We start from the raw sequence: 115,343 nt of genomic DNA, 5'->3' as shown, positions 1-115,343 counted from the left end.
AGGCGGCTGGGGTCGAGATTCCGCGCTTCTGCTTCCATGAACGGCTGTCCATCGCCGGCAATTGCCGCATGTGCCTGGTCGAGGTGAAGGGGGGCCCGCCCAAGCCCACCGCCTCCTGCGCCATGGCGGTGAAGGACCTGCGCCCCGGCCCGAACGGTGAGCCGCCCGTGGTGCTCACCAAGAGCCCCATGGTGAAGAAGGCGCGCGAAGGGGTGATGGAGTTCCTGCTCATCAATCACCCCCTCGACTGCCCCATCTGCGACCAGGGCGGCGAGTGCGACCTGCAGGACCAGGCCATGGCTTATGGCGTGGATTCGTCGCGCTTCGCGGAGAACAAGCGCGCGGTTGAGGACAAGTATATCGGCCCGCTGGTACGGACCTCCATGAACCGGTGCATCCATTGCACCCGCTGCGTCCGCTTCACCACGGAAGTGGCTGGCGTCGCGGATCTCGGCGCCATCGGGCGCGGCGAGGACATGGAGATCACCACCTATCTCGAGCACGCCATGCGCTCGGAGATGCAGGGCAATGTGGCAGACCTCTGCCCGGTGGGTGCGCTCACCCATAAGCCACAGGCCTTCCATGCCCGTCCCTGGGAAATGGTGAAGACCGAGTCCATCGACGTGATGGACGCCGCCGGCTCCAACATTCGCATCGACACGCGTGGCCGCGAGGTCATGCGCATTCTCCCGCGCACCCATGAGGGCGTGAACGAGGAGTGGATCTCCGACAAGACCCGGTATGTGTGGGACGGCCTGAAGACCCAGCGCCTGGACCGGCCCTATGTGCGCCAGGGCGGCCGGCTGGTTCCCGCCAGCTGGAGCCAGGCCTTCGATGCCATCGCCACCAAGGTGAAGGGGACGAAGGGAGACCGTATCGGCGCCATCATCGGGGATCTCGCCACGGTGGAAGAGGCCTTCGCGCTCAAGATGCTGGTGGAGAAGCTGGGCTCGGCCAGCATCGACTGCCGGCAGGATGGCGCAGCCCTCGACCCGTCGCTCGGCCGCGCCAGCTATGTGTTCAATCCGACCATTGCCGGCATTGAGGAGGCGGATGCCATCCTCCTGGTGGGTACCGATCCGCGCCACGAGGCCCCGGTGATCAATGCCCGCATTCGCAAGCGCTGGCGGGCAGGGGGCCTAAAGGTGGGGCTGGTGGGGACGCAAGTCGACCTGACCTATCCCTATGACTATCTCGGCGCCGGCCCCGACAGCCTGGCGGATCTGGCCGGGACCTCCGCCTTTGGCGAGGTGCTGCGCGGCGCGGAGCGTCCCATCGTCATCGTCGGCCAAGCCGCCCTTGCGCGACCCGATGGTGCTGCCGTCCTGGCGCTGGCAGCCAAGGTCGCCGCAAGCCTTGGGGCCATCAAGGAAGGCTGGAACGGTTTCGCTGTGCTCCATACCGCTGCGTCCCGCGTCGGGGCTCTCGACGTCGGGTGCGTGCCGGGGGCAGGGGGCAAGGACGCGGCCGCCCTCGCAGCTCCCGGTGGGGCGGACGTTCTTTTCCTGCTTGGTGCCGATGAGATCGAAGTCGCTCCGGGCGCCTTCGTGGTCTATGTGGGCACGCATGGGGATCGCGGAGCCCATCGGGCAGACGTGATCCTGCCGGGCGCGGCCTATTCGGAAAAGCCGGGCCTTTATGTGAATACCGAGGGCCGGGTGCAGTTCGCCAACCGTGCCGCCTTCCCGCCTGGGGATGCGCGCGAGGACTGGGCCATTGTCCGCGCCCTGTCCGAGGCGCTCGACAAGACGCTGCCATTCGACACGCTGTTTGCGCTGCGGGCGGCTGCCATTGCGGCTGTGCCGCACCTGGCTCGGTTGGATGTGGTTGAACCGGCGGATGCTGCGGCTCTGTCGGCGCTGGCCGGGGCCGAGGGTGCATTGGAAAAGGCAGCGTTTGGCGTTGCCGTGCGCGACTTCTACCTGACCAATCCCATCGCCCGCGCCTCTGCCATCATGGCGGAATGCTCGGCCCTGCGGATCGGCGGGACTGCGGTTGCGGCGGAGTGAGCGCCATGGCCGAGGGCTTCGAGGATGTGGCGCGCGAACTGTCGCGTGCCGAGTGCGTGATGACTTCGACCGGCCGGCTGGCCGCGTCGTGCGAGGCGTGAGGGGCAGGAAGAACCAATGACCTGGCAGGACACCCTTCTGAAGGTCGCGATCATCGTCGGGCAGAGCCTTGCCCTGCTGGTGGCGCTGCTGATCTTCATCGCCTTCATTCTGCTGGCCGATCGCAAGATCTGGGCGGCGGTGCAATTGCGCCGCGGCCCGAATGTGGTGGGTCCCTTCGGCCTGCTGCAATCCTTCGCCGACCTGCTGAAGTTCGTGCTGAAGGAGCCGGTTATCCCGTCGGGCGCCAACAAGGCGCTGTTCCTGCTGGCTCCGCTTGTCACCTGCGTGCTCGCTCTGGCCGCCTGGGTGGTGGTGCCGATCGCGGATGGCTGGGTGATCGCCGACCTCAATGTGGGCATCCTCTATATCTTCGCCATCTCATCGCTGGGTGTGTACGGCATCATCATGGGCGGGTGGGCTTCGAACTCGAAGTATCCGTTCCTGGCGTCCCTGCGCTCTGCCGCGCAGATGGTGTCGTATGAAGTCTCCATCGGCTTCGTGATCATCACCGTCCTGATGTGCGCGGGCTCTCAAAACCTGTCGCAGATCGTGATGGCGCAGTCTGGGCCCTACGGCTTCCTGCACTGGTACTTTCTGCCGCTGCTGCCGATGTTCGTGATCTTCTTTGTGTCGGCACTGGCCGAGACGAACCGCCCGCCCTTCGATCTCGTGGAAGCGGAGTCCGAGCTCGTCGCGGGCTTCATGACCGAGTACGGCTCGACCCCCTACCTGCTCTTCATGCTCGGGGAGTACGTGGCCATCATGACCATGTGCGCCATGGGCACGATCTTGTTCCTGGGTGGCTGGCTGCCCCCGCTGCCCTTCGCGCCCTTCACCTGGGTGCCGGGCTTGGTGTGGTTCGTGCTGAAGCTGTGCTTCATGTTCTTCCTGTTCGCCATGGCCAAGGCCATGGTTCCCCGCTATCGCTATGACCAGTTGATGCGTCTGGGCTGGAAGGTGTTCCTGCCCATCTCGCTGGTGGCCGTGGTTGTGGTCGCGGGTGTGCTGCACTTCACGGGAACGGCGCCGCGATGATCGCTTCCGCCCTCCCGACCGCATCTTATCGGAGCTGAGCCATGAAGCTCGACCAGGCGGCCCGCGCCCTCCTTCTGACGGAGTTCCTCTCCGGCTTCGTTCTCGCCATGCGCTACTTCTTCAAGCCCAAGGCGACGATCAATTATCCGTTCGAGAAGAATCCCATCTCGCCCCGCTTCCGGGGCGAGCATGCGCTGCGCCGCTATCCCAATGGCGAAGAGCGGTGCATCGCGTGCAAGCTGTGCGAGGCCATCTGCCCGGCGCAGGCCATCACCATCGAAGCTGGCCCGCGTCGCAATGACGGCACCCGCCGCACCACCCGTTACGACATCGACATGGTGAAGTGCATCTATTGCGGCTTCTGCCAGGAAGCTTGCCCGGTGGACGCCATCGTCGAGGGGCCGAATTTCGAGTTCGCCACGGAAACCCGTGAGGAACTCTATTACGACAAGGAAAAGCTGCTGGCGAACGGCGACCGGTGGGAACGCGAGATCGCGCGCTCCATCGCGCTCGACGCGCCTTACCGCTGAACGGGGCGCCCGTCCTCAGGCGGGCATTGAAGGATCACGGCGCCCGCGTCCTGCGGATGCCTTAGATAGTGGACGTTGGTCATGGCTACGGGCTATCGACGGACCGGCTGCCGCCTGCGGCGCCCGGCCATCGGCGCGAGGGGAACCGGCGCGAGCGCGCCACGCAAGGGGGAGCTCGGCGCATGAGTGTCGCGGCATTGTTTTTCTATCTCTTCGCGTTCGTGCTCGTGGCGTCCGCCTTCATGGTCATCGCCTCGCGCAATCCGGTTCAGTCGGTGCTGTTCCTGATCCTGTGCTTCGTCAACGCGGCTGGACTCTTCATCCTGATCGGAGCGGAGTTCCTCGCGCTGATCCTGGTTGTGGTCTATGTGGGCGCGGTGGCAGTGCTCTTCCTCTTCGTCGTGATGATGCTCGACGTCGACTTCGTGGAGCTGCGGCAGGGCTTCCTTCAATACCTGCCCATCGGAATGGTGGTTGGCGCCATCTTCCTGGCCGAGCTGGTTCTGGTGGCCAGCTCCTGGGTGTTTGGGACATCCCTGCCTTCGACGCCCATGCCCTCCGGTGGGCAAGCCGTCAGCAATGTGCGGGCCATCGGGCAGGTGCTCTATACGGACTATGTCTACTTCTTCGAGGCGGCCGGCATGGTCCTGCTGGTGGCCATGATCGGCGCCATCGTCCTGACGCTGCGCCACAAGGCCAATGTGAAGCGCCAGAACATCGCGGACCAGGTCGCGCGTACGCCGGAGGCCGCCATGGAGGTGGTCAAGGTCAAGCCCGGCCAGGGCATCTGAGGAGGGAAAGATGGCTGTTGGACTTTCCCACTACCTGATCGTTGCCGCGATCCTGTTCACCTTCGGCACGCTGGGCATCTTCCTCAACCGGAAGAACGTGATCGTCATTCTGATGTCCATCGAGCTCATCCTGCTCGCCGTGAACATCAACCTCGTGGCCTTCTCGGTGTTCCAGGGCAATCTGGTCGGTCAGGTGTTTGCGCTCCTGATCTTGACCGTCGCGGCCGCCGAGGCGGCCATCGGCCTCGCCATCCTCGTGGTGTTCTACCGCAACCGCGGTTCGATCGCCGTCGAAGACATCAACGCCATGAAGGGCTGAGGCCATGTATCAGGCGATCGTCTTTCTCCCCCTCATCGGCTTTCTTATTGCCGGCATGTTCGGCCGCGTCATCGGGGCGCGGGCGTCCGAGGTGGTGACCACCTCTTTCCTGTTCGTCTCGTGCGTCCTGGCTTGGGTCGCCTTCTTCAATGTGGGCTTCGGCGGGCATGACGCTCGCGTACAGGTGCTGCAGTGGATCTATGTGGGCGACCTCAAGATCGACTGGGCGCTGCGCGTCGACACGCTGACCGCGATGATGCTGATTGTGGTCACCACGGTGTCCTCGCTCGTGCACCTCTATTCCATCGGCTACATGCACGAGGATCCGAGCCGGCCGCGCTTCTTCGCCTATCTCTCCCTGTTCACCTTCGCCATGCTCATGCTGGTGACGGCGGACAACCTGCTCCAGCTCTTCTTCGGCTGGGAAGGTGTGGGCCTGGCCTCCTACCTGCTCATCGGGTTCTGGTATGAGAAGCCCTCGGCGAATGCGGCGGCCATGAAGGCCTTCGTGGTCAACCGCGTGGGTGACTTCGGCTTCATCCTGGGCATTTTCGCCATCTTCGTGATGACCGGCTCGGTGGCTTTCGAGGGCGTCTTCGCTGCGGCGCCGTCACTGGCGGGCAAGACGATCAACTTCCTCGGCCATCACTGGGATGCGCCGACCGTGATTGCGCTCCTGCTGTTCGTCGGCGCCATGGGCAAGTCGGCGCAGTTCATGCTGCACACCTGGTTGCCGGACGCGATGGAAGGGCCGACCCCGGTCTCCGCGCTCATCCACGCCGCCACCATGGTGACCGCCGGCGTGTTCATGGTGGCGCGCATGTCCCCCATCTTCGAACTGTCGCCCACCGCGCTGGACGTGGTGATGCTGATCGGTGCCACCACCGCCATGTTCGCGGCGACGGTGGCCCTGGTTCAGAACGACATCAAGAAGGTGATCGCCTACTCCACCTGTTCGCAGCTGGGCTACATGTTCGTGGCCATGGGCGCGGGCGCCTATTCCATCGGCGTCTTCCACCTTCTCACCCACGCCTGCTTCAAGGCACTGCTCTTCCTGTGCGCGGGCTCTGTCATCAACGCCATGCACCATGAGCAGGACATGCGGCACATGGGCGGTCTCTACAAGAAGATCCCCTTCACCTATGCCATGATGCTGATCGGCACCCTGGCCATCACCGGCTTCCCCTTCCTCGCCGGCTATTACTCGAAGGACGCCATCATCGAGTCTGCCTGGGCCTCCCACAATCATTTCGCCCTCTATGGATGGCTGATGACGGTGGCCGCGGCGGCTTTGACCTCCTTCTATTCCTGGCGTTTGGTGTTCATGACCTTCCACGGTCATCCGCACGACCATCACCATTATGAGCATGCCCATGAATCCCCTGCGGTGATGACCATCCCGCTCGGCATCCTGGCGGTGGGCTCGGTGATCGCGGGCTTTGCGCTCTACAACCAGTTCGTTGGCGAGGACGTGCACGAATTCTTCCGTCACTCCATCTTCATGGGCACGGAGAACCACATCCTGCACGCCATCCACGACATTCCCGGCTGGGCGAAGTATCTGCCCACCGTGATGATGGTCCTGGGGTTCGTGGTGGCCTACTGGTTCTACATCGTGAACCCGAAGGTCCCTGTGGCGCTGGCGAAGAGCCAGGATGCTCTCTACCGGTTCCTGCTCAACAAGTGGTATTTCGACGAGCTCTACAACGCCATCTTCGTGAAGCCGGCGCTGTTCATCGGCCGTGTCCTCTGGAAGCAGGGTGACGGGCGGATCATCGATGGGTGGGGGCCGAACGGGGTCTCGGCCCGGGTGCTCGACGTCACCGGCCGCGTGGTGCGCCTGCAAAGCGGCTACCTTTATCACTATGCCTTCGTGATGCTGATCGGCCTCGCCGCGCTCATCACCTGGTTCATGTTCGCCGGAGTGTGACGATGACCACTTGGCCCATCCTCTCCGTCGTCACCTTCCTGCCGGTGGTCGGCGCGCTCTTCATCCTGGTGGTGCGGGGCGACAGCGAGGTCACCGCGCGCAATGCCCGTTGGGTCGCGCTGTGGACGACCCTTGTGACCTTCGTGGTCTCACTGTTTCTGCTGCCGGGCTTTGAGAGTTCCGCGCCGGGCTTCCAGTTTGTGGAGAAGCACGCTTGGCTCGGCGAGATCGCCTCCTATCACATGGGCATCGACGGCATCTCCCTGCCGCTGGTGCTGCTGACGACCTTCCTCATGCCCTTCTGCATCCTCGCCTCCTGGGAGAGCGTGCATAAGCGTGTGAAGGAATACATGATCGCGTTCCTCGTCCTCGAGACGTTGATGATCGGCACCTTCTGCTCGCTGGATCTGGTGCTGTTCTACTTCTTCTTCGAGGGCGGCCTGATCCCGATGTTCCTCATCATCGGCATCTGGGGTGGCGCACGCCGCATCTATGCCAGCTTCAAGTTCTTCCTCTACACACTCGCCGGCTCCGTGCTGATGATGCTGGCCATCATGGCCATGTATTGGAAGGCGGGCACGACGGATGTGCCGACCCTGATGCAGTTCGGCTTCCCGTCGGGCATGCAGACATGGCTGTGGCTGGCCTTCTTCGCCTCCTTCGCCGTGAAGATGCCCATGTGGCCGGTTCATACCTGGCTGCCCGACGCTCACGTTGAGGCGCCGACCGCTGGCTCTGTGATCCTGGCGGGCGTGCTCCTGAAGATGGGTGGCTACGGCTTCATCCGCTACTCCCTGCCCATGTTCCCGGAGGCCTCCCACCTCTTCGCGCCGCTGGTCTTCACGCTCTCCGTGGTGGCCATCATCTATACCTCGCTGGTGGCGCTGGTGCAGGAGGACATCAAGAAGCTGATCGCCTATTCGTCCATTGCCCATATGGGCTTCGTGACCATGGGCATCTTCGCCATGAACGAGGCGGGCCTGCAGGGCGCCATGTTCCTGATGATCTCTCACGGCTTCGTGTCTGGCGCGCTGTTCCTGTGCGTCGGCGTCATCTATGACCGCATGCACACCCGTGACATCGCGGCCTATGGGGGCTTGGCCAAGCGCATGCCGCTTTATGCGACGGCGCTGATGATCTTCACGATGGCCAATGTGGGCCTTCCCGGCACGTCGGGCTTCGTGGGTGAGTTCCTGACGATGCTTGCGGCGTTCGAACGGAACACCTGGGTGGCCTTCTTCGCCGCCACCGGCGTTATCCTGTCGGCGGCCTATGCCCTGTGGCTCTACTGGCGGGTCATTTTCGGCCCGCTGGAAAAGGACAGCCTCAAGGACATCCTGGACCTGAGCCCGCGCGAGGTGGCCATCATGGTGCCCCTCGTCATCCTGACCATTCTGTTCGGCTTCTGGCCGTCTCCCATCCTTCACATGACGTCGACGGCGGTGAACGCTGTCGTCGCCCGCACCGATACGGTGGCGGCGGCGGTGAAGACCGCCTCGCTCCTGTTCAGCTTCTGATCCGAGGTCGCCAGATGTCCGTCCTGCCTCCGCTCGGAGCCGTCCTCCCTGAACTCCTCCTGGCCGTTGCGGCGATCGTGCTTCTGCTGATCGGCGCGGTGCGAGGGGAGAAGGCCACCAACATGGTGAACGGCCTCGCCATTGCGGTCTTGGTCGCGGCCGGCGTGCTCACGCTCATCGGCCCCGGGCAGACCGTCACGGCATTCAACGGTTCGCTGGTGATCGACCCCTTCGGTCGCTTCATGAAGGCGCTGGCCATCCTCGGCGCCACGGTCTCGCTGATCCTGTCGGTGGATTGGCTCGGCCGCGAGCAGCAGCGCAAGTATGAGTATGCGGTGCTGGTCGTCATCGCTACGCTTGGCATGACCATGCTGATCTCGGCCGGCGACCTGATCGCGCTTTATCTCGGCCTCGAACTGATGAGCCTGTCGCTCTATGTGGTCGCGGCCTTCAACCGGGACTCGGTGCGCTCCACCGAGGCCGGCCTCAAATACTTCGTTCTCGGCTCGCTTTCGTCCGGCATGCTGTTGTACGGCGCGTCCCTCATCTACGGCTTCACGGGCACCGTGAACTTCGCCGGCATCGCCGCCGTTGTGACCCAGCCTTCGGTTGGCTTGATCTATGGTATCGTGTTCCTGCTGGCGGGGCTTTGCTTCAAGATATCGGCCGTGCCGTTCCACATGTGGACGCCTGACGTCTATGAGGGTGCGCCCACCCCCGTCACCGCTTTCTTTGCCACCGCCCCGAAGGTGGCGGCCATGGCGGTGTTCCTGCGCGTGACGGTGGAGGCTTTCCCGCATGTGACCCACCAGTGGCAGCAGATCGTGGTGTTCGTGGCGATCGCCTCCATGGCCCTGGGTGCCTTCGCTGCCATCGGCCAGCGCAACATCAAGCGCATGCTGGCCTATTCCTCCATCGGCCACATGGGTTTCGCGCTGGTGGGCTTGGCTGCCGCAACCCCCCAGGGCGTGCGGGGCGTGATCGTCTATATGGCCATCTATGTGGCCATGACGCTCGGCTCCTTCTCCTGCGTGCTGGCCATGCGGCGCAATGGCCGGTCGGTGGAGACCATTGATGATTTGGCCGGCCTTGCCCGCACCAATCCGGTGATGGCGCTGCTGCTTGCCGCGCTCATGTTCTCGCTGGCGGGCATTCCCCCGCTCGCCGGCTTCCTGGCGAAATACTATGTCTTCCTGGCAGCCATCGAGGCGGGGCTCTATGGGCTCGCGGTGCTTGGCGTGCTGTCCTCGGTGGTGGGCGCCTTCTATTACCTGCGGGTGGTGAAGGTGATGTATTTCGACGAGCCGGCAGACGCCTTCGATCCGATGCCGTCCGAGCTCAAGGCGGTTCTCGGCCTTTCCGGCCTGTTCACGATCTTCTATTTCGTGTATCCGGCTCCTCTCATCGAGGCGGCGGGCGCGGCAGCGCGCTCACTCTTTTGACAGATGGCGCCACAGCGTTTTCAAAGCCTGACCATACCTATCGTCCGGTTCACGGAGATCGGCTCCACCAATGCGGAAGGCCTCTCGCGCCTTTCGCGCGGGGAGCCGATGCCCGTTTGGCTGGTTGCGGACATCCAGACCGCGGGGCGGGGGCGGCGCGGCCGTCCTTGGACCAGCGAGCTGGGCAATCTGTTCGCCTCCCTGGTCCTGCCCAATCCGGCTCCTCCCGCTTATGTGGCGCAGCTGTGCTTCGTCGCCGGGCTCGCCTTGCGCGATGCGGTGCTCGCGGCCGCACCTTTGGTGGTGCCGGAGCAGCTCAAGCTGAAATGGCCCAATGACCTGATCCTGGATGGTGGCAAGCTCGCCGGCATACTGGTGGAGGGCGGCACGGACCCTGCCGGGCGGCCCGCGGCGGTGGTGGGCTTCGGCGTGAACTGCCTGCACCATCCCGAGGGGCTTCCCTACAAGGCCATCAGCCTTGACTCGGTCGGTTGCCCCACGGCCCCCGACCGGGTGCTGGAGGCGCTCGACCGGGCCATGGCCGTGCGGCTCAACCAGTGGAACGGCGGCAACGGCTTCCCGTCCGTGCGCACCGACTGGCTCCGCCACGCGTTGGCTCTGGGAGACACCATCACCGTTCGCATTGGCGAGCGGGAAGTCACAGGACGGTTTGAGAATATCGACGCCCGCGGAGCGCTGATGCTGCGCCGGCGAGACGGAATTGCTGAGATCATCACCGCCGGTGACGTCTCCTTGCCAAAGGCGGAATGACCGTGGCGGATTTGCAGGAACTGGTCTTCGCGCCGCTCGGCGGCGTCGGAGAGATCGGCATGAATCTCGGCCTTTACGGCTACGGCCCGCGCCGGGCGCGCCGGTGGCTGATGGTCGATCTGGGCATGAGCTTTGCCGGGGAAGAGGCGCCAGGTGTAGACTTGGTGCTGCCCGACATCCGCTTTCTTGAGGCCGAGAAAAAGAACATCGAGGGCCTGCTCCTCACCCATGGCCATGAGGACCATGTGGGTGCCGTGCTTGACCTGTGGCCGCGCCTGAAGGTGCCGGTCTATACGACGCGGTTCACGGCCGGCCTGCTGGAAGCCAAGCGCTGGGCGGAGCCGGGGGCGCCGAACATCCCGATCACGGTCGTTCGCGCGGGCGAGCGCCTGCAGCTCGGCCCGTTCGAGGTGGAGTTCATCCCCGTCGCCCATTCCATTCCCGACAGCCATGCGATCGCCATTCGCACCGCTTCGGGACTGGTGCTGCACACGGGCGATTGGAAGCTCGATCCCAACCCTGTGGTGGGCGCGGTCACCGATTCCGCCCGTCTGAAGGCGTTGGGCGATGAGGGCGTGCGCGCCATCATTTGTGATTCCACCAATGCCATACGGGACGGCGTCTCTCCCTCAGAGGCGGACGTCGGTGTGACGCTCAAGGAGATCGTGGCCAAGGCCAAGCACCGGGTCTGCTTCACCACCTTTTCGTCCAACGTGGCCCGCATCCGGTCAATCGGTGAGGCGGCCATGGCGAACGATCGCGAGGTCGTCGTGGTGGGGCGTGCCATGGACCGCGTCATCGGTGTAGCTCGCGAGCAGGGCATGCTGGACGGAATTCCCCCGTTCCGCACGGTCGAGGCCTATGGCTATCTCCCGCGCGACAAGGTGGTGGCGCTGCTGACCGGCTCGCAAGGAGAGCCGCGGGCCGCGCTCAGCCGCATTGCCGGCGATGACCATCCCGAAATCGCCCTTTCTTCGGGCGACCTGGTGGTTTTCTCCTCGCGCACCATTCCCGGCAATGAGCGGGTGGTGAACAAGGTCATCAACGGCCTTGTGAAGCGGGGCGTGCGCGTCATGACCGACCGCGACGGGCTGGTGCATGTGTCGGGCCATCCCCGCCGGGGCGAGCTTGAGCAGATGTATGGCTGGGTGCGGCCGCAGGTGTCGGTCCCCGTGCATGGCGAACCCATGCACTTGGCTGAACACGCGGCGCTGGCGCGGCGCTTGGGCGTCAAGGAAGTGGTTCTGTGCAGCGACGGCCATGTGGTGCGGCTAGCGCCCGGGCCGGCCGAACGTGTGGACGACATCCCCTTTGGCCGTCTCTACAAGGACGGCAAGGTGCTGGTGTCCGATGCCGCCCGTACCATTCCGGAGCGGCGCAAGCTCGGCTATGTGGGCATTGTGTCTGTGGCGCTGGCGCTGGACGGCAAGGGTGCCGTGGTGGGCGATCCCTCCGTGGAGCTGACCGGCATCCCAGAGCGGGGCGAAGGCGGCGTGGACATGCTGGACCATGTGTTCGACACCGTGGTCGCGACGCTCGACAACCTGCCGCGCGCCCGCCGTCGTGATCCAGATTCCCTTTCCGAGAGCATCGAGCGGGCCGTTCGGTCCGCGGTGAATGTGGCCTGGGGCAAAAAGCCCGTTTGCCACGTTCACATCGTGGAGGTCTGATAGCGCCCGCGCGCGAGTGCGCCGGCAGGGGAGGGAACCATGATCGGACGGCTCAACCATGTGGCGATCGCGGTGCGGGACATCGCTGCGGCGACCGCCTTGTATCGGGACACTCTCGGCGCCGAGGTGTCGGAGCAGGTGGCCCAGCATGCCCATGGCGTGACCACGGTTTTCATCACCCTGCCGAATACCAAGATCGAGCTGCTCGAACCGCTCGGCGAGGCGTCTCCGATCGCCAAGTTCCTGGAGCGCAACCCGGACGGCGGCATCCACCACATCTGCTATGAGGTGGATGACATCGTGGCGGCGCGGGACCAGCTGAAGTCAAGGGGCGCCCGTGTGCTGGGCGACGGCGAGCCCAAGATCGGGGCCCATGGCAAGCCGGTGCTGTTCCTGCATCCCAAGGACTTCAACGGTACCCTGGTGGAACTGGAACAGGCCTGACCCGTCGTGCACATCGGTTCGATTCTCGCCATCTATTTCATCGTCTGGTGGGTGGTGCTGTTCGCAGTGCTCCCCTTTGGCGTGAAATCGCAAGCCGAGGCCAATACGGTTCAGCCCGGGACAGATCCAGGCGCCCCGACGCGTCCTCTTCTGCTGCGCAAGGCCATTGTCACCTCCATCATCGCGGCATTTGTGACGGCGGGATTGATCTATCTGGCACGCAGCGGTGTGGTGCGTCTCGAAGACCTGCCGATGCCTTTCCGGACGGATATGGACTGACAGAGCCACCATCGGAGCGGCCCGGGGCGACCGGCTCAGGCGCCAGTTCCACTGAAAGGCGGCTGTCGGCTGGGCACGTCCATTCACGACACGGCTTCTGCTGGTATCGTGTGGCCGCCGGCGCCTCCTGCTTTTTGCCGCAGTGCCGCAAAAAGCGGCATTGCCGAGGCGGAATGTCGCAGCGTGAGCAGAGGTTTCCAGCCCCTTAACCTCACTCGTTCGTGATCGTCTGACAGGAAAGTTCTCGGAGAGCCCTCCGGAATCGCTCGCGCGTGATGGATTGGGGGGGTGCCGTTTTACGAATCTTGCGGAGGGGGCGTGCCAAAGAAAAAAGGCGAGGCTCCCGCCTCGCCTTTTTCCTGATGCACTTTTTGGCGGATTGCCCGGGTGCAGCCGAGCCCATCCAGTGCAGCCGTTCCCGTTCCCACGCCTCGAAAAGGCGGTCTCCGGTCGGCTTTGGTTGATTTTCCTCCCGAGACCTGGACCCCTCTATCCACGATGCCTGCGAGGGCTCAGTGGCGGTCCCCTTTCTTTTAACCCGTGAAAACTAGAACAAGACGGACGGCTTTGTCATCCTTGCGCCGCAATACACAAATTGTTGCGACGCAACACAATCTCGCAGTGGTCGGGCTTGTGTTTTGAGGGTCGTTCCGCTTTCAGTGTCCTCGCCCGATCACCTCATCCAGCCTGCGAGTCCCACGCAATGCGCCTGTCCCGTTATTTTCTGCCCATTCTTCGCGAGGTTCCGAAGGAGGCGGAGATCGTTTCGCACCGGCTGATGCTGCGGGCGGGAATGGTGCGCCAGGAGAGCGCCGGCATCTATGCCTGGCTGCCGCTGGGCCACCGGGTGCTCAACAAGATCTGCAACATCATCCGCGAAGAGCAGAATCGCTCCGGCGCCATTGAACTGCTCATGCCCACCATCCAGTCGGCGGACCTGTGGCGCGAGAGCGGGCGCTATGATGATTACGGCAAGGAAATGCTGCGCATCCGCGACCGGCACGATCGCGAGATGCTGTTCGGCCCCACCAATGAGGAGATGATCACCGAGATCGTCCGGGCCTATGTGAAGTCCTACAAGGCCCTGCCGCTCAATCTCTACCACATCCAGTGGAAGTTCCGGGACGAGGTGCGCCCGCGCTTCGGCGTCTATCGCTCGCGCGAATTCCTGATGAAGGATGCCTATTCGTTCGACCTCGATCAGTCCGGCGCCCGCCATTCCTACAACAAGATGTTCGTCGCCTATTTGCGCACCTTCTCCCGGATGGGGCTGAAAGCGATTCCCATGGTGGCGGACACGGGGCCCATCGGCGGCAACCTCTCCCACGAATTCATCATCCTCGCCTCCACCGGCGAGAGTGAGGTCTTCTGCCATGGCGACTATCTCGACCTCGTGCCGCCCCCGGCCGGCGTGAATTTCGATGACCCGGCCGCCCTCCAGGCGACCGTAGACCAGTGGACGACGCTCTATGCCGCCACTTCGGAAAAGCACGACGAGGCGGCTTTCGCCGCGATCCCTGAGGGTCGCCGCCTGGCCGCCCGCGGCATCGAGGTGGGGCACATCTTCTATTTCGGGACCAAGTATTCCGAGCCCTTCGGCGCCAAGGTGCAAGGGCCGGACGGGGCCGAGCACCTCATCCACATGGGCTCCTACGGCATCGGACCCTCGCGCCTCGTGGCGGCGATGATCGAGGCCTCCCACGACGAAGCTGGCATCATCTGGCCGGACGCGGTGGCGCCCTTCCAGGTGGGCATCCTCAACCTGAAGGTGGGCGATGCCGCCGTGGATGGGGCCTGCGCCCAACTTTATGCGAAGCTGACCGCTTCCGGCGTCGATGTCCTCTATGATGACACCGAGGAGCGCGCCGGCGCCAAGTTCGCCACCGCCGACCTCATCGGCCTGCCCTGGCAGGTGCTGGTGGGGCCGAAGAGCCTGGCGGAAGGCAAGGTGGAACTGAAGCGCCGGGCGGACGGTAGCCGTGAGCTGCTTTCGCTGGCCGACGTTTATGAGCGCCTGAAGGCACACTGAAGGGAGCGCGGCGTATGGCATCTTCCACGGCGACCGGGACCGACGAGCCGACCGGCACGCGGCCCTTCTCCGCCTTCGAGTGGATGCTGTCGCTGCGCTATTTGCGGGCCCGCCGGAAGGAGGGCTTCATCTCGGTCATCGCCGGCTTCTCCTTCCTCGGCATCGTGCTGGGGGTTGCGACGCTCATCATCGTGATGGCGGTGATGAACGGCTTCCGTCAGGAACTGCTCTCCAAGATCCTGGGGTTGAACGGGCATCTGCTCGTCCAGCCCATGGAAAGCCCGCTGACCGATTATCTGGCGGTGGCCGAGCGCATCTCAAAGCTCAACGGCGTTCGCCTCGCCGTGCCACTGGTGGAAGGACAGGCGCTGGCCTCCTCGCCCTACAATGCCTCCGGCGTGTTGGTGCGGGGCCTGTCCGAGAAGGACCTGAGGGCGTTGCCCTCCATTGCCAACAATATTCGCCAGGGCACGTTGGAAGGCTTTGACCAGGGGCAGGGACTGGCCATCGGCAAGCGCCTGGCGGACCAGTTGTCCCTCCATGCGGGGGACAACATCACCCTGGTGGCGCCGCGTGGGGCGGTGACTCCCATGGGCACTTCGCCGCGCATCAAGGTCTACAAGGTGGCTGCCGTCTTTGAGATCGGCATGTCGGAATATGACGGCGCCTTCGTGTTCATGCCGCTGCCCGAGGCCCAGGCCTATTTCAACCGCAATGGCGATGTGAACGCCATCGAGGTCTATATCGACAAGCCGGACGATGTGGCCGAACTGCGCCCCGCCATCCAGGCGGCGGCGGAGCGGCCGGTCTATATTGTCGACTGGCGACAGAGAAACGCCACCTTCTTCAACGCGTTGCAGGTGGAGCGGAACGTCATGTTCCTGATCCTGACGCTGATCGTGTTGGTGGCGGCGCTCAACATCGTGTCCGGCCTTATCATGCTGGTGAAGGACAAGGGGCACGACATCGCCGTGTTGCGCACCATGGGCGCGACACGGGGCGCGGTGATGCGCATCTTCCTCATCACGGGCGCCAGCATCGGCGTCGTCGGCACCTTGTGCGGCTTTCTGCTGGGCGTTCTGGTCTGCCTCAATATCGAGGAGATCCGGCAGTTCATTTCCTACCTGACCCGCACGGAACTGTTCTCGCCGGAGCTTTACTATCTCAGCCGCCTGCCGGCCGAGATGAACATTGGCGAAACCGGAGCCGTGGTGGGCATGGCGCTGATCCTGTCCCTGCTGGCCACCCTCTATCCCTCCTGGCGCGCCGCGCGGCTCGACCCGGTGGAAGCCCTGAGATACGAGTGATGACCGCTTCCGCCTCCGACGATTTCGCAGGTCCACCGGCGCTCGCGCTCGCCGATGTGTCGCGCCGCTATCCGCAGGGCGAGGCCTATATCGAGGTGCTGCGTGCCGCCAATCTGGTGGTTGAGCCCGGCCAGTCTGTGGCGCTTGTGGCGCCATCCGGCTCGGGCAAGTCCACCTTGCTGCATCTGTGCGGGCTGTTGGAGCACCCGGACGAGGGCGAGGTCTATATTGACGGCCGCCCCACGGCCAAGCTCGCCGATGCGGAGCGCACCCGCATGCGACGGCTCCATGTGGGCTTCGTCTATCAGTTCCACCACCTCCTGCCCGAATTTACCGCGCTGGAGAATGTGATGATGCCGCAGATGATCCGCGGCCTCTCCAAGAAGGATGCCGCCGCGCGGGCCAAGGACCTTCTGTCCTATCTTGGCCTCGGCCATCGGCTGTCCCATCGGCCGGCGGAATTGTCCGGCGGCGAGCAGCAGCGCGTGGCCATCGCCCGCGCGCTGGCCAATGCGCCCCGCCTGCTTCTTGCGGACGAGCCAACCGGCAATCTGGACCCGCGCACGTCCGACCATGTCTTTGGTGCCCTCTCGGAACTGGTCCATGCCACCGGGGTCGCGGCCATCATCGCCACCCACAATCTGGCGCTCGCCTCCCAGATGCACCGGCGCGTGACCGTGCTCGACGGCCAGGTGGTGGAGTTGGACTGAGGCCGTCTGCCAGGCTTGCCTATCGCACGGCCACCAGGATCGCACCGCCGGCAATGAGGGCGACGCCCAGCCAGTTAAGGGCGCTCAGGCGCTCGCCCAGGAAGATGGCGCCAAAAATGGCCACCATCACCACGCTCAGCTTGTCGAGCGGGGCCACCTGTCCCGCATCCCCCAGCTGAAGCGCGCGGAAATAGCAGAGCCAGGACGCTCCCGTGGCGATGCCCGACAGGATCATGAAGACCCACGTCTTGGGGGGAATGGTGCTCGGCGCCTGCCAGGCATCTCCTGCCATCACCACCAGCGCGATGATGGCGAGAATCACGAGGGTGCGGATCAACGTGGCGAGGTCCGAATGGATGGCGCTGACCCCCACCTTGCCGAAAATGGCGGTGAGCGCGGCAAAGACAGCCGCCCCCAGCGCCCAGAATTGCCAGCTTCCCGCAAACGCCTTCATCGCTCTGCCCGCTGATGTCGTGACGGCCCAGAACAGGCCATGCAGCCGCCATTGCGGTGAATGGTGATGCGGCGTCAAGACAGTCATGTGGGCAGACGAAGGCAGGAGACGGGGCGCACGAGCGGACGTGTTTGGGTTTATCCCAGCCATCGCCAGGGCGGGACGATGCCTTGCCGTCACGGCTTTCGGAACGACTCGTTTTCCCGGGCGCATCGTCCATCTAAGATGGATTTCGAACTGTCTTTCTCCGTCCCCGAGACCCCATGCCCGATCCCGGCTTCGTCCACCTGCATCTTCATTCGGCCTATTCCCTGCTGGAGGGCGCGCTGACGTTCGGCAAGCTGGCGGACCTCGCGAAAGCCGATGCGCAGCCGGCCCTGGCCCTCACGGACACGGGGAACCTGTTCGGGGCGCTGGAATTTTCCGAGAAGATGTCAGGCGTCGGCATCCAGCCCATCCTGGGCGTGTCGCTGGCTGTGGATGTGGAGACGCCGCAGCAGCGCGGGTCCGTCCTGCCGGTGAAGAAGCCGCGCGTCGTGCTGCTGGCCGCCCGGGCGGAGGGCTGGCGGAACCTCATGACCTTGGTGTCCCGCTCCTATCTGGAGACGGCCAATGACGATGAACCGCGCATCCGGCTCGACTGGCTGGAGGACGCCAATGCCGGCCTTATCGCGCTCACGGGTGGCCCGTCGGGGCCGATCGACCGGGCCTTGGCCACCGGCCATGCGGACATTGCGGCGGAGCGGCTCGCCACGCTGACGCGCCTCTTCCCCGACCGCCTCTATGTGGAGGTGCAACGTCACGGCATGGCCGTGGAGCAGTTCGTGGAGCCGCAGCTCCTGGACCTCGCCTATGATCGCTCCCTCCCTCTGGTCGCGAGCAACGAACCCTTCTTCGCCGCCCAGTCGGACTACGAGGCCCATGATGCCCTCGTCTGCATCGCCGAGGGCCGCATGGTGTCGGAAGGCGATCGCCCGCGCCTGACGCCGGAGCACCGCTTCAAGACACGCGCCGAAATGCTCAGCCTGTTCGCCGATCTGCCCGAGGCGACGGCCAATTCGGTGGAGATCGCCCGCCGCTGCGCCCACCGGGTGCGCACCGCCAAGCCCATCCTGCCGCGCTTCACCACGGGGGAAGGGCAGGGGGACGATGCGCTCGCCGCCGAGGCGGCGGAGCTGGAGCGGCAGGCGAAGGAAGGCCTTGCCCAGCGCCTCGCCAAGCATGGCCCGGCCGAGGGGCTGGACACGCAGGTCTATGAGGAGCGCCTCGCCTACGAGATCTCCGTCATCACCAAGATGAAGTTCCCCGGCTACTTCCTCATCGTGTCGGACTTCATCAAATGGGCCAAGGCCCACGACATTCCGGTGGGACCGGGCCGTGGATCGGGCGCCGGTTCGCTGGTGGCCTATTCGCTCCAGATCACGGACCTCGACCCGCTGCGCTTTGGCCTGCTGTTCGAGCGCTTCTTGAACCCCGACCGCGTGTCCATGCCCGACTTCGACGTGGACTTCTGCCAGGACCGGCGCGACGAGGTGATCCAGTATGTGCAGCGCCGCTATGGGCGCTCACAGGTGGCGCAGATCATCACCTTCGGCACCCTCCAGGCGCGCGGCGTGCTGCGCGACGTGGGGCGGGTGCTGGAAATGCCCTATGGCCAGGTGGACAAGCTCTGCAAGCTGGTGCCGCAGAACCCCGCCGCCCCTGTCACCCTCAAGCAGGCCATCCATGACGAGCCCCGCCTCCAGGCGGCGCGCGAGGAAGAGGTGGTGGGCCGGGCCTTCGACATCGCCGTGAAGCTGGAGGGCCTCAACCGCCACGCCTCAACCCATGCGGCGGGCATCGTGATCGGCGACCGGCCGCTGCACCAGCTGGTGCCGCTCTATCGCGATCCCAAGTCCGACATGCCGGTCACCCAGTACAATATGAAATGGGTGGAGCAGGCGGGCCTTGTGAAGTTCGACTTCCTCGGCCTCAAGACGCTGACCACCATCACCACGGCAGTGCGCCTCATCCGTCAGCGGGGCATCGACCTGGATATCTCCAAGATCCCCCTGGACGATCCCAAGACCTACGCCATGCTGGCCCGCGGCGAGACGGTGGGTGTGTTCCAGGTGGAAAGCGCGGGCATGCGCCGCGCGCTCGTGGACATGAAGGCCGACCGTATCGAGGACCTGATCGCCCTCGTGGCGCTCTACCGTCCCGGCCCCATGGCCAACATCCCCGTCTATTGCGACTGCAAGCACGGCCGGGCGGAGCCTGACTATATCCACCCCAAGCTCGAGCCGTATCTGAAGGAAACCTTCGGCGTCATCATCTACCAGGAGCAGGTGATGCAGATCGCCCAGGCGCTTGCGGGCTATTCGCTTGGCGAAGCCGACCTGCTGCGCCGCGCCATGGGTAAGAAGATCCGCGCCGAGATGGAAAAGCAGCGCGCCCGCTTCGTGGACGGCGCCCAGGAGCGCGGCGTCCCGAAGGCGCAGGCGGACACCATCTTCGATCTGCTGGCCAAGTTCGCGGACTACGGCTTCAACAAATCCCATGCGGCCGCCTATGCGCTGGTGGCCTACCAGACCGCCTGGCTGAAGGCCAACTACGCCACCGAGTTCCTCGCCGCCTCCATGACCCTCGACATGGGCAATACGGACAAGCTGGCGGAATTCCGCCAGGAGTCACAGCGGCTCGGCATCGAAGTGGTGCCGCCTTCGGTGAACCTGTCCGCCCGTGAATTCCAGGTGGTGGACGGCAAGATCATCTATGCCATGGCCGCCATCAAAGGCGTTGGTGGCGCCGCGGTGGACGCCTTGGTGGCCGCCCGTGGTGGCCAGCCGTTCAAGGACCTGTCCGATTTCGCGGATCGCCTGCCGGTCAAGATGGTCAACAAGCGCACGCTGGAAAGCCTGGTGAATGCCGGCTGCTTCGACGTGCTGGAGAAGAATCGCGCCCGTGTCCTCGCCTCCCTCGAAGTGATCGTCGCCCATGCCGCCCGCGAGGAGCAGGGCAGGGCGTTGGGGCAGAACGACATGTTCGGCTCCGGCCCGGTGAAGGCGGCCTTGCCTCTGCCCCAGGCCGAGCCGTGGGAGCCGTCCGAGCGGCTGAAGCGCGAGCATGACGCCATCGGCTTCTTCCTCACCGGCCATCCGCTGGATGATTACGCCCCGGCGCTGAAGAAGATGCGGGTACAGTCCTTCGCCGATTTCTCCCGCGCCGTCCGCAATGGCGCGGCGGCCGGGCGGCTGGGCGCGACGGTGGTCTCGCGCCAGGAGCGACGCACCAAGTCGGGCACGCGCATGGGCATTGTGGGTCTCTCAGACCCCTCCGGCCATTTCGAGGCGGTGATCTTCTCGGAGGGCCTTGCGCATTATCGCGACCTGCTGGAGCCGGGAACGCCGCTCCTGCTGATGGTGGGCGCGGAGCTTCAGGGCGAGGATGTGCGGGTGCGCATCCAGACCTGCGAGCGGCTCGACGCTGTGACCGCCCGCGCCAATCGCAGCCTGCGCATCTTCGTGAAGTCGCCGGAGCCGCTTGACGGCATCGCTCGGCGCCTGTCGGACGGCAAGGGGGACGGGGAGATCAGCCTCGTTCTGCTCATGGAGGAGAGCAAGGCCGAAGTGGAGATACGCCTGGAAGGCCGCTATCCCGTCTCGCCGCAAATAGCTGGCGCGCTCAAGTCCATTCCCGGCGTGGTGGCGGTGGAAGCGGCCTGACCTATGCGGGCAAGGGGCGTATGGATTGGGGATAACGGAACACGTCGTCCGGGTCCGTCTGTGCCTTGATGCGGCGAAGGCGCTCCAGATTTGAGCCGTAATAATGCTGACCGGAATTGGCGAGCCGGGGATCCGGGAAGTTCTGGAACGCTCCTTCGCTGCAGAAGGGCAGCATGGTCTCGTAGAGTTCGTCCAGCCAGTCTTGAGTCCGCGCCACGATGGGAGCGGATTCCTCCTCCTCCCAATAGGCCGCGGCGGCCAGCAGCCACAGGCTGTCCCGATGAACGAAGGCTGTTCGGTCGGGCGGCACCTGATTCATGGCGCCTCCGCACTGAAAGAGCTTCAGCGTGCCGCTGCCGTGAATGCCGGGGTGCTGGCGCACCAGCCGGAAGGCCGTCTCAAGTGCCGGGCCGGTAAAGGACGCGGAGACGAAGCGGGAGCGCTCGCGGAACGATTCATACTGGGTGAACTCGGTCAGTGCCGTCTGCCCCTCCCAGTATGGCAAGGTCCGGATATCGGACTTGGAGGGGGTGGCCAGCTTCATTGCCGGTGCCAGCAGGTCCATCAAAGTGTCGGGCGCGCCGATCCACTGGCCGAGCACGGCAAGTTGTGGCGGCGCACCTCCATTGCCGCGAGGCGCGGTGATGGCGACCCGCGTCCCCAGGCCGTCGGGCGCGCGCTCGAAGGCCGGGATGAGGCGTTCGGCCACCTCATCCGCGCGCTCGGTCCAGATCAGATTGAAGGCCGTGCAGCGATCGACCGGAAAGGTGGCCAGTTCGAACTCGGTATGGATGCCGAAATTGCCGCCGGCCCCGCCCCGGCAGGCCCAGAACAGGTCGGCATTCTCCCTTTCGCTCAGATGCAGAAGTCGGCCGCCCGCGTCCACCATGCCCGTGGACCGGAGAAGGTCCGCGCCAACCCCATGCTCGCGCATGTCGAAGCCGAATCCGCCGCCGAGCAGAAAGCCCGCCAGTCCAACCGTGGCGCAGCGGCCATGGACGATGGATCGGCCCAGCTTCGACATGGCGTCCTGGATATGGGCATTGCGTGCACCGGCCTGCGCCACCATGCGGCCCGTCGCGGCATCATAGGTGATGCGCTTCATGTCGCCGGTGTCGATCTGAAGCCCTGGCGTGGTGGAATAGCCCGCATAATTGTGGCCTCCGCCCCGGGCGACAAAGGGCATGCCCTCGTCTCGGCACCAGGTTATGGCGGCCGCCACATCCTCGGCGCGGGCGCATCTGGCGATGGCTGCGGGCAGGCGGTCCGCATAGATCAGGTTTGCAGGACGCGCCATTTCGGCAAAGCCGGAGTCCCCCGGCCGCACCAGGCGGCCGGTGAGTCGTGCCTCCAACTCGCGCCAGGCTGTTTCGCTGACCTTTAATCCCTGGAGCGCACGGACCGGCTGGCCGGTTGCGACGAGAAGTCCGAGGGCGGCACCGCCTCGGAGGAAGCGACGGCGCGAGAGACCGGCCGGCCTCGGCACGGGCGCGCTCGAGTCCTCCGTTTGAAGGGCGCGTTGCAGCAACATGATGGCAGATCCAGGATCGGGGAGCGGGATGATGTCTGCCCATCCTGGGCTTTGCAATAAGCCAGCGCCGGCAGTTTGGTACCAACACGGCGCCGCGCGCCCCCACCGACATTCGTCGTCGCACCGTCAATGAGGCGCGGTACCAAACTGCGGCCTATCAAGGGAGGGGACGATGCGTGCTGCCTGGGCAAGTCTTGGAGTGATGGTCCTTGTCAGTCTGGCACATGGCGCAGCTTCAGCGGCGCCGCTGAAGGTCGCCTTCGTGGATACCGGAAACACTGGGCGGAGCATCACAGCGGAGACGATCGCACGTATCTTTGCCTTGTCCCACAATGTGGATGCTCGTTTCATCTCGCGGGGAACCGACGTCAATCCGTACGAAACAAAGGTCGAAATGAACGCGCAGGTTCTATGGTCGCAGAAGGGGGTTGATTTATCCGGGCACGAGGCGCAGCAAATCAACGAAAGAGACGTAAGGCGCTCGGATCTAATACTAACCCTGACTCAGCGTCATAAGGAAATTATTTTAGAAAAATACAAGGATTCGGCCGGAAAAACTTTCACGCTGGGCGAGTATGTGGGCGTCGGCGCTGGAGATGTAGAGGACGCGTGGGGTAAACCCATGGACGTTTATGTCCAGATGTTCGCCCAATTGAACAGGCTGGTTCCCACCGCAATCGAAAAGGCCGCGGCGGCACAGGCGAGTGCTCCGGCCAAGTGAGGAAGAAGGTTGAGGGATGGCGCGGGCCGAGGCCGCAGCGGGCATTCCGTGTGCCCCTCCTGGCAAGGTGAAATTGAAATTGGTCGTTGGCAGGAATGCCTGCGGCCTTGCCTCTTTGAAGGGCTTCGCCTATAAGCCGCGCCATTCCGCACGCGGACATCGGCCGAACTCGGCCATCCGGTGCCCTCGGTCATGTCTGATCGAAGGTACGTCCGCGGAGGCTCAACCGGAGATTACCAAAGTGGCGCTTCCCGATTATTCGATGCGTCAGCTGCTCGAAGCTGGCGTTCATTTCGGCCATCAGTCCCATCGCTGGAACCCCAAGATGTCGCAGTACATCTTCGGCGTCCGCAACAACATCCACATCATCGACCTGTCGCAGACCGTGCCCGCGCTTCATCGTGCGCTGCAGGCCGTGTCCGACACGGTGGCCAATGGCGGCCGCGTGCTGTTCGTCGGCACCAAGCGCCAGGCAGCGGACCAGGTGGCCGATGCCGCCCGTCGTTCCGCGCAGTATTACGTGAATTCCCGCTGGCTGGGCGGCATGCTCACCAACTGGAAGACCATCTCTCACTCCATCCAGCGCCTCAAGAAGCTGGAAGAGATGCTCTCCGGCCCCGAGCAGGGCTCCGGCTACACCAAGAAGGAGCGCCTGACGCTCTCCCGTGAAAAGGAGAAGCTGGAGCGTGCTCTCGGCGGTATCCGTGACATGGGCGGCCTGCCCGACCTGTTGTTCGTGATCGACACGAACAAGGAAGACATCGCGGTGAAGGAAGCGCAGCGCCTGGGCATTCCGGTGGCGGCTATCCTCGACACCAATTGCGATCCCGACGGCATCGCCTATCCCGTCCCCGGCAATGACGACGCCGGCCGCGCCATCCAGCTCTATTGCGACCTGGTTGCCCGCGCTGCCATCGACGGCATCTCCCGTGGCGCTGGCGAGTTCGCTGACCTCGGCGAGGCCGAGGCGCCCATGCTGGACGACGTGCCCGCCGAAACCAGCATCTGGTCTTCGTTCGAGCCCCTGTCCGGCCCGCGCGGCGTCGCCGACGACCTGAAGAAGCTGACGGGCGTGAGCCCCGAGATCGAGCAGAAGCTCAACGATCTCGGCGTGTTCCACTTCAGCCAGCTGGCGGCGCTCGACGCCCACGATGCCCAGGTGATCGGCGAGGAAGTCGGTCTGCCCGGTCGCGTGGATGGCTGGGTCGCCCAGGCCAAGGAGTTCTCCGCCGAGGTCGAGTGATCTTTCGGTGCGGAGTTGAACTGAAGAGGGGCCACCAGGCTCCGGCGGCCGGCTCGGGATGCCCCCTTGCCGGCCGTGGTGTGAGAAGAAGAGGAAGCTGAGCATGGCCGCGATCACTGCAGGACTGGTGAAGGAACTGCGCGACAAGACCGGCGCCGGCATGATGGACTGCAAGGCCGCGCTCACCGAGACCGACGGCGACATCGAAGCCGCTGTGGACTGGCTGCGTAAGAAGGGCCTCGCCAAGGCCGCCAAGAAGGCCGGCCGTGTGGCCGCCGAGGGCCTCGTGGCCGTGGAATCGTCCGGCCACTACGCTGCCGCCGTCGAGGTGAATGCGGAAACCGACTTCGTCGCCCGCAATGCGGACTTCCAGGCGTTCGTGCGCGAGGCCGCCAAGGTTGCCATCAACACCGACGGCACCGTGGAAGCGCTCGCCGCTGCCAAGTTCCCGGGCGAGACGGTGACCGTCGCCGACAAGCTGCAGAGCCTGATCGCCACCATCGGCGAGAACATGACCCTTCGCCGCTCGGTGAAGCTGCAGGTCGAGAAGGGCATCGTTGCCACCTACGTGCACGGCGCCGTGACTGAGGGGCAGGGCCGCATCGGCGTGCTCGTCGCGCTTGAGTCGGCGGGCGACGTGGAGAAGCTCTCCGTGCTCGGCCGCCAGATCGCCATGCACGTGGCCGCGCTGAACCCGCTGGCGCTTGATGCCTCCGGCATCGACCCGGCGACCGTTGCCCGCGAGAAGGCCATCCTCCTCGAGAAGCACCAGGGCAAGCCCGCCAATGTGCAGGACAAGATCGCCGAGAGCGGCATGAAGTCCTTCTTCAAGGAAAATACCCTCCTTGATCAGGCCTTTGTGCATGACGGCTCCAAGTCCGTGGCGCAGGTCCTGAAGGAGAATGAAGGCTCGGTCGGCGCCCCGATCGCCCTCAAGGGCTTCGTGCGCTATGCCCTCGGCGAGGGCATCGAGAAGGAAGAGACCGATTTCGCGGCGGAAGTGGCCGCCGCGGCGGGCCAGTCCTGAACCGGGAGGGAGGGGCGTGACCGACCTTCCCTATCCCCGCGTCCTCATCAAGGTCTCCGGAGAGGCCTTGATGGGACCGGAGCCGTTCGGGCTCCATCCCCCCACCGTCACGCGCATCGCCCGTGACCTCGTGGCCGTGCGTGCGCTCGGCTGCGAAGTGGCGGTGGTCGTCGGCGGCGGCAACATCCTGCGTGGCGCGCGGGTGGCGGGCGAGGATCTCGACCGCTCCACCGCCGATCACATGGGCATGCTTGCCACCGTCATGAACTGCCTCGCCTTGGAGCAGGCGGTCGAGGCGGCGGGCGAGCCGGCGCGCACAATGTCGGCCATTCCCATGCCGACCGTGTGCGAGCCCTATGCGCGCCAGCCGGCCATGCGGCATCTGCGGCGCGGCCGCATCGTGCTACTGGCGGGTGGAACGGGCAATCCCTACTTCACCACCGACACTGGCGCTGCCTTGCGTGCTGCGGAGTTGGATTGCGACGCCGTGCTGAAGGCGACCAACGTGGACGGCGTCTATACCGCCGACCCGAAGCTCGACCCGAACGCGCAGCGCTATGAACGCCTCACCCATGACGAGGCGCTTGCCCATGATCTCAAGGTCATGGATGCCGCGGCCTTCGCGCTTGCCCGCGAGGCGGCCTTGCCGATAATCGTCTTCTCCATCCGCGAGCCAGGCGCCATCGTCTCGGCGGCGCGGGGCGAGGGACGTGTGACCGTGGTCGCGCCCTAGAAACTGTGTTCCGGCCGTGGTGTGTTCACCCGGCCGGCGCAGCCTTTGGCGCAGCGGTCGCGACGGATTGGACATTCCAGCCTTCTTTCCTCCCACCCTGTCGCAACGTGCGGGCTTCCAGTTCGCACTTGGCACGGTGAAAAGAGGCGGAAGGCGGCGGCCCGAGCGCCGCAGCAGATAAAACAGAGGTATGCCATGAGCAGCGGGCCCTTCGACATCGCCGACCTGAAGCGCCGGATGCAGGGTGCGATCTCCGTGCTGAAGCAGGAACTCGGTGGCCTGCGCACCGGCCGCGCCAGCGCCAGCCTGCTGGAGCCCATCCAGATCGATGCCTATGGCGCTCATATGCCTCTCAACCAGGTAGCCACCGTCTCGGTGCCCGAGCCTCGCATGCTCTCCGTGCAGGTGTGGGACCGCTCCATGGTGAGCGCGGTTGAGAAGGCCATCATCAATTCCAACCTGGGCCTCACGCCGGCAACCGAAGGCCAGGTGCTGCGCATTCGCATTCCGGAGCTCAACCAGGAGCGCCGCCAGGAGATGGTCAAGGTCGCGCACAAATATGCCGAGGCGGCCCGCGTCTCTGTACGCCATGTGCGCCGTGACGGCATGGACCACCTGAAGAAGCTTGAGAAGGACAGCGAGATCAGCGCCGATGATCTCGAGCGCCAGTCCGCCCAGGTGCAGAAGGCCACCGACGAGGCCATTGCCGAGGTGGACCAGGTCTTGCAGCAAAAGGAAAAGGAAATCCTCTCCGTTTGAGGATGGCCCGGTTGCGGATGGGCAAGACAGGGGGCGGGCCGATGTCCACGCGCGAGGGCGCCGACAGCTCTGAGACGAAGGCGCAGGCCGGCGTCCCGGTGCATGTGGGCGTCATCATGGACGGCAATGGCCGCTGGGCGACCTCCCGCAACCTGCCGCGGTTCGAGGGGCATCGGCGCGGCGTGGAGGCGTTGCGGCGGTGCGTGCGCGCCGCGCGCGAGATGGGCATCCGCTTCCTCACCATCTACAGTTTTTCCAGCGAGAACTGGGCACGACCGGCGAGCGAGGTCTCCGACCTGCTCGGCCTGCTGAAGCGGTTCGTCCGCCACGATCTCGCCGAGCTGCACGCGGCCCATGTGCGGGTGCGGATCATCGGCGAACGGGCCAGCTTGCCGAAGGACATCGTGCATCTGTTGGATGAGGCGGAAGCACTCACAAAGGACAATGGTGGCCTCACACTGATCGTCGCCTTCAACTATGGCGGCCGGCAGGAGATCGCAGCCGCTGCCCGGCGCATCGCCGAGGACGTGCTCGCCGGAAAGCTGCGTCCGGAACAGGTCACGGCGGATCTGGTGGGCCGTCACCTCGACACTGCGGACATTCCCGACCCCGATCTGATCGTGCGGACCAGCGGCGAGCAACGCCTTTCCAATTTCCTGTTGTGGCAGGCGGCTTATTCCGAACTTGTGTTCCTGCCCATCTACTGGCCGGATTTTGATCGGGCTTCGCTTGAGCAGGCGATCGAGGAGTTCGCCCGTCGGGATCGGCGTTTCGGCGGGGTCACCGCGCGCACCGGCAGCGCGCGCTCGTGAGCGGCAATCCCGATCTTAAGCAGCGCACCTTGTCGGCGCTGATCCTGGCGCCGGTGGTGCTGGGTGTGACCTATTTGGGGGGCTATGTTTTCGTAGCGCTCTGGCTCTGCGCCGGCATCAGCGTGGCCTATGAATGGGGGAAGGTGGCCGGCATCGCCCCTCGCTTTCCCTATTTGGGGGTAGCGGCGGCGACGCTTTGCGCCGCCGTGGCGTGCCTGTTGTTCGCGCAAAGCCTGTTTGCCCTTCCGCTTCTTCTTGCGGGGGCGCTCTTATGCGCGTCTTTCGGCCGGCCGGCGGGGTGGTCGGCGGCGGGCGTTTTGTGCGCGGCGACGGTGTGCCTGCCGCTGATCCTGTTGCGGGGGGATGACCGGCTGGGGCTTTCCGCCGTGCTGTTCCTCTATGCGGTGGTTTGGGGCACGGACATCGGCGCCTATTTTACCGGCCGCGCCTTGGGTGGACCCAAGCTCGCCCCCCGCCTGTCCCCCAACAAGACTTGGTCCGGCGCCATTGGTGGTGCAGTGATCGGCACGGCGGCCGGCTGTGGCCTCCTGGCCCTGAGCGGCCTTTATTTGGTGCCCGCCTTGCTGGTGCTCGGCGCTTTCATCTCCCTTGCCTCCCAGATGGGCGACCTCGCGGAATCGGCCTTCAAGCGCGCCTTCGGCGTGAAGGATACGAGCCGGCTGATTCCAGGTCATGGAGGTGTGCTGGATCGGGTGGACGGCTTCATGGCCGCTGCCCTTCTCGCCTTCCTGATCGGCTTCGCGCACAGTCCTGCCTCTCCCGCCGCCGGTCTGCTGTTGTGGTAGAGAGAGACATGCAGAGCATTTCCATTCTCGGCGCGACCGGGTCGGTGGGCCGCAGCACGCTGAAGGTGCTTGAAGAGGCGGGCAGTCGCTTCAAGGTGGAGGCGGTGGTTGGGGGGCGTGACGCCGATGCCCTCGCAGAGGTGGCCCGCGCTTGCGGCGCGAGGTTCGCTGTGGTGGCCGATGCGGCAGCGGGCCGGCGGCTGGCCGACCTCCTGTCCGGCTCGGGAATCGCCTGCGGATCAGGCCAGGCGGCGGTGCTCGAGGCCGCCCGGCATCCCGCGGACCTGGTGGTGGCGGCCATATCTGGCGTTGCGGGGCTTGCTCCGACCGTGGCGGCCTTCGGGCCGGGCCGGCGGGTGGCGGTGGCCAACAAGGAATGCCTCGTGGCGGCCGGCGCCTTCTTCATGGCCGAAGCCGCTCGGACGGGCACCACGCTTCTGCCCATGGACAGCGAGCACAATGCGGTGTTCCAGGCTCTGGCGGCCGGCCGCGTGGCGGACGTGGAACGTGTGACCCTGACGGCCTCCGGCGGCCCATTCCGACGTGCGAGCCGTGAGGAGATGGCTCGCGCAACCGCTGCGGATGCGCTGAAGCATCCCAACTGGTCCATGGGCGCCAAGATCACGATCGATTCTGCGACCTTGATGAACAAGGGCCTCGAACTGATCGAGGCGCATCATCTGTTTTCATTGGCGCCCGACCAGCTCGAAACCGTGGTTCATCCGGAATCGGTGGTGCACGCCCTCGTCGCGTTCCGCGACGGGTCGGTGGTGGCTGGGCTCGGCATGCCGGACATGCGGGTTCCAATTGCCCATTGCCTCGGGTTCCCGGACCGCCTCGACACGTCATGCCGGCGCCTGGATCTGCCGCGCCTCGGCGCGCTGACGTTCGAGGCTCCCGATCTCGTCCGTTTCCCCGCCTTGCGCCTCGCCATCGAGGCGATGACGGCTGGAGGAGGGGCAACAACCGTTCTCAATGGCGCCAATGAGGTTGCGGTCGCGGCGTTCCTTGAAGGCCGAATCGGGGTCTTCGGCATCGCTGATGTGGTCGAGGAGACGTTGTGCCGTCTGCCCGGCGGCCCGGCGCCGGAATCGGTGCAGGCGGCCCTTGCCCTTGACGGCGAGGCGCGCGCGATTGCCGCTTCACTCTTGCCTAAGTTTGCCGCAAAGGCATCCTAAGAGCTGTGTTCTTCCTGCATTTGCCGGACGATGTCCGGCGGTCAAGAAATGACGCAGCGTTATCGAGGAACGGACGATGGATGTTTTGACCGGCATGGGTTCACTGGGGTCCTCGATCATCGGTTATATCGTACCGTTCCTGTTTGTTCTCACCCTGGTGGTGTTTTTTCACGAGTTGGGTCACTTCTGGGTCGCCCGCCGGGCAGGCGTCCGGGTGCTGACCTTCTCCCTCGGCTTCGGGCCAGAGATTGCGGGCTTCACTGATCGCCATGGCACGCGCTGGCGGCTGGCGGCGGTGCCGCTCGGTGGCTATGTGCGCTTCTTCGGCGACGAGGATGCGGCCAGCACCCCCGATGAGCGCAAGCTCAGCCAGATGAGTGCGGCGGAGCGCCGGGAGAGCTTCTTCTACCAGCCTCTGCGGTGGCGCGCGGCCATTGTGGCGGCGGGCCCGATCGCCAACTTCATCCTGGCGATCGTGATCTTTGCCCTTGTCTTCATGACCTTCGGCCGACAGGTCACCCAGCCGCGTGTCGACCAGATCACGCCGGCCAGCGCGGCCGAGCGCGCGGGGTTCCAGACCGGCGATCTCATCCTGTCCATTGATGGCAAGCCCATCGAGAGCTTCTCCGACATGCAGCGCGTGGTGGGCGCCAGCGCCGGCCAACAGCTCACCTTCGTGGTGGACCGGGGCGGCGCGGACGTGACCCTCACTGCGATTCCCGAGCTGAAGGAGATGAAGGACAGCTTCGGCAACGTCCATCGCCTCGGCCTTCTGGGGATCTCCCGCTCTCTGGCGGCCGCCGACGTGACCACCCGTCGCTACGGCCCGGTGGAAGCGGTGGGCATGGGGGCACAGGAAACCTGGTTCGTCGTTACCCGCACCTTCGACTATCTGGGCGGGGTGATTTCAGGGCGCGAATCCACCGATCAGCTGGGCGGCCCCATCCGCATCGCGCAGGTATCGGGGCAGGTAGCGACTCATGGAATCGGGGCGCTCCTCTCCCTGGCTGCGGTGCTGTCTGTCTCCATCGGTCTTCTTAACCTGTTTCCCATCCCCCTCTTGGATGGCGGGCATCTCCTGTTCTACGCTGTGGAGGCCGTGCGGGGTCGCCCGCTCAGCCCGCGGACGCAGGACATCGGGTTCCGCATCGGCCTTGCCATCGTGCTGATGCTGATGGTCTTCGCGACCTGGAACGATGTGCTGCATCTGGCGGCGATGTAAGATTTAATTCAGCATGGTCGAAGGGCGTCGTGGCGTCTGAGCCACGGTGATGGGAAAACCGGAAGCCACTGGTGTGTCAGGCGTTTGCAGCGCGGTTAAAAGCCTGTACAAGCGCGACGAAGGTCAGAATCCGGACGCTCCGGCGCCCGGGCTCTTGGACAACGAAATCGAGGTTGCGTGCCATATGACTGCTCCGATGCGGGTTCTCGTGAAGCTGGCCGCCACCCTGGGCATCGCGCTCTCCATCGCGACGACCACGACGGCGACTGTTTCACTCCTTTCGGCGAGCCCTGCGGCTGCGCAGTCCTCCAGCTCCATCGTGGTTGAGGGAAATCGGAGGGTGGATGCAGCCACCATCCGATCTTACTTCGGCACCGGTCCGCTGACGCCGGCCAAGATCAATGAAGGGCTCGCGGCGCTTTACGCCACCGGGCTTTTCTCGGATGTGAACGTCTCCCAGCAGGGCGGTCGCCTTGTGGTGCGCGTCTCCGAGAATGAGGTGATCAACCGGATCGCCTTCGAAGGAAACAAGAAGATCAAGGACGACGTGCTCCTGGGCGAGATCCAGTCGAAGCCGCGCGGGACCTTGTCCAAGGCCACTGTCCAAGCCGATACCCAGCGCATTCTCGAGGTCTATCGCCGGTCGGGCCGCAATGACGTGCGCGTCAACCCGGTGACGATCGATCGCGGCAATGGCCGCGTTGACTTGGTGTTCGAGATCACCGAGGGCGAGAAGGTTGGCGTCAAGGACATCAAGTTCGTCGGCAACAAGGCGTTCTCGGACTTCAAGCTGAAGGACGTGATCTCGACCTCGACCACGAACTGGCTGTCGTTCCTGAAGTCCACGGACGTCTATGATCCCGATCGCATCAATGCCGATCAGGAGATGCTGCGTCGCTTCTACCTCAAGAACGGCTATGCCGACTTCCGCATCCTGTCGGCCTCAGCTGAGCTGGAGCCGGATGGCAAGGCGTTCACGATCACCTTCGTTCTGGACGAGGGGAGCCAGTATCGGTTCGGCAAGGTGGATGTGGTGTCCAACATCCGCGACGTGCCTGCCGCCAACCTGCGCAATGCGCTGCGGGTGGCCGATGGCCAGATCTACAACGCCGAGCTCGTCGAGAAGTCGGTTGAGAACATCACCATCGAGGTCTCCAAGAGCGGCTATGCCTTTGCCCAGGTTCGCCCGCGCGGCGACCGCGACTTCGAGGCCAAGAAGATCAACGTGGTCTTCGTCGTCGAGGAAGGACCGCGCGTCTACATCGAGCGCATCGAGATCCGCGGCAACACCCGCACCCGTGACTGGGTTGTCCGGCGCGAGTTCGATATCGGCGAAGGCGATGCCTACAACCGCGTGATGGTGGACCGGGCCGAGCGCCGCCTGCGCAACCTCGGCTACTTCAAGACCGTCAAGATCACCACCGAGCCCGGCTCCGCCCCGGACCGCGTGATCCTGGTGGTGGACGTGGAAGACCAGCCCACGGGTGAGTTCTCGGTCTCCGGCGGCTACTCCACCTCGGACGGCTTCATCGGCGAAGTCTCGCTGGGTGAGAAGAACTTCCTCGGTCGCGGCCAGTATGTGCGCATCGCCGGCTCCCTCGGCCAGTATGCCCAGGGCGCTGAGTTCTCCTTCACCGAACCCTATTTCATGGGCTATCGCCTGGCCGCGGGCTTCGACCTCTACTGGAAGGAGACGAGCCCCACGAGCTACACCTCGTACGGCTCTGAGACGATTGGCGGTGGCATCCGCTTCGGCCTCCCGATCACCGACGAAGTGACGCTGGCCCTGCGTTACAACCTCTATTCGCGCTCGCTGAACCTGGGCTGCGACGACTATGTCGGCGCAATCTACGGGGCCACCATCTACGCGGTGTGCGCCGGCCAGGCCTCTTGGGCGATCATCGAGGCAGTGGCTCAGGGCACCACGATCACCTCCGTTGCGGGCTACACCCTGTCGTTCAATACGCTCGACAGCAACATCAACCCGACCAGCGGCGTCTATGCCGAACTCAAGCAGGACTTCGCCGGCCTCGGCGGTGACGTGAACTTCATCCGCACCACCGGCGACATCCGCTACTATTATCCGCTGATCAATGACTGGATCCTCATCCTGCGCGCTCAGGGTGGTTATGTCTCCGCTTGGGGCAATAACGACCTCCTGATCATGGATAACTTCTTCAAGGGTCCTGAACTGGTCCGCGGCTTCGCGCCGTCCGGCATCGGTCCGCGCGATATCGCTTCTCTTCAGCTCGACTCCCTGGGCGGTACGGCCTACTGGGGCACGTCTGCGGAAGTGCAGTTCCCGCTCGCTTTCCTGCCGAAGGACGTGGGCATGAAGGGCGCCTTGTTCTTCGATGTGGGATCGCTGTTCGACTATACGGGCTCGACGACTTTCGCGGGTGCGCCGGTCTACACCTGCCCGTCGGGGTCGAAGAATGCCACCGGCTCTGTCTGCGTCGCCGACGACAATGGCGTGCGGTCGTCCGTGGGCGCGAGCTTGATCTGGCAGTCGCCGTTCGGTCCGCTGCGCTTCGACTATGCCTATGTCCTCTCGCAGGCCCAGTACGACCAGACGCAGGCATTCCGCTTCTCGGGCGGCACCCGCTTCTGATTTTCAGGTCCCGGAGATCGGGCGCCGGCGTGCATTGCGCCCGGCGCCCGTTTCACGTTTGAGCATCGCCCGTCGATGCAGTCGAAAAGCGAAATCCTCATGAGCGATCCCACCTTCTTCCCCCTGCCAGCGCCACTGGGCCTGGATGAGGTGATCACCCTCAGCGGTGCGCGCCTGATGGGGGAGCGGCCGGAGAAGGCAGTGGCGATCACGGGTGTCTCCACACTGGGGGACGCAGGTGCCAGTGACCTCGTTTTCTTCGACGCGCCGCGCTACCTGCCAGATTTCCAGCGCACCCGTGCTGGCATCTGCATCACAACCGAAAAGTTCGCCGCAAACGCGCCGGAGGGGGTGGTGATCCTGGTTTCGCCACGCCCGGCCCAAGCGTTCGTGACGGTGACGCGCCAGATGTTCCCCAAGGCCCTCCGGCCGCAGCCGGTCTTTGACCATTCCGGCATCGCGCCCGGCGCCTTCATCCATCCCACGGCCCGGCTGGAGGATGGCGTGACGGTGGATCCCGGTTCCGTGATCGGGCCGGGGGTCGAGATCGGCGCGGGAAGCGTCGTCTGTGCCAATGCGGTGCTGGGGGCCGGGGTGCGCATCGGCAGGGATAGTGCCATCGGGGCCGGCGCGTCGCTGATCCATGCGCTGGTGGGCAATCGGGTCATCATCCATCCGGGCGTGCGCATCGGCCAGGACGGGTTCGGATTCCAACCAAGTCCGCGGGGTCACCTGAAGGTGCCCCAGATCGGACGTGTGGTTGTGCAGGACGATGTGGAGATCGGCGCCGGGACGACGATTGATCGGGGCGCGTTGCGAGATACCGTCATCGGCGAGGGAACAAAGATCGATAATCTCGTGCAGATCGCCCACAATGTGGTGATCGGTCGCCACTGCATCGTCGTATCGCAGACCGGCATCTCCGGGAGCGCGACGCTTGGCGACTTCGTGATGTTAGGGGGGCAGGTCGGTGTGATCGGGCATGTCACCATCGGGGACGGCGCCCAGATTGCTGCGTCCAGCAATGTGAAGGACGACGTCCCTGCCGGCGTGCGGTGGGGTGGCTCGCCAGCCAAGCCGGTGCGGGAATGGTTCCGGGAGATCGCGACACTGAAGAAGCTCGCGGAGGCGGGCGCCAGGCGGGCAGGGGAGGATAGCGGGTTATGAGCGAGGCACAGGTGTCACATGCAGCCGATGGCCCCAAGAGCTTGGGGACTGCCGGAATCCAGAAGATCATGGCCTGCCTGCCGCACCGTTATCCCTTCCTCCTGGTGGATCGCATCGACCGGATCGACGGCGACCAGTCGTGCATCGGCTACAAGAACGTCACCGCCAACGAGCCGCAATTCCAGGGCCATTTCCCGGGCAATCCGGTGTTTCCCGGTGTTCTCATCATTGAAGGCATGGCGCAGACGGCGGGAGTCATCTGCATTCTCTCCCACGGCGAACCCGGCCCCGGCTTTGCGCCATTGGTCTACTTCATGACCATCGACGAGACGAAGTTCCGTCGCCCGGTCGGGCCGGGGGATGTTCTGGAGTACCACATGACCAAAGTGGCTCACCGCCGCAACATGTGGTGGTATCGCGGCGAAGCCCGGGTGGCGGGCGAACTGGTGGCCGAGGCAAAGCTCGGTGCCATGATTTCGGGACTTTGACGTGCCCATCATTGATTCAACGGCTCGCGTCTCCGATGGCGCCAACATTGCCGATGACGCGGTCATCGGTCCCTTCTGCATTGTCGGTCCTGATGTGACCCTCCATTCTGGCGTACGGCTGCGCTCGCATGTGAATGTGGAGGGTCTCACGACCATCGGCGCACGCACGGAGGTCTTTCCCTTCGCCTCGCTCGGCACCGCGCCGCAGTCCGTTCACTATAAGGGAGAGCGCACCGAGCTGGTCATCGGCATGGATTGCGTCATCCGCGAGCATGCGACAGCCAATATCGGCACTGCGGGTGGTCATGGCATCACGCGCATCGGCGACCGCTGCATGATGATGACGGGCTCTCATGTGGGCCATGACTGCAAGGTGGGCGACAACGTCATTTTCGCCAACAATGCCGTGTTGGGCGGCCATGTGGAGGTGGGTGACTTCGTCTTCCTCGGTGGCCAGTGCGCGGTGCACCAGTTCACCCGGATCGGGGCGCAAGCCATGATCAGCGGCCTGACCGGCGTGCGAGAGGACGTGATCCCGTTTGGCTACGCGCTCGGCCAAGCGGCCCGGCTGGTGGGCTTGAACACCATCGGCATGAAGCGGCGCGGCTATGTCAAATCCGACCTTCACGCCGCGCGTGCAGCCTACCGCGATCTATTCTTCGGCGAGGGGGTGTTTGCAGAGCGCCTCGCACGGCTGCGGGAGCAGGCCGAGCGCTCTTCCTTCGCGGCAGTGATCGTGGAATTCGTGGATGCCGGCGGCAATCGGGCGCTGTGCCAGCCGTCGCGGAGCGTGGTGTCCGAGGAGTGAGCATGGACGCGGCACCTGCGCCCCGCGCGGGCCCGCAACGTTCGTCACCCGGTGCAGGGCCGCTGGGCATCGTGGCCGGAGGCGGTGCCTTTCCGGCTGCTGTGGCCGAAGCCGTTTGCGCCAGCGGCCGTCCTGTGGTCCTGTTCCTGATGCAAGGCTTTGCCGATCCGGCGCTTGAGCGGTTTCCGCACCATTGGTTCAAGCTCGGCTCGCTCGGCACCGTCACCAGCAAGGCCAAGGCCGCTGGTGTCCGGGACGTGGTGATGGTGGGAAACCTCACGCGCCCGCGCGTGCGCGACCTGGGGCTCGACTGGACCATGGTCCGCCTGCTTCCGCGGATCGCGCGCCTGTTCCGGGGCGGGGACAATCACCTTTTGTCCGGTGTGCTCCAATTGGTGTCGGAGCAGGGCTTCACGCTGATCGGCGCCCACGAGGCCGTGCCATCGCTCCTGCTTCCTCCCGGGGTGCTTGGCGGCATCCTTCCCTCGGACCAGGATCGCGCTGATGTGGCGCTGGGTCTTGAGGTGATCCGGGCTCTTGGGCCTTACGATGTGGGGCAGGGGGTCATCGTGGTGGATCGCTTCGTGGCCGCAGTGGAGGCTGCGGAAGGCACGGATGCCATGCTGTCGCGGTATGGATCTCTGCGTACGAGTGGTCGTCTGCGCTTTCCCGCCGGGCGCGGCGTATTGGTGAAGGCGCCCAAGCCGGGGCAGGATCGCCGCGTGGACCTGCCCTCCCTCGGCGCGGCAACCGTCCGCGGGGCGGCGGCGGCGGGTCTTGCCGGCATTGCGTTCGAAGCGGGGGGCGCCATCGTGCCCGATCCCCAGGAACTCATTGGCGCGGCGAACGCAGCTGGGCTCTTCCTGATGGGCGTGCCCCTTTCGGGGGAGGCGTGATGCCGATCCCGCCCCGTCCCTTGCGGGTCTTCATCGTTGCGGGTGAGGAATCGGGTGACCAACTTGGTGGAGCGCTCATGGAGGGCCTCCTGGAGATCGCCCCCCACGGCGTTGCATTTGATGGGGTCGGTGGGCCGCGCATGACCGCTGCTGGGCTCGTCAGCCGCTATCCCATGGATGACCTGACGGCTATCGGCTTCGGCCAGGTTCTCGGCAAGCTTCCGGTTATCCTGCGGCGGCTGCGGGAGACTGTCGAGGCGGTCTGTGCGGCAAAGCCCGATGTCCTGGTCCTGGTGGATGCGCCGGACTTCACGCACCGTGTCGCCGACCGCGTGCGACGACGGGCCCCTGCTATTCCCATCGTCAAATATGTCTCGCCTACCGTCTGGGCGTGGCGGCCCGGCCGGGCGCGGGCGATGCGGCCGTCCATAGATCGCCTCCTCGCGCTTCTGCCGTTCGAGCCGGACGTGCATCATCGCTTGGGCGGGCCGCCCACGCTTTATGTGGGCCATCCTCTGCTGGAGCGGTTGGCCGAGTTGCGGCCCTCCCCGGAAGAGGAGGCGCGTCGTTTCGCCGATCCGGCTCGGGTGCTGGTGCTGCCGGGAAGTCGCCGGAGCGAGGTGGAGCGACTGGGGGCCATCTTTGGCGCGGCGATCGAGTTGGTGTCGCGCGGCCGTGAGGTGGAGTTCATCCTGCCCACCTTGCCCCGCCGGCGCTCGCAGATCGAGGCGATGACCGCCGACTGGCCGGTTCGCCCGCGCATCCTGACGGACGAGGCGGAGAAATACGCCGCTTTCCGCACTGCCCGTGCGGCCCTTGCGGCATCTGGAACCGTGACTCTGGAGTTGGCGTTGGCGGGGGTTCCGACGGTGGCGGCCTATCGGGTCGCCGGGTGGGAGGCGATTATTGCGCCCTACATCCTCACCATTCCGAGCGTGATCCTGCCCAATCTGGTGCTGGGCGAGAATGCGGTCCCTGAATTCCTCCAGCATGACTGCACGCCGGATAAGTTGGCGGCGGCGCTGTCCTTGCTCCTGGAGCAGGGGGAGCCGCGTCGGCGGCAGGAGCAGGCGTTTCAGCGGCTGGACGGCATATTTGGCACCACGGGTGACCATCCCTCCCTGCGGGCGGCGCGCGCAGTGCTTGATCTGGTGGCGGAATGCCCGCGCGCGTAGCGACGCGCCTCCATTGAGACAGCCGCGAAATGAAAAAGGCCCGGAGCAATCCGGGCCTTTGCACGTTCAGGGCCTTTTCTCAGTTCGACGGATGGAGCGGGAACAGGCGCGAAGCGCACTGTTCCCGCCTGCCGGCCGCCTCACTTGCGCTTGGACATCGAGATGTAGTCGCGCTGGGCGGCGCCCGTGTAGAGCTGGCGGGGACGGCCGATGCGCTGGCTCGGATCCTCGATCATTTCCTTCCACTGGCCGATCCAGCCCACGGTGCGGGCGAGAGCGAACAGCACCGTGAACATGGAGGTGGGGAAGCCCATCGCCTTCAGGGTGATGCCGGAATAGAAGTCGATGTTCGGATAGAGCTTCTTCTCGATGAAATACTCATCGTGAAGGGCCACGCGCTCCAGCTCGACGGCGACGTCAAGGAGCGGGTCGTCCTTGATGCCAAGCTCGTTCAGCACTTCGTGGCAGGTCTGCTGCATGATCTTGGCGCGCGGGTCGTAATTCTTATAGACCCGGTGGCCGAAGCCCATGAGGCGGAACGGATCGTTCTTATCCTTGGCGCGATTCACGAACTCGGGAATGCGCTCGGGATGACCGATCTCGGTGAGCATCTTCAGCGCCGCTTCGTTGGCGCCACCGTGGGCAGGACCCCACAGGCAGGCGATGCCGGCGGCGATGCAGGCGAACGGGTTGGCGCCCGAGGAACCGGCGAGGCGCACGGTGGAGGTAGAGGCGTTCTGCTCGTGGTCGGCGTGCAGGATGAAGATCTTGTCCAACGCCCGCGAGAGGGTGGGGGAGACCTTGTATTCCTCGCAGGGCACCGCGAAGCACATGTTCAGGAAGTTGGCCGTATAGGCCAGGTCGTTCTTCGGATAAACGAAGGGCTGTCCGATGGTATATTTGTAGGCCATCGCCGCCAGCGTCGGCATCTTCGCGATCATGCGGATCGACGCGATGAGGCGCTGCTGCGGGTCCGAAATGTCCGTGGAGTCGTGATAGAAGGCCGACAGCGCGCCGACCGAGGCCACCATGACCGCCATGGGATGGGCGTCGCGGCGGAAGCCCTGGAAGAAGCGGTTCATCTGGTCGTGAACCATCGTGTGACGGGTCACGGAATGGTCGAAGTCGGCCTTCTGGGCGGCGGTGGGCAGTTCACCGTAAAGGAGCAGATAGCAGGTCTCGAGAAAGTCGCCATTCTCGGCCAGCTGCTCGATGGGATAGCCGCGATACAGCAGAACGCCCGCATCGCCATCGATATAGGTGATCTTGCTTTCGCAGGACGCGGTCGAGGTGAAGCCGGGGTCATAGGTGAAGAGCCCGGTCTGGCCGTACAGCTTGGAGATGTCGACCACATCCGGGCCGATGGTGCCCCCGTTGACCGGGAAGTCCCAGCTCTTCTCACCGATCGTCAGCTGAGCTGACGTGACACCGGACTGTGTTGTGGTGGCCATGAGGTCTCCCATCTATTGTCTGGGCGTATGGTACCACTTTCGCGACTGCGAAGGGTCTCGTGGGCAGTCGTAAACCGTCCCCATTTTTGCCGCAAGCGTGACCGTGCTCCGGGAGAGGGCAGAAGGCGCTGAATTTGTACGAAAGCGGAAGGGATCGCGCGAGAACGCTTTAGGACGCAACGTCAAGGCATCCGGCTTTCTCGGCGGCCTGCAAAGTGGCTGAAGCGAAAAAGAAGAAGCCCGGCCGGTGCCGGGCTTCCCAAGCTTTTCCTTCGCGTCAGGTGCAGCGCATCAATCCGCCAGGGCAGACGGTGGCTGGCTGGCGCGCAGGCGGCGGGGAATGGCCGCCAGGCGTGCCCGGAGCGCCCGCCACATGGCGAAGTCGTTGAGGCGAGAATGTTCGGCCAGCCCGATAATGGCGGCGGACAGGAAAGGCAGGCTCTGGATTACCAGCGCCAGGGCGTAGAGGTCCACCTCCCGCACCACATGCCAGTTGGTCATGTGGAGGCCGACGCCGCTCACCAGCAGGGCCACGCCCACCACCGCCTCAGGCAAGGCAGGGAAGGAGCGGGCGGCACCCGCCAGCCAGTTTCCACCCTTCGCCGTACGGGCAAAAGCCAAGTCCTTGTAGCGGAACCCATCCACAACTGCCTTCGCCACCGTGAACTGGACCGCCATGGCTGCAATTGCCGCACCCAGCATGCGAAGTGGCGTCGTCGCCACGCGCAGGCGATAAAGGGCGATAAAGTGCAGCACATAGACCGCAAAAGTCGCGATGATGGGGAAGGTCAGCACGTAAGCGGGCACCGCGATGCCGAGCGCCAGGACGAAGGGCACGAACAGCAGGGATAGGACCGCGGCGAGCGCGCCGATCGATTCCGCGCCGAGCCAAGACACCCAGCCCAAAACGAAGTGACGACGCTGGGCCGTGGTCAGGCGCGACCGGTTGGGCAGGAAGCGCGACCAGTGCTTGCGAATGATCTGGAAGCCGCCATAGGCCCAGCGGTGACGCTGCTTCTTGAACGCCTCGAAGGTGTCCGGGAGCAGGCCCCAGCCGTAGCGGCGGCGGGTGTAATGGGTCTTCCAGCCGTTCTCGGCGATCGACAGGCCGAGGTCGGTGTCCTCGCAGATGGTGTCGGACGACCAGGAGCCAGCCTCCACCATGGCGGCGCGGCGGATCAGGCACATGGTGCCATGCACCACGATCGCGTCGTCCTCGTTCCGCTGCACCATGCCAATGTCGAAGAAGCCGGCATATTCGGCGTTCATCGCCTCGTGCATGGGGCTGACATGACCGTCGCGATGATCCTGCGGCGCCTGGACGAGACCGACGGTGGGATCCTCGAACACGGGCACGAGGTCCTTGAGCCAGTCGGGATGCACCACATAATCCGCATCGATCACGCCGATGATCTCGGCGTCCGGGGCGGTGTGCTCCATGGCGATGCGCAAAGCGCCGGCCTTGAAGCCCGACATCTTCTCGATGTTCAGGAACTTGAAGCGGCTACCGAGGGCCTCGCAATGGGCGCGGATGGGCTCCACCATCGCCGGGTCTGGCGTGTTGTTGAGCACCACGATGCATTCCAGATTCGGCCATTCCAGGCGTGAGACCGCGTCGAGAGTCTGCTTCAGCATCTCCGGCGGCTCACGATAGGCCGGGATATGGATGGAGACCTTCGGGTGACGGCCCGATGCGCTGCGCGGGCGCATGTCCACCAGACGGGTGGGATTGCGGCCGAACGCAATGGCGGACAGTTCTTCCACACGATAGAGCAGCACCACCACCAGCGGGCCCAGCAGGGCGAGGCTGATGACGAGGGTGACGAAATTGCCGCCGGTCACATAGTGGGTCGCCCAGTAATCGACCACGATGGCAATCCACGCGCCTACGCCATTGGCTGCGGCGCCCAGGACCAGGCCCTGGGAAGCCGTCATCGGACCCAGCCGCAGCATGGGCAGGCAGAAGGCGATGCCGAGCAGAAGGGCGAGGAGGGCGGTCCGCTCGTAGGTTTTCTTGGTGAGGGGGCCGGACAGCGAGAACTTCAGATGGCGGTCGGCATCGAAGACGCCCCAATATTGGCCGACAGAGCCCTCGAAGCTTTTCCAGGGGGCGTCGAACGCCTCGATGATATTGTAATCGATGCCCAGCGCATCGGCGCGGGTGGTGAAGGTGCGGATCACATCCGCCTGGGCGATCTCACCGGGCACGGCCGCATCGCGATTATAGCCGGCGCTCGGCCAGCCAAACTCCGCGATCACGATCCGCTTGCCGGGATAGGCGGCCCGCAGGCGATTATAAATATCGATGGAGCGGTCGACGACCTGCTCGGCGGGAACGCCTTCCCAATAGGGCAGGATGTGGGCGGCGATGAAGTCGACCGCTGAGACCAGTTCTGGATGGTCAAGCCAGACGTTCCAGATCTCGCCGGTGGTGACGGGAACGTTGGTTTGACGCTTCACCTTGCGGATCAGCTCAGCCATCTCCTCGGCGCTCTTTTCGCCACGGAAGATGGTCTCGTTGCCGACGACCAGCGCGTCCACATTGGAATTCTGCTTGGCGAGCCCGACCGCGTTCTGGATCTCCAGCGCGTTGCGGGTCTCGTCCTTGTCGATCCAGGCGCCGACCGAGACGCGCAGACCCCGTTCGCCAGCGATGGAGGGGATCAGCTCCAGGCCGCCTGTGGACGAATAGGTCCGGATGGCCTTCGTGTAGTCCGCGACCGCATCCACGTCCGAGCGAATCTGCTTGGCGGTGACGGGCGGCCCCTTGTCCGGGTGCCGCACAGTGCGGTCATAAGGCGCAAAGGACAGGGAAGCGAACCGCTCGGTGATCGCCGGAGCGCTCGCCTGAGGACGCAAGGAGTACCACACCGCGGCGTGGAACCCAGTCACAACCGCAATGATTGCTGCCGCAGCAGCCAGCCCGGGACGCATGGCAAGACCCACTTGAAGGGATTCGAACCGAGAACGCTGACTTCCGGCGACGGTTCCAGCCGAAAGTCACGGGACACTCTTTCGACCTGCCCCCTACGGTCGGCAGCGCCAGTGTTTCTCTGGCGCTGCATCGAGACTCTAAACCTCTCATAACAAGAGGTAAATGCGGACTGTGGCAGAGGTTCGGCGCACGCGGGGCGGCGCCATGATCTAATTATTGCGCAGGTGCAGCAACATAGTCGGGATTAACCCAACATTGCTGAACCCGGCCGGGCAGCCGCTCTTGCGTTTTTGGATCGATGTTGCCCTGGCGCACCAGGCAGCGGAACGCCAGCTTGAGGTGCTCGGTCGGGCAGCCGAAGCGCTCGTAGAGCTCCAAATGCCGCCGGGCGGTGTCGATGTCGTCGCGCCACAGCAGAGTGGCGATCCGACGGCCAGTCCACACGCATTCCGGCTGGCCCGCCGCGCCCGGAAGCAGCTTGGCGGCCTCGGCAAACTCCTCCACCGAACGGCGCTGCGCCTCGCGGGCGGCCTGCTGCTCCGGGGTGAGCTGCTCCTGCTGGGGCGGCTTCTGGTCAGGATTGGACTGGGCGGCCAGCGGGCTCGCGCAGCCGAGGAGGAGGGCGCCCGCAAGAAGCGCGAAACGAAGACGGTCCATGACGGCCATGAGTTTGATCGGCGGGGAGCGGAAATCTTTCCGCGACGCCAACTTAGAAGAATGTATGGAATTTGTCAGCATGACGGCAGCGCCGTCGGGGCTGTTCGCCAGCGCCGCCTGCCCGGGTGCTTCACAGGTCTGGCCGAAGCCGCTATGTCGCATTCCAGTCCGGAGTTAGGAGGCAGATCGGCCATGGCGTATTTCCTTCGGTTGCCGGCGGTTCTGTTCTTGGCCGTGGCCATTTTTATCGTGGGGCTCTGGGCCTGGATGGGACGTCCGGTCTCCATGCCGCCCTCTCCCCTTGCGGCGGGTGAGAAACTTCCCTGCGTTTCCTACGCCCCTTTCCGCGACGGTCAGTCGCCCCTCGATCGCTCGACGATCATTCCCGAGCAGCAGATTGACGAGGATCTGGCGCAGCTCGCCAAGATTACCGCGTGCGTGCGCACCTATTCGGTCGAGCTGGGACTGGACAAGGTCGCGCCGCTGGCGCGCAAGCATGGGCTTAAGGTGCTTCAGGGCCTTTGGCTTGGGTCCGACCAAGCCAAGAACAAGCAGGAGATTGACGCCGGCATCGCCCTGGCGCGGGAATACCCGGACACCATCTCGGCCCTGGTGGTCGGCAATGAGGTGATGTTGCGCGGCGAGCTTTCCGCCGCGGATATCTCGGCCATCCTCAAGGACGTGAAGGCCCGCTCCGGCGGGGTTCCCGTGACCTATGCCGACGTCTGGGAGTTCTGGGAGCGGGCCAAGGCACTCGCTGGTGATGTGGATTTCGTCACCGTCCACATCCTGCCCTATTGGGAAGACCTTCCCGTTTCCGCCGCCGAGGCCGGCCGCCATATCGATCATATCCGCCAGCATGTGGCGGACCAGTTTCCCGGCAAGGAAATCCTGATCGGCGAGACCGGTTGGCCCAGCGCCGGGCGCATGCGGGAGGGCGCCCTGCCGTCCCTTTCCGACCAGGCACTCGTGATGCACGAGGTGCTCCGCCTCGCCAAGGAAAAGGGTTATCGAGTCAATGTGATCGAGGCCTTCGACCAGCCCTGGAAGCGGCGCAACGAGGGCACGGTGGGCGGCCACTGGGGTCTCATCGATGCCGGCACGCGGCAGGAGAAGTTTCATTGGGGCCAGCCAGTCTCGGATCACCCGCGCTGGATCATCCAGGCGCTGGCGGGCGTGGTTCTGGCCGCAGCGGCCTTCGGGAGCGCGCTGTGGGCCGCGCGCCGGGCCGGGCGCGAACCATCCACAGGGGAATGGGTGAGTGTCGCCGCGATCGCCCTTGCGGGCGGGGCGACGATCGGCGGCACCTTGTCTCATCTGCCGCTGGAAAGCCTGGGTTGGGTGGGCTGGACGCGGAACTCCGCCTTCCTCGTCCTGTCCATCGCCGCGTCGCTGGTCGTGCCGATGCTCGTGGCAGCGGGAGCCTCTCTGCATTCCCTGGCGTTCGCCCTCAACGGTGCCTTTCGGCGCGGAGCGCCCTGGGGCGCCGTGGCCGGGTCTGCGTTTCTGGCCCTGACCCTGGTGGCCGTCGGCGAAACGGCGCTCGAGCTGGTATTCGACCCCCGCTACAAGGATTTTCCTTACTTTCCGCTGACTGCGCCCGTGGTGGCGATGTTGGCCCTGTGCGTCGTGCGCCGTCCCGCGAGCGAGGGGGCAGGCATGGCCGAGCAGATCGCCGTTCTCGGCCTGCTGGCGGCGGGCATTTATGTGCCGCTGAACGAGACCTTGCAGAACTGGCAATCCGCCTGGTTCGGCCTTCTCGCCCTGGCGCTGGCCTTCACGGTGTGGCGCGTCCGGGGCGGGCGAGGGAGAGGATAAGCAGCATGGTGGCCACCGCCGCCGCCAGGTTGTTGTAAAGCACGAGGCCGATCCCGCTGAAGACGAGGCCCGCCGCCAGCATGGGGACGGACGGTCGAATAAGCTGGATCACCGCAGCCGCCAAGGCGAGGCCGCCGAACACCGACCAGCCGAACAGGGCGATCACCACGGAGCGCATGCGGCAGGTCATGGTCTGTAGGCCCGCCTCGCAGGCAAGGCCCACCACGGACGGCTCGATGACGAGATAGCGCACATAGAGCGCCCAGCCGGTGGCGCCCATGGTGAGGGCGATCAGCCAGTTCAGGGCCCTGGGGCCGGGATGGAAGCTGCTCTTGTCCACGCGCTCTCTCCGGTCGGAACGGCTCCTTCAATGCCATCCGGGCGGGCCGGGTGCAATCGGGCCGCAGGCGCCGGCTTTTCGGGTGGACCGGGTCGGGGTAATAGCCAGCAGACTGCGGCCGCCCTTTTTTCACGGCCGCGACGGTGCGTCCCCTCGGGGCGGCCTGGATCAGGGGGTGGTGATGACCGAACGCAGCCTGCTCGTGGTGATTCTGGCCGCCGGTGAAGGCACGCGCATGGCCTCGCGCCTGCCGAAGGTGCTTCACAAGATCGCCGGCCGCTCCATGCTCCATCATGTGCTGGCGGCGACGCAGTCCCTCGGCGCCAACAAGGTGGCGGTGGTGGTCGGGCCGGATCGCGCCGATGTGGCCGCCGAGGCGCAGCGCATCGTTCCTAACGCGCGGGTGTTCGTCCAGGGCGAACGTCTCGGCACTGCCCATGCCGTGCTGGCGGCCCGAGAGGCCCTCGCCGAGCCTGTGGATGACATTCTCATCCTCTATGCCGATACGCCACTGGTGCGTCCTGAGACCCTCAAGATGCTGCGGGCGCCCCTTGCAGAAGGGGCATCGGTGGCCGCGCTTGGGTTTCGTCCGGCCGATCCCACGGGCTATGGCCGTCTCATCACCAAAGGCGATGCGCTTCTGGCCATTCGCGAGGACAAGGAGGCCAGCCCTTCCGAGCGGCTCATCGACTTCTGCAATGGTGGGCTCATGGCTCTGGCGGGCGCCGACGCCCTCTCCCTGTTGGAGGCGGTGGGCAATGACAATTTGAAGGGGGAATACTACCTCACCGATGTGGTGGAGATCGCGAACGCGCGGGGTCTGAAGGCCGTTGCACCAGAGACCGGAGCGGACGATGTGGTGGGCGTGAACAGCCGCGTCCAGCTTGCCGAGGCCGAGGCCATTCTCCAGCGCCGCCTGCGGCTTGCCGCCATGGCCAATGGCGCAACCCTGGTCGCGCCCGAGACCGTCTTCTTCAGCGCGGATACCCGCCTGGGCCGGGACGTGGTGGTGGAGCCCCATGTGGTCTTCGGACCGGGTGTTACGGTCGGTGACGACGTCACCATCCACGCCTTCTCCCATCTGGAAGGCGCGCGCCTGGAGCGGGGCGTGAATATCGGCCCCTATGCCCGCCTGCGCCCGGGCTCGCATCTGGAGGAGGGCGTGCGTATCGGCAATTTCGTGGAAACGAAGGCCGCTCACCTCGAGAAAGGGGTGAAGATCAATCACCTGTCCTATGTGGGTGATGCCCATGTGGGGGCGGAGAGCAATCTCGGCGCCGGCACCATCACCTGCAATTATGACGGCTACATCAAGTCCCGCACCGAGATCGGCCCGGGTGCCTTCATCGGCGTCAATACCGCATTGGTCGCTCCGGTGACCGTGGGGGCGGGGGCCTATGTGGGAACGGGGTCCGTGATCACCGAGGACGTGCCCGCTGACGCCCTCGCGCTGGCCCGAGGCCGGCAGGTGGTTAAGCCCGGCTGGGCCGCGGAGTTCCACGCCCGCAAGAGCCGCGCGAAGGCCAAGTAAGACTTGAGAAATTACGACAAAGGAAGTGATTGATGCACTGCGACAACGCCGTGCTAGAGCCAGTCTGACGCTGGAAGGGGATATTCCCGCTGGCGGGGCCCAGTCCATCTTTCCGGACGAGGTCATCTTTCAAGGATCGACGGAGCGCGACCGGCATGTGCGGCATCGTGGGCATTCTCGGCAAAGGACCGGTGGCGGAAAAGCTGGTGGAGTCCCTGCGGCGGCTGGAATATCGCGGCTATGATTCGGCCGGCGTGGCGACGCTGGAGAAAGGTCAGCTGGTCATCTGCCGAGCCGAGGGCAAGCTTCGCAACTTGGAGCACAAGCTTTTCCGGCACCCGCTGGCGGGCCATTCGGGCATCGGCCACACCCGGTGGGCGACCCACGGCAAGCCCTCCGAGCGCAATGCCCATCCCCACGCGGCCAAGCGGGTGGCCGTGGTGCATAACGGCATCATCGAGAATTTCCGGGAGCTGAAGCTCGAGCTGGAGGCCGCCGGTGTCCACTTCCTGTCAGACACCGACACGGAGGTGGTCGCGCATCTGGTGGATCGTGAACTGGTCGCCGGCAAGGACCCTGTGACGGCCGTGGGCGCGGTTCTGCCCCGGCTGAAGGGCGCGTTTGCGCTCGCATTCCTGTTCAACGGGAAGGACGACCTGCTGATCGCCGCGCGTCGCGGCTCGCCGCTGGCCATCGGCTACGGTCAGGGTGAGATGTTCCTGGGCTCGGATGCCATCGCGCTCGGTCCGTTCACGGACCTCATCACCTATCTGGAAGAAGGCGACTGGGCGGTGCTCACTCGCGAGGGGGCCGTGATTCGCAATGCGGAGGGCGAGGTGGTCCACCGCCCCTCCGCCCGCGTGCCGGCCGGTGCCCTGCTGGTCGACAAGGGCAATCATCGCCACTTCATGGCGAAAGAAATCTACGAGCAGCCGGAAGTGGTAGCGCATACCTTCGCCCATTACCTGGATCTGGCGGAGGAAACGGTCCAACTGCCCGACTTGCCGTTCGATCTTGCCGACGTCCAGCACATCTCCATCACCGCCTGCGGGACGGCGCTTTATGCGGGCTCGGTGGCCGAATACTGGTTCGAGCGATTCTCCCGGCTCCCGGTGAGCACCGATATCGCGTCCGAGTTCCGCTATCGGGAGACGCCGCTGCCGCCTGGAGGCGTCACCATCGTCATTTCCCAGTCGGGCGAGACGGCCGACACTCTGGCGTCCCTCCGCTACGCCAAGGAGTGCGGCCAGAAGACGGTGGCCGTGGTCAATGTGCCCACCTCCACCATCGCCCGTGAGGCCGATGTGGTGCTTCCGACGCTAGCCGGGCCGGAAATCGGCGTGGCCTCCACCAAGGCCTTCACCTGCCAGCTTGCGACGCTCGCTGCCCTGTCTGTGGCGCTCGGGCGGGCGAAGGGGCTTCTGTCCCGCGAGGACGAGCAGCGTCTGGTGCGCGCCATGATGGAAGTGCCGCGCCTGATGACGGAGGCGCTGAAGCTCAGTCCCGAAATCGAGATGCTCTCGCGCACCCTCGCAAAGGCGAGGGACGTGCTCTATCTCGGCCGCGGCACCAATTACCCCCTCGCCCTTGAGGGCGCGCTGAAGCTCAAGGAAATCTCCTACATCCACGCAGAAGGCTATGCGGGCGGGGAACTGAAGCATGGCCCCATCGCCCTCATCGATGAGACGATGCCGGTGATCGTCATCGCGCCCCATGACCGGATCTTCGAGAAGACCGTCTCGAACATGGAAGAGGTGGCCGCGCGGGGCGGACGCATCATTCTGCTGACCGACCCGGAGGGCGCGCGGCTCGCCAATGTCACCGCGGTCCAGAAGCTGATCCTGCCGGAGATGCCCGCCACCGTGGCGCCCCTGGTCTATGCAGTGCCGGTGCAGCTCATCGCCTATCACACGGCGGTCATCATGGGCACGGACGTGGACCAGCCGCGCAATCTGGCCAAGTCCGTCACCGTGGAGTGAAGGTCATCCGTTCGGCCGGGTGACCATGAACACCGCCAGGGCCGCAAACAGGATGCCGAGGCCGATCAAGACGATCTCAGGCGCGCCGAAATACCAGGAGCCGGTCCATGTCCCCACAAAGCTCATCAGTGCGAAGAGCTTGACGGGCAGGGGTATGGCGCCGGTCTCCTGCCAGCGCCTTACGCTGGGGCCCAGATAGCGGTGGTTCAAGAGCCACGCCTCGAAGCGCGGCGAGGAGCGGGCGAAGCACCAGGCGGCCAGAATCAGGAAGACCGTTCCCGGCAGCATGGGCACAACCATGCCGATGGCGCCGACGATCAGAAACAGGACGCCGACCCCGAAAAGGGTCCTCTGCCACAGCACGTGCATGTGCTTCGTTTGAACCTTCATCCCGCCGAGAGCAAGCGCATCGTGGCGTTGCTGTCGTGCAGGTGGAGCAGCGTGCGCATGGGGAGCGAGGCGGGGCGCTCCAGTTCCGGATCGGCCTGCACCACCTCGTGCGCGACGGTGCGCGCGGTCGCCACCAGATCCGCATGCATCTCCAGCTGCGCGATGCCGAAGCCTGGAAAGCCGCTCTGCCGCGTGCCCAGCACATCGCCCTCACCGCGCAGGCGCAGATCTTCCTCGGCAATGGCAAATCCATCCTCGCTTTCGCGAAGGATGGCGAGGCGTGCTTTTGCGGTTTCGCTCAGCGGGCCGCGATAGAGCAGGAGGCAGGTCGACGCCTTGCTGCCGCGCCCCACGCGCCCGCGCAGCTGGTGCAACTGGGCAAGGCCGAAGCGTTCTGCATGCTCGATCACCATCAAGGTGGCGTTGGGCACGTTGACCCCCACCTCCACCACCGTCGTTGCCACCAGCACCCGAAGCTCGCCGCTCTGGAAGCGGGCCATGACCTTGTCCTTCTCGCTGCCGCTCATGCGGCCATGGACAAGGCCCACCTTGTCCCCGAACACCTGCTGGAGGGTCTCGGCGCGCTCGCTGGCGGCTGCGAGGTCTGAGACGTCGCTCTCCTCCACAAGCGGGCAGATCCAGTAAACCTGCGCCCCCGCCCGCAGCGCGCGGCCAAGGCCGTGGACCACCTCGTCCAAGCGATCCAGAGACACCGTGCGGGTGTCCACCGGCTGCCGCCCGGGGGGCTTCTGGCGCAGCTCGCTATGGTCCATGTCGCCGAAGAGGGTGAGGACCAGTGTCCGGGGAATGGGGGTGGCGGTCATCAGCAGCATGTCGGTGGCCGGACCCTTGCGGGCGAGCGCCAAGCGCTGCTCCACGCCGAACCGGTGCTGCTCGTCCACGATGGCAAGTGCGAGGTCGGCAAAGGCAACGTCCGGCTGGATCAGGGCGTGGGTCCCCACCACCAGATGGGTCCGCCCTTCCGCCAGATCCCTGAGAATCGCTTCGCGCGCTCGCCCCTTTTCCCGGCCGGTAAGAATGGCGGTGGTCAGCCCGGCCGCCTCCGCCAGCGGCGCGATGGTTTCGAAATGCTGGCGGGCGAGGATCTCAGTTGGCGCCATCAATGCCGTCTGCCGGCCCGCTTCGGCCACCTCGGCTGCCGCCAGGAGGCCGACCACCGTCTTGCCGGACCCCACATCCCCCTGGAGCAGCCGCAGCATCGCCTTGTCCGAGCGGATGTCGGCGCGGATCTGGGCAAGGGCCTGATCTTGCGCCTCGGTGAGCGCAAAGGGCAGGGCCGCAAGCACCTGCCGGGTGAGCCGACCGTCGCCGATGCTGGAGCGCCCGCCCGCCCGGCTCTGGCGGCTGCGGACCAGGGCGAGGGTGATCTGGTGGGCCAGCAACTCCTGGAAAGCGAGCCGTCGCCAGGGGGCACCCGAGGGAAGGGCATCGGCCGGGCTCTGGGGGTGATGGATGCGGTTGAGAGCGGTGGCGAAGTCCGGCCAGCCTTGCGCCTCGACGACGGGAGCCGGAAGAAGCTCCGGCAGAGTGGGGATGCGCGCCAGCGCGCCGTCCAAGGCGCGGCGCACATAGCCCCCTGCCAGGCCTTCCACCAGCGGATAGACCGGCTCGATGGCCGGCAGCTTGGCAAGGCCTGCCTCGTCGAGGATGCGGTCGGGATGGGCCATCTGGCGCATGCCGTCGAAGAGGGAGATCCGCCCACAGAGCCATCGCGTGGCGCCGACCGGCAGCAACCGTTCGATCCGAGCAGCTTCGATATTGAAATGAACCACGGTCAGGTCGCCGGTCTCGTCGGCCACCAGCGTGCGATGGGGCGCGCGCCGGCCAGGTGGAGGGGGGTAATGGGCCTCCACCTTCACCTTGAGCGTGACGTCCGTTTCCGGAATGGCGCCGGCAATGGTCGGGCGGGCGCGACGGTCGACGAAGCTCGACGGCATGTGGAAGAGGAGGTCGAGCACCCGGGGGGCGTCCCTGTCCAGAAGCCGGGCGAAGGGACGCTCCAGCTTTGGCCCGATGCCCTTCAAGGCGGTGATCGGTGCGAACAGGGGGTCGAGAAGGGTGGGACGCATGGTCGGGAAAGTGGCCGAGCCCCCGGTTCCGCGCAAGGGGAGGGCGCCAGCGGCAGGTCGGCTGGAATCCTGCTAGGGTTGGGCGTTCGAGCGGAGGGGCGCGATGACCGAAAGCGAGGCCGAGAAAAGGGAGCGCGCGGCGTTCGTGCTCGGCCTGCGTCACCGCGGCGTGCAAAACGTCATGGTCCTGCGCGCCATGGAACTGGTTCCCCGGGCCTTGTTCGTGGACCCGGCCCTGCGGCCGCTCGCCTATCTGGATGTCGCCCTGCCCATTGCCTGCGGGCAGACCATGTCCCAGCCCACCGTCGTCGCGACCATGACCGAGGCCCTGGCCGTGAACGCCGCGCATCGCGTCCTGGAGGTGGGCACGGGGTCCGGCTACCACGCCGCCGTGCTCTCGCAACTCGCCTCGGAGGTGGTAACCCTCGACCGGTATCGCGGTTTGGTGGCGGAGGCGCAGGTGCGCTTTGGCGTGCTGTCCCTCCACAATGTGGCGGCCTTCCACGCGGATGGGCGTGCGGGACTGGCGGTGCGGGCACCCTATGACCGGATCCTTGTGACGGCCGCCGTGCGATCGGTGCCGGAGGCGTTGGTGGCGCAGCTTCGGCCCGAGGGGGTGCTGGTGGCGCCGGTGGGGGACGCCGACAGTGTGCAGACCCTGACCCGCTTCGTGAAGACCCCCTCCGGCCTTGCGGGCTCGGCCCTCATGGCGGTGCGTTTTGCGCCTCTGACGCCGGGAGTGGCCGGGCAGCTTTGAGCTTTCCCCGGCGCGACATGAACAAAGTCCTGCCGCCCTTATGCATTGAAACTGGAGTTGCCCTTCGCTATCGAACCTTTTGGGGGGCGCACGGCCTGTGCGGGCGGTGGTGTCGGAGCGTGATGTCTTGAAGTGCAGCACCGTCCCTCGGGCATATCGCGCGTTGGCGCTGATCCTGTTGCCCCTTCTGCTCGCCGCCTGCGGCGGGAGGCCGGCGGGTGTGCTGGTGCCGGTGGAAGCCACCGTCCAGGGGGCGAGCCTCGTCGAGATGATCGTCGCCACCACGCGCGCCAGGTCCAAGGGGCTGGACATGTATTCCGGCGAGCGCGGCACGGATCCGTCTTATGCCGAGATCACCGTCTCCATTCCTCCCGACAACGCCCGCAAGGTGGGCGATGTCCAGTGGCCGAGATCGGTCCCCGGCAATCCCGCGACCGATTTCGTGACGTTGCGCGCTGACGTGGTGGACGCCAAGGAGGCGCGGCAATGGTTCGATAGGCGCATCGCCCGAACGCCTCGCCGGCAGGTGCTGGTCTTCATTCATGGCTATAACAACCGGTTCGAGGACGCCGTCTTCCGGTTCGCCCAGATCGTCCACGATTCCCGCGCCGATGTGGTCCCGGTGCTCTTCACCTGGCCGTCCCGAGGCAACTTGCTCGCCTATGGCTATGACCGGGAAAGCGCCAGCTACTCGCGCGATGCGCTGGAGAAGCTGCTGACGCTGCTGGCCACCGATCCGAACGTGGGGGAGATTTCTGTCCTCGCCCATTCCATGGGCAATTGGGTGACGCTGGAAGCCCTGCGGCAGATGGCGATCCGCAACAAGCGTATCTATCCCAAGATCAAGAACGTCATGTTGGCCGCGCCGGACGTGGATGTGGACGTGTTCCGCACGCAGCTTGCCGACCTGGGCAAGCCCCGCCCGAACCTGACGGTGTTCGTCTCGCAGGATGATCGTGCCTTGCAAGTGTCCAAGCAGGTCTGGGGCGGTGTCTCGCGCCTGGGGCAGGTGAATCCGGAGAGCGAGCCCTACCGTTCGGAATTCCTCAATAACAAGATCACGGTCCTGGACCTGACCAAGCTGAACACCGGAGACCAGCTCAATCACGGCAAGTTCGCAGAGAGCCCGGACGTGGTGCAGATGATCGGCGCCCGCCTCGCGCAGGGGCAGGTCATGACCGACGGGCGAGAAGGAATCGGCGACCGAATCATCCAGGTGACGGCCGGCGCTGCGTCCAGCATCGGAACTGCGGCTGGCGTGGTCATCTCTGCGCCGGTGGCCGTGTTCGACCCCGCGACGCGGGACAATCTCGGCGCGCAGGTGGAGCATTTGGGCACCAGCGTGAGCAGCACCGCGCGCTCCACCGGGGAGCTGGTCACCACTCCGCCGGCTTTGCAATAGAGGCGATATTCTGTTGCACTCATGCAACAGGTGTGTGGAAAAGTCCCGATTCCGCTGGGTTTAAGCGCGCGTTTACGGTTGGCATCCTTAACTCGCTCCACGTTCGTAGCGTGCGAGTACGGCCACATGCTTCCTTCCTGCGACACCCTCGGATCCGGCGTTCTGGCAAAGCTCGCCTTTGCCGCCCTGCTGTCTACTGCGCTTGCGGGCTGCAGCTCCGACTCCGCCCGCTTCGCGTCCCTCTCCTCGCCCGTCGCGGGTCAGCAGATGGCCTCGCAGGAGGTTACCGGATCGCTCGGCGCGGCGCCCACGGGACGCGTTGATTCCGCGCCCATCGGCAGCGAGCCACTCGGCGCTGCGGCCGGTGCCCCGCCCACGGCCTATGCGGCTCCCACCGCACCGGCGGCGCAGCCCCTGACCGCCACGGCCGCATACAATGCCGCGCCGGCCTATGGCGTGTCCTCCGTGCCGCGCCAGACCGCAGGCGCCACCCATGTGGTGGTGGGAGGCGAGACACTGACCTCCATCGCGCGGAGCTACAACACCACACCCGCCCAGTTGGCGAGCGTGAACGGCCTGTCACATGATGCGACCTTGCGCATCGGACAGACCCTGATCGTGCCCCCCGGGGCCTCGGGTAATCTGGCGCAGATCCGTCCTGCGCCGACGCCGGCAAAGCCGTCGGTGGTTGCGGCACCCGTCGCCGCGCCTGTGCCCGCAACCCAACCGGTGCCCGCGGCCCAGGCCGCAGCGCCTGCTCTCCAGACTGCGCCGACTTTGGCCTCCACGCTCCAGCCCGCCAAGCCCGCGACCAAGCCCGGGACCGTCGCCGCGACTCCCGCGGCTCCCGCTCCGGCCGCTGCTGCCCCCACCTCCATCGCCGCCGCTACCGCCCCTGCTGCGACGCCTGCCAAGACGACGGCGAGCGCCAACGTGAAGACGGCCGCCGCGGAAGAGGCGGAAGATGCACCCCGCGCGCCCGGCTCCGGGCCGCAATTCCGCGCTCCTGTGCGCGGTCGGGTCATCTCCGGCTTCGGTCCCAAGCCTGGCGGCGCCCGCAATGACGGCGTGAACTTCGCCGTTCCGGAGGGCACCGCGGTCCGTGCCGCCGAAGACGGCACCGTGGCCTATGCCGGCAATGAACTGAAGGGCTACGGCAACCTGGTTCTGATCAAGCATGCGGACGGCTATGTCACCGCCTATGCGCACAACAGCGAGCTGATGGTGAAGAAGGGCGATACCATCCGGCGGGGCCAGATCGTCGCGAAGGCCGGCCAGACGGGCGGCGTGAGCACGCCTCAGCTCCACTTCGAGATCCGCAAGGGGTCGCAGCCCGTGGATCCCAGCCAATACGTGGCTGGTCTGTGAGGGCAAGGTCAGGCGCGATTCGCAGCCTTACCTGGACATCGGTTTCGGATCAGGCGGCGGCCGGGCACAGTCCCGGCCGTTTCCATTTGCGGTGACCGTCTGCAGGGCCGTCCGCTTCCATGCGCAGCCAAGGCGTGCCGCGACAAATAAAAAGGGCGCCACATGGGCGCCCTTGAAACTTGGATTTTGGACGGCCGCCGGGCAGCCGCGCCGGGTCACTTGATCTTGGTTTCCCGGAACTCAACGTGCTTCTTGGCGACCGGGTCGTACTTCTTGAGCACCAGCTTGTCGGTCTTGGTGCGAGAATTCTTCTTGGTCACGTAGAACGCGCCCGTGTCCGCGGTGGACAGAAGCTTGATCTTGATGGTTGCAGCCTTGGCCATAATCTAATCCCTGGTGCCGCTTTGGCGCGCGAGCCTGTTTCGGGTCGCGGCAATAAAAATCGGACGCGCTGCCGTTGCGGCGGCTCGTGGAGGCGGAAAGTCGTTCAAAACGGCCGTCATGTCAAGCCTTGGCACGACCCATGAACACCAGCCGGCCAGCCACCACCGCCACATACATGCCGAGCATCCCGGCGATCACCAGAGCGAAGCCATAGGGATCGTAGAGGTCCATGCCGAAGCCCACCAAGGGCGGGCCGATGATGAGGCCGAGGGAATACAGCATGACGAAGGCTGCGTTGGCGGCGGCCAGGTCCGCACCGTGGAAGCGAGACCCCAGGTGCGCGAGGCCCACGGTGTAAAGGCTACCGACGATGCCCGTCACCAGGAAGATCGCGATCTTGAACGGAACGCCCTCTACCGGCATGTAGGGTAAGGTGAGGGCCCCAATGGTCCCGACGCTGGCGCAGAAGAGCAGAAGCAGGCGCCGGTCGATTCGGTCGCTGACAATGCCCAGCGGGATCTGGAACGCCACATTGCCGAGAACGGCAATGGTCAGCAGGAGCGAGGCCGCCCCATCGGACATGCCCAAGCGCACGCCATAAAGCGGCAGGAAGCTCATCACGGCCGTCTCGATGGCGCCGAAGATCAAAGCGGCGAGGGTGGCAATGGGGGAGCGGCGGATGAAGCCGAGCACACCGTGATGGTCGCCGTCGCCGATCACCGGCGTCATTCCGCGGGCAAGGAGGATGGGCACCACGCCCAACGAGAGCACGCAGGCGCCGGCGAGGTAGGGGGCCCATCCCTTGGTGCCCAGAAAGCCCAGTATGGCCGGGCCGATGGCTGCGCCCACCGACAAGGCGGTCGCATAGATGCCCATCACCAGGCCGCGCCGACCGGGCGGCGCCACGGCATTGATCCAGAACTCGCTGACCGCAAAGAGCACGCAGAGCGACGCGCCCAGCGCGAAGCGCAACGGGAACCACAGGATGAAGGACGACGCAATCTTGAAGGCCGGCAGGCTGAGGGCCGTCACCAGGATGGCGAGCGTCAGGAGCCAGCGGCAGCCGAGCTTGCGCACGAGCTGGGGGATGAAGGGGGCGGTCGCGATTGTGGCGATGCCCGCCACTGCGGTGTTGATGCCGATCCAGGTCCCGGAGACGCCGCGCGATTCCAGCTCAAGCGCGAGGAGGGGAATGGACAGGCTGATGCCAACCCCCACCACCGACACGGCGGAGATGGCGGCGGCAATGGAAGCGGTGCGGTTCGCCTGTGCCGGCGACCGCGCGGGTGCGTGCATGAAAAAGGGCCTCGTCTAGTCCAGCAGAGCGCGCACGAATTTGCCGTGGTGCATGCTGTAGAACGGCACAGGCAGATGTCGGCCGAAACCTGCATCCAGCCGCGCGCGCAATTCATCAAGTATGACGCGCGTGATGGTCGGCAGTTCCGCGGCCTCCGTCTCCTTGAAGGTGAGCCAGCGGGTCTCGATAAGCTCAGATTGCGGCCCAACCATGCCCTCGACCTTGCCGCCGACCGCGCTCACGTCGGCAGCGAAGAAGCGGGTGTCGAAGCGCTTGGGGCGCCGGGGCGGGGTGATGGCCCGCAGGACAAAGGTCAGCGCCTCGAGGTTTGGAAAAACCTCCTGCTCCGCAAATGCGCTCCACGCCTCCGAAGGCGCTTCTGGCGCGCCCGCTTCCTTGGTCCCGACCAGGAGCCCCGTTTCCTCATACATTTCCCGGATGGCGGCCACCGCGAGCGCGCGCGGCCGGCTCACGCTCGCCCGCGGCACCGATTGGCCCAGGCGCCGGTCGCTGTCGGCGTCCAGCATGCCGAAGACGGGCATTGCCCGGTCGGTGGCTTCCAAACGCCCGCCGGGGAAGACGAACACATTGGGCATGAAGCGGTGGTCGGGGTGGCGCAGGCCCATCAGGACGCGCGGCTCGCGGCCGGACTGATCGATGAGGATTAGCGCCGCTGCATCCGACGGGCGCACGTTCGGCCAGTCCTGTTTGCGTTCAGCGGCGGTAAGGCGTTGGGCAAGATCGGTCATTGTGCGTTCGGCCGTGCTGCCGGCGTGACCGGCTCGTGTTCGGGGCTAAGGGGATCAAAGCCATGCATGCGCAGCGCCCATTGGAGGGCGACGAGCGCGCCCTTTATGGGCGGCAGAAGCGCAAGGCTCAAGAGCAGTGTGAGCGGAAGGAAGATGACGAGGTGCAGCCACACGGCCGGGCGGAACACCTCCTCCACCAGAACCAGAAGCGGCACCACGATGTGGCCCACGGCGAAGATCACCATATAGGGCGGGGCGTCATCAGCGCGGTGGTGGTAGTAGGCCTCGCCACACACGGAACAATGGTCTGCCACCTTCAGGTAGCCGCTGAACAGCCGCCCGGATCCGCAGCAGGGGCAGCGTCCCATGGCGCCCCGCGCCATGGCATTGCCCCACGACCGGGGGGAAGCCTCCTGTTCAGTGGTCATGACCTGTCAGTGTCCCTTTCCGCTCGTCCGCCGTTTCGGACCCTTGGTGGAGCGCGGGCGCGACGGACCTTTGCGCCCTGTCGCTTCCGTCCCGCTCCCATCGGTGTGATCCGACGAGGATGCCATCTTCCGCTTCCCAAAGGGAAGGGATCGGCGACGAGCGCCCTTTACATAGGAGCCTTCGGTGAGAAGCTCAAACCTCAAAGCGCCGGCGACCGGCGCTGCTTCCACCAGCTTGACTTCCACCCGGTCTCCAATCCGGTGCATTTCGCCGGTCCGGTCTCCCACCAGCGCCTGACGTGCTTCGTCGAAGCGGTAATAGTCCATGCCCAGGGTCGAGGCGGGGATGAAGCCGTCGGCGCCGGTTTCGTCGAGGGCGACGAAGAGGCCCGCCTTGGTTGCCCCGGTGACGCGGCCGCGGAAGGTGGCGCCAATCTGGTCGGCCAGGTGATGGGCGATCAGCCGGTCCACAGTCTCGCGCTCGGCAGCCATCGCCCGGCGCTCGGTGGCGGAGATGGTGGTGGCGATCTCCGCCAGATGGTCTGGCGTGGTGGACTCCGGAAGTCCATCGCGGCCGGCATCATGAGCCCGCACGAGCGCGCGGTGGACGATGAGATCGGCATAGCGGCGGATGGGAGAGGTGAAATGGGCGTAGCGGCGCAGGTTCAGGCCGAAATGCCCATAATTTTCTGCGGCATACTCGGCCTGGGACTGGCTGCGCAAGATCACCTGGTTCACCAGCGGCGCCACATCGGTGCCGGCGACCTGGGCGAGGATGTGGTTGAAGGTGGAGGGGCGCACCTGGTCGGCCTTCGGCAGCTTGATGTCGATGGTGGCCAGGAAGTCCCGCAGATTGGCGATCTTTTCCAGCGTCGGGCCGTCATGCACCCGGTAGATGAGGGGCGTGCGCTTGGCTTCCAGTGTCTTGGCGGCGGCGACGTTGGCGAGGATCATGAATTCCTCGATCAGCCGGTGGGCGTCGAGCCGCTCCGGGACGATCACTTTGTCCACGGTTCCGTCGGGCTTCAGCAGGATCTTGCGTTCCGGCAGATCCAGGTCCAGCGGCTGGCGGGCATCCCGTGCCTTCTTGACGCAGGCATAGGCCGCATAAAGCGGGGCGAGCACATGCTCCACCAGCGGGCCGGTGGTGTCGTCGGTATTGCCGTCGATCGCGGCCTGCGCCTGCGCATAGGCAAGCTTGGCGGCCGAGCGCATGAGGATGCGGTGGAAGCTGTGGCTCTTCTTGCGTCCGTCTTTGCCGATGACCATCCGTACGGCAAGTGCCGGGCGGTCCTCCAGCGGACGCAGCGAGCACAGGTCGTTGGAGATCCGCTCGGGCAGCATGGGCACGACACGGTCCGGGAAATAGACCGAATTGCCGCGCAAGAGCGCCTCGCGGTCGAGGGCGGTGTCAGGCCGCACATAGGCCGCCACATCAGCGATGGCGACCGTGACGATGAAGCCCCCTTCATTGTCGGGGCTTGAATCGGCCTCCGCATGAACCGCGTCGTCATGGTCCTTGGCGTCGGGTGGATCAATGGTGACGAGGGGCAGGCTGCGCCAATCCTCGCGCCCGTGAAGGGACGCAGGCTTTGCGGCTTCCGCTTCCGCCATGACCGAGGGCGGAAACACATGCGGGATGGCGTGGGCATGGATCGCCACCAGCGACACGGCCTTCTCGGAGGCCAGCGACCCGAGGCACTCTTTCACACGCGCGGTGGGCAGGCCGAAGACACGCTGGCGCATGACCTCCACGGTGACGAGGTCGCCGTCCTTGGCGTCATTCTCCGCACCGGGCGGCACTTGCAGTTCGCGACCAAGATTCTTCTTGTCGACGGGAATAATCCGTCCGCCCCCGTGCGGTCCGGCGCGGAAGATGCCAAGCGTCTGCTTGCGGGCCTTCTCCAGCACCTTGATCACCCGGCCCGCATAGAGACCCTCGTCCGGCCGATGATCCGAGATGCGCAGGAGGACGCGGTCCTGAAGGCCCGGCGCCGGCCCCTTGGCGCGGCGTGGCACCTCCACCAGGATGCGCGGCGGCTCCCCTTGTTCCTCATCCCATTCCACTGGCACGGCGACCAATTCGCCATCGCCGTCGCGGGATGTGATGTCGGCGAGGACGACGCCCGGGAGGGCGCCCGGTACATGCATGCGCCGCCGGCGTCGATCGAGGGCGCCTTCGCTCTCCAGTTCCTGGAGCATGTCCTTCAAGGCGAGCTTCTGGTCGGCATCGAGGCTGAAGGCCCGTGCGATCTCGCGCTTGCCGATCTCTCCGGATTGAGAGGCGATGAAGGAAAGCACCTCTGCCTTGGTCGGCATGGCGCCCTTCTCGCGGCCCGCAAACAGGGCTTCGGCCGCTTCCTGTGCCGCATTCGCCGCTCGGGAGGCGCGCCGCGCCGCGCGGTTCTTGCCGCGCACGGGCGCACCGGACTTCGAGCTCGTCTTGCGCGTCGCAGGCGCGCGGCCGGGGGGAGTCGGGCGTTTGGCCAAGCTTAACCTTCCATTAATTTCCGCACGCTAGCCGACCCGGAGCCCCGCGACCAGCCCGCCGTGACCGCTCATGCGCTGGGCGCTGAGCTATCGTGGCTCATATGTCGCATGCCGGCTTGAAGAGGCCTGACCGAGGGGCCAATGTGCCGTCCCTATGCTGCTGGAGGCCTGGCCTGGCGGCCATCATGTCATATGCGGTCGTTCGTCCGACCCCTGTCCCGCGAGTTGCCCCCATGGATGCCCCCGTCCGCTCTGAAGAAGCCCCGCCTATGCTTGGCCATGCGGAGATTCGCAGCATCCTCCTGGGCATCATGCTGGCGATGCTGCTGGCCGCCCTCGATCAGACCATCGTGGCCACGGCCTTGCCCACAATCGGCGCCGATCTGAATGACTTCGCCAACCTCTCCTGGGTGGTGACCTCCTACCTGCTGGCTTCGACTGCGGTGACGCCGCTTTACGGCAAGCTCAGCGATATTCACGGGCGCGGCGTCATGATGACCGGCGCCGTCGTCCTCTTCACGCTCGGCTCCATCGCCTGCGCGCTCGCACCCAGCATGCTGGTGCTGATCCTGGCGCGCGGCCTGCAGGGTTTGGGAGGAGGGGGCCTCATCTCCCTGGCGCAGACGATCATCGCCGACATTATCCCGCCCCGCGAACGCGGCCGCTACCAGGCCATGATTGCCAGCGTGTTCGCCGCCAGTTCCATTGCCGGCCCGGTGCTGGGGGGCGTCATCGCGCAGCACCTGGACTGGTCGATGATCTTCTGGATCAACCTTCCCCTTGGTGTGGGTGCTTTTCTCATGATCCGGAAGATCATGGGGCGCCTTCCGCGCCACGAGCGTCCGCACAAGCTGGATCTTCCGGGCGCGCTGCTGCTTATCGTCTCTGCCGTCAGCCTCATGCTGGCGCTGTCTTGGGGCGGGGTTTTCTATCCCTGGGCCAGCCCGCAGGTCATCGGCCTGCTCATCGTGGCGGGCGTCGGCAGCGTCGCCTTCGTCTGGCGCATGCGCACCAACGCCGAGCCGTTTCTCCCGCTGGACATGATGGCCAACCAAGTGGTGGCCACCGGCATTGCCGGTGCCTTCTTCATGTATGGCCTGATGATCGCGCTCACCATCGCCACCCCGCTTTATTTCGAGACCGCCTGGCACCTGTCCTCCAGTGCCGCCGGCCTCGCCCTGATTCCGCAAATGGCGGGTACGGTGGCCGGCGCGATCTCCTCCGGGCGTGCCATGGCGCGGCTGAAGAACTATAAGCTGCCGGCGCTCCTGGGCTCGGTGGCGAGTACGCTCTGCCTCGCCATCATCGCGACGCTGCCGGCCGGCGCTTCGCAGGGGCTACAGATCGCCCTTCTCGCCGTCGCGTCCATGGGCATGGGGACGGTCTTTCCCCTGTCGACCGTGGCCATTCAGAATGCCGTGCCGCCCCATCAGCTCGGCACGGTCACGGGGGCTGCCAATTTCTTCCGCGCCCTCGGTGGCGCTTTGTTCGTTGCGATCCTGGGGGCCGTGCTGCTGGGCACGATCGGGGGAGGGGAGGCGGGCGATATGAACGCGCTCGCCGCCAATGCGGAGCCGGCCTTGCTGCTGCACGCGTTCCACCTGGTGTTCGGAACGGCGGCTGCCGTTTCGCTCCTCGGCACCATCTGCGTCTTCGCCATGCGCCAGCTGCCGCTGAAAGCCAGCGTCGCGCACAATGCGGAGCTGAGCCTGGTGGAGTGAAAGGCGCGCTTCTCGCCGTGTGCCGCGGCGGGACATCAGCTGACACCAAAGCGGATTGTGGTAAGCTGATGCCGATCCTTCAAGGGGGGCGAAAATGGTGCGCACACTTTTCGGGGTGTTGGCCCTGGTCTTGGCTATGCCGGGTCTGGCGTCTGCCCAAACCAAGCAGGATGCCAAGCCTGTCACCTGGACCTGCAGCGCGTCGGGTCTGCAAGCAAGCGAATACAAAGGCGGTGATGCCGCCTATATTCATCTCGTTGGCTTCAGTAGCGGTAATTACTACCCGGTGGAGAAGAAGGGTAATGTTGCGTCCGGGGTGACCTCGAACGGAACGAAGTTCACATGCCGGGCGTCCTAGCGGTCCCGTCCGCTGCCGACGTCTTCTGATCTGGCATCAATACGTCCGAGCGGCCGCGATTGCGACCACTCGGACTGTTCAGACCCAGCCGGATATCATCCCGCCTTGGATGCCTTGCCTGACTTGGCTGGCGTACTGGCCTTCGTCGAGGCGGGCTTTGCTGTTGCCGTCTTGCCCGTTGCCGCCTTGTCCGTTGCGGTATTGGCGTTGGACTTGGTGGCGGGCTTTTTGGCGGTCGCCTTGCTGGCAGACGCCTTCTTGGCGGCGGGCTTCTTGACTGGCGCGTCGCCTTCCTCGGCGCCCGCCTTGGCCTTGCGCGCGCCACCTCGGGCGGGCTTTGCGGGAGACGCTGCGGCCTTCGCGGTGATCAATTCCACCGCCTGTTCCAAGGAAAGCGTCTCGGGGTCCACGGACTTAGGCAAGGTGGCATTGACCTTGCCATGGTTCACATAGGGCCCGAAGCGGCCGGCCCGCACCGTGATGGCGCCGCCGAGCGTTGGATGATCGCCGAGCGAGCGCCCTGTGGCCGCCGCGCCGCCGCGCCCGCCTTTGCTTTGCTTGTCCGCGATCAGCGCCACGGCCCGGTTGAGGCCGATGGCGAGAATGTCGTCGTCCGCCTCCAGGTTCGCATAGGTGCGGCCGTGCTGGACGTAGGGGCCGTAGCGGCCAATGCCCGCCAGGATCGGCTCCTGGTCTGCGGGATGGCGTCCGATCTCGCGGGGCAAGGCCAGGAGTTTCAAGGCGGTGTCGAGATCGATGCTGGCTGGGGTGACGCCTTTCGGCAGGCTGGATCGCTTGGGCTTCTCGCCCTCGGCGCCCTCGCCCAGCTGCAGATAGGCACCGAAGCGACCGTCGCGGACAGTCACTTCCAGCCCCGTCTCCGGATCGGCCCCCAGCTTGCGCACGCCATCACCCTCCGGCGCCGCCTCGCCGCCCGACAGGGGGCGCGTATAGCGGCACTCGGGGTAGTTGGAGCAGCCGATGAAGGCGCCGAACTTGCCCATCTTCAGCGACAGGCGCCCCGTTCCGCAGGTGGGGCAGGCGCGGGGATTGCTGCCATCGGTGGCGGGCGGGAAGATGTGCGCCGTGAGCATCTCGTCCAGGGCATCGAGCACCTGGGAGACGCGCAGGTCCTTCGTGGCATCCACAGCGAGGGCGAAGTCTGCCCAGAACTCGCGCAAGACCTGCTTCCAGTCGATCTCATCGGCGGAGATCTTGTCGAGCTTTTCTTCCAGGTCCGCCGTGAAGTCATACTCAACATAGCGGGTGAAGAAGCTCTGCAGGAAGGCTGTCACGAGCCGTCCCTTGTCCTCCGGAACGAGGCGCTTCTTCTCGAGCTTCACATATTCGCGGTCGCGCAACACTGCGAGCACGGCCGCATAGGTCGAGGGGCGACCAATGCCCAGCTCTTCCATCCGCTTGACGAGCGAGGCTTCCGAATAGCGGGGAGGCGGTTCGGTGAAGTGCTGGGTGGTCTGGATGCCCCGCTTGTCCAGCTTCTCGCCGGTGGACATGGCGGGCAGGCGCCGGCTCTCCTCGTCGTCGTCCTCGTCGTCCTTGCCCTCGCGGTAGAGAGTGAGGAAGCCGTCGAACTTCACCACGGTGCCAGTCGCGGTCAACTCCAGCGCGCGGGAGCCAGCCTGGGCAAGGATGTCGGCGGTGGTGCGCTCCAACTCGGCCGATTCCATCTGGCTGGCGACCGTGCGCGTCCAGATGAGGTCGTAGAGGCGCGCCTGGTCGGCGTCCAGGTGACGGGCGACCGACTTCGGCGTGCGGGAGGGATCGGTCGGGCGGATGGCCTCGTGGGCCTCCTGGGCATTCTTCGCCTTGGTGGTGTATTTGCGAGGCACCGCAGGCAGATAGCGCCCGCCGAACTGGTCCGAGATGGCGCTGCGGGTGGCTGCGACCGCCTCGGGCGCCATGTCGACGCCGTCGGTTCGCATATAGGTGATGAGGCCCACCGTCTCGCCGCCCACGTCCACGCCTTCATAGAGGCGCTGGGCGATCTGCATGGTGCGCGCCGGAGCAAGGCCCAGCTTGCGGCTGGCCTCCTGCTGCAAGGTGGAGGTGGTGAAGGGCGGCTGGGGATGCCGCTTGACGGGCTTTGCCTCCACCGAGCGAACGGTGAAGGCCGCGCGCTCCAGATCTGCACGGAATGCGGCGGCTTCCTCCGCTGTTCCGACCGAAAGACGGGTGATCTTCTTGCCGTCGGCACCGGATAGGCGGGCCTCAAAGGCATCGCCGCGCGGGGTCGCCAGCTGGGCCAGGATCGACCAGTATTCGCGGGCAACGAAGGTCTCTATCTCTCGTTCCCGGTCGCAGACGAGACGCAGCGCCACCGATTGCACGCGGCCGGCGGAGCGGGCGCCGGGAAGCTTGCGCCAGAGCACGGGAGAGAGGGTGAAGCCCACCAGATAGTCGAGCGCACGACGGGCCAGATAGGCATCCACCAGCGCCACATCCACGGCGCGGGGCGCCTTCATGGCGTCCAGAACGGCCTGCTTGGTAATGGCGTTGAACACCACCCGCTCGACCTTCTGGCCCTTCAGCGCCTTCTTTTCCCGAAGAATCTCAAGCACATGCCAGGAAATGGCCTCGCCTTCCCGATCCGGGTCGGTGGCGAGGATCAGGCCATCGGCTTCCTTGACCGCCTTGGCGATCTCGTTGAGCCGCTTCTGCGCCTTGGGGTCGACCTCCCAGAGCATGCGGAAATCCGCATCGGGGTCCACCGATCCGTCCTTGGAGGGAAGATCGCGCACATGGCCGTACGAGGCGATCACCTCGTAGTCCGGGCCGAGATATTTGTTGATCGTCTTCGCTTTAGCCGGCGATTCGACGATGACGACCTGCATGACCGACGCTGTCTCTTGAAAGGCTACCGCAGCCCCTGGCGGCGGCGGCAACATGGGGGGCGATGGGGAATGTGTCAAATCCTCCGCGGCACGGGCCGATCGCCAAAGGGAAATGCGATCTACAACCTTAGGTAGCTAGAAAAAAGATCATCTATCTACAGTATGGGCATGCAGGGACGGGAGCAATGGCATGTCGGGCGGATCCCCCGGGAGAGAACCGGGCGACGCGGTAGATTTCGCCACTTATGTGGCATCGCTGGCGGGGGAATTGTCAAAGGTGGCGCGTGGCCATCGTCTGACAACCCTTTGCTATCTCTTGGAAATGGTGCTGCTGGAGGCCCGCGGCGTGCTGCGCAAGGCCGAAAGCGGGCGGGAGTGAGCTGCCCTCATAGGAGGGAGACGAGGCCTCCTGCGTGCCGCTCCAGGCGACCCGCCAGTTCCAGCTCCAGGAGGACCACCTGGGTCTGGGCGGCGCTGGCGCCGGACAGGCGGACCAGATCGTCGATGGGCGTGGGCACAGGCCCGAGCAGTTCCAGAATGCGCGCGCGCAGCGTATCCGGGGGTGGCTCAAGGCCCGTGGCTTCACCCGGAGATTGCACCTCGGGCGGCGGGAGACGCGCCAGCTGAGGGGTAAGACTTTCAAGGATATCAGAGACTTCCGTCACCAGCGTGGCGCCCGTCTTCAACAGCTTGTTGGAGCCGCCGGCGCGCGGATCGAGCGGCGAGCCGGGGACGGCGAAGACCTCGCGGCCCTGCTCGGCGGCCAGGCGCGCGGTGATCAGGGAGCCGGAGCGTTCGGCCGCCTCCACCACCACGACCCCAAGCGCCATGCCGGAGACCAGGCGATTGCGCCGTGGGAAGTCGCGGGCGCGGGGCTCCCAGGCCAGCGGCATTTCCGACACGAGCGCACCAGCCGCCAGGATCTCTTCCATAAGTGCAATGTTTTCAGCCGGATAGGGCTTGGCAAGGCCGCCGGCGAAGACCCCCACCGTGCCGGTGGCGAGGCTCGCCCCGTGGGCGGCCGCGTCGATGCCGCGGGCGAGGCCCGAGACGACGGAAAAGCCGTTCTGGCCCAAGTCCTTGGCGAGGCGCGCGGCCATGGTGCGGCCGGCGGCGGAGGCGTTGCGGGCGCCGACAATGGCAACCATGGGGGCGATCAGGGCGCGATCCTGCCCGCGCACGGCCAGGACGGGCGGCGAATCGTCGAGCATTCTCAAATGGTTGGGGTAAGCGGTATCGGCCAGCGTCAGGAGCCGCCCGCCCATGCGGGTCAGCGCCGCGATCTCGTCCTCGGTCTCGGCGATGGTGGGGATGCGCGGCGGGATCAGCCGGCCCCCTCGCAAAGCCAGGTCTGGCAAGGCTTCGAGGGCCAAGGCGGCGCCGCCGAACTGGTTGATCAGGGCCCGGAAGGTGCGGGGACCCACATGCTCAGTGCGGATCAGCCGCAGCCAGTCGCGGCGCTGGGCGGGGGAAAGCCGGGCGCCGCTCTTGCTCATCCCTTTGAGCCTTCAGCGCTTTTTGACTTGGCGCCGATCCGCCCTTCGGTGCCGGCGAGGAGGCGGGCGATGTTGGCGTGGTGCTTCAGCCAGAGCAGAAAAGCAAGTCCCGCCAGGAAGATAGCGGTGGTCGGGGCGCCCAGCAGATAGGCGCTGACAGGGGTCGCCACGGAGGCGATGAGCGCCGCCAGGGACGAGTAGCGGCTGAGATAGGCCACCAAGAGCCAGACCAGCGCAAAAGCCAAGGCGGACGGCCAATAGAGGGCTAAGGTCACGCCCAAGAATGTCGCTACTCCCTTACCACCTTTGAAGCCCAGCCAGACCGGCCAGAGATGACCCAAAAAGGCAAAAAAGCCAGCAACCAGAGCGGCTTCCGGCCCGAACAGCGCCCGCGCCAGAAGCACGGCCACCGTTCCCTTCAGGGCATCTCCCAGGAGGGTGGCGGCGGCCAAGTCCTTGCGTCCGGTGCGCAGCACATTGGTGGCACCGATATTGCCTGAGCCGATGGTTCGGATGTCGGTGGTGCCGGCGAGGCGCGTCACGAGGATGCCGAAGGGGATGGACCCCAAAAGGTATCCCAATGCAGCGCTGGCCAAGGTGAGGGGGAGCGAAAGGCTCCAGATCAAGGTCGACATGGGGTCCGAGGAAGCCGGAGGAACATCAATTCTAGGCTTAGACTAAGGTGCGCTCACGGCGCACCGCAATCCAGGGTGCGAAGCGTTCTCCAAAGCGGACATTTGTCCGCCCTGACGATCAATTTGCGGCGACCGGGGGGCGACGACGATCCAGCCCGGCTCACACCAGTTCGTAGACCGTCCGCCCTGCCACCACCGTGCGAAGCACCCGGCCGGAGAGGCGGGCCTCGTCGAAGGGGGTGTTGCGCGAGCGCGACTTCAATTGCCGGGGGTCGAGCACATAGGGCAGGTCGGGATCGAACACGATCACGTCCGCCGGGGCGCCCGGCCGCAAGGTGCCGGCATTCAGCCCCAGCAGGTCGGCCGGCTTGGTGGAGAGGGCATAGAGCAGGTTGACCAGATCCACCTGCTCGGAATGCACCAGGCGCAAGGCGGCCGAGAGCAAGGTCTCCAGCCCGATGGCGCCCGGCTCGGCTTCCGCAAACGGCAGGCGCTTGACCTCCACGTCCTGCGGCGTGTGGTCGGAGACCACCACGTCAATGAGGCCGGAGGCGAGCGCCCGGATCAGGGCCTGCCGGTCGTCCTCGGCGCGCAGCGGCGGGCGCAGCTTGAAGAAGGTGCGGTACTGGCCGATGTCCAGCTCGTTGAAGGACAGGTGGTTGATGCTCACCGAGGCGGTTACCGGCAGGCCGGCTTCCTTGGCGCGGGCGAGCACCTCCAGCGATTCCATGCAGGTGAGCGAGGCGGCGTGGTAGCGGCCCTGGGTCATGGCCACCAAGCGCAGGTCGCGTTCCAGCACGATGGTCTCGGCCGCGCGGGGAATGCCCGACAAGCCGAGGCGTGAGGCGAAGGCGCCCTCGTTCATGGCGCCGCCCGACATGGTGGCGTCCTCGGTGTGGTGGACCACCAGGGCGTCGAAGTCGCGGCCATAGGCCAGCGACCGGCGCAGCACCTGGGCGCTCTTCACCGAGCGGTCGCCGTCCGTGAAGGCGACGGCGCCGGCGGCCTGGAGCAGGCCGATCTCGGTCATCTCCTCGCCCTTGAGGCCCTTGGTGAGGGCGGCCATGGGGTGGACTCGCACCACCGCCGTATCGCGGGCGCGGCGCAGGATGAAGTCCACGATGGCCGGGTCGTCCACCACCGGGTCCGTGTCCGGCTGGCAGACGATGGTGGTCACGCCGCCGGCAGCGGCGGCATGGCTGGCGGAGGCCAGCGTCTCGCGATGCTCGGCGCCCGGCTCGCCCACGAAGGCGCGCATGTCCACGAGGCCAGGGGCGACCACCGCCCCGGCGCAATCCACCACCTCGGCGCCTTCGGGCACGCCGGATGCGGCAAGGCCAAAGCCGGCATCGCGGATGATGCCGTCGGAAAGCAGCACGTCACCGCGATAATCGGCGCCGCGGGAGGGGTCGATGATGCGGGCATTGGCGAGCACCAAAGGATGGGGCTCGGACCAGAGGGGGCGACCATTCTCACGCATTGGGAAGCTTCCGCGCCAGCATGTCCAGCACCGCCATGCGCACGGCGACGCCCATCTCCACCTGTTCGCGGATCAGCGACTGGGCGCCGTCCGCGACCGCCGAATCGATCTCCACGCCCCGGTTCATGGGGCCGGGATGCATCACCAGCGCATCGGGCTTGGCCCGCCGCAGCTTCTGCTCGTCGAGGCCGAAATAGTGGAAATATTCCTTCACCGAGGGGATGAAGGACCCTGCCATGCGCTCGCGCTGGAGGCGCAGCATCATGACGATGTCCGCCCCCTCCAACCCGCTCTCCATGGTCTTGTGCACCTCCACGCCGAACTGCTCGATGCCGCTCGGCAGCAAGGTGGAGGGGGCGACCACACGCACCTGGGCACCCAGCGTGTGGAGCAGATGGATGTTGGAGCGGGCCACCCGCGAATGCATCACGTCGCCACAAATGGCCACGGTGAGCCCCTGGATGGTGCCCTTGTTGCGGCGGATGGTGAGCGCGTCGAGCAGCGCCTGGGTCGGGTGCTCGTGCGCCCCGTCGCCGGCATTGATGACGCAGCAATCCACCTTGCGGGCGAGCAGGGCGACCGCGCCGGACGCGTGGTGGCGCACCACCAAAAGGTCGGGATGCATGGCGTTCAGCGTCACCGCCGTATCGATGAGGCTCTCGCCCTTCTTCACCGAGGAATTGCCCACCGACATGTTCATCACGTCCGCGCCGAGCCGCTTTCCGGCGATCTCGAACGAGGACTGGGTGCGGGTGGAGGCCTCGAAGAAGAGGTTGATCTGCGTCCGCCCGCGCAGGGTGGTCCGCTTCTTTTCCACTTGCCGGTTGAGGGTGACAAACTCCTCGGCAAGATCGAGCAGGCCGACGATCTCGGCGGCCGACAGCCCCTCGATACCGATGAGGTGCCGAGAGGAGAGGGTATAGGGCGAGGCTGATGACATGGCAGGCCGGAGCCATACCGGACCCCACGCCCCCCCGCAAGCGCGGAAGGGGCAAGGCGCGTGCGGGCCTCGCGTTTGATGGGGAGAGCGCCAGCGAGGCGGGGGAGGGAGCGGCTTGTATCAGTCTGTGATACAAGTGCCGGAGAAGACCAAGGAGGGTCGCCGTGGCCGTTACCTTTGCGAACCCCATTCACCCTGGTGAGTTCCTGCGCGAGGAATATCTGGTGCCGCTCGCCTTGAGTCCCGGCAAGCTGGCGCGGGCGCTTGGCGTGCCGCGCACCCGCATCGAGCGGATCGTGCGGGAGGAGATCGGCATCTCTCCTGACACCGCCTTTCGTCTCGCCCGCTTCTTCTCCACCACCCCCGTCTTCTGGCTCAATCTTCAGCTGGCGTATGATCTTGAAAGTGAGGCGCCCCGGCTGGCGGGCGAGATCGAGAAGATCGTGCCTTATGCGGCTTGAGCGCGGGTGGGTGGGGATGATGCCCGCCTGAGGCAGAGCGGGCCGGAGCGGGCATGATAAGGTGCACCCGCTTTTCGGCTCGGCGCCCTGCCGGGCCCCTCGGTTTCGCGTACCCGGAGTTCCCCCGCCATGCTGCTCGCCCGCGACCTCGCCCTCGACATCCGCGCCGGCCGGCTTTCCCCGGCCGAGGTGCTCGCCCAAGGCGTTGCCGCCATCGCCGCCCACGAACCCCAGGTGCGCGCCTTTGAAAGCCTCGACCTGGAGGCGGCGGCAAAAGCCGCGCAAAAGCCGGGCCTGGCGCAGCGTCCGCTGGCGGGCCTCGCCGTGGCGGTGAAGGACATTCTCGACACCCGCGATCTGCCCACCACCTACGGGTCTGCGATCTATGCCGGCCACCGCCCGGCGCAGGACGCGCCTGTGGTGCGGCAGGTGAAGCGGGCCGGCGGCCTCGTGCCGGGCAAGGCGGTGACCACGGAATTTGCCTTCCTGAAGCCCTCGGTGACGCGCAATCCGCGCAATCTCTCCCACTCGCCCGGCGGCTCGTCCTCGGGCTCGGCGGCGGCGGTGGCGGCGGGCATGGTGCCGCTGGCGCTGGGCACCCAGACCGGCGGGTCGGTCATCCGACCGGCGGCCTTTTGCGGGGTGACCGGCTACAAGCCCACCTTCCGCACCTTGCCCACCTTGGGCATGAAGACCTTCTCCTGGCATCTGGACACGATCGGCGTGTTCGGCGCCCGCGTGGCGGATGTCGCCTTCGCGGTGGGGGCCATGACGGGGCGGGACCTCGACATCGGCAATGGCGTGGCCAACGCGCCGCGCATCGCCTTGGTGCGCACCGCCCGCGCGGAAAGTGCAGACGCGGACGCCCATGCGGCGCTGGAGGCCGCCGCCAAGGCCGCAGAGGCGGCGGGCGCCCAGGTGACGGTGATCGACCTGGCGCCGGAAATCGAGGATGCCGATCCCCTGTGCGCCGTCATCCAGGATTTCGAGGCCGCCATTTCGCTGGCCGATGACTATGACTTCCACCGCGATGGCATGTCCGAGCAGCTGGCCGGCCATCTGGAGCGGGCCGCCACCATCTCCACCGACACCTATGATTCTGCCCGCCGCACCGCCAAGCGCGCCCGCCATGCTTTGGGCGACCTGTTCGCGGAGCATGACGCGCTGCTCACCTTCTCCGCCCCCGGCGCGGCGCCGGAGGGCTTTGCCACCACCGGCTCCCCCCTCTTCAACCGTCTGTGGACCCTTATGGGCACGCCCTGCATCAATGTGACCGGCCTTGAGAACGCCGCCGGCCTGCCGGTGGGCGTGCAGGTGGTGGGCCGCTTCGGCCGCGACCGGAACGCCTTGCTGGTGGCCGCCTTCCTGGAGCGGGCCATCCGCGAGCGGTGAGGGCGGGTGGCGGCGCGGGAGGCGGCATTTTCGGCGGCGTCTGCATTTTTTTGCGGCAGTTTCCGTGCGGCGCGTCATGACGTGCGTCGCTGAAATGCTTCGACTTTCCTCGCGCCGCCGCCGCGTTGCAGCTCGTTCTTGCGGCGTTGCAGTACGTTTATTGCCTTTTAACCTATCAGTTCTTTGCTAAAGTTGCGTTGAAGATCGACCTGCAAAGGGCGTTGAGAGGTGAACCACGGCAGGAAGTTCGACATGCTCTCCCTATGTGCCGCCTTGGCCTTCATCGGCGCGGTGCTTCTGGGCATGATCTGAGCTCGGCCCCACACTCAAGCCGCCTTCCAAGATCAAAAACAATCCGAAGGAACGGTCGGTCGGGCGGCGCTGGGAACACCCAGCGCCGCTTTTTTTTGTCCCGCCTGTCGGCAGGTCCGCGGCGCGCACGTCCTTGAGCGCGGGAGAAGCAACAGGAGGTTCATCCATGTCTTATGTGGACGGGTTCGTGGTCGCCGTGCCCAAGGATCGGATCGAGGATTATCGCGCGCTGGCAGAGCTGGCGGGGGCCATCTGGAAGGAGCATGGCGCGCTGGCCGTGATGGAGTGCGTGGGCGACGACGTACCCTATGGGGAACTCACCTCCTTCCCCCGCGCGGTGCAGGCCACCGAGGACGAGGTGGTCGTCTTCTCCTGGATCATCCATGCCTCGCGGGAGGCGCGCGATGCCACCAACGCCAAGGTGTTCGCCGACGAACGCCTGCCCAAGGGCCCGGACAGCATGCCCTTTGACGGCAAGCGGATGATCTATGGCGGCTTCAGGACGCTGGTGGAACTGTGACAGGGCGATGAAAAAAGGGGGCCGGACGGGGCATTTGTCCAGTCCGGCCAACAAATTTTGCGATCTCGCCGAGTTCTGTAACCAATTGAAATATCGAGTGGATTGAAAACTGGCGGAGGCTGGCGCCCGGTGTCATCACCGAACCGTCACACGTCTGTTGCGCGCCATCCTTAATGAAAAACTCCGGAACGAACCGGAGCACGCCTCATGCTCGTTATGGAAGGTCTCACCTGCCGCTTCGGCGACAAGGTGGCGGTGGCCGATGTGAATCTTCAGATCGGCGGCGGCGCCTTCGTGGGCGTGATCGGACGGTCGGGCGCGGGCAAGTCCACCTTGCTGCGCATGGTGAACCGGCTGCAGGACCCCACCGGCGGGCGCATCGTCTATGACGGGCGGGACGTGACGGGTCTCAAGGGCCAGGCGCTGCGCCAGTGGCGCGCCCAGGCGGCCATGGTGTTCCAGCAATTCAACCTGGTGGGCCGGCTGGACGTGCTCACCAATGTGCTCATGGGGCGGCTGTCCACCATGCCGGCCTGGCGCGCGCTCTCCAAGAGCTGGAGCGCCGACGACAAGGCCATGGCGCTCTCCGCCCTCGACCAGTTCGACATGGCCTCCTTCGCCGGCCAGCGGGCCGACAGCCTCTCCGGCGGCCAGCAGCAGCGCGTCGCCATCGCCCGCGCTCTGGTGCAGGAGCCGGGCCTGATCCTGGCCGACGAGCCCATCGCTTCGCTGGACCCGCGCAACACCAAGGTGGTGATGGACGCGCTCCTGCGCATCAACAAGCATTTCGGCATCACCGTGCTGTGCAACCTGCACTCGCTCGACCTCGCCCGCACCTATTGCGACCGGCTGGTGGGCATGGCCGGCGGCCGGGTGGTGTTCGACGGCGCGCCCGCCGCCCTCACCGAGGACGTGGCGCGCGATCTCTATGGGCTGGAGGCGGGGGAGGTGATGGACGTCGCCCCCCGGCCCGAGCCCGTTGGCGCTCCGGCCGAGGCCGCCGTCGCGGTCTGACCGCAGGTTCTGCAAACGAGCTTTGTCCTTCCGGGCGGCCCGCCGCCCGGCCGGTCGGCGCATGCGCGCCGCCCATCGCCTTGCCGCGTTTCCGCGTTTTCCGTTTCCCCATGGTCGAGGAAAGACACATGCTGACCCGCCGTACCCTCATCGCCGCCGGCGCCGCGCTGGCCCTGTCCGCGGGCGCTGCGCTCGCGCAGGATTGGAAGGCCCAGTATCCCGAGCTGGTGTTCGCCATCATCCCCGCCGAGAACGCGTCGGGCGTGACCGAGCGCTATGCGCCCCTCATGAGCTACCTGACCAAGGAGATCGGCACCAAGGTCACCCTGCGCATCGCCAATGACTATGCGGCGGTGATCGAGGGCCAGCGCGCCGGCAACATCCAGATCGCCTCCTACGGCCCGTCCTCCTTCGCCCGCGCGCTGATGACCGGCGCCAAGATCGAGGCCTTTGCCATCGAGGTGAACCTGGACGGCACCAAGGGCTACCATTCGGTGCTCTATGTGAAGGCCGACAGCCCCTACAAGTCCATCGAGGACCTGAAGGGCAAGAATCTCTGCCTGGTGGACCCCAACTCCACCTCCGGCAACAACGTGCCGCGCTTCGCCATGAACAAGATGGGCATCCAGCCCGACCAGTTCTTCGGCAAGGTGGTCTATGCCGGCTCGCACGAGAACGCCGTCATCGGCGTGCAGCAGGGCACCTGCGATGCCGCCTTCAACTGGTGGAATGACGAGCAGGAATCCAACCTCATGCGCATGGATCGCAAGGGGATGGCCAAGTATTCGGACTATCGCATCATCTTCAAGTCCGACCAGATCGTGAACTCGCCGCTGGCCTATCTGGACAGCCTTCCGGCGGACCTGAAAGCCAAGATCCGCGATGCCTTCTTCTCCATCGAGAAGAACGACAAGGCCGCCTTCGACAAGATCTATGAAGGCAAGCAGCAGGTGTGGCAGCCGGTGGACAATTCCTCCTACCAGGCCATCATCGAGCTGAACAAGTTCGTGGACGACCTGCGCAAGAAGAAGGCGTCCTGAGATTTTGAAGGCGCGGCCGGAGACGGCCGCGCCTTTTTTCTGTCTCGGCGCGTCGGCACCTCTCCGGGTGGAACGTCATGCCCGGGCGTGTCCCGGGCATCCACGCCTCGCCGCCTCGGGGGTGTCGCGGGTCTGGTCCAGGCCGATCCCCGTGGATGGCCGGGACAAGCCCGGTCATGACGGTGACGATGCTGAGAGCCGGTTCATAAGGCCGGCTCCCCTGTTCAGTTCCCTTCGCCCTTTGCCCCTTGAACCGGATCCGCGCGCCTTGGCCCATACCGTCGTCCGCCTGCCCGCAGAGCAGATCGCGCCGCTCGCGCGCCTCTATGACGAGGCGGTGGCCGCGCGCCGCCGCCATACCCTCATCGCCGCGGGCGTGGTGACCGTGTGCATTGCCCTGTCCTGCTGGTGGGGCGAGGTGAAGCCCGCCGTCTTCGCCGCCAATGCCTTCCGGCTGGGCGATTACTTCTGGAACATCCTGCCCACCTTGCGGCTCGACCAGCTCGGCACGGATCTGGCCGAATGGTACTGGAACCTGGATGGCTGGCTGAAGCTGCTCGCTGACACCATTCTGATCGCCTATCTCGGGACGGTCTTCGGCGTCATCGGCGCGCTCTGCCTCTGCTTCCTCGCCTCCGCCAACCTCACCCGCAACACCACCGTCCGCTTTGCCGCCCGCCGCCTGCTGGAATTCTGCCGCACGGTGCCGGAGATCGTCTTCGCGCTCCTGTTCGTGGTGGCATTCGGCCTCGGCCCCATGCCGGGCGTCATGGCGCTGGCCATCCACACCATGGGCGCGCTGGGCAAATTGTTCGCGGAGGTGGTGGAGAATATCGACATGAAGCCGGTGGAGGGCGCCACGGCCGCCGGTGCCTCCTGGGTCCAGGCGGTGCGGCTCGCCGTGATGCCGCAGGTCCTGTCCAACTTCGCCTCCTACGGCCTGCTGCGCTTCGAGATCAATGTGCGCGAGGCGGCCATCATGGGCTTCGTGGGGGCGGGCGGCATCGGGCAGGACCTGGTCGAGGCCATCCGCAAATTCTACTATTCCGACGTCTCCGCCATTCTCCTGCTCATCATCGCCACGGTCACGCTCATCGACCTGGTGACCGAGCGCATCCGCCATCGGCTCATCAGCATGGAGGCCGGCCGATGAACCGGGCCCGTCTCGCCTTCGATCCGGCTGAACAGGCGCGCCTGAAGGCGCTCTACCCGCAGCATTTCCGCGCCACCGATGGCGGGCGCATCGCGGGATGGGGGCTGCTGGCCGCCATGGCGCTGCTGGTGGCGTTCGCTCTCTGGCATCTGGGCTTCTCGCTGGCCCGCATCGGCACCGGCCTTGCCCAGCTCGCCCATTTCCTCACCCTGATGATGCCGCCCGATCCGGGCAAGCAATTGCCGCTCTACATGCACGCCTTGGGCGAGACGTTGGCCATCGCCTTTCTCGGCACGTTTGCCGGCGCGGTGCTCGCCTTGCCGTTCGGGCTGCTGGCGGCCAAGAACGTGGTGCGCAATCCGCTGATCCACACGCTCGTGCGCCGGGTGCTGGATGTGTTCCGCGGCGTCGACAAGCTCATCTGGGCACTGATCTATGTCACGGTGGTGGGCCTTGGGCCCTTTGCCGGCATCCTGGCCATCGCCACCTCGTCCATCGGCGAATTGGGCAAGCTCTTTTCGGAGGCGGTGGAGGCGAGCGACCGCAAGCCGGTGGAAGGCATCACCGCCTCGGGCGGGGGGGGCACTGGAAGGGGTACGCTTCGGCCTCTTCCCCCAGGTGCTGCCGGTGCTGGCGAGCCAGATCCTCTATTATTTCGAGTCCAATTCCCGCCAGTCCACCATCGTGGGCATTGTCGGCGCCGGCGGTCTCGGCCTCCATCTGGCCGAGCAGATCCGCATCCTGGAATGGCAGAAGGTGAGCTTTTTGATCCTGATGATGCTCATCATGGTGGCGGTGATCGACTTCATCTCCTCCCGCCTGCGCTTCGCCATCATCGGACGGCGCTCCGTGCGGGTGTGATCGGCCAAGTGTGATCGGGGGCGGGGATACGAAAAAGGCCGGGCCACCTGTGGCGCCCGGCCTTTTTCGTTGCTCCCATCAAGAGATCGCGTTCAGCGGCCGATCTCGTCCAGATGATAGGGTGTCGTCTGGTAGATCTCGTTGATCCAGTTGGAAAAGAACAAGTGCGCATGGCCCCGCCAGCGGTTGCGCGGCGCGCGGGAGGGGTCGTCGCCGGGAAAGTAATGGGCCGGCACCGGGGTGGAGGGGTCCTTGGCGCTGTCGCGGGCATATTCGGCGGCCAGCGTTCCCGCCTCGTATTCCAGATGGTTGAACATGAAGAGCAGGCGCCGCTCCAAATCCTCCACCAGGCCGATTCCCGCCTCGTCGGAGTCCAGCAGCACCCGCACCTTGTCCTCGCCCGGCAGGTCCGCGCGGCGCACCTCGGTCCAGCGCGAGACGGGAATGTCCACGTCGTCCGAGAAGCCGCGCAGATAGGGGGAGGCGGGGGCTTCCACCCGATGGCTGAAGACGCCGGAGAGCTTGGCGTCGAGCTCGTGCTTGGGCACGCCGTGGAAATGCTGGAGGGCGGCCTGGGCGCCCCAACAGATGGTCATGGTGGAATGCACGTGGCGCTGCGTCCAGTCGAACAGGCGGCGCAGTTCATCCCAATAGCCCACCTGCTCGAACGGCAAGGTTTCCACCGGCGCGCCGGTGACCAGGAAGCCGTCGAACGTCTCCTGCCGCACATCATCCCAGGTGCGATAGAAGGCGGCCATGTGGTCGGCGGAGGTGTGGCGCGGGGTGTGGGAGCCCATGTGAACCAGAGACAATTCCACCTGGAGCGGCACGGCGCCGAGCAGGCGCGCGAACTGGGTCTCCGTGCGGGGCTTGTCGGGCATCAGGTTGAGCAGGCCGAGCTTGAGGGGCCGGATGTCCTGGCGCGCGGCGTCGGTCTCGCGCATGACCACCACGCCCTCGGCCTCAAGGGTGGTGCGTGCGGGCAACGTGTCCGGAATCTTGATCGGCATGTCCAAACCCTGTCTCACCTTGGCGCGGGACGGAGCTCGGATCGGATCGCCCGTTTCTTTGCCGCCGCGGCCACATCCTCCCATCGCGGGAGCTCCACCTTGCTCGGGAAAGCAGGTTGGCGTCGGGCCCGTGCCCAACTCTTGATGCAGGAGCTTGCATAGCGCTTGCCGGCCCGCCTCGCAAGATGGAAGTGCACGCGGGGCGGGGGTGGATTAACTCCGGCTTCACCGGCACTCCCGTCAAATGGCGGGGAGGGAAAAGGCGGTGAAGATGAACAGCCGTCCAGCGCGGCGTCCGGAAAACGCCACAATGGCGCGCAGCAAGCCGGAAAACGCCTTTAAATCAACGCGAAGGCTTGGGTGCCGGACATAATTCGGAACCCATTGCGCAGCTAGGATCACGATCGATTGAGGGGCGCTCATTTTCGCTTCGACGCCCCCGAATGGAGCTTGAATCATGGTCACCTTCAGCAAGAAGGTTGCGGTCGCCGGCCTTGCCGCGCTGCTGACCGTTTCGGCGGGCGTCCCCGCCTTTGCCGGCGGCTGGGGTCCCGGCTGGGGGCCTCCCGGCCCGCCGCCGCCCCGCTGCTGGAATTGCGGCGGCTACTACTACAAGAACAACAACAATAACGGGGCCGCCGTCGGCGCGGGCATTGCGCTGGGCATCCTGGGCGCCGCTGCCATTGCCGGTGCCGCCAGCAGCCCGCCGCCGCCGGTCTATTATGCCCCGGCGCCGGCCCCGCCGCCCCCCACCGTCTATTACGCGCCTGCTCCGCAGCCGGTCTATGTGGCACCCCCGCCGCCCACCGGCCAGTGCTGGTTCCCCACCAATACGCGCGGCGCCGGCTATTGGGCGCCGTGCTGAGCACGGGATGACAGGGCGGCTCCGGCCGCCCTTATCATGTCGCCCAGTTGGGATTGCCAGTTGGGATTGGCAGGTGGGATGGGAGAAGTTCAGCCGCCTGCCACCTTCATGGCGATGAGCGTGATGACCGGCATGGTGAAGGCGGCGAAGACGATCTGCACGGTGAGCATTTCCGCCAGCAGCGGCGCGTTGCCGCCCATCTGGCGGGCCAGCACATAGCCCGCCGGCGCCGACGGCACGGCGGCGAGCAGCACGATGACGGTCAGTTCCAGGCCGGACAGGCCCAAGGCCACGCCCGCCGCCAGCGTGATGAGCGGCTTCACCACCAGCGTCAGCCCCGCCGCCAGATAGGTCACGAGGCGCGGTCGCGCGAGATCGCGCAGCACCAGCCCCCCGCCCACCACCAGCAGGCCGATGGCGAGAGACGCCCGGCCGAGCACGTCGCCGAATTCCAGTATCACCGCTGGCACCGGCACTTTCAGCACATTGATGGCCATGCCCGCCGCGCACGACCAGATCAGCGGGTTGCGGCCCAACTGGCGGAGCATGAGCGCGATGGAGGTGCTGCCCGTGCCGCCATAGCGCGAGAGCACGGCGACGCAGATCACGTTCACGATGGGCACCAGGCACACGAGGGCCACCGCCGCCACCGTGATGCCGCTCGCACCATAAAGCCCGCCCACGGCGGCGAGCGCCACATAAGTGTTCCAGCGCAACACGCCCTGGAACAGGGAGGTGAAGGACGGGCCATCCACGCCCATGCCCCGCTCCAGGGCGGGACGCGCGATCAGCAGCGCCGCCCCCAGCACCGCCAGCATGGCCGTGAAGGCGCCGATGACGCCCACCAGGTTCACCTTGCTGAGATCCGCCCGCGCCCCCGACACCACCAGCAGCGCCGGGAAGAGGACGAAATAGGTCAGCTGCTCCATGCCGAACCAATGGGCGGGATCACGCAGAAAGCGCCGCCTGAGAGCGACGCCAAGGGCCACCACGAGGGCGACGGGGACGAGGGCGGTGAGAATGGCGGCCATGGGATTCGGACAGGCGGTGAGGCGGATCAGGCGCGCGCTCGTCGCGGGAGGCGGGTCGGGATCAAGCGGAACGCCTCCGGCCGGCAGGGTAGCCGGGCCGGAGATGGTTGAGTCTTATACAACACCACGCCCGCCGCGCGAGCGGACCGGCCGCGCCGTGCCCCGCATGGCGCGCGCAGGAGGGTTGCGTTGAGGGCAAGGGAGAAAAGGGGAGATCTTTTGGATGGTACAGCTGGGTGGGCTCGAACCACCGACCTCCGGTTCCACAGACCGGCGCTCTAACCAACTGAGCTACAGCTGCACAGCACGGCTCCGCGAGGGGGGCCGGCGAGGACGCGGAACCTACGCTGAGCGCCCTGAGGTTTCAAGGGGGCCAGCGACGATGTCTGCGCGGGGCTGTTGATAGTGGGGCGCGGGGGCGCTTGCAAGGGGCCGGAGGGCCGTCTGCGCCCCTCAATTGGGGAAGAGTTCCACATGGCTCTCCCCCGTGCGGCCCAGATAGACCGCCCGCCGGCCCAGGAACGACACCAGATAGGAGGCGCAGCCCGCCGCCGCCACGGTGCGGCAGAAGCCCAGATAGCTGTATCCCGGCGCCTGCGTTTGCGCCGCCCTGATGGCGGCCTGGATGGGGGCGAGGTCGAATTTTTCGGCAATCGGCGTGTGAAGGGCGTGGGTCGGCAGGTCCAGCATGCTCCCGTCCGGCCGGTAATAGGTGGCGCGGGCGGCCCGGAAATCCACCGCATAGCCCTCGAATCCCGCCTCCATCAGGGTGCCGACGATCTCTGGAAACGTCCGGGTATCGGCCTCGGCGGCAGCAAGGCAGGCGCGGGCGGTCTCGATGTGCTGCGGGTCCATGGGGGGCGTCCTTCGTGTCATTCCACCGGCGTGGCGGTGATGCGGCAATGGGTGGCGATGCGGGCGAGCAGGTCTTCCAGGCCTGCCCGTTCCGCCGGGGAGAGGAGGCCGAAGCAATCGGCATCGTTCTGATCCGCCAGCGCCGCCAAGGCGGGGACGAGGGTCGTGCCGGCCGGGGTCAAGGTAAGGGTCTGGGCGCGCTTGTCCTCGGCGCTTGCCGTGCGGGTGAAAAGCGCCTTGGCGATGAGCCGGTCGGCCAGCTTGGTGATGGCGCCGCGCGTCAGGCCGAGGCGCGCCGCCAATTGGCTCGGCGGGGTGGGCGGCGCGCCGTAGAGGGCGCGCAGCACCACCCATTCGGCGGTGGTGACCCCCTGGCCCGCCAGCTTGCCGGCAAAGGCCTGGGACACATGGTTGGAAACCGCGCGCAGCCGGAAGCCCAGATGGGCATCAAGGTCGGACACCGGAGGCGGAGGGGCAGGGGGCACCGGGAACCTCATTTGATTGAGTAGGAAACTATCTCCATGTGGTTTCCTAGTCAATTAAATCGCCAATCTTAACCTTCCGAGCCTTTCTCGCGCGCCTTGACGCCAGCGCATCGTCCCGCCCGCGCCCATGCCGGGGCGAGGGTTCTCCCGCTGGCATGCTGACGGTACCAATGGCGTCCCACCCCGCCTGCGCCCGCGCTACAGGTCTTCATGTCGGACATTATCGGCCTTGCCTTGCCCTTCTTCGGGCTCATCTTCCTCGGCTATGGCTGCGGGCGCTTCGTGCGCCTGCCGGAGGAGGGGCTGGCCTGGCTCACCTTCTTCATCATCTATCTGGCGCTGCCGGCGCTGTTCTATCGCATCGTCTCGCAGACGCCGTTCGCCGAGCTGGTCAATCCGCGCTTCATCCTGGCGGTGGTGATCTCCACCTCCGCCTGCGCGCTCCTGGCGCTTGGCCTCGCGCTCTGGATGCGCCGGGGCAATGTGGGCGAGGCCGCCATCGCCACCACGGTCGGGGCCTATGCCAATGTGGGCTATATGGGGCCGGGCCTGACGCTGGCTGCCCTGGGGCAGGATGCGGCCACCCCCGCCGCCCTCATCTTCGCCTGCGACAGCCTGTTCTTCTTCACCCTCGTGCCGCTGCTCATGGCGGTGCAGAATAGGGAAGGGCATATCGGCGCCACCTTGCTGCTGGTGGTGCGCCGCGTTCTCACCCATCCCTTCAACGTGGCCACCTTGCTCGGCATCGTCTCCGCCGCCTTCGAGTTCCGCGCGCCGGGCGCGGTGGAGCGGATGCTGGACTTCCTGAAGAATGCCGCCGCCCCCTGCGCCCTGTTCGCGCTCGGCGTCACGGTGGCGCTGCGCCCGCTCGGCCATGTGCCGCGCGAATTGCCGCCGCTGCTCGTGCTCAAGCTGCTGGTGCACCCGGCCATTGCGCTGGTGGTGATGACCAGCCTCGGCACCTTCCTCGTGCCCTGGGTACAGACGGCGGTGCTCATGGCCTCGCTGCCGCCGGCGCTCAACTGCTTCGTTCTGGCGCGGCAATACCGCATCTATGTGGAGGAGGCCTCCGCCGCCGTGCTGTTGGGCACGGCGGCCTCGGTGGTGACGGTGACCGGGGCGCTCTATCTCATCAAGAGCGGCCACCTGCCGCTCCTGCCCTGAGGGGGAAGCTCACACCAGCCAGTCATGGCCGGTGGCGCTGGTGAAATCGAGCTGGACCACCAGGTCGTTATAGTCGTGGTCGCCACCGCCATAGAGGTCTTCCCAACCCCATGTGTTGAGGCCGTAGCTCCACAGATGGGCGACGCTCGCCCCGCTCACCTGCTCATTGGCTTCGGCAAAGGCCCAGTAGGTGTGACCGGCGGAGGTGAGCGACATGGCGATGATGTCGCCATGGTCGACCCCGACGATTTCGGTCTGGCTGTATTGCCCGTAGCCACCGCCGGTGATGGAGGCGGTGCCGGCGTCGGTCTGGTAGGCCCGCGTCGCGGCCGCCGCCGCATAGCCGGCGGAGCCGGGGGTGAGGCCACCGATGGTGCCGGCATAGTCATCCACCTTGTAGAGCATGATGCTGCTCTCATTCTCGCCGTTCTGGCGCAGGCGGACCACCACGTCCATGTCGTCGGCCCCGCCGGCGGTGAACGCCACCGCCACCGGGCGGGCCACCTCCACCGAACCATTGGCATTGGCGAAGTCGACAAAGCCGTAATCGGCGGTGAGCGCCGCCTGATAGGCGCTGGCGGCGGTGCCGCCGATGGAGATGGCGACGTCCGCGCCATCGGCCACATGGGTCTGGTAGAGCGTGCCCTGGGCCTGGCCGTCGAACAGGGTGACCAGATCGGCGGAGAAGTCGGCCTGGAGGCTCTGCTGGGCGAACTGGCTCGTCCAGGCATAGGCGGCCGAAGCGGTGGTGGTCATCGTGTTCGGGATCTTGCTGAAGTTCAGCGAGATCTCCTCATTGGCTGGACTGGTGGCCTGGAACAGCAGGCTCTGCGTGGCGCCGGAAAGCCAGTCGCTGCCGGAGGCCTCCAGCACCGCGGTGGGATCGGAATACATCTGGGTATGGGCCAGGGTGGAGAGCGCCCGGGCCAGCAGCAGGCCGTTGGGTGAGCCGAGGCCGGAGACGAGGTCATAGCCCTCGCCCGCCTCATAGCCATAGCCGGTGGGCGTGATGTGCTGGCCCCCGGACTTGTAGTCGCCGCCCACATAATAGCTGGACGTGTTGGTACCGACGGTGATGTCGTTGAACGATCCCGGCGCCACGGCGGCGGCCTGATAGAGCAGGTCGTTCATGTAGCCGAGATTCGGCAGGCCCTGGTCTTCGAAGATGGCGTTGAACTGCGTGATGAGGGAGGCCCACATGGGCGTCGCCGCGCTCGTGCCGCCGGACAGCGTGGTGCCCTCCAGCTGATTGGTGGGCAAGATGTAATTCAGGTCGCCGCCGGCAAGGCCGGCCACGTCGGGCACCCCGCGACCCGTCAGGCCCGACTGCACGTCGGTGGGGGTGAGGCCGAAATCGGTCTGGTAGGAGGGGGGCGCCTGGGTGGTATCCACGCCGCCGGAGCTGGTGCTGTTCTCCTGGTAATTGCTGGCGAACAGGTTGCCGGTGGACGTGATGGTCTTGCCGTCCAGGTAATAGGTGTTCCACACCGTCTCGATGAAGGTGGACATGCTGTCCATCTGGAGGGGGGAACTCTTCAGCCCCGAGCGCACCAGGCCCCACACCGTGCCCGGATCCAGCACCAGCGCGGCCTCCATGACCGTGTGCAGCGTGGCGTCCGCCGCCGCGGTGGAGGCGGTGGCGAGGGAGGAGCCGCCCACTTGCAGCATGTAGGGGCTGGCGGTGGGATAGAAGACGTTGGGCAGGCCATTGGCCACCTCGTCGCCCGAGCCGCCATCGCCGAGCGCGTTCAGTTGGGTCTGGTTGCGCAGGGCCGCGTCCACCAGCAACTGGACATAGGCGTTGTAGAAGGGCGAATCCGGGGAGGGATAGAGATTGTCGCTCCAGGAGGAGGAGACCACCGGCGCGATATCGGATGAGGACAGGCCGTCCCCGGTCAGCCAGGTGGAGGCCTGGTAGGCGGTATAGATGGTGGACTTGGCGGCGCCGTTCTTGCCCGAGCCCACATAGGCGACGATGTCGCTGTTGGGATTGATGCCGGCGACGGTGCCGAAGTCGAGCGAGCGCTCGCCCGCACCGGAAACAGCCTTCTGCCCCGCGGTTCCCTGCGTATAGACCTGCCCGTCGCCGGAGACGCCGACCAGGGCCTGATAGTAATCCAGCCGATCCTCGAAGCTGGCATTGCTGTCTGACAGGTAGGTGCCGATGCCGGGCTCGATAAGGCCGACCAGCCCGGTTTGGACCTCTTCACCGTTGAGCGGGAAATTGTAGAGATCGGCAATCTGGCCCGGCGTCGCGCCGCTATAGGCGGTGGTGGAATTGCCCTCGCTCTGGGCCCCTTCCTTCAGCTTCGCCTCCACGTCGCCCACCAGGTTCACCGGGTTGGGCGCATAGCCGGCATCGACCCACAGGCCGTCCAGGTGCTTGGCGATGCTGTCGGGCAAGCTCAGCTCGCCGTTCCAGAACAGGAAATTGTCGCCTTCGCCCTGGCCCTCGGTGCGCATCAGTTCCTGACCGAACAGGGTTTCGAACTGCGCCGGAGTGAGCTGGAGCCAGATGGTGCGGGATTCCGCCGAGGTCACATAGGCCCCGCTGGTGCCGGGGTCATTGCCCAGGATGGTGTAGCCGCCGTCCTCTAGCTCCTTCTTGATGTCGTCGAAGGTCTTCTGCTTGGTGCCGTAGGTCTCCCACAGCTCCGCCTCTGTCATGGAGGCCAGCATCTGCTGCCGGGTGCCCCAGTCATTGGCGAGCAGTCCCGTGGTGGGATCGTTGGCCCGCTCCAGCACCAGCGCCACGTTCAGGAAGTCGGTCGATGGCGCCGCCTTCACTTGGGTGGAGGACAGGCCGAAGGCCTGCTCCACGGTGGTGACCGAGGGGTCGGTGGATGCCACCATCCCATAGGCGGAAAAGTCCAGGTATGAGGAATTCGCGATCGGTGTGGGGGTATCGGTCATGGCCGTCTCGCAGCGTCAGCCCGGCGCCTGCGCCCCTCGGGAAGGGGGCAGCGCCGCGTCAAAAAAGGTCATGGAACGCAAAGCGGTCCGCACCTTCGAGCACGCACTCGGGCGCGGCGGCGGGCGATCAGCCCATGCCCCTGGGCACATTGGACCGCGACCGCGATCCCCTGTGTCAGGGTCCGGCTCCGAGTGGTGCATCGGCAGGTTTGAACGGATCAGGCCCCCCGTTCCCAGCGACTTGAAGCTAGCTTTTGAGATCGCTGGCGCACAAGTGGTCGGCCGGGAAATACAGCGGAAACATACGATGATGACTGAAATTTAATCTGCGTTTACTGCCGTTTCGCGCTTTTGAACGGCGGGGTGGGCGGACAGTACGCATTCGACTGTTCCATAATACCGCTCAAACCAGCCATTCGCTTCCGGTCGCGGAGGTGAAGTCGAGCTGGACCACCAGGTCGTTATAGTCGCGGTCGCCGCCGCCATAGAGGTCTTCCCAGCCCCATGTGTTGAGGCCGTAGCTCCACAGATGGGCGACGCTCGCCCCGCTCACCTGCTCATTGGCCGACGCGAAGGCCCAATAGGTGTGGCCGCCGGAGCTCAGCGACATGGCGATCAGGTCGCCGGAATCGACGCCGACAATCTCGGTCTGGCTGTATTGGCCATAGCCGGCCCCGGTGATGGCGGTGGTGCCAGAGTCCGTGTGATAGGCGCGCGCCGCCGCCGCTTCCGCATAGCCGGCCTGTCCGGGGGCGAGGCCGCCGATGGTGCCGGCATAATCGTCCACCTTGTAGAAGGTGACCGAACTCTCGTTCATGCCGTTCTGCCGCAGGCGCACCACGGCAGTCTGGTCGTCCGCCTGGTCCACGGTCTGCGCCATCGCCACCGCCCGCGCCACCTCGACGGAAGACGTGCCATCGGCGCTCTGGAAGTCCACGAAGCCATAGGGGTTGGAGAGCGTGGCCTGGGGCGTGCCCAGGGCCGATCCGTTGGCGCTGACCGCGATGGTGCTGCCGGCGGTGGCCACCGCCTGGTAGAGCGCGCCTTGCGACTGCCCGTCAAAGGTGGTCACGAGCTCGGCGGAAAAGCCGGATTGGAGGCTCTGCTGGGCGAACTGGCTGGTCCAGGCATAGGTGTCTGAGGCCGTGCTATAGAGCGCCTGGCCGGTGCCCCCCAGGGTCAGGTTGAAGGCGGTGTAGCCTTGCGCGCTGGCCTGGAAGAGGAGGCTCTGGGTGGCCCCGCTCTGCCAGCCCGCGCCCGCCTCGGACAGCAGGTCTGGGCTGGTGTCATAGCTATATTGGGCGTGGGCGATGGTGGTCAGCGCCCGGGCGAGCAGCAGGCCGTTGGGCGTGCCGAGGCCGGTGGTGAGGTCATAACCTTCCGAGGCGCTATAGCCATAACCGGTGGGCGTCACCGTGCCGTCGACTCCGGCCATGGTGTAGGCGCCCCCCGACACGTAGGAGGACGTGTTGTTGCCCATGGTCACGTCGTTGAAGGCGCCGGGGGCCACGACGGCGGCGATATAGAGCAGGTCGTTCATATAGCCGAGCTGAGGCAGGTTCTGGTCGGCGAAGATGGTGTTGATCTGCAAGGTGAGGGAGGCCCACATGGGCGCCGCCGCGCTGGTGCCCACCCAATAGCCGCCTTCCGGCTCCAGCCCCATGTCGGGGGTGGGGGTGTTGTAGCCACCATTGCCGCCCGCCAGGGCCGACACGTCGGGCACGCCGCGCCCGGTGCCGCCGCCGCCGGACGCGGTGGGGGTGAGGCCAAAATCGGACTGGTAGGAGGGGGTGGGCTCGCTGATGTCCACGCCACCCACGACGGCATTGTGGCCGGCATAGCCGGGCTCCAGCTCGCTGCCGGTGAGCACATAGGTGTTCCACACCGTCTCCACCAGCGTATCGGTGCCCGACCCCGTGCCGGGCATGCTCACCAGGCCGCCGGCGATCAATTGCCAGAGGGTCGCAAGGTCGCCCTGGGCGGCCTGCTGCACCAGCGGGACCAGAGTGGGATCGCTCGCCGCCAGGTCCTGGATGGTGAGCGAGGTGCCTCCCACCAGCACCGCATAGGGACTGGTATTGGCATATTCCACATTGGCAAGGCCGTTCGCGACGGTGGCGCCCGACCCGCCGTCGTCGCTGGCGATGAAGAGCGAGATGTTGCGCAGCGCCGCATCCACCATCAATTGCCGGTAGGCATCGTAGAAGGGCGAGCCGGGAGTGGAATTCATCCCCTCGTACCAGGAGGAGGAAACGACGCCGGGATTGTTCTGCGTGTCCCAGAAGGCTGCCTGGTAGGCGGTGAAGTAGCTGGGGGTGAGGGCGTTTTCCACATTGGACCCGGCGCCCACATAGAGGCCGACCGTGGCATAGGGGTTGACGGCGGCGGCCACGCCCACGTCCAGCGACCTCTCGCCGGCAAATCCCACGGCATATTTCTGGTAGGCCTCGCCCTGCACATAAACGTCCGGGGTGTTCTCCACGCCGGCGCTTTCCAGATAGGCCTGAAGCAGCGCGTCGAAGGAGGCGGTCCCCGGCACGGCGCTGCCCACGGTGGGCTCCACAAGGCCGATGGTGCCGGTCACCGCCGCATCGCCGGTGAGGGGAAAGCCATATTGGTCGGCCCATTGCTGGGGATAATAGATGGTGGTGCTGGACGCGCTGTTGCCGATGCTCTGGGCGCCGCTCGCGGGGGTGTAGGCGTTGGTGTCGAGGGTCTCCACCGCCTGTGCCACCTGCTGGTCGATCCAGACCGAGCTGATGCCCAGATTGCTGTTGGGCGTGAGGTCGCCGAGCCAGAACAGGGTCTTGCCGTTGATGGCGGAGTCGCCCTGATAAAGCGGGGTACCGAACAATTGCTCGAACTGGGCCGCGTTCACGGTCACCCATTGAGTGCGCGATTCCGCCGACGAGACATAGCCGCTCGCTCCCACCGGGTCACCAATGGTGGTGATGCCCATGCCGGCCAGCGTATTGCCGAGGTCGGTGAAGGCGGTCTGGCTGGCGCCATAGGTGGTGAACACGTCCGTCCCCAGCGCCTCCAGCATGTGCTGGCGGGTGCCCCAGTCGCTTTCCAGGAGCGCGGTGGGATCATTGGCGCGCGGCAGGATCAGCGCGACGTTGAGGGTCAGTTCGGGCGTCTTGTAGGTGTTGATGCCATAGGCCGTGAGCACATCGGTCTGCTCGGTGGAATGCCAGCTCGCCAGGTCCATGAAGGACGAGGCGGAGAAGTCCGACGTGCCGGTTCCGCCGCCATTGGCTGATGACGCGGATGATGTGGTCGACATCTGCAGCTCCAATTCCGGCAGTCAGGGCAAGACGCGGCGGAAGGAGGCCCCCCTCCGCGTCGGGAGTTACACCAGCCACTCCTGGCCGGTGGCGCTGGTGAAGTCGAGCTGGACCACCAGGTCGTTGAAGTCGTGGTCGCCGCCACCGTAGATGTCTTCCCAGCCCCAGGTATTGAGGCCGTAGCTCCACAGATGGGCGACGCCCTCGCCGTCCACCTGTTCGTTGGCCGAGGAGAAGGCCCAATAGGTGTGGCCGGCGGAGGTGAGGGACATGGCGATGATGTCGCCCGCATCCACACCCAGGATGGAGGCCTGGCTGTATTGCCCATAGCCGGCACCGGTGAGGGAGGTGGTGCCGGTGGAGGTCTGGTAGGCGCGGGTGGCCGCCGCCGTCGCATAGCCCGTCTCGCCGGGATGGAGGCCGCCAATGGTGCCGGCGAAATCATCCACCTTGTAGAAGGTCAGGCTGCTCACATTCTCGCCGTTCTGGCGCAGCCGGACGACCGCCTCCATGTCATCGGCCCCGCCGGCGGTGAAGGCCACCGCCACCGGCCGCGCCACGTCCACGCTGCCATTGGCATTGGCGAAGTCGATGAAGCCGTAATCGGCGGTCAGCGCTGCCTGATAGGCGCTCGCCGCCGTGCCACCGATGGAGATGCCCACGTCATCCCCCGCATGCACGTGGGCCTGGTACAGCGTGCCCTGGGCCTGCTGGTCGAACAGGGTGACGAGCTCGGCGGAAAAGTCCTCCTGGAGCACCTGCTGGGCGAACTGGCTGGTCCAGGCATAGGCGGCCGAGGCGGTGGTGCTCAAGGTGGTGGGGATCTTGCTGAAATTCAGCGAGATCTCTTCATTGGCCGGGCTGGTGGACTGGAACAGGAGGCTCTGGGAGACGGTGGACACCCACGCGCTGCCGGAGGTCTCCAGCACCGGCGTGGGGTCGAACGACATCTGGGTATGGGCGATGGCGGTCAGCGCGCGGGCGAGCAGAAGCCCGTTGGGCGAGCCGAGGCCCGAGACGAGGTCGAACCCGGCCTGCGCCTCATAGCCATAGTCGGTTGGGGTGAGCGCCTTGCCGTCGGAGCTGTAGGCCCCGCCCAGATAGAAGGTGGAATTGTTGTTGCCGATCGTGATGTCGTTGAACGCCCCGGGCGCCACCGCCGACGCCTGGTAGAGCAGGTCGTTCATATAGCCGAGCTGCGGCAGGCCCTGGTCGGCGAAGATGGCGTTGAACTGGCTGATGAGGGCGGCCCAGAGCGGGGTGGCGGCGCTGGTGCCGCCCTCGCCCGTGAGGCCGGTCATGTCTCCCTCGGGCGTCCAGTAGAACATGTTGCCGCCGGCATTGGCCGTCACGTCGGGCGTGGCGCGGCCGGGCAGGCCACTCACCACATCGGTGAAGGCGAGGCCATAGTCGGTCTGGTAGCCCGGCTGCGGCTGGGTGGTGTCGACGCCGCCGCCGCTGGCATTGTTGTCCATGTAGCCTTCGGTGAAGGTCTTGTCGGCGTCCACGTAATATTCGTTCCACACCGTCTCGACGAAGGTCGAAAGGCCGGTGAGGTCGGAAACCGGGGCCTTCAGGCCGCCCGCCGCCAATTGCCAGAGCGTCGCCATGTCGCCCGCGCGGGCCGAGCTCAGCAGGTCGGCGAGGGTGGTGTCATGGTGGGCGGTGTGCTCGGTGGAGACCGAGGTGCCCCCCACCATCAGATTATAGGGGCTGGTGGACGTGGTCTGCACATTGGTGACGCCGTTGGCGGTCTCATTGCCCGACCCGCCATCCGCCTGGCAGATGAGCACCGTCATGTTCTGCAGGGCGGCGTCGATATAGAGCTGCTGGTAGGCCCAGTAGAAGGGCGAGTCTGGCGACTGGATCTTGGTGTCGAACCAGGACGAGGAAATCACCTGCGGCAAGGTGCCGGCGGGCAGTCCCGCCGGGGTCTGCCAGAAGGCGCTCTGGTAGGCGGTGAAGGTGCCGGCAAAAGCCCAGCCACTGTAGCCGGAGCCCACATAGAGGGCGAGGTCGCTGTTGGGATTGATGGCGGTGACAATGCCCACGTCGAGGGAGCGCTCGTCATTGATGGCTCCCGACGTCGCGCCGGCCTCGCCCTGGGTATAGGCGACGCCGGTGCCCGACGTGCCGACGGCGGTGCGATAGTCCACCAGGAGATCCTGGAAGCTGGTGGAGCCGGGCACGGAGGAGCCGATCCCTGGCTCCACCAGGCCGATCAGCCCGGTCTGCACCGACTGGCCGTCCAGGGGAAAATTGTAGATCTCGCTGGCAATGTCCTGCGGATTGAAGATGTCGTCCGCGGTGGTGGAATTGCCGGGGCTCTGGGCCTTGTCGGTCAAGGTGGCGGAAACGCTGCCGGCGAGATTCTGCGCAGCCGGCGGCGCGCCGCCATTGTCCACCCACACGCCGCCGATGAGCGGGGCAAGGTCGGAGGACAGGCTCAGATTGTCGTTCCAGTACAGGAAGTCGTAATCGTTGCCGTCGACGCCCGCCTTCATCAGCTCGGTGCCGAAGATCTCCTTGAACTGCGTTCCGTTGAGCGACACCCAGATGGTGCGGGATTCCGCCGAGGTGACATAGGCCCCCGTGGTGGAAGGATCATTGCCCAGCACCGTGTAGCCGGAATGCTCCAGCCACCGGCCCACCTCGTCATAGCTGGTCTTATCCGCACCATAGGTGGCCCAGAGTTCGGCCGAGGTCATGGAGCCCAGCGTCTTCTGGCGGGTGGCCCAGTCGCTTTCCAGCAGCGCGGTGGGGTCGTTGGCGCGGTTGAAGATCAGCGCCACGTTGACGTAGATGTCGTCTCCCGCCTTCGCCACCTGGCTGTCGGAATAGCCATAGGCCTCCTGCACCGTGGTGGTGCCGGCCTGGAGCAGGCCGTGGGCGGCAAAGTCCAGATAGGTCGAGTTGGCAAGCTCGATGCTTGTGGTCATGTCGGTCGGGCCTGGGGGTTCCGGTCGGTCGGGCGAAGGGGTCAGGTGAGCAGGGGAGGGCGAGCGCTGCCCGCCTCATACGGTCGTGCGGTGCGGTCCGGCGGTGCCCCGCGCGTGTTGAAACACCGTGCCATAGTCCCCCCTTCGGCCAAAACGGGCATGTGGCCCCACTGCCGTTGCGCCATGAGGGGCCCGAGCCGTGCGCCGTGGCGCACGCAGGCGCGCGCCTTCCGCATCCCGCTCCCGCCTCCCGCCTGCGGTCCCGTTTGCCCGTGAACTCTGGAGCGTTGCGGTTCAGCTCGCAAGCGGCAGGCCGCCCGGAAATCCCCTAAATGCCCACCATGACTGAAATTTAATGCTCAGGCGCCGGCACTCATCCCCGCTCCACGCAGGCGCCGGAGCGGGGGAACACGGCCGATCCCAGCCTCAGGCGAACCACTCCGGCGCATTGCCCAAGGTGGCGGCGGTGTAGGCGCTGGAGAAATCGAGCTGCACCACCAGGTCGTTATAGTCGCGGTCGCCGCCGCCATAGAGGTCTTCCCAGCCCCAGGTGTTGAGGCCGTAATTCCACAGATGGGCGACCCCCGCGCCGTCGACCTTCTCATTGGCCTGGGCGAAGGCCCAGAAGGTGTCCTGGCCGTTGAACAGGCGCATGGCGATGAGGTCGCCGGCATCCACGCCGAGGAGTTGGTCGGTGCCATAGGCGCCGTAGCCCGCCCCCTCGACCCAGGTGTCGCCGTCCGACGTGAGGTAGGCGCGGCCCGACGCCGCTGCCGCATAGCCGTCGGCACCGGGCGTGAGGCCGGAAATGGTGCCGCTGAGGTCGTCCACCCGGTAGAATTGCACGGACAGGTCCAGCGTGCCGTTCTGGCGCAGGCGCACGATGGCGGTCTGGTCGTCGAGGCCGCCGGCCGTGCTGGCCACCGCCACTGCGCGCGCCACCTCCACCTCGCCGCCCGTGCCAGTGAAATGCGCGAAGCCATAGTCCGAGGTGAGGCCCACCTGCGTGCCCTGGGCGGCCGTGCCGTCCGTTTCCACCGTGAAGTGGGCACCGGCCGCCACCTCCATCTGTGTCACGCTGCCCTGCGAAAGCCCGTCGAACAGGGTGACCAGTTCGGGCGAGAAATGGGCCTGGAGGCTCTTCTGGGCGAAGGCGGCGGTCCAGGCATGGGCATCCGCCATGGCGCCGGCGAACGTGGAGGCGTGCCCGTCCACCGTCAGGCCGAACGAGGTGGCCTCGGACAGGCGCGATTGCACGATGAGGCTCTGGGTGGCGTCGGAGACATAATGGACGCCATCCCCCGTATCGCTTGCGACGCCGGTCACATGGGGGTGCATCTGGGTCTGGGCGATGGTGGCCAGCGCGCGGGCGAGCAGGACGCCGTTGGGCGTGCCCAGCCCGGTGGTCAGGTCATAGCCGGGGCCGGCCTCATAGCCGAGACCGGTGGGGGTGATGGTGGTGGTGCCGCCGCTCGTCGTCTCGGTCACCAACGTGCCGCCGGCCACATAGGTGGAGATATTATTGCCCAGGCGCACGTCGTTGAAGGCGCCGGGCGCGGTGGCGGCCGCGATATAGAGCAGGTCGTTGGACATGCCGAGGTCCGGCAGCAACTGCGCCCCGAAAATGGTGTTTATCTGGAGCGCCAGTGCGGCCCAGAGGGGTGTCGCAGCACTGGTGCCGCCATCCGCCACCGTGCCGGAGAAGTCGTAGCTGGGCACCAAATAGAAAAGGTTGCCCCCGGCATCGGCCGACACGTCCGGTACGCCGCGCCCTGTCTGGCCCATGGGGTTGGTGGGCGTGAGACCGAACTGCGCCTGGTAGGAGGGGATGGCCACGCGCGGGTCCACGCCGCCTGCGCTCGTCTCATTGACCAGGTAGCCGGGAATGAGGCCGCCCGAACCGAGCTCGTAGTCGTTCCAGACCGTTTCCACGAGGGCGTTGCGGGCATTCAGGGCCGAGGGCGACATGGTCAGACCGCCAGAGACGAGCGCCTGCAGCGTGCTGAGATCCTCCGCTTCCACCGCGGCCAGCAGACCGGCCAGGGTGGCATCGGTCGCGGCCGATGGCACGAGGCTCAAGGAGGAGCCGCCCACGAAGGTGACATAGGGCGAGGACGTTACGGTCTCCATATTGGGGAGGCCGGTCGCCACCTCACCGCCCGAGCCGCCATCGCCTGACGCGATATAGACCGAAAGGCCGCGCAGGGCGGCATCGACGTAAAGCTCCTCGTAGGCGCGAAAGAACGGAGAGTCCGGTGCGGGACGTGCCTCATCGCCGAAGGAGGAAGAAATGACCGAGGGATCATGGGCGAGGTCCCAGATGATGCCCTGATAGGTCGAGAAGGTGGAGATGCCGTTCAGGCCGGACCCGGCATAAATGCCAATGGTGGAATTGGGATTGATCGCCGCCACGATGCCCACGTCCATGGAGCGCTCGTCTGCCGTGCTGCCCGGCGGGAATTCCTGCCCCCCATTGGCCACGGTGTAGGTTTGGGGCGTCCCGGTCACTTTGATTGTATTGAGGTAGTCCGTCAGCCCCTGCTCCAAGGTGATGGTGGAGCCGGCGGGCATCGCGGAGCCGAAGACCGGCTCCACCAGGGCCAGTGTGCCATCGACGGCGGCATTCCCGGTCAGGGGAAGATGGTAGAGATCGGCCACGTCCTGCGGCGGGATCACGGCAACGTTGCTGGAGGAATTGCCCTCGCTCTGCGGCCCCGGCTGCAAGGTGACCGACGCGCCCGTCTGCGCCTCCACCGCCGCCCCATAGGCCCCCTCGATATAAAGGCCGGTCGCCGGAATGTCGGCTGGCAGGGACAGGTCGCCCTCGTAGAACACCCGGTAATTGCCCGGCTCATCGTTCACGAGGAGCTGCGTGCTGAACAACTGGCTGAACTGCGCCGGCGTCAGGCTGACCCAGATGGTGCGCGAGGCCGCCGAGCTGATGTGGCCGCCGGTCGCGTCCTCGTCACCGAGAATAGGAATGCCCATGGTGGTGAGGGCGGCCACGGCGGCATCATAGGTGGCCTGGTCGGCGCCATAGGTGGTCCACAGCGTGCCGTCCGCCTCCATCCGGGCGATGGTGGACTGGCGGGTCGCCCAATCGCTTTCAAGCAGGGCGGTCGGGTCGTTGGCGCGGGGCAGGATGAGCGCCACGTTGTAGATGGACGCGGTGCCGAGATAGGGCAGGATGTTCGCCGGGTCGAACCCATAGGCCTCTTGGACCGTGGTCGCGGTGGTGGTGCCCCAGCTTAGGAAATCCAGATAGCCCGAGTTCTGAAGCACGCTCATAAGCCAGGCCCCATCCAGCAGTTTGCGAGTCTCTTGGGCGGGGAAGCTAGTGAACGTGTGGGCGTCGATCAATATGGGGGTGCCGTCTTCTGCCTTTTTCTTCGCGTTACGTAAACTTTCATCGCTTCACTCTGCGTCCTTCCCATGTAATGGAACGCCAAGACAAGGCGTAACCACCACATGGGAAGGTTGAGCCTCAGGCCATATGGCCCGTGACCTTCAAGGCGAAGACATAGGTCAATGCCACCTCTTCCAGCCGGTCGAACCGGCCGGAGGCCCCGCCATGGCCCGCATCCATGTTGGTGCGCAGCAGGATGGGATGGTCCGACGTATTGGCGCCCCGCAGGCGGGCGATCCACTTGGCCGGTTCCCAATAGGTCACGCGCGGATCGGTGAGCCCCGCCAGCGCGAAGATGGCCGGGTAGTCCTGGGCCCGCACATTGTCCACCGGCGAATAGCCCCGGATGCGCTCGAACGCCTCCGCATCGGCGATGGGATTGCCCCATTCGGGCCATTCGGGCGGGGTGAGGGGGAGCGTGTCGTCCAGCATGGTGGTCAGCACGTCCACGAACGGCACTTCCGCGATGATGCCGGCGAACAGGTCCGGCCGCAGGTTGGCCACCGCCCCCATGAGCATGCCGCCCGCCGAGCCGCCCTGCGCCACGATGCGGTCGGGCTTGGTGAAGCCCTCCGCCACCAGATGGTCGCCTGCGGCGATGAAGTCGGTGAAGGTGTAGGTCTTCCCCTTCAGCTTGCCGTCCTGGTACCAGTGCCACCCCTTGTCCGTGCCGCCGCGCACATGGGCGATGGCATAGACGAAGCCGCGATCCACCAGCGACAGGCGCGCGGTGGAGAAGCCCGCCGGAATGGTGAGGCCATAGGCGCCATAGCCATAGAGCAGGCAGGGCGCCGAGCCGTCGAGCTTCAGGTCCGCCCGGTAGAGCAAGGTGACGGGCACGGTCTCGCCATCGGGGGCGGGGGCGTGGATGCGGCGGGTCACATAGGCCTTGGGATCATGCCCGCTCGGCACCTCCTGCCGCTTCAGCAGGCGGCGGCCGCGCGCGTGCATGTCGTAGGCCCACACCTCCGCCGGCGTCGTCATGGAGGCATAGGTGAAGCGCAGCTCGTTGGTGTCGAACTGATAGCCGCCATCCATGCCGAGCGCGTAGGCCTCCTCGTCGAAGGCGATGGGGTGCTCGTCCGAGGAGAAGACGGTGCGGATGACGATGCGGGGCAGTCCGTCCTCCCGCTCCAGCCGCACCAGGAAGCCGCGGAACGCCACGTGACTGAGGATCAACCGCCCGCGCTGGTGGGGCACGAGATCGGTCCAGTTCTCCCGCGCCGGGGTGGCGGTGGGCGCCATGGCGATCTTGAAGTCTTCCGCCCCGCCGGCATTGGTGAGGAACAGCAGCCGGTCCTCGCCGCCGAGGTCGGGGTGATGCTCCACGTCATAGCGCACGCCCACTTCGCGGGCGGCGACCAGGCGCGGCGGCGCGTCGGGCTCCGACAGATCGATCAGGTGCACCTCGGAGGTCTCGTGATCGCCGCAGGCGATGAGGCCGAAGGCACGGGACTGCGTCTCGCCCAGCGACACGAAGAAGCCCTTGTCCGGCTCCTCATAGATCAGCACGTCGCTGGCGGGGTCAGTGCCGAGCACATGGCGATAGACCTTGGAGGGGCGGTGCTCCGCATCGCGGCGGATGTAGAAGAGCCGCGTGCCGTCGGCGGACCAGAGAAGATCGCCGGTGGTTTCTTCCACCAGGTCCGGCAGGTCTTGCCCGGTGGCAAGGTCGCGGACGCGCAGAGTGTAGAGTTCCGAGCCCGCCTCATCCACCGACACGGCAAGGCGCAGGTGATCGGGCGAATGGCGGATCCCGCCCAAATGGAAATAGGCCTTGCCCTCGGCCTCCTTGTCGCCGTCGAACAGAATCTCTTCGTCCCCGCCTTCCACCGGGGTCCGGCAATAGAGCGGATGCTGACCGCCCTGGCGGTGGCGGGAGAGATAGGCATAGGGACCGTCGGGCGCGGGGACGGAGGAATCGTCCTCCTTAATGCGCCCGCGCATCTCCTTCACCAGGAGTTCCTGCAATCCCTTGTGGGGCGCGAAATAGGCGTCCGCATAGGCGTTTTCCGCTTCGAGATACGCGCGGATGTCGCCCGCGAGCACCGAGGGATCGCGCATAACGTCCCGCCAGTTCTCGGCCTTCAGCCAGGCATAGTCGTCCTCCAGCGTGACGCCATGCACCTGCCGGCTGAACGGCTTGCGCGGCGCCTGCGGAAGGGCGGGCGCGGCGGCGGCAGCATCAGTCATGGTCGGCGGACTCCGGGGCAAAGGACAAGGCGGTGCCGTTCATGCAGAAGCGCAGGCCCGTGGGCTGAGGGCCATCGGGGAAGACATGGCCCAGATGCCCGTCGCAGGTGCCGCAGCGCACCTCGATGCGGCGCATGCCGTGGCTGACATCCTCGTGAAGCGTGAGCGCTTCCTTGGAGACGGGGGCAAAGAAGCTCGGCCAGCCCGTGCCCGAATCGAACTTGGTGTCCGAGCCGAAGAGTTCCGTGCCGCAGGCGGCGCAGCGATAGCGTCCGGTGCGCTTCTCGTCCCAGTAGGGCCCGGTAAAGGCGCGTTCGGTGCCGTGCTCGCGCAAAACGCGAAACTGTTCTGGCGTGAGGCACGACTGCCACTCGGATTCACTTCTGATGATCTTGCGTCCCGCGGTGTCGTCGGCCATGGCCACCTCCGTGGCTACATCTGTTTCGGGGAAGAGTCGGCACGAAACGGCGAAAAAGAAGGCGGAAGGAGAAGGTGCGAAAGACGGCAGGTTAAAACAGGGACAGCCAAGGATGGGCCTGGGCCGGAGTGATGAAACAGGCTCCCGCTCATTTCTGCGTGAAGCCGAACGCACCATTCGGTCACGGGTTCCATTGGGGTTCCATGGACTGCCGAAAGCCCTCGCGACATTTTCGTCGGCTGAGATATGCATTGGCTTGCTGCATCGCAAGGCGCTCCGTGGCGCGCAATGCTAATGGGGGCGGAAACTTTCTGGTGCAGAAACCCCGTCCGGCACGTGTGCACTTGGAACGATGCTAGTGCTGCGGGGCGCCTCGACCGCTTTCCTCACAGGCTGCGAAGAAGAAGGGCAGCGTTTGGCAGAATGAACTTGCAATTCACTCTGCTTCAACCTAATTACCTAGGAACAGTGGTCATCGACTCACTGCATCTTTGCCGCGGAGCTGATGTTCAGCGTATGCGTCGAGGGGTGCCGGGGGGTCTTTGTGGAAAACCCCTTCATCTCTTCAAACCTTGAAGAAAGTCCCATGAGCGAAGCAACGGAATCGACCTCCTATATCGAGCTGGCTGCGGATATCGTCTCTGCGTATGTCAGCAACAATTCGGTCGCGGCGGCCGATCTGCCGAGCCTCATCAACGAAGTTCACGCTGCTCTTCAGCGCGTGTCCAAGGGCGAGGCCGAGCCGGCGCCCGAGCCGCTGAAGCCGGCCGTGCCGCTGAAGAAGTCGGTGACGCCCGATTACATCATCTGCCTGGAAGATGGTAAGAAGTTCAAGTCGCTGAAGCGCCACCTGCGCACGCAGTACAATATGAGCCCCGAGCAGTATCGCGAGAAGTGGGGCCTGCCGGCCGACTATCCCATGGTCGCCCCCAATTATGCGCAGGCCCGCTCCGAGCTCGCCAAGCAGATGGGCCTCGGCCAGCAGCGCCGTCGCCGCCGCTGAGCGCATCCTTCCGCATTGCCGGACGTTTCCAGGCGCCGCCCGTGAGGGCGGCGCTTTTTTGTTAGTCCTCGCCGCCCGTGAGGGCGGCGCTTTTTTTTGTTAGTCCTCGCCGCCCGTGAGGGCGGCGCTTTTTTGGTCTCGATCGCCGCCTCCCCGGCCGCGATCTTCTTGTTTGTCCATGCCGCTCCTCAGGGAGCCGCCTTTCGGTTGAGCAGGCGCAGCAGCGCCGCATGACGTCCGGGATCGCTGCTGCCGGTGGCACTGAGCCGGGCGCGGCGCGCCGCCCGCAGATGGGCGCGAAGCCCGTCCGCAGAGCCCAACAGGGCCAGACCCGTCATATGCCGCTGGATGTCCGCCTCCCGATCACCGGGCGCGAAGCCCACGATGGCGTGGCGCGGGTGCCCCCGCCTGCCGGATGACCTCGGTGAACGTCGACCGTCTGCTCTTGGCGCGTGCATGGGAAAATCTCCCTTGAAAAAATGCTGACAATGATCCTAGTCTGTGGGGCGTCGGGTCCAGGGCGGACCGCTGGCGGGTCAGTCAGAAATTACGTTTTCGAGCTTGGTCAAAAAGGGTTTCGGCTCCGCGGAGCGAGGCCAGGAACAGGGTGTCTGTGAAATTAGGATAAATTACCTATTTTGGAGAATGCAAGATGGGTGGTCGGGAAAATTTTCAAATGGCTGGAGATGCGGGAGGAGGCGCCGGTTTCATCGCGCCTCGCCGGGGGAGGCGGGCATGACGCGGCGCATCCCACCCGCGCACCGGGAGCGGGCCGGTGGTCGTCGGGCGAGCCCCGCCCGCACGGCGGCGCGGCCCGTGGCGGCGCAGCGCATCCTGTTGAACGGGGCCGAGCACGAGGTGGAGGTGGATCTGGCGGAAAGCCCGCTGGCCTGGCTCGCCCAGCGCAAGGGACGGGATGGCGGCGCCCTCATCGATGCGGCGCAACTGGTCGCGGGGGAGCGCCTGCGCTCCGATTTCACCCGCGCCGGCCTCACCCCGCGCGTGACCACCAATTGGGACCCGGCCGGCGGCGCCGGGCCGGGGCAGGGCGGCCTTGCCTTCAGCGAGCAGGTGCTGGCCGCCAAGGGCCGGCTGGATCGCGCGCTCCAGGCGGTGGGGCCGGAACTGAGCGGCGTGCTCCTGGATGTGTGCTGCTTCCTCAAGGGCCTGGAGGCGGTGGAGCAGGAACGCGGCTGGCCGGCGCGCACCGCCAAGGTGGTGCTGGGCCTCGGGCTGAGCCGTCTGGCGCGCCATTACGGCCTCGCCGCCGCCGCCACAGGGCGGCCCCGGTCGCCCCTGCGGGCGTGGCGGGCCGGGGAGGCGGGCGCCGATTGAAGAAGAGGTGCCCCTCCGGCCCCCCTTGCGTGCCGGAGGGGCGCTCAAGCGCCGTGCAACAGGCGCTCGAACAGGTCCGGGGCGCCCATCTGGCCGCCCTTCAACAGAAGTTCCATGCCATCGCGGCGGGCGTCATCCGCATGAGCGCGGCACAGGGCAACGCCCGGATCGGGGGCGGTGACATAGCTCAGGCCCCACAAGCCGAGCGCCTGCATGGCCCGGCTCGACGTGTCGCCCCCCGCCACCGCCACTCGGCGCACCGGCCTCAGTTCCAGCACGCGGGAGAGGAGCGCGGCGGTGCGCAATGCGAGCGTTCCGGACAGGGCCGTGTCAGCGGCGGCGGCATCGTCCGGCGCCGTCCAGGTGAGCACCGAGCGGCCGGCGGCGAGAAGATCGGCGAGCGCCACCGCCCGTTCCTCCCCATAGGCCGGGTCGGCGGCAAGCCGCGCGCCATTGAGCGGCATGCGGGCAAACGAGGTGGCGGTGGCCACTTGTCGCGCCGTGACGGGGGAGAGGCTCCCCGCCACCACAAGCAAAGGCCCGTCCGCCGGCTTCAGGCGCGGCGGCGCACCGAGCGGCGCGCCGTCCTGCCAATGGCCGGCCACCGCCTCCGCCACGCTGGAGGCGCCGATGGCGAGCAGGGGGCGCGCCTGCGCCCGGCGCCAGAGCATTTCGCCGAGCAAGGGAAGGTGGTTCGCCTCCGTCACGTCGAACAGCACCGCCCCGGCGTCGCCCAGTTCCGCCAGGCGCGCCTCCAGCCCGGCGGTGCCGGTCGCATAGACGGGCAGGTGCACGCCTTGCACATCGCCCAGCCCCTGCGCGGCCAGATGCAGCCGCAGGTCCGCTTCCCCCATGGGCGTCACGGGATGGCGGGCCATGGTGGGGTGGCGGTCGATGCGAAAGACGTTGCCCCCGGTGCCGGCGGCCGCGAACAGGGTGCTGAAGGCGCAATAACGCCCGATGCTGGGCTGGCCGCCGATGATTGGCAAAAACGGGTGGGGGATATGCCGCCCCAGGGTTCGCGCCGCCACCGCCACATTGCCCACATGAGGGGCGCTGTCGAAGGTGGAGCAGACCTTGTAGTGCAGGAGCTGCACGCCCAATGCCGCGAAGAAGGCGCCGGCCGGCTCCAGCTCCGCGGCCATCTCGTCCGGCCTCATGGCGCGGGTGGCGCCTGCGATCCCCACGGCGTCGAGCTCGCCCGCCCGCGCCAGGTGCTCCGGCTTGGGAACGCCCAGGAACATCAGCGCCTTGAGGCCCGCGCGGGTCAGCGTCGCCAGGGTGTCGCTGGCGCCGGTGAAGTCGTCCCCATACCAGCCATAACGCGGGCCGGTCGTCATCAGCCGCGCGCCCCGAAGAAAGCCAGCGCTGCCGAAAGCTCGGGCGCGCTGCGTGCTGCCTCGTCCAGCGATTGCCCCGCCGCCACCGCCGCAAAGGCCTGCCGGATGGAGGTGACGCCCGCCGCCGGCCCGCCGGGATGGGCCATGATGCCGCCCCCCGACATGAAGAGCAGGTCGGTCTCGCCAATGGCATTCCAGGTGGCGGGCACAGTGCCGGCCCACTGGCCGGAGGAAAAGGCGGGCATCACCCGGTCGTCCACATCGCCCGCGAGGCGGGTGAGGCTGGCGCGGGCGCCGGAAATGACCTCCTCGTCCTCCTGCGCGAACTTTCCTTCCAGGCCGTGCACATGCATGTGGTCGACGCCGGTCAGGCGCCAGAGCACCTGATAGGCGTCATAGCCCATGCCCAGCAGCGGATGGCGCGAGAGCGCGCCGAAGCCGTTGCGGTGGCCGTGCAAGGCAAGGTCCGTGCTGCGCCGGAGGGTTTGAATGGCGGAAAAGCCGCACCAGTTCAGCGAGGCCATGACGCACGAGCCGCCTTCCTTCGCCACCAGATCCGCATGCCGGCGCATGGCGTCGGTCTCGTCCGTGATGTTGAAGGCCACCATCACATGCTTGCCGGTGCGGTCCTCATGGGCGCGCACGCGGGCCATCACCGCCGGAATGCGTTCCGCCAAAGGCGCATGGGCGGGGTTGGCGGAGATTTCGTCATCCTTGATGAAGTCGAGACCGGCGGCGCACAGGTCCCCCACCAGCGCGCCGGTCTCGTCCGCCGAAAGCCCCACATTGGGCTTGATGATGGAGCCCACCAGAGGCCCCTCCGCCACGCCCGTCAGCCGGCGCGTGCCGGCCACCCCCTGCCGGGGCAGGTCGAAGGCGGCGCGGAAGGTGGGGGGCAAGGTGACGGTCTCCAGTCGCAGGCCGGTGACTTCGCCCAGATCATAGAGATTGCCGGCGACCGTGGCCGCAAGCGTCGGCAGGTTCGGCCCCACATTGGCGATGGGAAAGGACAGGTGCACGCGGGCGCGGCGATAGGGGCCTTGGGTGCCGCGCTTGGTCAGATAGGCGTTGGGCAGGCTCGGCTCGTCGGCCTGCCCCAAATCCTCGATGGCCATCACTTCGGCCCGGGCGCGCTCGCGCAGGGCGTCGGTCTCGCCATGGACGCGGGTGAAGGTGCCGCAGGATTGCTCCCCGGCCATCACCTCCGCCACCTTTTCCGGGGCGAACGGGGTCTCGATGACATAGGAGGCGGAGAAGCGCGTGGCCTCCCCGCCGGCGCCGATCGTGCGATCGGGGGCGCTCATGTCGGGGCCTCAGAGGGTGGCGAGATCGGGGAAGGGGCGCACCGGGTCGGTGCCGTCCCAGCCGATGGAGGCCTCGCGGATGAGCTTGAACAGCTTGCCCTTGGGCCCCGCCACCTCGGACAGCTCAATCACCGTGCCGGGATGATATTCGGTGTCGAAATAGATGAAGCGGCCCTTCTCGCCCACTTCCCCGCTCATGGCCGGCTTGAAGCCCTGGGCGAGTAGGCGGGCAAGGTCTGCGTCGTAAGTCTCGGTCCAGTAGGCCACGTGCTGGAGGCCGGTGCGCCCGGCTTTCAGGAAGTCGCGATACATGGAGGGCGCGTCGTTCCGGGTCTGGATCAGTTCCATCTGGAGCGGCCCGGAATTGGCCAGCGCCACCGAATTGTGCACCTCATAGGGTTCGCCATGATAGGTGTAGTTCACGATCGGCACGCGCGGATTGTAGAACCACGGGCCGATGCCCAGCACGCGGCTCCAATAATCCATGGCGGCTTCGATATCTTCCACCACATAGCCGGCTTGCCGGATCTCGCCGAAAAATCGGCTCATGACGCACCTCGAGGGTCGGTTAGAAACGCAGGAATCCGATGGAGATCCACGGCACGGCGGCGACGATCACGAGGCCCACCAGGAGCGCCGCCACATAGCCCCAGATGTGCTTGAGGCCTTCGTCGGGATGGATCTTGGAAATGGCGCAGGCGCCGTAATAGCCAACGCCGAAGGGCGGGGCGAAGAGGCCGATGCCCATGGCGAAGATGACCACCATGGCATAGTGCACCTCGTGGATGCCCACCGCCTTGGCGATGGGAAAGAGCAGGGGGCCGAACAGCACGATGGCGGGAATGCCCTCCAGCACGCTGCCCAGGATCACGAAGGCGACGATGGAGATGGCCATGAAGCCGGCGCTGCCGCCGGGAATGGCGCCCATGGCCTTGGCCAGATTCTGCGAGAAGCCGGACTGGGTGAGGCCCCAGGCCATGGAGGTGGCGCAGCCGACGATGAAGATGATGGCGCCGGTGAGGGACGCCGTCTCCACCAGCATGGGCTTCAGCCGCCGCCAGTCGAACTGGCGATAGAGCAGCAGGCCGGCCAGAACCGCATAGACGATGCCGATGGTGGAGACTTCGGTGGCGGTGGCCACCCCTTCCACCACCGCCGCGCGGATGACGAAGGGGAGCGCGATGGCGGGCGCCGCGATGAAGGCGAGCTTGGCGATCTCCTTGGCCGGCGGCTTGCGGATGTGGCTCAGATCTTCCTTGCGGTAGCGCCACCACACGACCGTGCACAGCGTCGCGCCCAGCACCACGGCGGGCAGCATGCCGCCGGTGAAGAGGGCGGCGATGGACACGCCCGTCACCGAGCCGATGGTGATGAGCACGATGGACGGCGGGATGGTCTCCGTCTGCGCGCCGGTGGCGGAGAGCAAAGCGACGAGATCGCCGGGAGGGGCGCCGCGCTTCTTCATCTCCGGGAACAGGACCGGGGCGATGGCCGCCATGTCGGCGATCTTCGAGCCGGAAATGCCCGACACCAGATACATGGCGCCGATAAGCACATAGGAGAGGCCGCCGCGCACATGGCCGAGCAGGCTCGCCAGGAACTGGATCATGGCTTTCGCCATGCCGGTCATCTCGATGAGTGCGCCGAGGAAGATGAAGAGCGGCACGGCCAGCAGGATGAGATGGCTCATGCCCTCGTCGAGCCGCCCCACCATCACCAGCATGGGCGTGCGGGTGGTGAGCGCGAGATAGGCGAAGGTGGCCAGCGCGAAGGAAAAGGCGATGGGCACGCCGGAGAGCACGCAGGCCGCCACCAGGCCGACGAAGAAGATGACGAGGTTCCACTGGCCGAGCGGCTTCAGCAGCGGCCCCGCCAGCCAGAAGGCGGCGACGATGGCGGCGGTCAGCGCCAGCGCGGTCAGCACCATGCGGGGCGCGCGCAGCTTGATCAGCCGGATGAGCGTGACCACCAGCATCAGCCCGACGCCCACCGGAATGGCGGAGGCGCGCCAGGAATTGGAAATCTCCAGCGCCGGCGTGACGATGAAGCCCTCTTCCTGGGCATATTCAATGGCCGGGTGGAGGATGAGCAGCAGGAAGGCCAGCGGCGCGGTGAGGGCAGCGCCTTCCAGCAGCGCGGCGGTGCCGGCCTTCACGCGGGTGAGCAGCGCGGCCATGCGCATATGCTCGGAGCGGCGCAGCGCCACCACGGCGCCCAGCATGGACAGCCACAGGAACAGGATGGAGGCCAGCTCGTCCGACCAGACGAGGGGGGCATGCATCACATAGCGCGAGATGACGCCCGCGAGCAGGATGACGATCTCCGCCACCACCAAGGCGGCGACGACGGTCTCCAGGAGCAGGCCGAGGACCTTGTCAAACAGGTCGATCAGGCCAAGGGCTCCGGTTTGGCGCACCTCGATGGGGGTGGCGCCGGCATGGGGGCCGGACATGGGCGTCCTCCAGAATGATTGCTTCGGTTCTTGCGCAGTGCTGCGTCTTAGAACCGGAGCCGACCAGATGGAAAGCACTTGGTCGGAAAAGTCGCGCATGACGGAAGGGAAGATGAGGCGGTCCGTTCCATATGGCGGACCCGCGCGCGTGCTTTCCCTTCGCCCCGGGATGAGCGAGGCAATATTTAAGAATGACCTTAGGGAAGTCTCGGCGTTCTTGACGGGGCGCGCGAGTCTCGGGTGAAGACTTGCCGCGCGCCGGCCAGTCTCAGAGCTTGCCCACCGCGCCTTCCAGCATGGCCCAGGCCTCGTCGCCGAAGCGGCCCTTCCATTCGGTGTAGAAGCCGTTGTCGCGCAGCTTCTGACGGAAGCTCGCCGGGTCGACCTTGTTGAAGGTCAGGCCCTTGGATTCCAGGTCCGACTGGACATTCTCGTTCAGCTTCTTGATGTCGCCGCGCTGGGCGAGGCCCGCATCATTGATGGCGCCGGCCACCACCTTCTGCAGGTCCGCCGGCAGTTCGCGCCAGGCGCGGCCATTGGCGATGAACCAGTAGCCGTCCCAGATGTGGTTGGAGAGGGAGCAGTATTTCTGCACCTCATAGAGCTTGGCCACCTGGATGATGGGCAGGGGATTTTCCTGCGCGTCCACGATGCGGGTCTGGAGCGAGGAATAGACCTCGGAGAATTGCAGCGAGGTCGGCGCGGCACCCAGGGCCTTGAACATGGAGATGGAGAGCGGGCTCACCGGCACGCGAATCTTCAGGCCGTCCATGTCCTTGGCGTCGGTGATCGGGCGGTTGGACGTGGTGATCTGGCGGAAGCCGTTGTCCCACATCTTCTCGAAGGCATAGAGGCCGGACTTGGCGATGGCGTTGCGCACCAGCGTGCCCACCGTGCCGTCCATGGCCTTCCAGACCTGGTCATAATCGGCAAACGCAAAGCCGACCGCATTGATGGCGGCGACCGGCACCAGCGTCGCGATCACCAGCGCGGACGGGGTGAAGAAGGTGACGCCGCCGGAGCGCACTTGCGCCAGCATGTCGGTGTCGCCGCCCAACTGGTTGTTGGGGAAGATCTTGATTTCCACCTGACCCTTGGTCTCCGCCGCCACCCGCTCCGCCGCCTGCTGGGCGCGGATGTTCAGGGGATGGGAGAGGGGCAGGTTGTTGGCGTATTTCAGCTCATATTCGGCAGCGCGGGCGATGCGCGGCCTGCCGAGGGTGGCGGCGGCGGACAGAGCGGCGGCAGAGCCCAGGAATGCGCGGCGCGACAGCGGATACATCACAGCCTCCCGAATATTGGTGTTTTTTGATGGATTGTTCCGTCGATTTGATGGAACAATAGGTTTTGAGCTTGTCCTGTCAAATCGAAAGACTGATGTGTTTTGATGTGTTCCGATCAAGTGGCGGCAGGAGTTGACGAAACGGCAGGGGCCGAGGACGCCGCGGCCCGCCGCATGGCCCGCATTCCCGACGTGGCGCGCCGGGCGGGCGTCTCCACCGCCACCGTGGACCGCGTGCTCAATCGCCGTCCCGGCGTGCGGGCGGGCACGGTGCAGAAGGTGCTCCAGGCGGTGGCGGAGCTGGGCTATCCGGCCGATCTGCCGGCCCCCCTTCTGGCGCCGGGCCTCAAGCCCCTGCGCATCGTCGTGCTGCTGCCGGCGGGCACCAATCGCTTCATCACCATGCTCGGCCGCATGCTGGCGGAAAGCACGCCCATGCTGGAGGCGGCGCACATCACCTGCCGCGTGGAATACATCAAGAGCTTCAATCCCGAACTGCTCGCCCGCGCTCTGCTCCAGCACGGTCGCACCGCCGATGGCCTCGTCTTCATGGCGCTGGAGCATCCCGCCGTGCGCGAGGCGGTGAACCGGCTGGCGGAAAAGGGCGTGCCCTGCGCCACCCTCATTTCGGACGTGGCGGGCACGCGGCGCCTCGCCTATTTCGGCCTCGACAACCGCTCGGCGGGGCGCACCGCGGCGTATCTCATCGCCCGCTTCGTCGGCAACCGTCCGGCCAAGGTCGCCATGATCGCCGGCTCGCTCTCCTACCGCGCCCATGAAGAGCGGGAGATGGGCTTCCTGCATCTGTTCCAGGAGATGTTCCCGCAGATCGAAGTGGTGGGCCTGCGGGAAGGGCAGGACGACGAGGCGCAGAATTACCGCCAGACCCGGCAATTCCTCGCCCAGCACCCGGACCTGTCCGGCCTCTACAATATCGGCGGCGGTGCGGCCGGCGTCGGGCGGGCGCTGAAGGAGACCCGCCGGGCGGGGGAGGTGGTGTTCGTGGGCCATGGCCTGACCCCCGACACCCGCGCCTTGCTGCTGGACGGCACCATGGACGCGGTCATCACCCAGAGCCCGCAAGGCGCGCTCGCCAGCATTGCCACGCTGTTTTCCAACGTGCGGGCGGGGCTTGATCCGCTGGCGGGCGTCGAGCCGCCGCGCATCGAGATCATCCTGCGGGAAAACCTGCCCTGACCTGTGTGCGCGTCGAATCGGGTAAGCACGGGCCAAATCCTTGCCCGCGAAATCCTTGCCCGCCAAGTCCCTGCCCGGAGCGTTTCCATGAGCCTTGAGAGCGTGCGCGCCTTCTTCGCCGAGCATGCCCCCGACATCACCGTCGAGGTGCTGGAGACCAGCACCGCCACGGTGCCGGAGGCGGCCGCCAGCCTCGGCGTCGCCCCCGCCCAGATCGCCAAGACGCTGTCGCTGCGCATTGGCGAAGAGGTGGTGCTGGTGGTGGCGCGCGGGGATTCCCGGCTCGACAACAAGAAGGCCAAGGCGGCTCTGGGCGCCAAGCCCCGCATGCTCGGCCAGGAGGAAGTGGCGGCGCTCACCGGCCATCCCGTGGGCGGGGTCTGCCCCTTCGGCCTGCCGACGGGCCTCAAGGTCTATTGCGACGTGGCCCTGCGCGCCTTCGAGGAGGTGATGCCAGCCGCCGGCGCCGGCAACGCCATGGTGCGCATCGCGCCGGAACGCATGGCCGAGCTCACGGGGGCCACCTGGGTGGATGTCTGCCAGACGGTCGAATAGGGCGTTTGCCCCTCACCGCTGCGCCTTGCGCACATAGTCCTCCACCGCCGCCTTGTTTTCCGCGTCGATGAGCCGTTCGCCATCGGCCATGAGGTCCGCCAGCGTCTGCTGGCGCAGCACCGCGCGCCAGGCGTCCTCGGCGGCCAGCATCCGGCTCTTGATGAAGCAGTCGGTCTTGTAGACGCAGGGGTCCTTGGACTTGCCGGGGCCCCGGCGGCGGATTTCCCGGCACACGAAGGTGGGCTCGGCGCCGTCGATGGCTTCCACGATGTCGGCGAGCGTGGTGGCCTCCGGCGCACGGGCGAGGCGATAGCCGCCGCGCGGGCCGGGCACGGCGTCGATGAGCCCGGCCGCGGCGAGCTGCCGCAGGTGCTTGAGGAGATAGGTCTCCGACACCCCATGCATCTCGGCCAGCGCCTTGCCCGGCAACACCTTTCCATCCGGCAGGCCCGCCAGAACCAGCGCGCAATGCAGTGCCGCCTCCACCCCATCGCTCATGCGCCGCATGCGCCTCTCCCGGATTCGCGTTTGTGCTGCGCCCGAATCATGGATAAGAAATATCCACGAATAGGGCTCAGGCCCACTTTAACGGAGGTTTCCATGTCGTCCCGTATGAACATCGCCGCCCTGGCGCCCGATCTCTACCAGGCCATGCGCGGGCTGGAAGGAGCGGTGCTGAAGTCGGGCCTGTCCAAGCGCGACCTGCACCTCCTGAAGCTGCGGGCGTCCCAGATCAATGGATGCGCCTTTTGCGTGGACATGCATGTGAAGGAGGCGCTGGCCGATGGCCTCGACCCGCAGATGCTCCATCTGGTCTGCGCCTGGCGGGAATCGCCCTTCTTCGATGCCCATGACCGGGCCTTGCTGGAATGGACGGAGGCGGTGACGCTGGTCGCCGACACCGGCATCCCCGATGCCGCCTACGCCGCCGCCAAGGCGGAATTCTCGGAAGGCGACATCGCCCGGCTGGTTGTGGCGATCGGGGCCATCAATCTGTGGAACCGCCTCGCAGTGGCCTCCCGCATGCAGCATCCCCTGCCGGCTGCCGCTTGAGGCGCCGGCCATCAGCGCATCCGCGCGGTGACGGCGAGGGCGGCGAGAATGACCCCTGCCGCCGCCAAGAAGGTCATCCGCAATCCCCCCGCCACTGCGCCGGAGGAGGGGGGAGCCACCCCGCCAAGCCCCGCCCCCCAGGCGAACAGCGCGCCGAGGAGCGCGGCGCCCGCGATCAGGCCGAGATTGCGGGCAAGGCCCAGAAGGCCGGAGACCGTGCCTCGCCGCGCCGCCGGCACCTGCGCCAGGGTGCCGGTGGTGTTGGCGGCGAGGAACAACTGGTAGCCCGGCGTCAGGATGAGGAGGGCACCCACATAGCCCCACAGTCCGGCCACCGGCGGCAGGAGGGCCAGCAGGATCGCACCGGCCCCGAGCAGCCCGAGACCGGCCCGCGACACGGGCGCCGCGCCGAACCGGTCCACCAGCCGCCCCGCCGGCACGCCGGTCACCATCGAGACACCCGGCCCGACGGCCAGGACGAGCCCGATGGCCGCGTCGGCCAGCCCGACGCCGAGGCGCAGATAGAAAGGTCCCACCACCAGCGTCCCCATCATCACCATGGCGACCAGCAGGTTGGCGAGAAGATTGGGCCACACGCCCGCCACGGCGTGTTCGCCATCGTCTGCGTCCATGGCACGGATGGCGGCGGGGCGCGCCGCTGGCGGGCGGGGCAAAGCCAGCCCCGCCAGCGCGAAGGTGCCGAGGCCCATTGGCACGAGCAGCAGGAACAGGCCGCGCCATCCGCCCATCTCCAGCACCCCGCCGCCGAGCGCGGGGCCGAGGGCTGTTCCCATGGCTGAAACGGTGCCGAGCAGTCCCATGGCGCGGCCCACGCGCCCGGTCCCTGCCATTTCGCGCATCAGGGCTGTCGCCAGCGTCATCATGAAGGCGGCCCCGATCCCCTGGAGCGCCCGCGCCGCGATCAGCTGCGGCAGCCCCGGCGCCAGCGCGCAAAGGCCCGAGCCGAGCGCGAACAGGGCCAAGCCGAGGAGCAGCATGGGCTTGAGCCCGAACCGGTCGCCCAGCCGCCCGGCGATGAGGGCAAACACGGTCATTCCCGCCAGATAGGCCACCACGACCCCCTGCACCGCCGCGAACGGCGCCGCAAAGACTGCCGAGAGCGCCGGCAGCGCCACATTGGCGATGCTGGTGCCCAGGGCCGCCAGCAGCACCGCCAGCGCAAGCGGCACGTCCGCGCCCCATCTGTGTTTCGGGTCCTCTTCAAGCCTCTCGGTCATGGCCTTGCCCCTTGCGTCGAAAGCGATCGCGGGCGAGGCTACGAATTCAAGTCGACTTGAGGTCAAGGGCCATGCTGCTCGACATTGGCGAGGTGTGCGAACGCACCGGCGTGCGGGCGTCGGCCCTGCGCTATTACGAGGATGTGGGGCTGATTTCCTCCGCTGCCCGCCATGGCCTGCGCCGGCAGTTCGGGCCGGAAGTGCTGGTGCAGCTGAAGCTGATCGCCTTGTGCCAGGGGGCGGGATTCTCGCTTGCCGACATTGCCGGCATGTTCGGCACCGGCGGAGCGCCCGTGCTCGACCGGGCGGCCCTGCACCGCCGGGCCGATGAGATCGACCGTCAGATCGGCGAACTCACGGCTCTGCGGGAGACCTTGCGCCACGTGGCGGAGTGTCCTGCCCCCTCGCACATGGAATGCCCCACCTTCCGCCGCCTGCTGGACGGGGCCGGCCGGCGGCGCCCCGCCCGCCGCAAGCGCATTGCGCCCTAGGTTCAGCCACGCGGCGCCATCAGCCGCTCCGCGCCGAAGGCGGGGCCGAGGGGCGTTTCGGGCTCCAGCAGGTGGCGCGCCACCGCTTCGCCAATGCCGGCCGAATGCTTGAAGCCGTGCCCCGAGCAGGCCGAGACCAGGACCACGCGCGCCATGTCCGGATGGCGGTCGATGAGGAAGCCGTTGTCCCGCGACGTGGTGTAGAGGCACACCGCCGAGCGCGTGGCGCGCGGCGCGACGCCGGCCAGCTTGCCGGCGATGTGGTGGGCGTGCATGGCCGCCACTTCCGACGCGGAGACGGTGCGGTCCACCGTCTCGGGATCGCAGGTGCGCGTGTACTGTTCCGTGGCGACCTTGATGGAGCCGGGGCTGGCGCTGGGCGGGAAGCCGTAGACATAATCCTCGTCGCCGTCCCCATGCATCCAGATGAAGACCGGGCTGCTGGCGGGGAAAAGCTCCGGCTGGGTGATTTCCAGCCAGTGGAGGACCTGCCTTTGCACCACGAAGGCGGGTTTCAGCGCCGGGCCGAGGAAGGCGTGCACCCAGGGTCCCGCCGCCGCCACCACCTGGCCGGCGTGGAGGATGCCCCCCTCCGTCTCGATGCGCATGCCCGCGCCGTCCGACGCGAGACTGGTGACGCGCGTGTCGGTCATCACCTGCGCGCCCAGCCGCACCGCCTCCGCGATCTGGGTGCGGATGGCGGCCTCGGGGCGCACATAGCCGCCGCCGGGCTCGAAATAGCCCTGCTCGTCGCCGCGCAGGCCGATGAAGGCCGGGAAACGGCGGCGGATCTCGCCTGAATCCAGCAGCTCATGGGGAATGGCATTGGCCTGCGCGACCTCGATCGTCCGGCGCAGGAAGTCGGGCTTGCCGTGGTGGGAATTGGGCGCCGAGGCGGAGGCCATGACGAGCGTGCCCGAGGGGACAAGGAGCGGTTCGCCGGTCTCGCCCTCCAATTCGCGCCAGATGCGGTGCGAGGCCCGCACGAGCGGCGCATAGGCCGCTCCTTCGCCCACCGCCTCGCGGGTGATCCGGGTGTCGCCATGGCTGGAGCCGAAGGTGTGGGGCGGGGAGAAGCGGTCGATGCCCACCACCCGCGCCCCGCGCTTGGCCAACTGGTAGAGCGCCGCGCTGCCCATGGCGCCGAGGCCGATCACCGCCACGTCGCAGGAAAGGGAGGGGCTCATGGGGAATCTCCGATGGCGGGACGGGGTGCCGACAGTGTGCCCGCGAAACGCGCCGGTCTCCAGCCATGGGGGAGGGGCTCTCCCAGGGGTGACGCGCGCGCGGACGCTCCCGATTTTTTCCATCCATTTCGGAGGGAATTGCGGCAGCGCGAAAGCCTCTGGCGCGTCGCAGCGGGCGGACCCGGAAAAAGCGATGCGGCGCCACGATTTGTGCAGGGGATGCGGTGCGGTGTGCGATTGGATGTGCGCTACTGTGTTACCAAATGTGGCCAAATCTTGCACGCCTAAGTCGTAGGCATCCCCCTTTAAGCGCTATCCCCTTCCAAAACGGTCATTTTTTCTACGTTGACCGGATGTGCTTCCGCTCGGACATTCTCAGCAACGCTGCGACACGTGCGTAAAACGTGGGCAATAAGCCGGTGTCCCGTCACCGGCCGCCTGGGGGTGGGTTCTCATGTCTGAAAGCATGCCGGCTTCGCGCCCGATGCGCCGTCACACGCGCCGTCTGGCGCTGGCGCTTCTCGCCTCCTGCGCCATCCCTGCCTCGGCGCTGGCCCAAAGCAGCAATGCCACGGTCGGCCCCAACTACATCCACAATTACCAGCCGGCTGGGTCCAACGGCAGCGGCGGCTATGGTTGCCCGGACAGCAATGGCTACGAGGCCAATGTGGGCGGCGGCCATTCCGGCAGCAACGGCCCCACGGTTACCGAGACCTATTCCAACACGCTCTCCGCCGGCACCACCTATGACGGCACCTTCGTGCTGGCCGGGAGCATCGGCGGCAATGGCGGCGGCGGCGGCAATTCCGACAATGCCGCCTTGTGCCTGGATGGCGGCGCCATCAATGGCGGCAACGGCGCCACGGGGAGCAATGGCGGCGAAATCACCATCACCACCAATGGCGGATCGGGCAATTATTTCTCCGGCACGGCCATCGTCGTCTACAGCAAGGGCGGCAATGGCGGCGATGGCGGCTATTCCAAGACTGATGGCGGCTATGGCGGCTCTGGTGGCCAAGGCGGGCAGGGCGGCCAGGCGCAACTGACCAATTCCACCCCCATCACCACCACCTCCACGGGCGCGGCGGGCCTTGCCGTCCTCTCCGTGGGCGGCAATGGCGGGTCGGGCGGCAATGGCGCCACCGGCGGCAATGGCGGCAGCGGCGGCGCGGGCGGCATTGGCGGCGCGGTCATCCTGGGCAACACCGCCTCGGTGACGGCCCAAAACTCCATCGCCATCTACACTCAGAGCGTGGGCGGCACCGGCGCCGGCGGCGGGTCGGGCGGCGGGGGCTACTGGATCTTCGGTGGCGGCGGCTCGGGCGGTGGCGGCGGCTATGGCGCCGATGCCGGCACGGTCAACGTGACCAATTCCGGGACGCTCACCTCAAATTGGCTGGGATCGCGCGGCATCGAGGCCCAGTCGGTGGGCGGCGGCGGCGGCGATGCGGGCATTTCCAACGGCCTGAATGCGCTGGGCGCCAATGGTGGCCCGGCGGGCTCGGGCGCGCAGGTCACTGTTTCCAATTCCGGCGCCATCGTCCTCACCAATGGCTCGGCCATCGGCATTGCCGCCCAGTCCGTGGGTGGCGCGGGCGGCACGGGCGGGCTTGCCTATAGCAGCGGCATCACCGGCGTCATCATCGGCGGCACCGACACGGGCGGGGATGGCGGCGGCGGCGGCAATTCCGGCACCGTCACGGTGAGCAATACCGGCAATATCTGCACCGGCAATTCCTGCAATGGCGGGGCGGCGCCTTCATCCAGCGCCGGTGGGGCCATGGGCATCCAGGCCCAGTCTATCGGCGGCGGCGGCGGCACTGGCGGCTTCGGCGTCGCCACCTCCATCGTCGGCACGTCCTTCGCCATGGGCGGCAATGGTGGCGCTGGCGGCAATGGCGGGGCCGTCTTTGTCGACAATACGGGCTCCATCACCACCCAGGAGATCAACTCCCCGGCCATCCTCGCCCAGTCCATCGGCGGCGGCGGCGGGTCTGGCGGCGGCGCGCTCTCGCTGTCGCTGAGCGGCACCAGTGGCGCCTCCATCTCCCATGGCGGCGCTGGCGGCACGGGCGGCACGGCGAGCGCGGTCACGGTGAACTGCACCAGCGGCGATGCGGGCGCCAATTATGGCGCGGCCTGCAACACCTCGGGCGCCAACTGGCTGACCAGCCTCGGCAACGGCTCCATCTCCACCAATGGCACGGGCTCGCCGGGCATCATCGCCCAGTCGCTGGGCGGTGGCGGTGGCCATGGTGGCTATGCGGTCTCCCTGTCCGGCAGCGCGGTGGCGGCCTTCTCCCTGGCGGTGGGCGGCGCGGGCGGACCGGGCAGCGATGCCGGCAATGTGTTCGCCGGCACGGGTGGCCTCAACATCACCACCAACGGCACGGATTCCCCCGGCGTGGTCGCCCAGTCCATCGGCGGCGGCGGCGGCAATGCGGGGGCGAGCGTCGCGGGTGCCATCGCGCAGGGCGCCTCCATCGCGGTCGCCGTTGGCGCGCCCGGCGGGTCGGGCGGCTATGGCGTGAATGCGGCCGCCATCAACCAGGGCAGCAACATCGTCACTTATGGCGACCGCTCTCCGGGCCTGCTCTCCCAATCCATCGGCGGCGGTGGCGGCAATGGTGGCGCGGCGATCTCGGCCTCGGCGGGCGAGGTGGCGGCGGTCAATCTGACGCTGGGCGGCACCGGCGGGGCGGGCGGCACCGGCGGGTGGGCCTATGCCTATAACAAGACCGACAGCGGCGCGGCGGGCAGCGCCAACATCACCACCACCGGCTATCAGTCGAGCGCGGTGGTGGTGCAGTCCATCGGCGGCGGCGGCGGCAATGGCGGCTACACCACGGCACTGACCTTGTCGCTCGGCCCCTCGCTGGGCGCCAGTATCGGCGGGCTCGGCGGCAGCGGCAATTATGCCAACACGGTCTTCTTCGAGAATACGGGCGGCACGCTGAGCGCGGCCGGTGGCGGCGCGGCCATCATTCTCGCCCAGTCCATCGGCGGCGGCGGCGGCAATGGCGGCTTCGTGGCCTCGGGCAATGCGAGCCTGGAGGGCTCCGCCACCCTGGCGGTGGGCGGCTCCGGCGGAGACGGCTCATCCGCCAATACGGTCCAGGTCACCAATTACGGCGCGATCGTTGCGCCGAGCACGGTGACCACCACGACCACCACGGAAGTGGCCACCACGACAACCGAAACCCAACAGGTGCTCATCGGCTACAACCCGGTCTGGGTCTGCACCATCTACTGCTATGTGGAATACGAGCCGGTCTACACGACCGAGCAGATCCAGGTGACCACCTACACCCCGGTCACCACCACCCAGACGGTGGCGAGCGGGGCCGCTCTTTACGGCAATGCGCCGGGCATTCTCGCCCAGTCCATGGGCGGGGGCGGCGGCTCCGGTGGCTTCGCGGTGGGGGCCTCCATGTCGGGGGCCTATGATGCGAGCCTGGAAGTGGGCGGCTCGGCGGGCTCCGGTGGCTCGGGCGCCGCGGTCACCGTCTATAACGGCAACACCGTCACCCTGATCGGCCCCATGTCGGGCGGCATCGTCGCCCAGTCCATGGGCGGCGCGGGCGGCACCGGCGGCTTCGCGGTGGGCGGGGGCCTGGAAAGCGGGGTTGCCGCCAATGCCACCATTGGCGGTGGCGGCGGCTCAGGCGGATCGGCGTCCACCGTGTCGGTCACGCAGACCGGCGGCGCGCTTACCACCAACGGGTCGCAATCTCCCGGCATCACGGCGCAATCCATAGGCGGGGCGGGCGGCGCGGGCGGCTGGGACGTGGCCGGCTCGCTGGCGGGCGGCGCCTCGGC

The 115,343-nt window shown here is 66.3% G+C and carries 93 protein-coding genes, 1 tRNA gene, 1 pseudogene and 1 riboswitch (1 of these 96 running past the window's edge); of the genes and pseudogenes, 56 read left to right on the top strand and 39 right to left on the bottom strand.

Translation table 11 applies throughout. The annotated features are described in order from the left end of the window. The 15 genes from nuoG to PV781_RS06190 form a co-directional block, all read left to right on the top strand. Positions 1-2,009, top strand: partial view of an NADH-quinone oxidoreductase subunit NuoG gene (nuoG, locus tag PV781_RS06260; protein ID WP_274774776.1) — the 3' portion only. It extends 70 nt beyond the left edge of the window; 2,009 of the gene's 2,079 nt are visible here — the last part of the coding sequence; its start codon lies off the left edge, out of view; the stop codon is at positions 2,007-2,009. Between the two features lie 117 nt (positions 2,010-2,126). Then, the gene (gene nuoH, locus PV781_RS06255) at positions 2,127-3,146 is read left to right on the top strand and encodes an NADH-quinone oxidoreductase subunit NuoH (RefSeq protein WP_274774775.1); all 1,020 of its coding nucleotides are present in this window, start codon (positions 2,127-2,129) and stop codon (positions 3,144-3,146) included. A 41-nt stretch (positions 3,147-3,187) separates the two neighbouring features. After that, positions 3,188-3,676: an NADH-quinone oxidoreductase subunit NuoI gene (nuoI, locus tag PV781_RS06250; RefSeq protein WP_274774774.1), complete on the top strand. Its 489-nt coding sequence runs from the start codon at positions 3,188-3,190 to the stop codon at positions 3,674-3,676. 182 nt (positions 3,677-3,858) lie between these two features. Continuing rightward, positions 3,859-4,467, top strand: coding sequence for an NADH-quinone oxidoreductase subunit J (locus tag PV781_RS06245; protein ID WP_274774773.1), 609 nt, complete (start codon positions 3,859-3,861; stop codon positions 4,465-4,467). A 10-nt stretch (positions 4,468-4,477) separates the two neighbouring features. Further along, positions 4,478-4,786, top strand: coding sequence for an NADH-quinone oxidoreductase subunit NuoK (gene nuoK / locus PV781_RS06240; protein WP_209102597.1), 309 nt, complete (start codon positions 4,478-4,480; stop codon positions 4,784-4,786). 4 nt (positions 4,787-4,790) lie between these two features. Then, positions 4,791-6,716 carry an NADH-quinone oxidoreductase subunit L gene (nuoL, locus tag PV781_RS06235; RefSeq protein WP_274774772.1) on the top strand — a complete coding sequence of 642 codons (1,926 nt, stop codon included), beginning with the start codon at positions 4,791-4,793 and terminating at the stop codon, positions 6,714-6,716. A 2-nt stretch (positions 6,717-6,718) separates the two neighbouring features. Next, positions 6,719-8,233 carry an NADH-quinone oxidoreductase subunit M gene (locus PV781_RS06230; RefSeq protein ID WP_274774771.1) on the top strand — a complete coding sequence of 505 codons (1,515 nt, stop codon included), beginning with the start codon at positions 6,719-6,721 and terminating at the stop codon, positions 8,231-8,233. 14 nt (positions 8,234-8,247) lie between these two features. After that, on the top strand, positions 8,248-9,675 hold the full coding sequence (nuoN, locus tag PV781_RS06225; protein WP_274774770.1) for an NADH-quinone oxidoreductase subunit NuoN: 1,428 nt from the start codon (positions 8,248-8,250) through the stop codon (positions 9,673-9,675). Positions 9,676-9,678: 3 nt separating this feature from the next. Beyond that, a complete protein-coding gene (locus tag PV781_RS06220; protein ID WP_274774769.1) occupies positions 9,679-10,446 on the top strand; it encodes a biotin--[acetyl-CoA-carboxylase] ligase in 768 nt (255 codons plus the stop codon). After that, complete coding sequence (locus tag PV781_RS06215; RefSeq protein ID WP_274774768.1) at positions 10,443-12,116, top strand: ribonuclease J; 1,674 nt, start codon at positions 10,443-10,445, stop codon at positions 12,114-12,116. The genes PV781_RS06220 and PV781_RS06215 overlap by 4 nt, the downstream gene beginning before the upstream one ends. A 39-nt stretch (positions 12,117-12,155) precedes the next feature. After that, positions 12,156-12,560, top strand: a complete 405-nt coding sequence (gene mce, locus PV781_RS06210; protein ID WP_274774767.1) for a methylmalonyl-CoA epimerase — start codon at positions 12,156-12,158, stop codon at positions 12,558-12,560. A gap of 6 nt (positions 12,561-12,566) precedes the next feature. After that, positions 12,567-12,839, top strand: coding sequence for a DUF1467 family protein (locus PV781_RS06205; protein ID WP_274774766.1), 273 nt, complete (start codon positions 12,567-12,569; stop codon positions 12,837-12,839). A gap of 703 nt (positions 12,840-13,542) precedes the next feature. Continuing rightward, the gene (gene proS, locus PV781_RS06200) at positions 13,543-14,868 is read left to right on the top strand and encodes a proline--tRNA ligase (RefSeq protein ID WP_274774765.1); all 1,326 of its coding nucleotides are present in this window, start codon (positions 13,543-13,545) and stop codon (positions 14,866-14,868) included. Positions 14,869-14,882: 14 nt separating this feature from the next. After that, positions 14,883-16,175 carry a lipoprotein-releasing ABC transporter permease subunit gene (locus PV781_RS06195; protein ID WP_274774764.1) on the top strand — a complete coding sequence of 431 codons (1,293 nt, stop codon included), beginning with the start codon at positions 14,883-14,885 and terminating at the stop codon, positions 16,173-16,175. Next, positions 16,175-16,885, top strand: coding sequence for an ABC transporter ATP-binding protein (locus PV781_RS06190; protein WP_274774763.1), 711 nt, complete (start codon positions 16,175-16,177; stop codon positions 16,883-16,885). Before PV781_RS06195 ends, PV781_RS06190 begins: the two co-directional genes overlap by 1 nt. Before the next feature lie 19 nt (positions 16,886-16,904). On the opposite strand, the gene PV781_RS06185 is transcribed toward PV781_RS06190, so the two are convergent. Then, complete coding sequence (locus tag PV781_RS06185) at positions 16,905-17,339, bottom strand: EamA family transporter (RefSeq protein ID WP_274774762.1); 435 nt, start codon at positions 17,337-17,339, stop codon at positions 16,905-16,907. Between the two features lie 263 nt (positions 17,340-17,602). On the opposite strand from PV781_RS06185, the gene dnaE reads away from it, so the two are divergent. Beyond that, positions 17,603-21,043, top strand: coding sequence for a DNA polymerase III subunit alpha (gene dnaE / locus PV781_RS06180; protein ID WP_274774761.1), 3,441 nt, complete (start codon positions 17,603-17,605; stop codon positions 21,041-21,043). A gap of 1 nt (position 21,044) precedes the next feature. Here the strand turns inward: dnaE and PV781_RS06175 are convergent, their stop codons facing one another. Then, entirely contained in the window at positions 21,045-22,340 is a 1,296-nt protein-coding gene (locus PV781_RS06175; RefSeq protein WP_274774760.1) for an FAD-binding oxidoreductase, read from the bottom strand. A 406-nt stretch (positions 22,341-22,746) separates the two neighbouring features. On the opposite strand from PV781_RS06175, the gene PV781_RS06170 reads away from it, so the two are divergent. From PV781_RS06170 to lpxB, 15 genes are all read left to right on the top strand, one after another. Beyond that, complete coding sequence (locus PV781_RS06170; protein WP_274774759.1) at positions 22,747-23,295, top strand: arsenate reductase/protein-tyrosine-phosphatase family protein; 549 nt, start codon at positions 22,747-22,749, stop codon at positions 23,293-23,295. 241 nt (positions 23,296-23,536) lie between these two features. After that, on the top strand, positions 23,537-24,538 hold the full coding sequence (locus PV781_RS06165; protein WP_274774758.1) for a 30S ribosomal protein S2: 1,002 nt from the start codon (positions 23,537-23,539) through the stop codon (positions 24,536-24,538). A gap of 103 nt (positions 24,539-24,641) precedes the next feature. Then, the gene (gene tsf, locus PV781_RS06160; protein ID WP_274774757.1) at positions 24,642-25,565 is read left to right on the top strand and encodes a translation elongation factor Ts; all 924 of its coding nucleotides are present in this window, start codon (positions 24,642-24,644) and stop codon (positions 25,563-25,565) included. A 16-nt stretch (positions 25,566-25,581) separates the two neighbouring features. Further along, positions 25,582-26,298, top strand: a complete 717-nt coding sequence (pyrH, locus tag PV781_RS06155; protein ID WP_274774756.1) for a UMP kinase — start codon at positions 25,582-25,584, stop codon at positions 26,296-26,298. Between the two features lie 195 nt (positions 26,299-26,493). Then, a complete protein-coding gene (frr, locus tag PV781_RS06150) occupies positions 26,494-27,057 on the top strand; it encodes a ribosome recycling factor (protein WP_274774755.1) in 564 nt (187 codons plus the stop codon). 41 nt (positions 27,058-27,098) lie between these two features. Beyond that, positions 27,099-27,869 carry an isoprenyl transferase gene (locus tag PV781_RS06145; protein WP_274774754.1) on the top strand — a complete coding sequence of 257 codons (771 nt, stop codon included), beginning with the start codon at positions 27,099-27,101 and terminating at the stop codon, positions 27,867-27,869. Continuing rightward, entirely contained in the window at positions 27,866-28,675 is an 810-nt protein-coding gene (locus PV781_RS06140; RefSeq protein WP_274774753.1) for a phosphatidate cytidylyltransferase, read from the top strand. The genes PV781_RS06145 and PV781_RS06140 overlap by 4 nt, the downstream gene beginning before the upstream one ends. Positions 28,676-28,683: 8 nt before the next feature. Next, positions 28,684-29,853 carry a 1-deoxy-D-xylulose-5-phosphate reductoisomerase gene (gene dxr, locus PV781_RS06135; protein ID WP_274774752.1) on the top strand — a complete coding sequence of 390 codons (1,170 nt, stop codon included), beginning with the start codon at positions 28,684-28,686 and terminating at the stop codon, positions 29,851-29,853. A 76-nt stretch (positions 29,854-29,929) separates the two neighbouring features. Then, positions 29,930-31,075, top strand: a complete 1,146-nt coding sequence (gene rseP / locus PV781_RS06130; protein WP_274774751.1) for an RIP metalloprotease RseP — start codon at positions 29,930-29,932, stop codon at positions 31,073-31,075. A 184-nt stretch (positions 31,076-31,259) separates the two neighbouring features. Next, positions 31,260-33,686: an outer membrane protein assembly factor BamA gene (bamA, locus tag PV781_RS06125; protein ID WP_425532365.1), complete on the top strand. Its 2,427-nt coding sequence runs from the start codon at positions 31,260-31,262 to the stop codon at positions 33,684-33,686. Between the two features lie 99 nt (positions 33,687-33,785). Continuing rightward, complete coding sequence (lpxD, locus tag PV781_RS06120; protein ID WP_274774749.1) at positions 33,786-34,853, top strand: UDP-3-O-(3-hydroxymyristoyl)glucosamine N-acyltransferase; 1,068 nt, start codon at positions 33,786-33,788, stop codon at positions 34,851-34,853. Next, entirely contained in the window at positions 34,850-35,341 is a 492-nt protein-coding gene (fabZ, locus tag PV781_RS06115; protein ID WP_274774748.1) for a 3-hydroxyacyl-ACP dehydratase FabZ, read from the top strand. The genes lpxD and fabZ overlap by 4 nt, the downstream gene beginning before the upstream one ends. A 1-nt stretch (position 35,342) precedes the next feature. Beyond that, on the top strand, positions 35,343-36,149 hold the full coding sequence (lpxA, locus tag PV781_RS06110) for an acyl-ACP--UDP-N-acetylglucosamine O-acyltransferase (protein ID WP_274774747.1): 807 nt from the start codon (positions 35,343-35,345) through the stop codon (positions 36,147-36,149). 2 nt (positions 36,150-36,151) lie between these two features. Then, on the top strand, positions 36,152-37,045 hold the full coding sequence (locus tag PV781_RS06105; protein ID WP_274774746.1) for an LpxI family protein: 894 nt from the start codon (positions 36,152-36,154) through the stop codon (positions 37,043-37,045). Further along, the gene (gene lpxB / locus PV781_RS06100; protein WP_274774745.1) at positions 37,045-38,220 is read left to right on the top strand and encodes a lipid-A-disaccharide synthase; all 1,176 of its coding nucleotides are present in this window, start codon (positions 37,045-37,047) and stop codon (positions 38,218-38,220) included. Before PV781_RS06105 ends, lpxB begins: the two co-directional genes overlap by 1 nt. 140 nt (positions 38,221-38,360) lie before the next feature. On the opposite strand, the gene gltA is transcribed toward lpxB, so the two are convergent. From gltA to PV781_RS06085, 3 genes are all read right to left on the bottom strand, one after another. Beyond that, positions 38,361-39,671 carry a citrate synthase gene (gltA, locus tag PV781_RS06095; protein ID WP_274774744.1) on the bottom strand — a complete coding sequence of 437 codons (1,311 nt, stop codon included), beginning with the start codon at positions 39,669-39,671 and terminating at the stop codon, positions 38,361-38,363. A gap of 291 nt (positions 39,672-39,962) precedes the next feature. Beyond that, positions 39,963-42,605 carry a glycosyltransferase gene (locus tag PV781_RS06090; RefSeq protein WP_274774743.1) on the bottom strand — a complete coding sequence of 881 codons (2,643 nt, stop codon included), beginning with the start codon at positions 42,603-42,605 and terminating at the stop codon, positions 39,963-39,965. Between the two features lie 214 nt (positions 42,606-42,819). After that, entirely contained in the window at positions 42,820-43,425 is a 606-nt protein-coding gene (locus PV781_RS06085; RefSeq protein ID WP_425532364.1) for a hypothetical protein, read from the bottom strand. 30 nt (positions 43,426-43,455) lie between these two features. Here PV781_RS06085 and PV781_RS06080 point away from each other — a divergent pair, with 30 nt between their 5' ends. Next, a complete protein-coding gene (locus PV781_RS06080; protein WP_274774742.1) occupies positions 43,456-45,081 on the top strand; it encodes a glycoside hydrolase family 17 protein in 1,626 nt (541 codons plus the stop codon). Here the strand turns inward: PV781_RS06080 and PV781_RS06075 are convergent. Continuing rightward, positions 45,041-45,421: a hypothetical protein gene (locus PV781_RS06075; protein WP_274774741.1), complete on the bottom strand. Its 381-nt coding sequence runs from the start codon at positions 45,419-45,421 to the stop codon at positions 45,041-45,043. The two genes, PV781_RS06080 and PV781_RS06075, sit on opposite strands and share 41 nt — an antisense overlap. A gap of 181 nt (positions 45,422-45,602) precedes the next feature. Here PV781_RS06075 and glmU point away from each other — a divergent pair, with 181 nt between their 5' ends. Together glmU and glmS are read left to right on the top strand one after the other, a co-directional pair. After that, on the top strand, positions 45,603-46,952 hold the full coding sequence (gene glmU / locus PV781_RS06070) for a bifunctional UDP-N-acetylglucosamine diphosphorylase/glucosamine-1-phosphate N-acetyltransferase GlmU (RefSeq protein ID WP_274774740.1): 1,350 nt from the start codon (positions 45,603-45,605) through the stop codon (positions 46,950-46,952). A 155-nt stretch (positions 46,953-47,107) separates the two neighbouring features. Further along, positions 47,108-48,931 carry a glutamine--fructose-6-phosphate transaminase (isomerizing) gene (gene glmS, locus PV781_RS06065; RefSeq protein WP_274774739.1) on the top strand — a complete coding sequence of 608 codons (1,824 nt, stop codon included), beginning with the start codon at positions 47,108-47,110 and terminating at the stop codon, positions 48,929-48,931. A 3-nt stretch (positions 48,932-48,934) separates the two neighbouring features. Here glmS and PV781_RS06060 read toward each other — a convergent pair whose 3' ends face one another. Beyond that, entirely contained in the window at positions 48,935-49,294 is a 360-nt protein-coding gene (locus PV781_RS06060; protein ID WP_274774738.1) for a YbaN family protein, read from the bottom strand. A gap of 23 nt (positions 49,295-49,317) precedes the next feature. Beyond that, a complete protein-coding gene (recG, locus tag PV781_RS06055) occupies positions 49,318-51,411 on the bottom strand; it encodes an ATP-dependent DNA helicase RecG (protein ID WP_274774737.1) in 2,094 nt (697 codons plus the stop codon). A 103-nt stretch (positions 51,412-51,514) separates the two neighbouring features. Between recG and PV781_RS06050 the strand changes: the two genes are divergently transcribed. The 3 genes from PV781_RS06050 to PV781_RS06040 all read left to right on the top strand — a co-directional run bounded on the left by PV781_RS06050 (position 51,515) and on the right by PV781_RS06040 (position 54,938). Next, complete coding sequence (locus PV781_RS06050) at positions 51,515-52,168, top strand: protein-L-isoaspartate(D-aspartate) O-methyltransferase (protein ID WP_274774736.1); 654 nt, start codon at positions 51,515-51,517, stop codon at positions 52,166-52,168. A 163-nt stretch (positions 52,169-52,331) separates the two neighbouring features. Next, the gene (locus PV781_RS06045) at positions 52,332-53,570 is read left to right on the top strand and encodes an alpha/beta hydrolase (RefSeq protein ID WP_274774735.1); all 1,239 of its coding nucleotides are present in this window, start codon (positions 52,332-52,334) and stop codon (positions 53,568-53,570) included. Positions 53,571-53,696: 126 nt separating this feature from the next. Further along, on the top strand, positions 53,697-54,938 hold the full coding sequence (locus tag PV781_RS06040) for a M23 family metallopeptidase (RefSeq protein WP_274774734.1): 1,242 nt from the start codon (positions 53,697-53,699) through the stop codon (positions 54,936-54,938). 215 nt (positions 54,939-55,153) lie between these two features. On the opposite strand, the gene rpmG is transcribed toward PV781_RS06040, so the two are convergent. From rpmG to rnr, 5 genes are all read right to left on the bottom strand, one after another. Further along, a complete protein-coding gene (gene rpmG, locus PV781_RS06035; RefSeq protein ID WP_274774733.1) occupies positions 55,154-55,321 on the bottom strand; it encodes a 50S ribosomal protein L33 in 168 nt (55 codons plus the stop codon). Positions 55,322-55,442: 121 nt separating this feature from the next. Further along, positions 55,443-56,618: an MFS transporter gene (locus PV781_RS06030; RefSeq protein WP_274774732.1), complete on the bottom strand. Its 1,176-nt coding sequence runs from the start codon at positions 56,616-56,618 to the stop codon at positions 55,443-55,445. 15 nt (positions 56,619-56,633) lie between these two features. After that, positions 56,634-57,368, bottom strand: a complete 735-nt coding sequence (locus tag PV781_RS06025; RefSeq protein WP_274774731.1) for an NUDIX hydrolase — start codon at positions 57,366-57,368, stop codon at positions 56,634-56,636. Continuing rightward, positions 57,365-57,796 (bottom strand): DUF983 domain-containing protein, encoded by a 432-nt coding sequence (locus PV781_RS06020; protein ID WP_274774730.1) that lies wholly within the window; start codon positions 57,794-57,796, stop codon positions 57,365-57,367. Before PV781_RS06020 ends, PV781_RS06025 begins: the two co-directional genes overlap by 4 nt. Before the next feature lie 6 nt (positions 57,797-57,802). Beyond that, on the bottom strand, positions 57,803-60,115 hold the full coding sequence (gene rnr / locus PV781_RS06015) for a ribonuclease R (protein WP_274774729.1): 2,313 nt from the start codon (positions 60,113-60,115) through the stop codon (positions 57,803-57,805). A 440-nt stretch (positions 60,116-60,555) separates the two neighbouring features. Between rnr and PV781_RS06010 the strand changes: the two genes are divergently transcribed. Both PV781_RS06010 and PV781_RS06005 read left to right on the top strand, forming a co-directional pair. Further along, on the top strand, positions 60,556-62,007 hold the full coding sequence (locus tag PV781_RS06010; protein WP_274774728.1) for an MDR family MFS transporter: 1,452 nt from the start codon (positions 60,556-60,558) through the stop codon (positions 62,005-62,007). Between the two features lie 94 nt (positions 62,008-62,101). After that, positions 62,102-62,365 carry a hypothetical protein gene (locus PV781_RS06005; protein WP_274774727.1) on the top strand — a complete coding sequence of 88 codons (264 nt, stop codon included), beginning with the start codon at positions 62,102-62,104 and terminating at the stop codon, positions 62,363-62,365. A 95-nt stretch (positions 62,366-62,460) separates the two neighbouring features. Here the strand turns inward: PV781_RS06005 and topA are convergent, their stop codons facing one another. After that, a complete protein-coding gene (gene topA, locus PV781_RS06000; protein WP_274774726.1) occupies positions 62,461-65,217 on the bottom strand; it encodes a type I DNA topoisomerase in 2,757 nt (918 codons plus the stop codon). A 190-nt stretch (positions 65,218-65,407) separates the two neighbouring features. Between topA and PV781_RS05995 the strand changes: the two genes are divergently transcribed. Then, complete coding sequence (locus tag PV781_RS05995) at positions 65,408-65,596, top strand: hypothetical protein (protein WP_274774725.1); 189 nt, start codon at positions 65,408-65,410, stop codon at positions 65,594-65,596. Positions 65,597-65,603: 7 nt separating this feature from the next. Here PV781_RS05995 and dprA read toward each other — a convergent pair whose 3' ends face one another. The 4 genes from dprA to PV781_RS05975 all read right to left on the bottom strand — a co-directional run bounded on the left by dprA (position 65,604) and on the right by PV781_RS05975 (position 69,768). Further along, positions 65,604-66,713 carry a DNA-processing protein DprA gene (gene dprA, locus PV781_RS05990; protein WP_274774724.1) on the bottom strand — a complete coding sequence of 370 codons (1,110 nt, stop codon included), beginning with the start codon at positions 66,711-66,713 and terminating at the stop codon, positions 65,604-65,606. Further along, the gene (gene plsY / locus PV781_RS05985; protein WP_274774723.1) at positions 66,710-67,348 is read right to left on the bottom strand and encodes a glycerol-3-phosphate 1-O-acyltransferase PlsY; all 639 of its coding nucleotides are present in this window, start codon (positions 67,346-67,348) and stop codon (positions 66,710-66,712) included. Before plsY ends, dprA begins: the two co-directional genes overlap by 4 nt. Positions 67,349-67,508: 160 nt before the next feature. Continuing rightward, positions 67,509-68,828, bottom strand: coding sequence for a dihydroorotase (locus PV781_RS05980; RefSeq protein ID WP_274774722.1), 1,320 nt, complete (start codon positions 68,826-68,828; stop codon positions 67,509-67,511). After that, complete coding sequence (locus PV781_RS05975; protein WP_209102529.1) at positions 68,821-69,768, bottom strand: aspartate carbamoyltransferase catalytic subunit; 948 nt, start codon at positions 69,766-69,768, stop codon at positions 68,821-68,823. The genes PV781_RS05980 and PV781_RS05975 overlap by 8 nt, the downstream gene beginning before the upstream one ends. 164 nt (positions 69,769-69,932) lie before the next feature. Between PV781_RS05975 and PV781_RS05970 the strand changes: the two genes are divergently transcribed. From PV781_RS05970 to phnE (PV781_RS05940), 7 genes and pseudogenes are all read left to right on the top strand, one after another. Beyond that, positions 69,933-70,229: a HigA family addiction module antitoxin gene (locus PV781_RS05970; protein ID WP_274774721.1), complete on the top strand. Its 297-nt coding sequence runs from the start codon at positions 69,933-69,935 to the stop codon at positions 70,227-70,229. A gap of 129 nt (positions 70,230-70,358) precedes the next feature. Further along, on the top strand, positions 70,359-71,621 hold the full coding sequence (locus PV781_RS05965; RefSeq protein WP_274774720.1) for an amidase: 1,263 nt from the start codon (positions 70,359-70,361) through the stop codon (positions 71,619-71,621). 478 nt (positions 71,622-72,099) lie between these two features. Next, positions 72,100-72,453 (top strand): DUF1428 domain-containing protein, encoded by a 354-nt coding sequence (locus tag PV781_RS05960; RefSeq protein ID WP_274774719.1) that lies wholly within the window; start codon positions 72,100-72,102, stop codon positions 72,451-72,453. 207 nt (positions 72,454-72,660) lie between these two features. Then, positions 72,661-73,467, top strand: coding sequence for a phosphonate ABC transporter ATP-binding protein (gene phnC, locus PV781_RS05955; RefSeq protein WP_274774718.1), 807 nt, complete (start codon positions 72,661-72,663; stop codon positions 73,465-73,467). A gap of 128 nt (positions 73,468-73,595) precedes the next feature. After that, on the top strand, positions 73,596-74,507 hold the full coding sequence (gene phnD, locus PV781_RS05950) for a phosphonate ABC transporter substrate-binding protein (RefSeq protein WP_274774717.1): 912 nt from the start codon (positions 73,596-73,598) through the stop codon (positions 74,505-74,507). 268 nt (positions 74,508-74,775) lie between these two features. Next, complete coding sequence (gene phnE, locus PV781_RS05945) at positions 74,776-75,660, top strand: phosphonate ABC transporter, permease protein PhnE (RefSeq protein ID WP_274774716.1); 885 nt, start codon at positions 74,776-74,778, stop codon at positions 75,658-75,660. Beyond that, positions 75,657-76,521 (top strand): annotated as a pseudogene (phnE, locus tag PV781_RS05940) (phosphonate ABC transporter, permease protein PhnE). Before phnE (PV781_RS05945) ends, phnE (PV781_RS05940) begins: the two are co-directional and overlap by 4 nt. A 92-nt stretch (positions 76,522-76,613) precedes the next feature. Here the strand turns inward: phnE (PV781_RS05940) and PV781_RS05935 are convergent. Beyond that, on the bottom strand, positions 76,614-77,531 hold the full coding sequence (locus tag PV781_RS05935; protein ID WP_274774715.1) for a homoserine O-succinyltransferase: 918 nt from the start codon (positions 77,529-77,531) through the stop codon (positions 76,614-76,616). Between the two features lie 44 nt (positions 77,532-77,575). Continuing rightward, a riboswitch (SAM-I-IV-variant riboswitch) is annotated at positions 77,576-77,684 on the bottom strand. An 87-nt stretch (positions 77,685-77,771) separates the two neighbouring features. Then, positions 77,772-77,990: a hypothetical protein gene (locus tag PV781_RS05930; protein ID WP_274774714.1), complete on the bottom strand. Its 219-nt coding sequence runs from the start codon at positions 77,988-77,990 to the stop codon at positions 77,772-77,774. On the opposite strand from PV781_RS05930, the gene PV781_RS05925 reads away from it, so the two are divergent. Beyond that, entirely contained in the window at positions 77,989-78,396 is a 408-nt protein-coding gene (locus PV781_RS05925) for a hypothetical protein (RefSeq protein WP_274774713.1), read from the top strand. The genes PV781_RS05930 and PV781_RS05925 overlap by 2 nt on opposite strands. 89 nt (positions 78,397-78,485) lie before the next feature. Here PV781_RS05925 and PV781_RS05920 read toward each other — a convergent pair whose 3' ends face one another. The 4 genes from PV781_RS05920 to PV781_RS05905 form a co-directional block, all read right to left on the bottom strand. Further along, positions 78,486-79,427, bottom strand: coding sequence for an AEC family transporter (locus PV781_RS05920; RefSeq protein WP_274774712.1), 942 nt, complete (start codon positions 79,425-79,427; stop codon positions 78,486-78,488). A gap of 224 nt (positions 79,428-79,651) precedes the next feature. Then, positions 79,652-79,728 (bottom strand) — tRNA-His (locus PV781_RS05915). A 152-nt stretch (positions 79,729-79,880) separates the two neighbouring features. Then, positions 79,881-80,282 (bottom strand): DUF1398 domain-containing protein, encoded by a 402-nt coding sequence (locus PV781_RS05910; protein WP_274774711.1) that lies wholly within the window; start codon positions 80,280-80,282, stop codon positions 79,881-79,883. Between the two features lie 17 nt (positions 80,283-80,299). Continuing rightward, positions 80,300-80,767, bottom strand: coding sequence for a MarR family winged helix-turn-helix transcriptional regulator (locus tag PV781_RS05905; protein WP_274774710.1), 468 nt, complete (start codon positions 80,765-80,767; stop codon positions 80,300-80,302). 210 nt (positions 80,768-80,977) lie between these two features. Between PV781_RS05905 and PV781_RS05900 the strand changes: the two genes are divergently transcribed. Then, entirely contained in the window at positions 80,978-81,931 is a 954-nt protein-coding gene (locus tag PV781_RS05900; RefSeq protein ID WP_274774709.1) for an AEC family transporter, read from the top strand. Between the two features lie 9 nt (positions 81,932-81,940). Here the strand turns inward: PV781_RS05900 and PV781_RS05895 are convergent, their stop codons facing one another. The 6 genes from PV781_RS05895 to msrB form a co-directional block, all read right to left on the bottom strand. Beyond that, entirely contained in the window at positions 81,941-84,844 is a 2,904-nt protein-coding gene (locus tag PV781_RS05895) for a DUF4114 domain-containing protein (protein WP_274774708.1), read from the bottom strand. A 403-nt stretch (positions 84,845-85,247) separates the two neighbouring features. Further along, on the bottom strand, positions 85,248-88,130 hold the full coding sequence (locus PV781_RS05890; protein ID WP_274774707.1) for a DUF4114 domain-containing protein: 2,883 nt from the start codon (positions 88,128-88,130) through the stop codon (positions 85,248-85,250). Between the two features lie 66 nt (positions 88,131-88,196). After that, complete coding sequence (locus PV781_RS05885) at positions 88,197-91,070, bottom strand: DUF4114 domain-containing protein (RefSeq protein WP_274774706.1); 2,874 nt, start codon at positions 91,068-91,070, stop codon at positions 88,197-88,199. 426 nt (positions 91,071-91,496) lie between these two features. Continuing rightward, the gene (locus PV781_RS05880; protein ID WP_274774705.1) at positions 91,497-94,358 is read right to left on the bottom strand and encodes a DUF4114 domain-containing protein; all 2,862 of its coding nucleotides are present in this window, start codon (positions 94,356-94,358) and stop codon (positions 91,497-91,499) included. Between the two features lie 196 nt (positions 94,359-94,554). Beyond that, positions 94,555-96,669, bottom strand: coding sequence for a S9 family peptidase (locus PV781_RS05875; RefSeq protein WP_274774704.1), 2,115 nt, complete (start codon positions 96,667-96,669; stop codon positions 94,555-94,557). Beyond that, a complete protein-coding gene (gene msrB / locus PV781_RS05870; RefSeq protein ID WP_274774703.1) occupies positions 96,662-97,087 on the bottom strand; it encodes a peptide-methionine (R)-S-oxide reductase MsrB in 426 nt (141 codons plus the stop codon). Before msrB ends, PV781_RS05875 begins: the two co-directional genes overlap by 8 nt. Positions 97,088-97,673: 586 nt before the next feature. Between msrB and PV781_RS05865 the strand changes: the two genes are divergently transcribed. Further along, the gene (locus tag PV781_RS05865) at positions 97,674-98,090 is read left to right on the top strand and encodes a Ros/MucR family transcriptional regulator (RefSeq protein WP_274774702.1); all 417 of its coding nucleotides are present in this window, start codon (positions 97,674-97,676) and stop codon (positions 98,088-98,090) included. A gap of 188 nt (positions 98,091-98,278) precedes the next feature. Here PV781_RS05865 and PV781_RS05860 read toward each other — a convergent pair whose 3' ends face one another. Continuing rightward, positions 98,279-98,428, bottom strand: coding sequence for a hypothetical protein (locus PV781_RS05860; RefSeq protein WP_274774701.1), 150 nt, complete (start codon positions 98,426-98,428; stop codon positions 98,279-98,281). Positions 98,429-98,825: 397 nt separating this feature from the next. Here PV781_RS05860 and PV781_RS05855 point away from each other — a divergent pair, with 397 nt between their 5' ends. Continuing rightward, entirely contained in the window at positions 98,826-99,425 is a 600-nt protein-coding gene (locus PV781_RS05855; protein ID WP_274774700.1) for a DUF6456 domain-containing protein, read from the top strand. A 44-nt stretch (positions 99,426-99,469) separates the two neighbouring features. Here PV781_RS05855 and PV781_RS05850 read toward each other — a convergent pair whose 3' ends face one another. From PV781_RS05850 to PV781_RS05830, 5 genes are all read right to left on the bottom strand, one after another. After that, a complete protein-coding gene (locus PV781_RS05850; RefSeq protein WP_274774699.1) occupies positions 99,470-100,765 on the bottom strand; it encodes a four-carbon acid sugar kinase family protein in 1,296 nt (431 codons plus the stop codon). After that, a complete protein-coding gene (locus PV781_RS05845) occupies positions 100,765-102,069 on the bottom strand; it encodes a ribulose-bisphosphate carboxylase large subunit family protein (RefSeq protein WP_274774698.1) in 1,305 nt (434 codons plus the stop codon). Before PV781_RS05845 ends, PV781_RS05850 begins: the two co-directional genes overlap by 1 nt. A 9-nt stretch (positions 102,070-102,078) precedes the next feature. Beyond that, the gene (locus PV781_RS05840) at positions 102,079-102,618 is read right to left on the bottom strand and encodes a VOC family protein (RefSeq protein ID WP_274774697.1); all 540 of its coding nucleotides are present in this window, start codon (positions 102,616-102,618) and stop codon (positions 102,079-102,081) included. A 19-nt stretch (positions 102,619-102,637) separates the two neighbouring features. After that, the gene (locus tag PV781_RS05835) at positions 102,638-104,521 is read right to left on the bottom strand and encodes a TRAP transporter large permease (RefSeq protein ID WP_274774696.1); all 1,884 of its coding nucleotides are present in this window, start codon (positions 104,519-104,521) and stop codon (positions 102,638-102,640) included. 268 nt (positions 104,522-104,789) lie between these two features. Next, the gene (locus PV781_RS05830) at positions 104,790-105,803 is read right to left on the bottom strand and encodes a TRAP transporter substrate-binding protein (protein WP_274774695.1); all 1,014 of its coding nucleotides are present in this window, start codon (positions 105,801-105,803) and stop codon (positions 104,790-104,792) included. 174 nt (positions 105,804-105,977) lie between these two features. Between PV781_RS05830 and PV781_RS05825 the strand changes: the two genes are divergently transcribed. Continuing rightward, entirely contained in the window at positions 105,978-107,000 is a 1,023-nt protein-coding gene (locus PV781_RS05825; RefSeq protein ID WP_274774694.1) for a LacI family DNA-binding transcriptional regulator, read from the top strand. Positions 107,001-107,087: 87 nt separating this feature from the next. After that, a complete protein-coding gene (locus PV781_RS05820; RefSeq protein WP_274774693.1) occupies positions 107,088-107,555 on the top strand; it encodes a YbaK/EbsC family protein in 468 nt (155 codons plus the stop codon). 12 nt (positions 107,556-107,567) lie between these two features. On the opposite strand, the gene PV781_RS05815 is transcribed toward PV781_RS05820, so the two are convergent. Beyond that, positions 107,568-108,062 (bottom strand): RrF2 family transcriptional regulator, encoded by a 495-nt coding sequence (locus PV781_RS05815; RefSeq protein ID WP_274774692.1) that lies wholly within the window; start codon positions 108,060-108,062, stop codon positions 107,568-107,570. 93 nt (positions 108,063-108,155) lie between these two features. Here PV781_RS05815 and PV781_RS05810 point away from each other — a divergent pair, with 93 nt between their 5' ends. After that, positions 108,156-108,608 carry a carboxymuconolactone decarboxylase family protein gene (locus tag PV781_RS05810; protein WP_274774691.1) on the top strand — a complete coding sequence of 151 codons (453 nt, stop codon included), beginning with the start codon at positions 108,156-108,158 and terminating at the stop codon, positions 108,606-108,608. Positions 108,609-108,619: 11 nt separating this feature from the next. Here the strand turns inward: PV781_RS05810 and PV781_RS05805 are convergent, their stop codons facing one another. Then, the gene (locus PV781_RS05805) at positions 108,620-109,846 is read right to left on the bottom strand and encodes an MFS transporter (RefSeq protein WP_274774690.1); all 1,227 of its coding nucleotides are present in this window, start codon (positions 109,844-109,846) and stop codon (positions 108,620-108,622) included. Positions 109,847-109,917: 71 nt separating this feature from the next. On the opposite strand from PV781_RS05805, the gene PV781_RS05800 reads away from it, so the two are divergent. Continuing rightward, positions 109,918-110,337, top strand: coding sequence for a helix-turn-helix domain-containing protein (locus tag PV781_RS05800; protein ID WP_274774689.1), 420 nt, complete (start codon positions 109,918-109,920; stop codon positions 110,335-110,337). A 2-nt stretch (positions 110,338-110,339) separates the two neighbouring features. Here PV781_RS05800 and solA read toward each other — a convergent pair whose 3' ends face one another. Then, positions 110,340-111,524: an N-methyl-L-tryptophan oxidase gene (solA, locus tag PV781_RS05795; RefSeq protein ID WP_274774688.1), complete on the bottom strand. Its 1,185-nt coding sequence runs from the start codon at positions 111,522-111,524 to the stop codon at positions 110,340-110,342. Positions 111,525-111,978: 454 nt separating this feature from the next. Between solA and PV781_RS05790 the strand changes: the two genes are divergently transcribed. Continuing rightward, positions 111,979-115,343: beta strand repeat-containing protein (locus tag PV781_RS05790; RefSeq protein WP_425532363.1), on the top strand; the 3,365-nt coding region annotated here is incomplete at its 3' end.

The sequence above is a fragment of the Aquabacter sediminis genome, assembly GCF_028863665.1.
Lineage (GTDB): Bacteria > Pseudomonadota > Alphaproteobacteria > Rhizobiales > Xanthobacteraceae > L1I39.
The sequence above is the reverse complement of the archived record's forward strand: the minus strand, read 5'-3'. Positions and strand labels throughout refer to the sequence as shown.

Bases quoted from the DNA above. Each gene is read 5' to 3' on its own strand.
- nuoH (WP_274774775.1), top strand. From the start codon at position 2,127: ATGACCTGGCAGGACACCCTTCTGAAGGTCGCGATCATCGTCGGGCAG.
- nuoI (WP_274774774.1), top strand. From the start codon at position 3,188: ATGAAGCTCGACCAGGCGGCCCGCGCCCTCCTTCTGACGGAGTTCCTC.
- PV781_RS06245 (WP_274774773.1), top strand. From the start codon at position 3,859: ATGAGTGTCGCGGCATTGTTTTTCTATCTCTTCGCGTTCGTGCTCGTG.
- nuoK (WP_209102597.1), top strand. From the start codon at position 4,478: ATGGCTGTTGGACTTTCCCACTACCTGATCGTTGCCGCGATCCTGTTC.
- nuoL (WP_274774772.1), top strand. From the start codon at position 4,791: ATGTATCAGGCGATCGTCTTTCTCCCCCTCATCGGCTTTCTTATTGCC.
- PV781_RS06230 (WP_274774771.1), top strand. From the start codon at position 6,719: ATGACCACTTGGCCCATCCTCTCCGTCGTCACCTTCCTGCCGGTGGTC.
- nuoN (WP_274774770.1), top strand. From the start codon at position 8,248: ATGTCCGTCCTGCCTCCGCTCGGAGCCGTCCTCCCTGAACTCCTCCTG.
- PV781_RS06220 (WP_274774769.1), top strand. From the start codon at position 9,679: ATGGCGCCACAGCGTTTTCAAAGCCTGACCATACCTATCGTCCGGTTC.
- PV781_RS06215 (WP_274774768.1), top strand. From the start codon at position 10,443: ATGACCGTGGCGGATTTGCAGGAACTGGTCTTCGCGCCGCTCGGCGGC.
- mce (WP_274774767.1), top strand. From the start codon at position 12,156: ATGATCGGACGGCTCAACCATGTGGCGATCGCGGTGCGGGACATCGCT.
- proS (WP_274774765.1), top strand. From the start codon at position 13,543: ATGCGCCTGTCCCGTTATTTTCTGCCCATTCTTCGCGAGGTTCCGAAG.
- PV781_RS06195 (WP_274774764.1), top strand. From the start codon at position 14,883: ATGGCATCTTCCACGGCGACCGGGACCGACGAGCCGACCGGCACGCGG.
- PV781_RS06190 (WP_274774763.1), top strand. From the start codon at position 16,175: ATGACCGCTTCCGCCTCCGACGATTTCGCAGGTCCACCGGCGCTCGCG.
- PV781_RS06185 (WP_274774762.1), bottom strand. From the start codon at position 17,339: ATGAAGGCGTTTGCGGGAAGCTGGCAATTCTGGGCGCTGGGGGCGGCT.
- dnaE (WP_274774761.1), top strand. From the start codon at position 17,603: ATGCCCGATCCCGGCTTCGTCCACCTGCATCTTCATTCGGCCTATTCC.
- PV781_RS06175 (WP_274774760.1), bottom strand. From the start codon at position 22,340: ATGGCGCGTCCTGCAAACCTGATCTATGCGGACCGCCTGCCCGCAGCC.
- PV781_RS06170 (WP_274774759.1), top strand. From the start codon at position 22,747: ATGCGTGCTGCCTGGGCAAGTCTTGGAGTGATGGTCCTTGTCAGTCTG.
- tsf (WP_274774757.1), top strand. From the start codon at position 24,642: ATGGCCGCGATCACTGCAGGACTGGTGAAGGAACTGCGCGACAAGACC.
- frr (WP_274774755.1), top strand. From the start codon at position 26,494: ATGAGCAGCGGGCCCTTCGACATCGCCGACCTGAAGCGCCGGATGCAG.
- PV781_RS06145 (WP_274774754.1), top strand. From the start codon at position 27,099: ATGTCCACGCGCGAGGGCGCCGACAGCTCTGAGACGAAGGCGCAGGCC.
- dxr (WP_274774752.1), top strand. From the start codon at position 28,684: ATGCAGAGCATTTCCATTCTCGGCGCGACCGGGTCGGTGGGCCGCAGC.
- rseP (WP_274774751.1), top strand. From the start codon at position 29,930: ATGGATGTTTTGACCGGCATGGGTTCACTGGGGTCCTCGATCATCGGT.
- bamA (WP_425532365.1), top strand. From the start codon at position 31,260: ATGACTGCTCCGATGCGGGTTCTCGTGAAGCTGGCCGCCACCCTGGGC.
- lpxD (WP_274774749.1), top strand. From the start codon at position 33,786: ATGAGCGATCCCACCTTCTTCCCCCTGCCAGCGCCACTGGGCCTGGAT.
- fabZ (WP_274774748.1), top strand. From the start codon at position 34,850: ATGAGCGAGGCACAGGTGTCACATGCAGCCGATGGCCCCAAGAGCTTG.
- PV781_RS06105 (WP_274774746.1), top strand. From the start codon at position 36,152: ATGGACGCGGCACCTGCGCCCCGCGCGGGCCCGCAACGTTCGTCACCC.
- lpxB (WP_274774745.1), top strand. From the start codon at position 37,045: ATGCCGATCCCGCCCCGTCCCTTGCGGGTCTTCATCGTTGCGGGTGAG.
- gltA (WP_274774744.1), bottom strand. From the start codon at position 39,671: ATGGCCACCACAACACAGTCCGGTGTCACGTCAGCTCAGCTGACGATC.
- PV781_RS06090 (WP_274774743.1), bottom strand. From the start codon at position 42,605: ATGCGTCCCGGGCTGGCTGCTGCGGCAGCAATCATTGCGGTTGTGACT.
- PV781_RS06085 (WP_425532364.1), bottom strand. From the start codon at position 43,425: ATGCGACATAGCGGCTTCGGCCAGACCTGTGAAGCACCCGGGCAGGCG.
- PV781_RS06080 (WP_274774742.1), top strand. From the start codon at position 43,456: ATGGCGTATTTCCTTCGGTTGCCGGCGGTTCTGTTCTTGGCCGTGGCC.
- glmU (WP_274774740.1), top strand. From the start codon at position 45,603: ATGACCGAACGCAGCCTGCTCGTGGTGATTCTGGCCGCCGGTGAAGGC.
- glmS (WP_274774739.1), top strand. From the start codon at position 47,108: ATGTGCGGCATCGTGGGCATTCTCGGCAAAGGACCGGTGGCGGAAAAG.
- recG (WP_274774737.1), bottom strand. From the start codon at position 51,411: ATGCGTCCCACCCTTCTCGACCCCCTGTTCGCACCGATCACCGCCTTG.
- PV781_RS06050 (WP_274774736.1), top strand. From the start codon at position 51,515: ATGACCGAAAGCGAGGCCGAGAAAAGGGAGCGCGCGGCGTTCGTGCTC.
- PV781_RS06040 (WP_274774734.1), top strand. From the start codon at position 53,697: ATGCTTCCTTCCTGCGACACCCTCGGATCCGGCGTTCTGGCAAAGCTC.
- rpmG (WP_274774733.1), bottom strand. From the start codon at position 55,321: ATGGCCAAGGCTGCAACCATCAAGATCAAGCTTCTGTCCACCGCGGAC.
- PV781_RS06030 (WP_274774732.1), bottom strand. From the start codon at position 56,618: ATGCACGCACCCGCGCGGTCGCCGGCACAGGCGAACCGCACCGCTTCC.
- PV781_RS06025 (WP_274774731.1), bottom strand. From the start codon at position 57,368: ATGACCGATCTTGCCCAACGCCTTACCGCCGCTGAACGCAAACAGGAC.
- PV781_RS06020 (WP_274774730.1), bottom strand. From the start codon at position 57,796: ATGACCACTGAACAGGAGGCTTCCCCCCGGTCGTGGGGCAATGCCATG.
- rnr (WP_274774729.1), bottom strand. From the start codon at position 60,115: ATGCCGACCAAGGCAGAGGTGCTTTCCTTCATCGCCTCTCAATCCGGA.
- PV781_RS06010 (WP_274774728.1), top strand. From the start codon at position 60,556: ATGCTTGGCCATGCGGAGATTCGCAGCATCCTCCTGGGCATCATGCTG.
- PV781_RS06005 (WP_274774727.1), top strand. From the start codon at position 62,102: ATGGTGCGCACACTTTTCGGGGTGTTGGCCCTGGTCTTGGCTATGCCG.
- topA (WP_274774726.1), bottom strand. From the start codon at position 65,217: ATGCAGGTCGTCATCGTCGAATCGCCGGCTAAAGCGAAGACGATCAAC.
- PV781_RS05995 (WP_274774725.1), top strand. From the start codon at position 65,408: ATGTCGGGCGGATCCCCCGGGAGAGAACCGGGCGACGCGGTAGATTTC.
- dprA (WP_274774724.1), bottom strand. From the start codon at position 66,713: ATGAGCAAGAGCGGCGCCCGGCTTTCCCCCGCCCAGCGCCGCGACTGG.
- plsY (WP_274774723.1), bottom strand. From the start codon at position 67,348: ATGTCGACCTTGATCTGGAGCCTTTCGCTCCCCCTCACCTTGGCCAGC.
- PV781_RS05980 (WP_274774722.1), bottom strand. From the start codon at position 68,828: ATGCGTGAGAATGGTCGCCCCCTCTGGTCCGAGCCCCATCCTTTGGTG.
- PV781_RS05975 (WP_209102529.1), bottom strand. From the start codon at position 69,768: ATGTCATCAGCCTCGCCCTATACCCTCTCCTCTCGGCACCTCATCGGT.
- PV781_RS05965 (WP_274774720.1), top strand. From the start codon at position 70,359: ATGCTGCTCGCCCGCGACCTCGCCCTCGACATCCGCGCCGGCCGGCTT.
- PV781_RS05960 (WP_274774719.1), top strand. From the start codon at position 72,100: ATGTCTTATGTGGACGGGTTCGTGGTCGCCGTGCCCAAGGATCGGATC.
- phnC (WP_274774718.1), top strand. From the start codon at position 72,661: ATGCTCGTTATGGAAGGTCTCACCTGCCGCTTCGGCGACAAGGTGGCG.
- phnD (WP_274774717.1), top strand. From the start codon at position 73,596: ATGCTGACCCGCCGTACCCTCATCGCCGCCGGCGCCGCGCTGGCCCTG.
- PV781_RS05935 (WP_274774715.1), bottom strand. From the start codon at position 77,531: ATGCCGATCAAGATTCCGGACACGTTGCCCGCACGCACCACCCTTGAG.
- PV781_RS05925 (WP_274774713.1), top strand. From the start codon at position 77,989: ATGGTCACCTTCAGCAAGAAGGTTGCGGTCGCCGGCCTTGCCGCGCTG.
- PV781_RS05930 (WP_274774714.1), bottom strand. From the start codon at position 77,990: ATGATTCAAGCTCCATTCGGGGGCGTCGAAGCGAAAATGAGCGCCCCT.
- PV781_RS05920 (WP_274774712.1), bottom strand. From the start codon at position 79,427: ATGGCCGCCATTCTCACCGCCCTCGTCCCCGTCGCCCTCGTGGTGGCC.
- PV781_RS05910 (WP_274774711.1), bottom strand. From the start codon at position 80,282: ATGGACCCGCAGCACATCGAGACCGCCCGCGCCTGCCTTGCTGCCGCC.
- PV781_RS05900 (WP_274774709.1), top strand. From the start codon at position 80,978: ATGTCGGACATTATCGGCCTTGCCTTGCCCTTCTTCGGGCTCATCTTC.
- PV781_RS05895 (WP_274774708.1), bottom strand. From the start codon at position 84,844: ATGACCGATACCCCCACACCGATCGCGAATTCCTCATACCTGGACTTT.
- PV781_RS05890 (WP_274774707.1), bottom strand. From the start codon at position 88,130: ATGTCGACCACATCATCCGCGTCATCAGCCAATGGCGGCGGAACCGGC.
- PV781_RS05885 (WP_274774706.1), bottom strand. From the start codon at position 91,070: ATGACCACAAGCATCGAGCTTGCCAACTCGACCTATCTGGACTTTGCC.
- PV781_RS05880 (WP_274774705.1), bottom strand. From the start codon at position 94,358: ATGAGCGTGCTTCAGAACTCGGGCTATCTGGATTTCCTAAGCTGGGGC.
- PV781_RS05875 (WP_274774704.1), bottom strand. From the start codon at position 96,669: ATGACTGATGCTGCCGCCGCCGCGCCCGCCCTTCCGCAGGCGCCGCGC.
- msrB (WP_274774703.1), bottom strand. From the start codon at position 97,087: ATGGCCGACGACACCGCGGGACGCAAGATCATCAGAAGTGAATCCGAG.
- PV781_RS05865 (WP_274774702.1), top strand. From the start codon at position 97,674: ATGAGCGAAGCAACGGAATCGACCTCCTATATCGAGCTGGCTGCGGAT.
- PV781_RS05860 (WP_274774701.1), bottom strand. From the start codon at position 98,428: ATGACGGGTCTGGCCCTGTTGGGCTCTGCGGACGGGCTTCGCGCCCAT.
- PV781_RS05855 (WP_274774700.1), top strand. From the start codon at position 98,826: ATGACGCGGCGCATCCCACCCGCGCACCGGGAGCGGGCCGGTGGTCGT.
- PV781_RS05850 (WP_274774699.1), bottom strand. From the start codon at position 100,765: ATGACGACCGGCCCGCGTTATGGCTGGTATGGGGACGACTTCACCGGC.
- PV781_RS05845 (WP_274774698.1), bottom strand. From the start codon at position 102,069: ATGAGCGCCCCCGATCGCACGATCGGCGCCGGCGGGGAGGCCACGCGC.
- PV781_RS05840 (WP_274774697.1), bottom strand. From the start codon at position 102,618: ATGAGCCGATTTTTCGGCGAGATCCGGCAAGCCGGCTATGTGGTGGAA.
- PV781_RS05835 (WP_274774696.1), bottom strand. From the start codon at position 104,521: ATGTCCGGCCCCCATGCCGGCGCCACCCCCATCGAGGTGCGCCAAACC.
- PV781_RS05830 (WP_274774695.1), bottom strand. From the start codon at position 105,803: ATGTATCCGCTGTCGCGCCGCGCATTCCTGGGCTCTGCCGCCGCTCTG.
- PV781_RS05825 (WP_274774694.1), top strand. From the start codon at position 105,978: ATGGCCCGCATTCCCGACGTGGCGCGCCGGGCGGGCGTCTCCACCGCC.
- PV781_RS05820 (WP_274774693.1), top strand. From the start codon at position 107,088: ATGAGCCTTGAGAGCGTGCGCGCCTTCTTCGCCGAGCATGCCCCCGAC.
- PV781_RS05815 (WP_274774692.1), bottom strand. From the start codon at position 108,062: ATGCGGCGCATGAGCGATGGGGTGGAGGCGGCACTGCATTGCGCGCTG.
- PV781_RS05810 (WP_274774691.1), top strand. From the start codon at position 108,156: ATGTCGTCCCGTATGAACATCGCCGCCCTGGCGCCCGATCTCTACCAG.
- PV781_RS05805 (WP_274774690.1), bottom strand. From the start codon at position 109,846: ATGACCGAGAGGCTTGAAGAGGACCCGAAACACAGATGGGGCGCGGAC.
- PV781_RS05800 (WP_274774689.1), top strand. From the start codon at position 109,918: ATGCTGCTCGACATTGGCGAGGTGTGCGAACGCACCGGCGTGCGGGCG.
- solA (WP_274774688.1), bottom strand. From the start codon at position 111,524: ATGAGCCCCTCCCTTTCCTGCGACGTGGCGGTGATCGGCCTCGGCGCC.